Source organism: Reinekea thalattae, assembly GCF_008041945.1.
In the GTDB taxonomy this organism is placed as follows: Bacteria; Pseudomonadota; Gammaproteobacteria; order Pseudomonadales; family Natronospirillaceae; genus Reinekea; species Reinekea thalattae.
On record NZ_VKAD01000002.1, the window covers coordinates 230687 to 344781 of the forward strand.

Below are 114095 nucleotides of genomic sequence, written 5' to 3' on the forward strand. Positions count from 1 at the left end.
GGCTGGCTTCAATCGCAGGGCGGATCGCTCCAGCGTAATTACCTAAGTGTGGAATACCGGTGGCGGTAATGCCGGTTAAAACTCTACTTTGGGTCATGGTTAGTTTTTCTCGCTATCTAGGTCGCCGTCTTCGTCTTTTAACCAAGCAGGCACTTCGTCCTGATCAACTTGGTCACGCTCTTTCGGCATTAAATCTTCTTTGCTTATTTTCATCAGCATCAGAATATTAGCAGCCACGTAGATTGAAGAGAAGGTACCGATACCGACGCCAACGATAAGCGCTACGGAAAAACCAAAGATCATTTCACCACCAAAAATTAATAGCGCAACCAGCACCAATAGGGTGGTGATCGAGGTAATTAATGTTCGGCCCAAGGTTTGAGTCAGCGAGATGTTAATTAGATAGGTGGTGTCGTCGCGGCGAATCTGTTTAAAGCTTTCGCGAATACGGTCAGAAACCACAATGGTATCGTTTAACGAATAACCGATCACAGCCAATACAGCGGCCAACACAGTGAGGTCGAACTCAATGTGAGTGATCGAGAAAAAGCCAAGCACAATGATCACGTCGTGGATCAATGCGGCAACCGCGCCAATGGCAAATTTTAATTGGAAGCGGAAAGCGATGTAGACCATCACCAAAGCTAATGCGACCAGCATACCGATGCCGCCCTGATTCGCCAGTTCTTCACCGACTTGTGGGCCAACGTATTCGTTACGGCGTAAGCTGGCGTCGCTGCGAACCTCTTGCATGCTGCTTAAGATCTGGTTGCCAAGCTCTGGGTTATTGTCTTCTTGTAGTCGAATCAAAATGTCGGTGTTGTTGCCAAAATACTGTACAACAGCGTTGCCGTAGCCTTGTTCGGTAAGAACATCGCGAACCTGTTCGACTTCAATAGCTTGCTCAAAACCCAATTCAATCTGAGCACCGCCGGTAAAGTCCAAACCAAAGTTCAGACCGCGCGTCGCCAATGAAACAACCGCGACAATCAACAGCACCAGCGAAAACGCCATGGCTAGATTTCGCTTACCCATAAAGTCGATGACTTTTCTTTCAGACATGTTTATCTCCTTAAATGGGCCAGTTAAATAGGCAGTTTTTTCACTGCGCGACCGCCGTAGACTAAGTTAGTCAAGGCACGGGTCAACACAATGGCGGTGAACATGGATGTCAGGATACCGACCGATAATGTCACGGCGAAACCTTTCACCGAACCAGTACCAATGGCGTACAGAATAACGGCCACAATAAAGGTGGTGATGTTGGCATCCATAATGGTGTAAAAGGCACGGCCGTAACCGGCGTCGATCGCGCTTTGAACTGGCTTGCCAGCTGCCAGCTCCTCTTTAATTCGCGAGAAGATCAGCACGTTAGCATCGACCGCCATACCGACGGTTAATACCATACCGGCAATACCAGGCAGGGTGAGCGTTGCGCCTAAAATAGACATCACGGCGATCATCAAAACAAGGTTTGCTGTTAATGCCGCACTGGCGAATAGGCCAAAGACTTTGTAGTAAATCACCATAAACAGGATCACTAAGGCAAAACCGATAGCGACACTATTGATGCCTTTGCTGATGTTTTCTGCACCCATGCTTGGGCCAACGGTACGTTCTTCAACAAAGGTCATTGGTGCAGCCAGAGCTCCAGAGCGTAGCAATAACGCCAGCTCAGAGGCTTCTTCGGCACTGTCTAGACCGGTGGTTTGGAAGTTAGATGAGAACACGCCCTGAATCGTTGCTAAAGAAATCACTTCTTTAACTTCGTAGTTGCGGTACTGCGGTACTTGCTCGCCGTTCTCTTCAACATAGCCGGTTAGCTCCGATTTTTGTTCAATAAACAGAACTGCCATCGGTTGCTGTAGGTTGTTTTTCGTGGTTTCGCCCATGCGAGCACCGCCAGCGCTGTCGAGTGTTACCGAAACCGCCGGACGGCCAGCTTCATCGAACGTGGTCGACGCGTTGGTGACGTTATCGCCGGTGACAATAATGTCGTTGCTGAGCATCACGGTGCGGTTACTATCACGGAATGGGAACAACTCGCCGGTGCCGTCTTGCGACTGCAAGCGGTATTCTAAGTTAGCGGATTTACCCAAAATACGTTTGGCGGACACGGTATCCTGTACACCTGGCAGTTCAACCACAATGCGGTTGCGGCCTTGGCGTTGAACCAAAGGCTCAGCAACACCGATTTCGTTAACTCGGTTGCTTAGCGTGGTTTGGTTCTGCTTGATGGCGTAGTCTTCCATCGCGGTAATGGCTTCGTCGGTTAGCGTCAGTTCCAGCGCAGGTAAGTTACGTGCGGTGGTATTGGCTATGGCAAAGTCGGTGATATTGCGTTTAATCCAACGCTCGGCGTCATCGCGATAGTCTTCGTTCGCTAGAATCACCTGAATGCTGTCATCACCGGTCACATTAACGGCGCGGTAACGAATTTTCTCGTCACGCAGATTACGTTTAATGTCGGCTTCAAAGCTGTCTAAACGCGAGGCGATGTATCTGTCCATGTCCACTTCCATTAAGAAGTGCACACCACCAGAAAGGTCTAGCCCCAACGCCATTGGCTTACCGCCTAATGCCAACAGCCATTGTGGCGTGGTTGGCGCAAGGTTAAGCGCAATGATGTAATCCGAACCTAAGCCAGCTTGCAGTGCAGCTTTGGCTTTTAATTGGTCAGATGAGCTGTATAGGCGAATCAACAACGACTGTTCGTTGACCTCGGCACCAAAATATTGAATTTCAGCGTCGGTTAAAATTTGTTCGGCTTTATTGAGTGTAACGTCGTTAACAATGAATCCGGCTTGAGTCGCTCGGATTTGTACCGCTGAGTCGTTTGGGTAAAGGTTAGGCAGGCTGTAATAAACGCCAATAATTAAAACAGCAACGACCAGTAGGTATTTCCACAGAGGGTATTTATTTAACATGGTGAATCCCTGGTTTAAAAACGAAAACACCCAGCCGAAACTGGGTGCTTATGAGGATTAGATCGCTTTGATCGTTCCTTTTGGCAGAGCCGCCGCAATGGCACTTTTTTGGAAGCTCAATACGGTGTTTTCGGCCACTTCCACTTGGATGTAGTCGTCAGTTACTTTCATCACTTTACCAGCGATACCAGCATTGGTTAAAACTTCATCACCTTTGCTTAGCTCGGCAATTAGGTTTTTGTGGGCTTTTGCGCGCTTAGACTGTGGACGCCATACCATCAACCAAAAGATCAGGAAGAATGCAGCTAGCATAATAGGTAGCTGTAATGGTGAAGGAGCTGGGCCAGCTGGTGCAGCAAGAACAGCAGCAGGGGCAGTAGCAAGCGCAAGCGCGATTAGGTTTTTCATGTTTTACTCCAAGGTCGTTTTATTGTTAATCGTTTTAATTCGACTGTTCGCTGTCCAAAGGGTTGCCAATGGTCAAAACAAGTCAGTTGTTTATGGTGCCAGTGGCGGCGTTTGCAAGCCTCGCAGGCTATAAAACTCATCGACATATTGGTCTAATCGATTGTCTTCAATCGCCGCTCGTAAATCAGCCATCAGGCGCTGATAGTAACGCAAATTATGAATCGTATTGAGTTGCGCGCCGAGCATTTCACCACATTTATCTAAATGATACAGGTAGGCTTTACTAAAGTTTTTACAGGTATAGCAATCGCACTGTGGATCAAGTGGCCCAGTATCGTGGCGATGCTTGGCGTTGCGGATTTTTACCACACCATCGGTAACAAACAGATGGCCATTTCGCGCATTACGGGTTGGCATGACACAGTCGAACATATCGACACCGCGACGCACACCTTCAACCAAATCTTCAGGCTTACCAACGCCCATTAAATAGCGCGGCTTATCTTCTGGCATCATCGCTGGTAAATAGTCGAGCACCTGCATCATTTCGTCTTTCGGTTCACCTACACTCAAACCGCCAATGGCGTAGCCGTCGAAGTCGATCTCGGTTAAACCCTGCAAGCTGGTTTGGCGTAAGTTTTGGTACATGCCACCCTGAATAATACCGAACAGCGCCGAAGGGCTGTCGCCGTGCGCATCTTTAGAACGCTTCGCCCAACGCAACGAAAGCTCCATCGACTTTTTAGCTTCTGCTTCGGTCGCCGGGTAAGGCGTGCATTCATCAAAAATCATCACGATATCGGAACCGAGCGCGCGCTGAACTTCCATGCTGCTTTCTGGCGTCATGTGTACTTTAGAGCCGTTCACCGGCGACTGAAACGTCACGCCGTCTTCGGTAATTTTGCGCAGCTTACCTAACGAAAATACTTGGAAGCCGCCGGAGTCGGTCAAGATCGGCTTATGCCACTGAGCAAAGTCGTGTAAGTCGCCGTGTGCGCTGATCACCTCAGTACCGGGACGCAACATTAAATGAAAGGTGTTACCTAGAATGATGTCGGCACCAATCTCTTCGACTTCTTTTGGCGTCATACCTTTTACCGTGCCGTAAGTGCCCACAGGCATAAAGGCTGGCGTTTGTACTTCGCCACGCGGAAATTTCAGCGTGCCGCGGCGGGCTTTGCCGTCGGTATTATGAAGGGTGAATTCCATGAAACAGGAGCGGCTCATTTAAAGTTCCTTACTCTGGGCGCTGGCCGCAGAATCGTCGTTGAGGTTAAAAGAGGGCGATTGCTCTGCAAGGGTTTCTGCAAAAGCTTCAGTAAACGGCTGTGGCGTTACAAACATGGCATCGCCATAACTGAAAAATCGGTATTGTTCGGTAATGGCTTCATTGTAGGCATTCAAAACGTTGCCTTGGCCAGCAAAGGCGCTGACCAGCATGATCAATGTCGATTTCGGCAAATGGAAGTTGGTCAACATCGCATCGACTGTTTTAAAGCGATAACCCGGGTAAATAAAAATTTGCGTATCGCCGCTAAAGGCTTCAATTTCACCGTTGGCCGAAGCACTTTCTAACGAACGTACGCTGGTGGTACCAATGGCGATAACGCGTTTACCGGCCGCCTTGGTGGCTTTGATTTTTTCGACAACCTCAGCGCTCACCTCAACCCATTCGGCGTGCATAACGTGTTCTTCAATGCTATCGGCTTTAACCGGCGCAAAAGTACCGGCGCCAACATGCAAGGTAACAAAGGCAGTATTCACACCCTTATCGGCTAGGCGTTGCAGCAAGGCATCGTCAAAATGCAAACCGGCTGTCGGTGCAGCAACGGCACCTTTCTTTTGCGCGTAGACTGTTTGGTAGCGCTCGCGGTCTTCATCATCATCTTCGCGCTCTAAATAGGGCGGCAACGGCATGTGACCATGTTGCTCTAACAGCTCGACCAACGGCTGCTCATTTAAGCAACGAATAGCAAATAGGTTTTCAGAACGGCCAGTCACTTCCAGCTCAATACCGCCTTCCATGGTTAGTAAGGTACCGGGCTTGGCGCTTTTATTCGCGCGGATGTGCGCCAACGCAGTATTGGGCGAAGTAATGCGCTCTACTAACACCTCTACTTTGCCGCCACTGGTTTTTTGGCCAAACAAACGCGCAGGGATCACCCGCGTATCGTTAAACACCATTAAATCGCCCGGTTCAATCAGGCTTTCTATATCGGCAAAGTTTAGATGCTGGGTTTGGCCCGACTGGCCATTAAGGTGCAATAAGCGGCTACCCGTCCGTTCTTTGGTGGGGTGGCGTGCAATTAGAGCATCGGGTAACTGAAAATCGAAATCGTCAACGTGCATTATGGTGGTGAGCAATGGCTTCTCGTTAAAAAGGCCGCACATTCTACCTGAAAGCTGTGGGTGACTCTATAAAATGACCACCAAAGCAACCGGGAAAATAATACAAAATCATCAAGCAGAGCGCTCTAAGTGCTTGACAGCAAAGAATAAAACCCTAGAATAGCGCGCTCAAAGCCAGAGTGGTGAAATTGGTAGACACAGGGGATTCAAAATCCCCCGCCTTCACGGGTGTGCCGGTTCGAGTCCGGCCTCTGGTACCAAATTCCAAAAAGCCCCGAGAGAAGCGATTCCTCGGGGCTTTTTTGTGCCTGTTGGTTTTATAAAAAGCACAAGAGCATAGAAAGCAAATAGAGTATAAAGAGCTGGCACCTCGATTATCGCGCTGGGTTATAATTAGCGCCCGCAGCCTTGATCTGCTCAGTGGCCGCATGTAATAGTTCAAAATGCGAAGCACGCCAACCCTCGGTAAAGGAACGACAACAGGAATGATTCCAAGCTATCAAGATTGTATGCGACCCTTTTTAGAAGTTGCTCATCAAGCCAACGGTACAGAAGTTAAATTACGCGATGTCGTAAACCAGCTAGCCGACAAATTCGGTTTAACAGAAGCCGAACGGCAACAAGCGTTACCCAGTGGCAAGCAGCCTATTTTTGACAACCGTGTTGGTTGGGCAAAAACTTACCTAACCAAAGCAGGCTTATTAGAAAGTACGCGGCGAGCACATTTTTTAATCACCGCGCGCGGCATTACAGCATTGCAGGACACCAGCACCAAAATAGATAATGATTATCTCAAGCAGTTTGATGAGTTTATTTCCTTCACACAAAAAACAAACGATGCCAACACGCAAAGCATTGCAGAGCAAATCGATACTGAATCAGAAAAAGACATCACACCAGACGAAGCATTACGAGCGGCTTATAAAAAGATTAACGATGCTCTAGCGCAAGACATTCTCGACAGAACCCGCAAAGTTACGCCAGCCTTTTTTGAAGACCTACTCATAGAATTACTCGTCGCTATGGGTTACGGCGGCACGGGCGAAGGCGCAGCGCACGCACTCGGAAAAACGGGCGACAACGGCGTGGATGGTGTAATCGACCAAGACCCGCTCGGCGTTGACCAAATCTACATTCAAGCCAAGCGTTATGCCCAAGGCAACAACGTTAGCGCAGGAGATATACGCGACTTTTTTGGCGCGCTTAATCTTAAAAAAGCCCACAAAGGCATTTTTATCACCACCTCAGATTTCACCTCGTCAGCCATCGAGACCGCACAAAATTTAGGTACCCGCATTGTGCTTATCAACGGCACCGAACTGGCCAAGCTCATGTTGCGCTACAACATTGGTAGCCGAGACGAGCAGGTATTACACCTGAAAAAAATAGATGAAGAGTTTTTTGAACAATGATAGTTGCTTAGGCTTTTCTTTTTATACGACGTTCTTATAGCTAGAATAAGCCGTTAAAGTTTTATTAGACGATCCACTCGATTAACAACAGTTAGAGCATGTAAGCAGGCATATATAAGTGAACGCCGTAGAAATAGAAGAAGCCATCTCGTTACTCGCTGAGCAAGACTTTGACTCGCAGAATTTTCCTTATGCCTTTTTAGAGGCATTCGGTAATAAGCCCACTACCATTAAGCGTCTAAAAAGCGGTAATACCAATTCTTCAGATATCGAAGGCGGTGTCTTACAGCGTAACAATATTCACATTGCGGTGTGTAACGAAGGCGCCGTATCTGAAACGCTAACTCGCTTGAAAGAAAGCCCTGCAACAGCCAAGGGCAAAGCGAAATTTGTTGTCGCTACAGATGGCATAGACTTTGAGGCTGAAGACTTAACCTCTGACGATCCTCCAGTGATTTGTCGCTTCAAGGAGTTCCCCAATCACTTTGGTTTCTTTTTGCCTTTGGCGGGTATTTCTACTGTTAAGCAAATCCGTGAAAGTTCATTCGATATTAAAGCGACGGGCCGTCTTAACAGGCTTTATATCGAGCTGCTTAAAGATAACCCCGAATGGGGCACAGAAGAACGCCGCCATGATATGAACCACTTTATGGCACGTTTGATCTTCTGTTTCTTTGCTGAAGATACCGACATTTTCAAGGGCGAAGGCTTGTTTACCCAAACCATAGAACAGATGAGTGATCGGGACTCTTCCAATACGCACAAAATCATGAGCGAAGCCTTTCGTGCAATGGATACTGCTATAAAAAACAGAGCGGCAGCAAACTTACCACGTTGGGCAGATACCTTCCCTTATGTAAATGGAGGCCTGTTTTCTGGCAATACTGAAGTGCCGCGTTTCAGTAAAATTGCACGTTCTTATTTACTGAATATTGGGCATTTGGATTGGACTAAAATTAACCCCGATATTTTTGGCTCCATGATCCAAGCGGTAACCGATGAAGAAGAGCGTGGCGCGTTAGGCCTGCATTACACCTCTGTGCCCAATATCCTGAAAGTATTAAACCCGCTATTTTTAGATGACCTTCGAGTCAAACTTAAAGAAGCCGGAGACAGCCCTCAAAAACTGCTCAACCTGCGCAAGCGCATGGCAAAAATCCGAGTGTTCGACCCTGCCTGTGGTTCAGGCAACTTCCTTGTTATTTCCTACAAAGAAATGCGCGCAATTGAAGCTGAGATTAACCAACGCAGAGGTGAAATCGGCCGAAAATCCGATATCCCTTTGACCAATTTTAGAGGCATTGAGTTAAGAGACTTCCCAGCAGAAATAGCTCGTCTCGCACTGATTATTGCTGAATATCAATGCGATGTAATTTATCGCGGCCAGAAAGAAGCATTGGCCGAATTTTTACCGCTTGACGCAATGAATTGGATTATTTGTGGGAATGCGCTTCGATTGGATTGGTTGAGTGTCTGCCCGCCTACAGGTGTAGACGTAAAGTTAAGATCTGATGACTTGTTAACGCCAGCCACGGATCAGGCTGAAATCGATTTTGTAAACGAAGGTGGTGAAACATACATATGTGGAAACCCCCCTTTTACAGGGGCAAGGGAACAATCCAAAGATCAAAAATCTGATATTCGTCATGCAATGAAAAAATTCTCTGGCGTTAATAGTCTGGACTATGTGTGCGCTTGGATATGGAAGGCTGTTCAGTACGGTGAAATAGTATCTTCATCATCGGCGTTCGTATCAACAAGCTCTCTATGTCAGGGGCAGTCAATATCACTTTTCTGGGAAACAGCCTTAGAGAGAGGTGAGATTTTTTTTGCCCATAGGCCTTTTAAGTGGCAAAACAATGCTCAGAATAATGCCGCTGTTTTTTGTGTGATTGTGGGGATTTCAGATTCTCACTCAGGTAGCAAATTCATCTTTGATGGCGAGGTTGTGAGCAAAGTCCACAATATATCTCCTTACTTGACAAACAATGAAGACGTTTTTGTACATAAGCTAAACAAGCCGTTAGATAAGAGGCCAGAATTGGTTTCAGGAAATCAGGCAATCGACGGTGGACACCTAATTTTAAAGAAGGAAGCGGCACAACAGCTTGTACGAACTAGCCCTGATGCAGAAAAGTATTTACGGCCACTATATGGAGCTGATGATTTTGTAAAAAGTTCACCTCGTTATTGCGTTTGGCTTAAAGACAATCAAGTAGATTCAGCTAGACAAATCCCTGAAATTAACGACATGATTGAAAAAGTAAGGGAATACCGTATAGGTGGTGGTGAAGTCGCAAGGAGTCTTGTAGATATACCATATAGATTCAGATATGTTCACGAGGCTAAAGAAAAGATGGTGGTTGTTCCTAGAACAACTACAGAGCGTCGAGAATACCTTCCTATAGGAATCATATTAACGCCAGCTATTGTTACTGATGCTATTCAGGTTTTATATGATGCGGACTGGTTTATTGTCTCAATACTTTCTTCAAGGTTACATATGGCATGGATCAAAGCGGTTGCTGGGCGTTTGAAGGCCGACCCTCGCTACTCAAACACCTTGGTATATAACAATTTTCCTATACCTAAACTTACCGAAAAGAATAAAGTAGATTTGACCAAATGCGCAGAAGACATTCTTCTTGCTCGCGAAGCGCATTTCCCTGCCACCATTGCCGACCTCTACGACCCTGAAAAAATGCCAGAAAATTTGCGTAGAGCACACGAGCGTAATGACGAAGTATTAGAACGCATATACATTGGGCGCAAGTTTAAAAATGACACGGAACGCCTTGAAAAGCTGTTTGACCTCTACACCAAGATGACAGGTTCAAGGCCGAATATAAAAATGACCACAAGCAAGCAAGGAAGCGATGCATGAATGATATTATTTTATACACCAGCGAGGATGGTAAAACCCGATTAGATTTACGAATAGAAGGCGAAACGATTTGGCTCACTCAGTTAGAAATTGCCGAACTGTTTCAAACTACCAAGCAGAATGTCTCCCTTCATGCTAAGAATATTTTGGATGAAGGTGAGCTGCTTGTCGATTCAGTTGTCAAGGATTCCTTGACAACTGCCAGTGATGGCAAGAATTACCGTACTAAGCTGTACAATCTCGACCTTATTTTGGCCATTGGCTATCGCATTCGCTCGCCAAGGGGCACCCAGTTTCGCCAATGGGCCACAACACATTTAAAAGAGTATTTGCTAAAAGGCTTTGTTATGGATGACGAACGCCTAAAAGAACCCAGTGGCTGGGATTACTTTGATGAGCTGCTAGCGCGTATACGTGATATACGTGCCTCAGAAAAACGTTTTTATCAAAAAGTACGAGACTTGTTTGCTTTAAGTTCGGACTATCAGCAACGCGAACAAGATACTCAACTGTTCTTTGCTCAAGCGCAAAACAAATTACTTTTTGCGGTAACAGAGCATACCGCTGCGGAATTGGTGGTGGCGCGTGCCGATGCTAACGAACCCAATATGGCGCTAACCGCTTGGAAAGGCTCACGTGTTCGTAAGCATGATGTCACCATTGCCAAAAATTATTTAAGCCGCGACGAGATCGATACCCTTAATCGCCTTGTAGTTATTTTCTTGGAACAAGCAGAGTTGCGAGTTAAAAATCGCCAAGATCTAACGCTTTCTTTTTGGCAAGACAACCTTGACAGCATGTTGGCATTTAGCGACCAACCCATTTTGCAGGGGGCGGGAAACCTCAGTACCGATGCAATGAAAGAGATAGTACACGATCGGTATGACAGCTTTGATCAAAAGCGGAAGCAAGAAGAAGCGCTGCAAGCTGACGCTGAAGAGATGCAAGCGCTAGAAGCACTGGAGAAACAACTAACAGGAAAAGTAGATGACAAATAAGCCAATCCCATCCGTTGCAGTACCTTCTGTATCAGTCAACTACGCCAGTAATGGCAGCTCTAAAAAAGCGAATGAGCTGGGTATGCGTGTTATGCAAGAACGCGCTTACGAAATGCGCGGTGAGCAATATCTGCTAATTAAATCGCCACCCGCTTCCGGTAAGAGTCGTGCGTTGATGTTTATTGCTTTGGATAAACTGAATAATCAAGGCGTTAAAAAAGCCATCGTGGTTGTACCTGAAAAATCCATTGGCTCAAGCTTTAACAATGAAGCACTTTCAAAATATGGTTTTTACTGGGATTGGGAAGTTGCACCTAAATGGAACCTCTGTAATGCGCCCGGCGAAGATGGCGGCAAGGTAAACTCAGTAAAGGCATTTCTCGATAGTGATGATCAGGTGCTTGTTTGCACGCATGCCACCTTCCGTTTTGCCGTAGACCGCTTTGGTGTTGCAGCCTTTGATAACTGTTTAATAGCGGTTGATGAATTTCACCATGTGAGTGCTAACCCAGATAATAAGCTGGGTGCGCATCTTGGTGAGTTTATTACGCGAGATAAAGTTCATATTATAGCCATGACAGGTTCGTACTTTCGTGGTGACTCTGAAGCGGTTCTTTCACCTGAAGATGAAGCTAATTTTAAGACAGTAACTTACACCTATTACGAGCAACTCAACGGCTACGAATATCTAAAAGCATTGGATATTGGCTATTACTTTTATTCAAGCGGCGATTACACCTCAGAAATAAAAAAAGTACTCAATTCTTCAGAAAAAACAATTATCCATATTCCGAATGTGAACTCTCGTGAAAGCCAAAAAGACAAATATGCAGAAGTAGAAAAAATATTTTCTGTACTAGGCACTTGGGAAGGCTCAGATGAAGATACCGGCTTTCAACTAATTAGAACGAGCGAAGGTAAGCTGATTAAAGTTGCTGACTTGGTTGATGACGACCAAAAGCGCGACAAGGTCTCAGCAGCGCTTAGGCGACCAGAGGCAAAAGCAGACCGAGATTTTGTCGATGTAATTATCGCTCTCGGTATGGCGAAAGAAGGCTTCGACTGGGTGTGGTGTGAACATGCATTGACGGTTGGTTATCGCTCTAGCCTGACTGAAATAATCCAAATTGTTGGTCGTGCAACCCGTGATGCAGAGGGAAAAACGCGTGCTCGCTTCACTAACCTGATCGCCGAGCCTGACGCATCAGAAGATGCGGTTGTGGATGCAGTAAACGATACCCTTAAGGCAATTGCCGCCAGTCTTCTTATGGAACAGGTGCTTACGCCTAAATTTGATTTCAAACCAAAAACACCAACCAGCGGTCCACAAGAAGGCTTTGATTATGGTGAAGAAGGTTATAACCCTAATGGGAACAATGTTGGTTTCAATGAAGCAACAGGCCAATTCCAAATTGAGATTAATGGCTTGGTAGAGCCGAAAAGCGATAGTGCAAAACGTATTTGTCAGGAAGATTTGAATGAGGTGATTACTGCATTTGTTCAAGATAAAGCCGCACTGGAGCGAGGCCTGTTCGATGAAGAAGTTGTGCCAGAGGAACTCACTCAACTTAAGATGGGGAAAATAGTTAAAGATAAATACCCAGAGCTAGATAATGAAGACCAAGAAGCGGTACGCCAGCATGCAATAGCGGCTTTAAATATTACGCAACAAGCAAAAGACATCGCAAACGATAGTTCTAGCTTAGAGAGTTCTTCAAGTACGGCATTTGTTGATGGTGTTCGAAAGTTCGCTATGGATGTGCGAGAACTGGATATTGATTTGATCGACCGAATTAACCCATTTAGTGAAGCCTATTCGATTTTGGCTAAAACGATGAATGAAGCAAGCCTAAAACAGATAAAGGCAATTATTAGTTCTAAAAAAATTAAGCTTACTGAAGAAGAAGCACGTGATCTTGCGGGGCGCGCTATTCAGTTTAAACGGGAGCGAGGGCGCTTACCGGATATCACAGCAGCAGACCCTTGGGAACGTCGGTTGGCTGAAGGCATAGCCTTCCTTCAACGTAAAGTCATGGAGCAAAATAATGGCTGATGGTAAGCAAACAAAAACAAATGAAGAGTTGTTGGCGGAACTTGGCGTAGAAGTTAAGCAAGAAAAGAAAGCTGCCAGAACACCAAAAGAAGAGCGCATCATTGCAGGCTTTGAGGAAATTCAGCGATTTGTAGAAGAGCATGGCCGTATACCTCAGCATGGTGAAAATAAAGATATATTCGAGCGCTTGTATGCCACAAGACTGGACCAGATTCGGAACCAAGAGGAGTGTCGAGCTCTTGTTGAAGATATAGATCATCAAGGCCTTTTGGCTGGTGGCTTACAAGTGACTGAACCTCCCGCTGAATACAATACAGATGAAGAGTTATTAGCAGAGTTGGGTATTGAAACGCCTAAAGAAGGTGATATCACTTACCTAAAACATGTTAAGTCCCATGACCAAAAACAAGCAGATAAAAAAGCGGCAGAAGAGATAGCTAACCGAGCGCCGTGTGAAGACTTCGATAAATTTAAATCGTTATTCGATAAGGTTCAAAGCGATTTAAAGCATGGACTTGTAGAAGCTAAATTGCTCAAAGATCAAAAAGACCGCGATTACATGGCCAAAATCGAACAAGGCGATTGGTTTATTGTAAATGGGCAAAAGGCCTATGTTGCCGAGTTTAGTAAAGAACGCAATCACGGCTTTGATAAGAATGACTATAGACTTCGAGTGATTTACGACAATCGCACGGAAAGTGATTTGCTATTGCGCTCACTTCAAAAAGCCCTTTATGAGGATGAGGCTGGCCGAAGAATTGTTTCTCTTTCGGCAGGCCCACTATTTGATGACACAATCGAAGAAGATGATTTGGCTAGCGGAACTATTTATGTCTTGCGCAGTAAGTCCGAGCATCAAGTGGTCAGCCAAAACCGAGATGTTATTCATAAGATTGGTGTTACAGGTGGCAAAGTTGAAAAGAGAATTGCTAATGCCAAGATTGATCCGACTTTCCTGATGGCAGAGGTAGAAGTTGTGGCTACCTATAAGCTATCTAACATTAATCGAACCAAGTTAGAGAATTTGCTGCATAAGTTCTTTGTGGGGAGTCAACTCAATATAGAAGTTCCTGATCGTTTCGGAAACATGGTCAAACCAAAAGAGTGGTTTTTAGCGCCGCTATTTGTGATTGATGAAGTTGTTGAGAAGATCAAAGATGGCTCGATTACAAATTTTGGGTATGACCATAAATTGGCAAAGTTAGTGAGGCTTAACTAATTAAAAATAAAACCAACAAATGGTTATTATTCACCATTTGTTGGTTTTATAAGCGCCTGTGATCGTCAAACCCAAACCGATCTAACTCGGTTCAAACAGCCTAAAACCTAACGCGCTATTTTTTGTGACAATAGATCCCTTCAATCTCCTAGAAAAACCACCAAAAAAAGCAATTTATTTGTTGCTTGTGGTCATTTAAGAAACTGATATGTTGCTTAATTTCAAAAAGCAACCAATATGTTTCTATATGAGTACACTGTTAGAGCAAATTAAAAAAAGGCGTTTACAGCTGGCGATGAAGCAGCATGACATGATGTTGCGGGTAGGAATGTCGCGCCAGCAGTATCAGCGCTTAGAGTCTAAAGGTAACCCTAGGTTGGATACGCTAGAGCTGATTGCTAAAGGCTTAAACAGCGAGCTTGTACTCGTTCCTGAAGAAAAGCTAAAAGAGGTTTTGGCTGTGCTTGCCGATGAGGTTGAGCCTCAAGGCGCTACTGAAAAAGATTTAGAAGCCAAAACCCTTGCCGACGATCCTTGGCAGGGGTTGCTAGGAGCCGATGAATGAGCAGCACGAATAGCAGTGATAAAAATACCAGCGCCGCCTCCTTCTCAACCTGCTTCACCAGTTCCGGCAAAGCCGACCATGCGTGAAATTTTTTCGCCTTTGTATTCAATAAAATATTGTCCGAGCTGTACCATTTCTTTGCCGTCTGGCCCCATGCCGCCAAAGGCGATGGTGGCGCGCGTGGTTGCTGAAATTGTAGTTCCTGCAATGCTATCGGCTTTAACCAGTTTGGCTGTCCAGCCCGGTGCGTTGGCGCTGAACATGCCAACGTAATCGGCCAGTTCGCTAATGCTGGTAATCGTGGCTGGTGTGCGTGGGTCATCGTATTGAATGCTGTCGCTGACGGCGCTGGTAATTTTTGCTGCACGGCTTTCTGCATCGGTAATCGACCAGGCGTCGAAAAAAGCGCTTATTAGGGTGTTCATAGTATGCATCCTTTGTCGTGCTGGATTATTTGCGTTTAATATCAATCTAATAGTAGCTGTCGAATCACTTGAGTCACACCGGCTTGATTATTTGTGGGTGCGGAAAAACGAGCGGTTTGTTTTATGTCTGGATGGGCGTTTTCCATGGCGTAGCTGTAATAGGTTTGTTGCAGCATTTCAACGTCGTTAAAGTAGTCACCAAAACTTAGGCTTTGTTCTGCTGTAAAATTAAATTTTTGTTGTAGGTATTTTATGGCGCTGCCTTTGGAAGCGTCTTTCGCCATAAAGTCGAGCCAGATAAAAGAACTCACCACTACCTGATGACTTTCTGAAAACAGTGGTGCAACTGAAGGGTAGATATGCTCTTCGGTACCGTTAAAATTGAGTACGGCAATTTTTATGCAGTCTTCTTTTATTTGTAATAGGTTATCAACCTGTTTTAGCGCGGCGTAATATTTTTTAACTTCTGAAAGAGTGGCAGCATCGCATGTTTCGATATAGGCAATGCCTTTACCACAAAATACAACATGACAGTCCGGAATGTTTTTTAAGCTTTGAATAATTGCAGTAACATCGCTTGGCTCAATCGTCGAGCTGTACAGCTCTTTGCCTTGGTGCATAACCAACGTGCCGTTATCGGCAATAAATAACATTTCATCTTTAATGTCGATAAAAGTATCGAGCAAGCTTTCGTATTGGCGACCTGATGCTGCGGCAAATAAAATGTTCTGGCGTTTTAATGCAGCAAAAACATCGAAAAAATCATCAGGCAGCTGTTTGTTGTCGTCTAACAGCGAGCCGTCCATATCGGTTGCAATAAACTTGATATCGGGTTTCAAAATTTATCCTCTTTGGTCGAAGGTACGCGAATTTATCATAGCCAGCAGTATGCGGCATTAGGACGTTGAATGCTAAACAGAAATCGTGATGATTGAATGACGCTGCTAATAAAGCCCCAGTGAACAGAACGGTTGTAAATAATAACGGCTGAGAATAAGAACGGCAGAAAGAGGGCAACGCTTGTAAATAGGGGTGACGATCGTAAATAGTGGCGATAGTCGTTACAAAAATTGTCGCTTCTAAAAACTAGAGTAAAGCTTTTTTCATTGCTTGTTCAGTACGGCTTGCCTCGCCAGACATCAGCAGGTGAACAACATTATCGTTCACCGGCATTATGTGCTTCACACCGAGTGCTTTCATTTGGTTTACGTCTAAATCGACACGTTGCTTTAATTCTAAACGCAATCGGTTGGTGGAGCAGGTCAAAACGCCTTGAATGTTGGCTTTGCCACCGAGCAAACTGACTAATTCTTTAGCGCTCGAAAGCGTGCTGTCGGCATCTGCGAGTACTGATTTTTCTACCGCAGGCACCAGTGGGTTACTCGCTGTCTGTTTTTCTTCTTGTGTCAGCAATGCATTGTTTGGCTGTTCGTGCCTGTTGGTTTTGTCTGCATTGGGTTGGTGAGTGCTGGTTGCAAGCGTCGGTTTTTGTGTCATGGCTTCTGCCATTTTTGTTCGTAGCGTATCGGCTTCTAAGCCAAAGATGGCTTGCACACTGTTGCCCATGGTGAGTACATCGGTGGCACCTAACGCTTTGAGTGTGTCAGCCTGTACGCGCTCAATATCGGCAACATCGATACGTAAGCGAGTGATGCAGTTATCCAAGGAGGTAATGTTTTCAGCGCCACCAAAGGCGGTGATAATGCCGTCGATACGGCTGTCGCCGACCACAGGTGCGGTTGTTATAACGCTTTCGTTATCATCTTCACGACCGGGCGTTTTTAAGTTGAATAGACTAATCACGGTGCGGAAAACACTGTAGTAAATAACAGCATAGAGCACACCAAAAACTGGAATTAACAAGGCGTTTTGCGATTTAGAAAACAGCACAACATAGTCGATAAAGCCATGCGAGAACGAGGTGCCATGTACGACGTTAAATAGGTTCATCACAAAGAAGGCAGAACCGGCGAGCAGCGCATGAATGACGTAAAGGATGGGCGCAACAAATAGAAAGGCAAATTCAATGGGTTCGGTGATACCCGTTAAGAACGACGTGAAGGCTGCAGAGATCATAACGCCGCCAACCTTGGCTCGATTTTCTGGTTTGGCACTGTGCCAAATCGCTAAGGCAGCCGCAGGTAAACCAAACATTTTAACAAGGTAGCCGCCAGCCAGCTGGCCAAAACCATTACCGGCAATGCGCGTGGCTGAGTCAGCGGATAAATAACAGGTTAACACGCCATTGAGTGCTTCACCGGCGGCATTGACACAGGAGCCAGCCTGAAAAAAGAACGGTGCGTTCCAAATGTGGTGCAAGCCGAGTGGAATAAGTAGGCGTTCAACAACACCGTAAAGAGTGAACGCTAACTCTGGGTTTTGGTACGCCGCCCACAATGAAAAAGTTTCAATAGCATGACCAATCGGCGGCCATATCCAAGAAAGAACAACACCCAAAGCAATGCAGCCAAAGCCGGTAATAATAGGCACCGAGCGTTTACCGGCAAAAAAACCTAAGTAGGCGGGCAGTTCTAATTTAAAAAATCGGTTAAACGACCAAGCGGCAATACTGCCAGCGAGAATGCCACCTAAAATGCCGACGTCGGTTTCTGGTGCTACCACCGCTAAGGTTTTGATCATAATAAAATAACCAACCGCTGCTGCCAGTGCAGAAACGCCGTCGTTTTTGGTAAAGCCTAAGGCAACGCCAATGGCAAACAGTAAGCCCATGTTGCTGAAAACAGCGCCGCCGGCGCTTTCCATAATGTTCGATACCACACTGGGCAGCCAGCTGAATTTAGCGGCACCAACACCCAATAAAATCCCGGCAATGGGTAACACAGATACCGGAAGCATTAACGATTTGCCAATCTTTTGTAGTTGCCCGAAGGCGCTTTTTGCAATGCTCATAATGTGTAAACTCCTGAATGACTTTATTATTTTTGTTGTTATTCACATGTTTAAAGACGACTGCAATAGCGCGCGAACTTCGCGGGCTGAACGCATGCAGATTGCACGGCTAGCAAGGCTTTTACAGCTTGAGATATCCAACGACCGTACGGCGGCTTTCACCTCGGCGATGGCTGGAATATTGACGGATAATTCGCTAACACCTAGACCGATTAGAATCGGCGCTGCTTGAGCGTCGCTGGCCAGTGCGCCACAAACGCCGACCCATTTATCCTGTTTTGCGGCCGCATCGCAGGTTAGTTGGATCATACGCAGCACCGATGGATGTAACGCATCGGCAAACACTCCGAGCTTTGAATGGCCTCGGTCGATGGCTAGGGTGTATTGAGTTAAATCGTTGGTGCCGATAGAAAAGAAGTCCACTTCTTCGGCAAAGATATCGGCCATAATTGCAGCCGATGGCACTTCGATCATCATGCCGACGGGTACGGCTTTGACCGCTAACTTAAGGCGCTCTTGTTCTAGCAGCTGTTTGGCGAGGATCAGCTCATTTAGGTCGCTGATCATCGGGAACATAATGTGGATGTTGCCATGCTGTGCTGCTCGTAATAGGGCCCGCAATTGCGTTCGGAGTAAGTGAGGCTGGTCTAATCCAATGCGTATGCCGCGTTCGCCGAGGAACGGATTGTCTTCTGTATCGATATTGATATAGGCCAGCGGTTTATCACCACCAACATCTAAGGTGCGCACAACTAATGCCTGCTCTGGTTTTAGTTGCTCAACGGCGGCGCGATAAATTTGGTACTGCTCTTCTTCGCTTGGCGCTTGTTTTCGATCCATAAAAATAAATTCGGAACGTAACAGGCCTACACCGTCTGCTTGCTCCTGTATGGCGTTTTTGGCTTCGGCGACCGAACCAATATTGGCTGCCACTTCAATCAGAGTGCCGTCTTTGGTTATGGCAGGCTTAGCCGCGTGGGCTTTATTTTCTGCGAGAGCTAATTGTTGTGCCTGCCGTTGTGCTTGTTGTTCAGCCAGCTGTTCTTCACTGGGAGATAAATAGAGCGTGCCTTGATAGCTGTTCACTAACGCAGCGGTACCGTTTTTAATATCGCGTGCTGCGGCATCGATACCGACCAATAAAGGGATCGACATCGACCGAGCAAGGATCGCACTGTGAGAGGTTGTACCGCCATGTACCGTACAGAAGGCGGCGATATTTTTTTGTTCAAGATTAACCGTATCGGAAGGGCTTAAGTCATCGGCAATTAAAATCGCCTGCTCAGGAATATCCTCTAGCGGTTGGCCAAGACCTAAAATGTGGCGCAACACACGAATGCCGACGTCCTGAATATCGCTGGCGCGCTCCTGCAACATGGCATTATTAAGCGCTCGTATTTTTTCGGCTTGCTGGCTATAGCTCTGTTGCCATGCATAGGCAGCACTGTTGTTGGCGCGAATGCTGGCAACGCTCTGCTGGTACATTTCTGGGTCAGATAAAATTTGCAGATGTGCTGAAAAAATAGCCGCCTTGTCGCTGTTGCCCTGTTGCGTTAACGCTGTTTTCAGTTGGCAGATTTCTTGTCGCGCTTCAATAATGGCGCTATCCAAGGCTAGTAATTCTTCGCTTAACGAGGAAGCTGTTTGCTTTACTTCTAGCGTCGCTGTTGGCAGTTGGTGGATAACACCAAAGCCAATACCGGCAGAAGCTTCAATGCCTTTAAATTGGTTCTCAATAGTCTGCTCGGTAAATAACAATGAGGCTTCAGCAGTTACTTTTTCTTCGACTTGAGAGTCGTCTTCTGGGTTTGATTCAAAGCTTGCGACAGTTGCATCACCTAAGCCATTTAAAATAGCAGCACTGAGTTGTTCAATGGCATTTTTGGCATCCTCGCCACGCGCAAGAATTTTTATTTGATCGTTTAGCTGAGCGTCTAATTGCAACACATTAATAACGCTTTTGGCGTTGCCCTCATTACCTTTGCAGTTTAAATAAATCTCGGCATTAAATTCGCGGGCAATATTAACTAACGCTGCGGCTGGGCGAGCATGCAAGCCAGATTGCAGGCTCAAGGTTAGCGGCTCACTTTCTTGCCAGTCAGTGGTGGTTTCGGGTTGTAAGTTAACCGTTGTTTCGGCTTGTGAGTCGGCTGTTTTTTCGGACTGTGAGTCAACAGTGCGAGCCGTAGCGTTGAACGATACTGACATCAGCGTTTGTGGGCTTTCAATAAATTGTTGTTGCTCTGCTTTATGCAGTTGGCAGCTCAGTGCATCGGCATTGGTGACGACGACGGCGGTGACTAAGCTTTTAGCGGTTCTTGATACTTGATCAAAATCTATCTCAATCAGGGTTTGGCCTTGCTTTACCTGTTGGCCATTTTTAACACGGGCGGTAAAACCTTTGCCATTTAATAACACCGTATCGATACCGATATGGATTAATACTTCTAAGCCGCTCTGGTGACTTAGCGAAATAGCGTGACCAGTTGATTGGATTTGGCTAACGGTCGCATCAAAGGGGGCAATTAGTCGATTATTAACCGGTTCAATCGCGACGCCATCGCCGAGCATTTTTTTTGCAAAAACGGGGTCAGGTACCTGTTCCAGTGGCACTACAATACCGTTTATTGGGGTGATTAGAGCCAGCTCTGTTGCGGCGGTTTTAAGTGCTTCTTGGATACCCATAATGGCCTCTTTATTTTTATTGTTATCGATAACATTGCTAATTTATAGCCACTCCTTTCGAATAAGGCAATGCCTGAATGTTGCTCTTTATGTTGTTTAGCCAGATTACAGAGTTGTTAAGTTACTGGTCTGTTCAATTGCTAATTTATGAAGCAGCTAAGCCAGACTCTATGACGGATCCTGTTTACCAATGTGCGATTGTCGTTTTTGCTCTTGTTCTTGTTTCGCGAACATTGTCTGTTTAAGACCAAATTGCTTTGCCGTGTTGAGTTTGTTGTTGCACACAACAGACAAATAAATTGCGCTGATTCCTTTATACCCTGAACGATAATTAAGTGGGTATTTAAAATGGCCGTATGTTGATTCAGGCCATTATCTTTGTGAATTGCACTCTGTTGTAGTGCATTCATTCCGTTTTAGTTGGCTTTGTGTTCTATGTTAAATGATCGAAAGTTAGTTTAAATCAATATGTTATCGATAACAAAAAGTTTCCGAAAAATTTAACGCAAAAAAATCAACGATCTTTCTATCACTGTACGATCAGTTGTGATGCAGTCTACAAAGCGTTTTGGTGATTTCTTGACTGGTTTCGTAAAAATTTTAGGGCAGGCTAGACTAAATAAAAAACGGTAGAATAATTTTAAAATTTCTAAATAAAAACAAAGAGTTAAATTTAATTTGATACCGTGAATTACAGCTAACGATGTGAATTATTTTATTCGCATGCTGATTATTTACGCTAAGAATATGCTGAGAAAATGACGACAGTATACGATGTTGCAAAGCTCGCTAATGTATCTGCGATGACCGTTTCTAGGGCGTTAAATAACCCTGAAAAGGTGTCACCGCAGTCGTTAAAGCGCGTACAGGATGCAATTCAACAATTGGGCTATCAACAGAACCAAGCGGCTCGAGCACTGGTCACTAAGTCGACCGGCATTGTTAAGTTGGTCATGCCAAAACGATTGGGCATGAGTGATCCCTATTTCACTGCTTTGTTTGCAGGCATTGCTTCTGTGTTGTCGGAAAACCGTTTGGCGGTATTGATTGAGGATGAGTTGTCATCGACGATTAAATACGACGGCATTATTTTAACTGAGCTGCACGATGAGCACAGCTATAACGAATTATTAAAACTTTCTACGCCTGTAGTGTTATTTGGCAAAGGCCAGCGTTTGGGCGAAATGGCAAACCAATTAGACTGGGTTGATCTAAACCATTTTGAAGGCGCTTATCTGGCGACTCAACATCTGTTGTCTCTCGGTCATACTGCGATTGCACTTTTTAAATTTGATTCAAACGATTCTTCTTTAATCGAAAGAGAGCAGGGTTATCGCAAAGCGATGGCAGAATACGGAATTGATGTCGATCCAAATTGGGTTGTCTCTGGTTTAGAAGATACCTCTTATGCTGCAAAATCGCAGGCGATTGATGTGTTAAGTCACAGTGCTGTAACCGGTGTTGTTTGCACATCCGATTTATTGGCGATCGGTGTGATTCAAGCGGCTCGCGAATTGAATCGTAAAATCCCGCAGCAACTTTCAGTGGTTGGCTTTGATGGTGTCGGCTACGACCAAATGTGTGACCCACGATTAACCACCTTATGCCAGCCGGTTTTTTGGATCGGCCAGCGTTTAGCACAATTATTGATTGAACGTATTCAAGATAAAACCAACGACCTTCCCGCTCGCCACGAAATTATTTCAGCCGAACTGGTTGTACGAGATAGTACTGCGGTGAAATAGCCGTTCATTATTCGTCTTAATTTTTTTCGTATTGAGCCAATACAACTGCCGCCATTTCAGCGAAACCTAAAACGAAACTGAATACAGTATTTAGTATGTATTTTTTTGATTAACGGCTTTATAACTAGCAGCAAAAAAACACCCGCCTAAGCGGGTGTTTTTTAGTGGTTGGAATAGTTGAGTGAATGGCTAAGCGAGATGTTATTCGTTTGCGTCGCGCACTAAACGAACGTAATTAAGTACCCGAATGGCGTCGGCTTGTGGCCCGTGACCGTTGCTGTAGTCAGTTCCGTCCCAAGTTTTTGGATCGCTACGTTGTGAGCCTGCGCCGTGAACATCAAACCAGCCGCCTAAGCGCTTGCTGTAGCCTAGTGAGCGACCAAAGGCGACATAGGAGGCATAGTTCACTCGCAATCCGCGAGGCGTCAGTGCTTGGTGTGTTGTACTGCTCCAATAGAAAGCCCAGTCGGCTTCTCCGTTTTCGTTGGTGATGGGTGTACTGTTAAATAGGGGGGCGATGGCCGGTGATTGAGTTTTTGCCGGTGAATAGTTGTAATCCACTAAGCTGACGAGCTCTTTTACATTGGGCAAGCGCCAGTCGCTGTAGCCTAAATAAGCCTGATCATTCATTTGCTGTACGTAAGCTAGCGCTTCGACCCAGTTCATAGCGCCTTTGCTTTTTGCATTCGCCGCTAAGGGTACGTTGCTATTACCTTGAGATTGCTGCCAGTTAATATCACGTTGGTAGTTTATGCCGCTGTCGTAGTCCGCGCCGCTGTCATTTTGTGCCCACATCAAGCCGGACTGAATATCTGTGATGGTGCCATTCTGGTTGTCCACCAGTTCGCTGCTGCCGTAGTTGGTGTTACCACGTACACACTGAACCGAATAGGTTTTATTAACGCCGCGCATTTTTTCGCCGTAAGCCTTAATTCGACCGTCTGCAAGGTTGACCCCAAACAGCATCGCGGTGCCTTCATCGTTGCGGTAGTGAGTCGATGTTGCGTACTGCACATCGATAATGCGTTCTCCTTCGGCAGGGTTGCCGTAGGCAAAATCAAAATAGTTAGTGTCGATAAAGGGCGTTAATTTAGACGTGTTTCGCGCTTCTGGTGAGGTGTCGGTGCCCTGAAAATTAATTAACGAATAGGCCTGTTTAATCGTCGGTAGTTGCCAATCATTATAGCCAGCAAAATTGGACGACTCGCAGTAGTCGGCAGCTTGTTGCGAGGTCAGCTTATCGGCTTTGGTTAATTGGCCATCATTATTGGTATCCGGTGAGGCCATCCACATCAGCCCCGTGACTTGGTCGCTTACCGTGCCGTTGTCGTGCTTAATATAGTGCTGTTGGTTGCCTGTGTATTCGGCATCTTGGCCTGAATAGCGACTGTCGCTACCACAGTTAATAACCTTGGAAGTGCTGTAGCAAAGCTGTTGTTCGGTTTCTACTGCTAGGTTGGTCAGTTGTAGCGATGAACTGGTGTTAACTGCGGCATGAGTTTGGCAGCTAGAAAGAAAAACAACTAACAGTGCCGAGCTGCTTAAAAGAGAAACGGGTGAATGATTTGTCATTGTTGCCTCGATAACATCATTGTCTGAGAGCGCAGTTTTGGAGTGACTGCCTAATGCCGCCTAATGATAGAGCTTCTGCTTGTTAAAAGCGTGGCTATGATCACGTATGCGGCCTAACTGCACGATCTTTTAAGTTTTCCGACAATGGGACACATTTCAGCCATAGTTTGTACAGTATTCAGTGGCGATAAATGCTGGTTGTTTGCACGTGGGTAGAGATGGAAGCTAGGCAAAGCCAATGCTGCTATCGATTAGCAAAAAGCAGTGGAAAAAAACAAAATAACAGAAAGTAAAACAAGGCGCGTAGACGATGAAGCCTATTCATCGCCTACAGTTTTATTTTTATTTGAACGTAGCCTTAGAGTATTGAATGACGTTTGATTTAAGAGGGGCGTCGATTTGATCATAAAAATATTGAAACGGCTGAGCTTTAGAAAAGTAATAGCCCTGTAGATAGTCACAACCAATCTTGGTGAGTGCATCTGCTTGATGGCTATTTTCAACACCTTCGGCGACTACTTTAATTTGTAGCATTTTTGCCAGCTGAACAATTACGCTGACAAAGTGACGGTCTTGATTATCGATATGAAAGTCACGAATAAATTCTTTATCGATTTTAATAATATCAACAGGGAATCGTTTCAGGTAACTCAGACTCGAATAGCCGGTGCCAAAATCATCAATAGCAATAGAGATACCAATAGATTTTAATCGATGCAGGGTTTGCAGCGAGTGCTCAGGGTTCTGCATTAATGAGGTTTCGGTAATTTCAAAAATAAACCAATCAGCGCTGGCTCGTTCCTCTTTTAATATTCGTTGCACACTTTCAAAGAAATTGGCTCGGCTTAATTCGATGGCGCTGATGTTAATCGATAATTTATTAAAGGGCGCATTGCCTTTAGTGCGAGAAAAATTCAGTACCGAGCAGGCTTGGCGGAAAGTCATCTCGCCTAGTTTATGAATCAGCTGCGCTTCTTCAGCAACACCGATAAAAACATCTGGCGGTACAAAGGTGCCTTCTGCATTGGTCCAGCGAGATAAGCCTTCGGCATAGATAGTGGTAAATGAACCGGCCTCAACAATGGGTTGGTAGTGCAGCCGAACCTCTTCATTTTCTATCGCGTAGCGAAGTTCTGTTTCTACTTTTAAACGCGCATTGAGCGCATCTTCATGCTCTTTTGAATAGAGAGTAAAGCGGTGTCGGCCTGTATCTTTGGCTTGGTACATGGCTGAGTCGGCGCGTCGCATGAGCGTCTCTGGGTCTTCACCGTCTTTCGGACAGGAAGCAACGCCAATGCTGGCTCCAATACTATGGCTACGGCCTTGCAGTACTAACGGTTCGCCAATAATTTGTAATAGGTCGTTACAAAAACGAGAGGTTTCTAACAGGCTCATTTCGCCTTGCAGTAGAATTAAAAATTCATCACCGCCAATACGAGATACGGTATCGGTCTGGCGTAGTTTTTTCTTAATACGATTAGCAACGTGCTTGAGTGCTTTATCGCCAACGCTGTGGCCGAGAGTGTCGTTAATAGTTTTAAAATTATCTAAATCTAAAAAGAGCAGAGAGAAGCCATCACCATTGCGTTGATACTGTGAGCAGGCGCGCGATAAACGGTCGGTAAATAGTACTCGGTTCGGCAGGTCGGTTAGCATGTCGTGTTGTGCTAAGTAAGACATCTTCTCAGAGATAGCCCGAGTCTCCGAGACGTCTTGGAACACCATGACTGCGCCGTGAACCACTCCCTTGTCGTCAATGATCGGTGAAACAGAATCTTGAACGCTGAAAATATCGCCACTGCGACTTTTTAATGTCGCGGTGTCTGGTATACCCATGCGTGCTTTTTTCTCGATAGCGAGTAGTGTTGGGTTGGCAATGGTTTTTCCGGTATCGCTATCAAACAGATGTACGACGTTTTCAAACGGTTCACCAACCGCGTCGGCCTGAGTGAACCCAGTAAGTAATTCGGCAACTGGGTTTAAAAAGGTGATGTAGCCATTAGCGTCGGTAGTGACCATGCCGTCACCCATTGAATTTACAGTGATCTCCAACAGGTCTTTTTCTTCTTTAAGGTTTTCTGCTAAGCGGCGTTCACGCGTAACGTCGTTCAATACAGCATAAGAGCGGCCGCCGTGATCTTCTTCGACGTAAATAGCAGAAAGTTCAATGTCGAGTAAGGAGCCATCTTTACGGATAAATTGGTAATTAACGTTATTGATGTATCCATTTTCAAAAAACTCAGGCAAAACCTCTTCGACTGCTTTTTTAGCAGATTCAGGTGTTAAAAAGATGGCCGATTTTTTTCCGATAACTTCATGCCGACGATAGCCTAACAGTTCTAGCCACTTGTCACTGACTGCGACAATGTTGCCATTGTCATCGATAGAATGAAGTGGCATCGGTGTTCGCTCGTAAACGTTGGTGGCTTCAATCGATAGATCGCGATAGAGGTTCTTTTTACGCCGCAACTCGCGCAATTTTATGCCAAATAGATTGCTGAATAAAAAGACTAAGCCGAGATTGATAAAAAGATAAACTGGGTTTTCAATGCCAAAGCTGTCAGCAGTAGAGAGAACTGGCATCATCACTGCCATTGTTGCAGCGATAATGGCTAGGCGTGTAAAGGACCAAATAGAGACCAAGATTAATAATAAAAAGGCCAGTAAATAGGGTTCGGATGAATGGTTAAATGCCCAGTAAATACCAATGACAGAGCCCGCAAAAATACTGGCACTGATTGGGCTAATTAATACCTGTGCAATACGTTTCGCGCCTAGATTAAGCCAGCAAACCATGAAGCCAAACAAACTAAGACCGCCAATGAGTTTGGCATTCATCCAATTTGCCCAGCTGTTAGAAACATCGTAATTACCTTGCATGTAAAACAAAATTGAAATGACAACGCCGGCAATGGCCGGTGCTACAAGGCAAGAGAGCACCATCGCTTTAAAAAATTCTTCCGGTACATTAATTAATTCATTAAAGCGGGTATGTTGCCGGCAAAAATAGCCAGTAATCATAACTTGGCAAAGGTTAGCGCAAACAAAGGATGATGTTTTTAATAAGTCGGACGAGTAAGGCAGGTCAGCTAAAAAATTACCGGCAGCGATAGCGATGGCAATGACTGGCCAGTGCTTAAGGTCGTGTTTTATCAATAACAGGCCGGTGGCGATATTAGGCAACCATAGCAATGCCATAGCATGGCCAGATCGAGTGAGCATTAGCGACAGCGATGCCAATGCATAGTAGGTGACAAAAAATAGCAGTCCGATTAGGACCGTTCTAGGTATAAAGGTTAAAGCCACTGGAATTCCTGAAAAGCATGCAAATACCTAATTCAGTGTGGCTTGATTTAGATCAATATCAAGTCGATGAATATAATAATTTCCTGCTTTTAGAAAACAGTATTTAAATCAAATATTTAGGCTCTTTAAATCGCCAGAAAGCAATGGTTCGCGTGCCTTTAGCGACCAAATAAATGAAGCCGTCGAGGTACAGGATGACGACTTCATCACAGCTTAATGAGCGCGCTTTATCGCGGCTTATATTTTAGGACGAGTCAGGCTAATAATGTCGTTCATTGCAAATCGTCATAGGTTAGGAATCTCGTATGATTACTAACTAGCCGATCCCGCCGTTGGCACGAATGATTTGGCCGTTTATCCAACCTGCATCTGCAGAGCAAAGGAAGGAAATAACATTGGCGATATCGCTTGGTTGGCCTAAGCGCTCTAGCGGTGGCATTTTGGAAAACTGTGCAATTTGCTCATCACTTTTACCGTTCAAGAACAGCTCGGTCGAGACCGGCCCCGGTGCAACGGCGTTAACCGTAATGTTTTTACCGCGCATCTCTTTAGCAAAGATGCGAGTAAAGGCTTCGACTGCCGCTTTGGTGCCGTTATAGAGTCCGTAACCTGGCATGTTCAGCGCTAAGGTTGTGCTCGACAGGTTGATGATACGACCACCTGTTGCCATCTCTTTATACGCAGCTTGCATAGTTAAAAAGGTGCCTTGGGTATTGATTGCGAAGGCGCGGTTCAGCTGTTCAATACTGGTTTCGGCCATCGGTGTGACTTGCAGAATGCCAGCGTTATTGATGAGCGCGTCAATGCGGCCAAAGCTTTGTTTGGTCTGAGCAAACAGAGCGTCAACTTGCTCAGGGTTGGATATGTCTGCCTGAATCGCCAGTGCTTTACCGCCTTGTTTTTCAATCTGAGCGACAAGCGCGTCGGCGGCCTGAGCATTGGCTTGGTAATTAATCACCACTCGGTAGCCATCGTAGGCTAGGCGTTGGGCAATTTGTGCTCCAATGCCACGTGATGCCCCTGTTACGATGGCAACCGGTTGGTCTGTTGTAGTTGTGGTTTGAGTCTGGGGTTGAGTCTGTGTCATTTGGTGACCTCCGGTAATGAAAATAATGTCTTCCATCTGACGGAAAAGAAGGTTACTGGCTGGAGTGGCTTTAATAATTAGCCTAAAATTGTCATTACTATTCCATTTTTAACAACAATGGTGCTTTGCATAACGACGGCACTTTGCATAGCAGCAGCACTTTAAAATGATGGAGCGGTTATGGATCGTTTTCAGGAAATGCAGATATTTGTGCGGATTGCTGAGCGCAATAGCTTTACGCAAGCCGCGGAAGACTTGCAGATACCACGCGCAACGGTGACCAATACGATAAAACGTTTGGAGGCGAGGCTTGGAAGTCGGCTGTTACAAAGAACCACTCGGCAAGTCAGAATGACTCAAGAAGGGCAGTATTATTATCGCCGCTGCCTACAAATTCTTGCCGAGCTTGAAGACACTGAGCGGACTTTTTTAGAGCAGAACCCAAAAGGCTTATTACGTGTTAATTTGCAAGGCACCTTGGCGAAGCATTTTGTTGTGCCTTATTTAGCGGATTTTGTTGCGCGTTACCCAGACATCCAATTGCATATTGGTGAAGATGATCGTCTGGTGGATTTAGTACGTGAGGGGATCGACTGCGTTCTGCGTGCAGGCACACTACAGGATTCTACTTTGGTGGCGCGGCCGCTGGCGCAAATGCCGCAGCTAACCGTCGCCAGCCCAGACTATCTAGCAAAATTTGGAACCCCCAATAGCATTGAGCAATTATCGACGCATCAGGCGGTTGGTTATAGTTCGCATGAATTTGGTCATCAAACCGATCTAGATTTTGTTGTCGATAATCAGGTTGTCGCGGTAAACCTTCGAGCCGATCTTTTTGTCAATGGTGCCGATCTTTACACTGGAGCCGCGGTTGCCGGCTTAGGCATTATTCAGGTGCCTCGCTATCGAATTGAGCAGCAGCTAAAAGAGAATCGTCTCGTAGAACTGCTACCGTCAACTCCGCCGCCGGCCATGCCTGTTTCGGCATTGATGACACATCACAAGCAGTTGTCGTCGCGCACGCGTGTCTTTGTCGACTGGTTGGTTGAGCGTTTTCGCTCGTTAGATTAAACCTGATAATGGTTTTGTTTGGCGGTTAAATAACAAAACGCGGTTGCATCTAAATGCCGCTTGTTTTAATTTAGGCGCACTTGTCGGAGTGCTCGAAAGAGCTGAGATCGCACCGTTTGGTTGTTACCCTGTAACGTCAAACACTGCGGGATCCGTGGAACCTGATCAGGCTAATACCTGCGAAGGAAACAAGAGAATCGCCTACATAGCTTTTTTTGTCCACATTTCTCACCTAGTGAGGCTCCGACGTTATTTTTCTATTGGAGCTTTGCATGCACCTCTCATTGAGTCCTCCTTTTCTAAAAAATATTCAGCTCTGCCACTGTAATTTTTTAACACAGCTTTTTACCTGTATTTGTTGCATTCGTTGTCGAGCATTGCATCGCTTCAGCTTTCCAATCTTGGGAGTGACGTCATGAATATTTTATTGAACGATGAGCCACAAACGGTTGCTGATAATAGCCAACTGATTGCTGCCTTGGAGCAATTGTGTATCGAAACTCAGGGCGTTGCGGTCGCCGTTAATAATGAAATTTTGCCACCCGATACATGGCCCGATATTACCTTGAAAGATCAGGATGAGTTGGTTGTATTTAAATTGATTGCAGGTGGTTGAAGATGAAAATTGCAGACAAAACATTTAATTCCCGACTGCTGTTGGGCACGGGCAAGTTTTCTTCGAGCCAAGTGATGGTCGAGGCGGTTAAAGCCAGTGGCAGCGAATTAGTTACTTTGGCGATGCGTCGCGTTAACCCGAATGAAAAAACTGATCCGATTGTTACGCCGTTAATCGAAGCTGGCATTCAGCTATTGCCAAATACCAGCGGCGCGCGCAACGCAGAAGAGGCGGTTTTTGCTGCCAAGCTTGCACACTCGGCAACCGGTACACGTTGGGTCAAGTTGGAAATTCACCCTGATCCGCGTTATTTAATGCCAGACCCAATCGAAACGTTAAAGGCCACCGAACAGTTGGTTGAGTTGGGTTTTCACGTCATGCCATACATGCATGCGGATCCAGTATTGGCTAAGCGTTTAGAAGAGGCAGGCAGTGCCGCCGTGATGCCGCTAGCAGCGCCGATTGGTAGTAATAAGGGCTTACTAACACGTGATTTTATTCAGATGATTGTTGAGCAAGCCAACGTGCCGGTGGTGGTCGATGCTGGCATTGGTAAGCCTTCTGATGCCATGCAGGCAATGGAAATGGGAGTCGATTTTGTCTTGGTTAATACCGCCATTGCCAGTGCGCAAAACCCGGTTGCCATGGCGGCCTGTTTTAAGCAGGCGGTGATTACCGGTCGCCAAGCTTACGAGGCTGGCTTGGGTGCGCAATCGAGCAATGCAACTGCTGTCGCTTCCAGCCCGTTGACTGATTTTTTAGGGGCAAGCTCATGAGCCAAAGTATTCAAATTAGCACTAAAAAAAGTAACGAGAGCAGCACCGGAAAAAGAACTCAAACTAGCACCGAGCTAAACTTTGCCAACGGCTGGTCGCAACAACGTTGGGATGACTTAGCAACGCCGCTGAAACAGGTTGACGATGCCGCAGTGCAACGAGCATTGCAAAAAGATCGTTTATCAATTGACGATTTTGCCGCGTTAATTTCTCCGCAAGCGCAGCCTTATTTGGAACAGATGGCAGAAAAAGCGCAACGCTTAACACGGCAGCGGTTTGGTCATGTTATTCAAAGTTACGCACCGCTGTACTTGAGTAATGTCTGCTCGAATTGGTGCAGCTATTGCGGTTTTAGTATTCACAATAAACTGCGCCGAAAAACCTTAGACAACAATGAAATAGATGCCGAAGCCGAAGCACTAAAAAAACGCGGTTTCGATAGTGTTTTGTTAGTGACCGGAGAAGCCGAAAAAACTGTCGGGATTGATTACCTAAGCAACGCAGTCAAACGTTTAAAACCAAAATTCAGTCAATTAGCTATTGAAGTGCAGCCGCTCACAACTGAAGAGTATGGCGTGTTGCGCAAGCAGGGCGTTGAGTCACTCAGTCTGTATCAAGAAACCTATAATCCAGCCAGTTATGCCGAACATCACCGGCACGGAAAAAAACAAGATATGGTTTATCGACTAAACGCTCCAGAGCGTGCTGCCGATGCTGATTTTTTAAAAATTAATTTAGGTATATTGATCGGCCTCACTGATTGGCGACAAGACAGTTTGGCGTGCGCGTTACACTTGCGCCATTTACAAAAAAAATATTGGACCGCACGTTTTGGTATGAGCTTTCCAAGGCTTAGACCATGTGCCGGAGAATTAGAAAACCCATTGCACATTAGCGACCGAGAATTACTGCAATTAATTTTAGCCTGGCGCTTATTTGATGCCGAACTGGATTTGGGTTTAAGCACCCGCGAAGCCCCAGAATTTCGCAACGGCATTGCACGTTTGGGTATCACCAGCATGAGCGCCGAATCGATTACTCAGCCAGGAGGCTACGCAGAAGATGCTGCAACGGCACTGGAGCAATTTGAAGTCAGCGATGAACGAAAACTCGATGACATCAAAGCCAATTTAGAACAACAAGGGCTTATGTTGATCGCTACTGATAGTCATTATTTTTCTTAGTAGCCGTTTCTAATTTTGGTTATAAACTATAGCGTATTTTGTAATTCAGCGACAAAATCATAGGAGTCTCCCGGGAACCAAGATCGCGTAAATTCCACAGGAGAGTTTTCGGCGCAGACTCCGGTTCGCTCTATATACAGCACGGCACTGGATTCAGGAATGCTTAACAGGTTTGCACGTTCTGAATCGATGCTGATGGCTCTTAGGCGTTGGAATGCTCTAACAGGCCGTTTACCTTGTTTGTCGAGTAAGGCATAGAGTGAGCCTTCAACGGCGAATGGATTAAGAATGTACTGGCTAGGAATACTGGCCAGTTCTAATGCCATGGGTTTTCCATCGGTAAAACGTAATCGATAAAAACGGACCACTAGGTCATCGTCTTGCAAGTTTAAGGCTGCTCGTTCTTCTGCTCGTGGCATGCCTAACGATCGATCTAGCCACTTTGAACTGATGCTTTTGCCGCGATCTTGCATAATCTCGGTGAAGCTACGCAAATGATTGAGTGGCTGCTCAACACGCTCACTGACAAAGGTGCCAGCACCTTGACGTTGAGTGAGGACCTCGTCTTTGACCAGCTCATCAATAGCGCGTCTGATCGTAACACGAGAGACATTCAGGTACTGCGCGAGGTCGCGCTCTGGTGGTAAGTTATCACCACCAATGAGTCGACCGTCGAGTATCGGAGCATTAATCGCCTTCTTAACCAAAAGGTAAAGCGGCGTGCCTTTCTGCCGAAGGTTAAGAGGGCTTCCAAACAGTTGTTCTAATCGCTCTTCAAGCATTTAAAATCCTAAATAAGTCTCGTTAGGTTGAGAGTACTTTATTGGCTTTCATTGAGACTTTTATGTGTTCGTTGTAACGCCTTTCCTGACTGATCAAAAACATAAAGATTCTCAGCACTAATACCAAATTTTATTTCATCACCGAATTTAAAGGCTTTGTTTCCTGGAACTTTTAGGACAATTTCTTCAGGATGATCGGCTATTTTAACGTATAAATAGGATAATTCACCCAGCTGTTCAATTAGAGTGATAACGCCAGATAATTGATTCTCAGGCTGATCTATTTGTATATGTTCAGGGCGGAAGCCAAGTTCCAGAGGAGTTCCTGTTTGAAGGTTGCTAGCATTTATGGCGACGGTTATTTTTAAACCTGAGTCGAGCAGTAGCTCGCTCATGTTTGAATCAGACTTATGCAGCTTTGCGTTTAAGAAATTCATGTTAGGTGAGCCAATAAAGCTTGCTACAAAACGAGTTTCAGGGCTGTGATACAAAGTAAGAGGAGTGCCTACCTGTTCTATACGGCCTTGGTTCATAACAACGATTTTGTCACCCAATGTCATGGCCTCTACTTGATCGTGAGTAACATAAATAATGGTTGCATCCAGCTCTTTATGCAACTTCCCTAGTTCGACGCGAGTTTGGCCACGCAACGAAGCATCTAAGTTTGATAACGGCTCATCAAACAAAAACACTTTAGGGTCACGTACAATTGCTCGACCAATCGCAACTCGTTGGCGCTGACCACCTGAAAGTTCACGAGGTAATCGTTCTAGTAGGTGGTCAATCTTAAGTTTTTTAGCGGCATCAACGACTTTTTCTTTGATATAGCCTTTACTTTGTCCTGATATCTTTAATCCAAATGCCATGTTTTTAAGAACGTTCATATGGGGGTAAAGCGCGTAGGATTGAAATACCATTGCGATGCTTCGTTTTGCAGGTGGGTGGTTATTTACACGCTCATCATCTATGTATAAATCACCCTCGGTAATATCTTCTAGGCCTGAAAGTAGTCGAAGTAGTGTCGATTTTCCGCAACCAGATTCACCAATAAGAACAACAAACTCGCCGTCCTTAATATCTAGATCGATGCCATGTAAAACATCGACGTTACCAAAACTTTTTTTAATGTTGCTGAGTTTTAAACTAGCCATAAATAATAGTCCTCTGTGGCACTTAGCGTTTGGCAGTTATTTCACTGCGCCGCTGGTTAGGCCTCGAATGAGTTGCTTAGAGAAAATAACGTACAGAATTAACACCGGAACAATGGCCAGCGTTAATGCGGAAAGAACAGAATTCCAATTGGTGACATATTGGCCAACAAACTGTTGAACTCCGAGCGTAATGGTTCGTGTATTTTCACCTGGCGCTAAAATGAGTGGGAACCATAAATCGTTCCAGATAGGTATCATTGTAAATACGGCGACTGTTGCCATAGCAGGGCGTAGCAGCGGTAAAATAATGCAGAAAAATATTTTATATTCGCTAACCCCATCGCAGCGTGCCGCTTCGGTTAATTCTTTTGGAATAGTGCGAACAAATTCCGACAAAATATAGACCGCCAAAGGTAAGCCTTGCGCAATATAGACCAATACCAATGCCGTTAAAGTGTTGGCTAGGTTAAGTTCAACCATTAGCCGTAAAATACTGACGGTTCCTAACCGAATTGGGATCATAATGCCCATTGCAAATAAAAAGGCGATAAAGATATTACCTTTAAATTTATATTCGGTGAGCGCCCATGCCGCCATTGCGCCAAGCAGCAGTACTAAACCAACGGCGAGCAAAGTAACAACTAAGCTGTTCCATGAGTAGAGCCCAAAGTTTGAGCGTAATAAAACTTCTTGAAAGCCGACTAACGAAAAAGTATCGGTCGTTGGCAGAGCTAGCGGGTCATTAAAGATGGCTTTGCGTGATTTAAAAGCATTGATTACAACAACAAAAATAGGAAACAAAGCAATCAGAGTATAAAAAAGCAATACGGCATGAATGGTGGTGCTTTTAGATAGCTGATTGAGCGTTCTAGGCATTAAATTTTTTACAGATAACATGCTATGCCCTTATAGTTGGAAGCGTCGAATACGACGTTGAACAAAAAATAAAAACAACATAACACCAATCAGAATGATCAAGAACATCAGTGTTGCAACGGCGGCACCCATACTTTCGCTGCCTTGTTGTAACTGGAAACCAAAGAATGTTCGATAAAAGAAAGTACCCATAAGATCAGTAGAAAAGTTAGGGCCAGCCAATGCGCCTTTAACCGCATATATCAGTTCAAAGGCGTTAAAGTTAGCAACAAAGGTTAAGATAGAAACCATCGATATTGTTGGCAAAATAAGCGGAAGCTTAATGTGTAAAAAGGTTTGTAACGGGTTGGCACCATCAACAACGCCAGCATCTAAAATATCGTCTGGAATATTTAACAGGGCTGCATATATTAACATCATCGGGATGCCGACAAATTGCCAAACAGAAATTAAGCTAAGTGTTAGTAAGGCTGAGCTTTCTTTACCAAGCCATGCATCAAAATAATGACCAAGACCAATAGAGTATAAGAACTCTTCAGAGATCCCCCAGATTGGGCTAAGCAATAATTGCCAAACAAAACCGATAATGACAACGGATAACATCGTTGGCATAAATATGAGCGTCCGATAGGTACTTGATAGACGCAGTTTTGGGTTGCTCAATAATACTGCCAGTAATAGACCAATTGGATTTTGCACCAGCATATGAATGATGAAAAACTTGAGGTTGTTACTGAGTGCGTTCCAAAAAGCGTGAGACCAATTTTCGTCGGTAATCAGTGTAATAAAATTATTCAAGCCAACAAAATGAGCTTGTCCCTGTTGTTCATCAAATAAACTCAGGAACAATGTATCGATTAGCGGGTAAACACTGAACACACAGTAAATAAGTAATGCGGGAAATAAAAAAACAATAAGATGCCAAGGGAATGGACGCTTAGCATCGTTTTTAGTAGTTGAGTTCATCGTGCCTTCTCATCAATTGTACGGCCTTTGCATTGTCTAAATAGGTAAGGCTCATAACGAACCTTACCTAATTGAGTGGCTTATTGTTGAGGTGCGTACCATTGCTCCAAGCCGTCTTGTGTTTGTTTCGCGGCTTCTTCTGGTGTCATTGTTCCATTAATAACTTGTGCGCTGACATTCCAAAGCTGATTCTCTAAGTTTGGAGTGCCACGAGATAAAATTTGGTACGAGTTACGAATGGTAGATTCACATTCACCACGCCAGCTAATGAATTCTTGTGCAACGGGGTCGTTAATACTGATTTCATGATTCGATAATGGGAAGAATCCAGGAACAGCATTGGCGAATAGTTCAGCAAACTCTTTAGTCGCCATCCAGTTTATAAACTCTATCGCGGCTTCTTTATTTTCGGAGTTTGCATTAATGGCGATGCCGATATCCGTATGGTCGCTGATAAAGCACTGGTCGCCAGCTTTTGCTACCGGAGGTGGAAATGCCCCAAATTCAAAGTCTGCTTGGCTATTAAAGGTTTGAATATCCCAAGAACCGGCTGGGTAAATTGCGGCTCTACCGAGTGTGAATAAATTTTGTGAGTCGGGATAAGTCTGTGCTTCGAAGCCTCGGCCTAAGTAAGGTTTCCACTTTGCAAGTTCTGCCCAAGTTTTAATGTAAGCATCGTCGGTTAGCTTCGCACTGCCATCGAGTAACGCTTTGCGGCCTTCTTCGCCCATCCAGTAGTTAGGACCAATGTTTTGGAAGCCCATGGTTGCGGCTTCCCACTGGTCGGCAGTACCCATAGCGAGCGGCGTGTAACGTGACTTCGATTTTACGGTTTCTAGTACGCTGTAAAACTCGGCTTCAGTTTTAGGTGGTTGAACACCCAGCTCTTCAAATATTTCTTTGTTGTAAATAAAACCATGAATGACCGATGCCATTGGCATACAAAACTGAACGCTACCGTCGTCTGTCACCCATGCACTTTTTGCAACATCAGAAAATTCTTTTAAGCCTTCTAAATCACTGATGTCTTCTAAGTAACCGTCCTCATAGAGGGCTAGCGAAGTATCAAAAGGGCGGCATGTAATAAGGTCGCCAGCGGTGCCAGCTTGGAGTTTTGCTTGTAGTGCAGAATTGTATTGAGTCGGTGGCGTTGGTGCGAAGTTAACGTTGCTATCAGGGTGGCTTTTTTTAAATGCTGGAATAATGACGTCATTCCAGATGTTGGCATCATCGCTTCGCCAGCTCTCAATGCTGATGGTTGTTGCAGCTTGAGCAGATACGATGCTTGCTAGCAGAACGGCAGTCATCGAGGCTTGTTTCGATATGGATGCAATGGAACGTACATTGATCATGTCTATCTCCAATTAGTCTGGTTAAGTATTAACTGCGCATATTCGAGAAATGGTATTTTTTAGGTTTTGATTTTTCCTAGAAATTAGCACCAATTTTTTTATCAAGCAAATAAATACTATTTTTTTTGTAAATGTAGCATGATTGGTATTATATTGGAGTTATATGGTTGCAGAGAGATAGATATGCGAATTGTCATATTACCCACCCCCAGTCATGTCGCAGAGTATGCGGCAGATCGAGTACTTGATGTCGTCAATGGTTATAAAAATCCGGTTCTTGGCTTAGCCACTGGCTCGACACCGGTTGAGCTTTATAAGGTGTTAGTCACTCGTTATCAGGCAGAGTTGGTGTCTTTTGAGCATGTAAAAAGTTTTAACCTTGATGAATACATTGGAATAGATGGCCGCCATCAGCAAAGTTATCGCTATTTTATGAATGCTCACTTATTCGACCATATTGATATAAATATGGCGAATACCCACGTCCCACTGGCCGATGGCTTGGATGCCAAGGAGTTAGCGCTCAGTGCTCAGCTGTATGAAAATAACATCAAAGTCGCAGGAGGGATCGACCTGCAGATTTTGGGCGTTGGTATTAATGGACATATAGGTTTTAACGAACCGACATCCAGTTTTGCCTCTCGTACGCGCATCAAAACATTATCCCAGTCTACGGTAGAGGCCAATCAGCGCTTTTTTGAAGCGGATGAATTTCAACCTAAATTAGCGATGACCATGGGTATTGCTACCATATTAGAAAGCCGATCCATTTTATTGATGGCAACAGGTGAGCAAAAAGCGAAAGCGGTGAAGCATATGATTGAAGGCCCTATCAGCTCTATGTGGCCTGGTTCTATTCTTCAGCAGCATGCGGCTACCACGGTTGTTCTTGATGAAGCTGCAGCCAGTGAGTTGGCGTTAAAAGACTATTATTTATGGTGTGAAAAAGAGCGTCAGTCACTTCAGCAAGGATCTTTTATATGACAGCCCTGTTTTTAGGTGTCGATGGTGGTGGTACCTTTTGCCGTGCACGGTTAGTTAACCAAAACCAAGAAATTTTAGGTGAAGCTGTAGGTGGCTCTGGAAACCCTCGTATTGGGATTGAGTCTGCTTGGCAGAATATTACTAATGCTTGTCTCGAGGCTTGCCAACAGGCAAGCATTAATGCCGAGCATTACCCGACTATCACATTGGGGCTCGGTCTCGCGGGTGCAAACCAAACCTTTGAGCAAGATTTAGTGCTGTCTCAGGTTTCTCCCTTTGGTCAGCGATATCTGCTGACCGATGCGCATGCTGCTTGCTTGGGTGCATTTAACGGTGACGATGGCGGTCTGTTGATATTAGGGACGGGCAGCTGCGGTGTGAATTACAAAAATAAAGTCTTCGATATAATTGGTGGTTGGGGTTTTCCGCTTTCAGATCAAGGAAGCGGTGCACGCATAGGCTTAACCGCCCTAGAATATTCGTTAGCCGCATTGGATGGCATTGTTCAACCCTCGCCATTAACTGACAGCATTAATGCTGAGTTTTCACTCTCACCAGAAACCTATGTTGCTTTTCAAAATCAGACTCCGTTGCCTAAAGAGTTTGCTGCATTCGCGCCTAAAGTGTTTGAGTTTGCACAACAAAAAGATACCGTCGCATTGAAAATAATTGAACAGCAGGTCGGTTGGGTGTGCCGATATCTTGATAGCCTAGTTGAAAAAGGCACTGAGAAAATTGTATTGGCTGGTGGTGTTTCAGAAGCCATTAAAAAATATTTACCTACAAAGTATGGCCGTTATCTTTGTGAACCTATTGGTGATGCTATGAGTGGCGCAATTTTTATGGCGCAAACAAAAATAGGGAGAAGCACTGTATGAATGTCATATACGCGAAAAAATTATTTGATGGTGAGCAGTGGTTAGATGGACGCTATGTAACAATTAAAGATGGCGTTATTGCTTCCGTAGAAGACTTTACAACGGCAGCTCAGCAGGAAATTGAGCCAGTAGAGTGCTTAGCTCCCGGCTATATCGATGTCCATATCAATGGCGGTGGTGGTGTTTTATTTAATGATACTCCAAGCATTGAGTCATTAAAGACGATGGTTCAGGTACACGCCAAGTACGGCACTGTTGCAATGGTTCCTACGCTTATTTCTGATAATTACCAAGTTATGGCATTAGCGCATCAAACGGTAAAAAAAGCCTTGGAGCAGAACACTCCTGGAATTTTAGGGGTCCATTATGAAGGCCCTTATCTTAGCCCTGAGCGCAAGGGTGTACATAATGAGCATCAGTTGCGCAAGCCGATGCTAGAAAAGTTTGAACCTCTATTAGATATTGCTACCAATGCCAAGGTAATGGTGACGTTGGCTCCTGAACAGGTCCCTGAAGGTTTTATCGAGTGGTTAGTGAATCAGCAAGTGATTGTTTGTATCGGCCATTCGGCGGCAGGTTATGAAGAAGCGATGACCGCCGTTGAACAGGGCGCTCGCGGTTTTACTCATCTATTCAATGCGATGTCGCCGCTTACTAGCCGAGAACCTGGCGTTGTCGGTGCGGGGTTAAATTCGGCAGATCAGACCTGGTGTAGTCTCATAGCGGATGGCCACCACATTCACCCAGCATCTATGGCCATAGCAGTAAAGGCTAAAGGTACAGATCGAATATTATTGGTTACTGATGCGATTCACTGTTTAGGTTCCGACCTTGATGAGTTGGAATTTTTAGGTAAAAAAGTATTTCGCCATAAGGGTAAAGTGACAACCGCAGATGGAACGTTAGCGGGTTCCGACTTGGATATGGCAACCGCTGTACGCAATGCTATTTCATTGATAGGTGTTACTCCGAGCGAGGCGTTGCAGATGGCATCATTAAGGCCAGCAGAATTTTTACAGCTAGATGATAGGCTTGGCAGAATTCAAGTGGGTTATCAAGCAAGTCTAGTAGCCTTGGATGAAAATTATTTTGTGCAATCAACGTGGATTGATGGCCAAAAAATATGGCAGCTTTAGAGTCATCAAGAAAACTAACCATCCCTTAATTCGATAAGGGTGATTTTAAGACCTTCAAAAACGCGGCAACCTGTGCGGGTAAGATTCGATCTTTCATGGTGATAATATCGATGCCCGCACTGATTGATTTGGCGTTCGGTAGAATTTCAATTAATTGCTTTTCTTTAAGTTCGTTGGCAACCAGTAATCTGGGTAAGTTGGCGACGCCTAAGCCTTGCATGACAAAGTCTTTAATTAATCGATCATCGTTGGCGGCAATGGCGGCTGTTTTTAATTCGAGTTTTTTCACCAAGGCTTTGTTGTTTTTTGCAAGCCAGGTTCTCATCGATGGGCAATCCATCTGGTAGTCAATAATGTCTCGCATAAGTATCTGTTCAAATTTTTCAATAGGTCCGTGGTGTTTTAAATATTGTGCGCTGGCTACAGTAATAAATGCTTCTTTGCGTAGTGGGCTTATATCGATAAGTTTTTCTCCCGATGAAAATACGACGATGCCAATGTCGGTCTTTCCCTGTTTAACATTGTCTACGCTGGTGGCGTCGCTCTGTAAGTCGATCTGCAACGTAACCTGTGGTTGCTGCTGTTTAAATTGTTCGATCACCGGCGCTAAAACCAACGTCGCCAGTTCTAAGGTGCAGCTGATTGAGATATGGCCGGTGAGTGCTTGGCTGTCGTTTTTTAGGTTGAGCATTTCACTTTCTAATGCGGCCAGATAACCACTGGCATGTTTTAGCAATTGCTCGCCTTCGGGCGTGAGATAGATTTTTCGATGCGCTCGGTTAAATAATTTTACACCCAGCTCTTCTTCCAATTTTTTTATCTGTTGCGAAACCGCTTGCTGTGTCAGGTGTAACCGAGCTGCTGCTTTGGTGACGCTTTCATCTTTTGCTACTTGGATAAAGGTGGCAAGACTATTGAGTTGTCGCATCGCTCTTCCTAGGAGTTAGTACTGTTGTTTATGCAGCCTGTGCTATTTGTGTAGGCTGCGGTTTATGGTTGGCAGCTGCTAAGGGTAAGCCTGCTATTAAGTCTAATAATGGCACTGGTCTAGATTTTTGCACAATTAAACTTTAACTAAAGTTAAAAATAGAATGATTTTATTTGTTAATTGAAGCCGCATACTGTTTCTAACCGACAGAGAAGGCCAGTAATGATGCTGGTTCTAGCAGTAAACAGTTTAGTGATGGCAGTTTAAGCCGAGTAGCGAATAGGAATAATTCGATGATGAGTCAGCATATGCAAGATAAGGCTTTAGAGGGCGGTGTTATAACAGATAGGTTAGCAACAGATAAGTTAACAACAGATAAGTTAACAACAGATAAGTTAACAACAGTATTGAGAGTGGAGGCTCTTGCAGCGTTTGTATTAGCCACCCTTATGTATGCTCATACAGACGGCAGCTGGGGCTGGTACTTTGCATTAATTCTAGTGCCGGATTTATCGATGCTCGGATACCTAATCAATAATCGAGTCGGCGCTATTTGTTACAACATCGTGCATAGCTATGTTTTGCCGATGCTCTGTTTTATTGCCGCTTTGATCTTGAATATTTCTCTTTTAGAGTGGCTTTCGCTGATATGGCTGGCTCACATCGGCTTAGATAGAACCCTAGGCTATGGCTTAAAGTACGCCAGTGGTTTTGCAAATACCCACTTAGGGATTGCGATTAAAAAAGCTCAAACCAATTAGCTGTTCGGTAAATCCATTAGTAGGTGTCGGCAAGCCGATGAATAACTGGTTGGTAAAAACAATTTAGAAAGTATCTAGTCGGCTGGTTAGCCGACTTTTTTCGGTGTGCTCAGTGTGTTGGCAAACGATTCGATGAGTTGACCTAGCTTGGCGATCCCAGGTTCAATTTTTTCCTGTTGGATGGCGGTAAAGCCTAAACGAATAAAATTCTTTGGCGCATTTTGGTTAGCGAACAGCTTATCGCCAGACTCTACCAAAATACTCAACTCAGCTGCTTTGATGACCAGTGCTTCACTTTCTATGTGCTTTGGTAGCTCAATCCAAAAACAATAGCTGCCGGGCGTTGCGTGTATTTGGCAACTTTTTAAATGCAGTTTTAAGTTTTGTTCCATCAGTTGCCATTTGTCTTTGAAGATTCGGCGCATCCGGCGAATATGGCTGTCGTGATACCCTTGCGCAATAAATTGTGCAGCAACACGTTGGTTGTTGGTCGGTGGGTGGCGGTAGTTTAATCGGCGTAAGGCTCTAAGCTCTTTGATTAATTCTCGGTCGCCGACTAAATAGCCGGTGCGTAAACCTGGCGAAAGTGATTTCGATAGGCTGGCGGCGTAGATGACACGACCCTCCGTATCTAAACTTTTTAGTGCTGGCAGCGGTGATTCAATATAGTTGACCTCACTATCGTAGTCGTCTTCGATGATAATGAAGTCTTCTTTGCTCGCTTGCGTGAGTAGCGCTTTGCGGCGTTCCATGCTCATGGTGATGGTCGTCGGGTAGTGATGACTGGGCGTAACACAGACGTAGTCGCAGCCGCTTAAGGCTTGGCCAACTTGAATGCCCTGATCGTCAACTGGCACGGCTCGAGTTTGAGCACCAGCGTAGTTAAAAATATGGTGAAAGTCTGGGCAGCAGGGGTTTTCGATGCCGACAAGCGTTTTGCTGCTTGAAAGCAGAGAGGCCAGCATAAAGAGTGAATTTTGCGTGCCCATGGTGATCAAAATTTCATCGGCCTGTGCGCTGATGCCGCGTTTAGGTAATACCTGCTGGCGAATTTGAGTAATCAGTTCTGGATCGTCGTCGTCGACAAAATCTTCTACCCATTCGTGTAGGCTATTACGGCTCTGTGCTGAGCGCGCGCATTCTCGCCACTGATAAATAGGGAAGTCGTTGCTGTCGATTTGGCCATAGATGAAAGGGTACTTATAGCTCATCCATGCCTTGTCTTTATCGAGTGTGCTGTAAGTTGACGGTGCAATCGAGAGTCGCTCGCTCCATTTGGGTGCGTTATCATTGCTACTGGGGCGCAGCTGCACCAGTTTAGGTTTTTGATCCGCTAGTATCTCTGGGTTAACAAAAAAGCCGCTGCGCTCTTGGGCGATCAGGTAACCTTCATCAACTAGGCTTTCATAAACCAACACCACGGTATTGCGTGAAACACCAAGTTGCTGTGCCATCTTTCGGCTTGAAGGTAAGGCTTTATCGCCAAATTGGTCTTGCGATATCAGTTCGACTAGCTTTTCTCGAATCTGCTGTTGACGACTTTTCCCTGCTTTAAATTCGATGCTTAGGATAAGGTTATTCATAAAAAGTGCCTCTGAACTGAAACGTGAAAGACAACCGACCGCGGGATGGGACTCTTAGCTGGGTTATACCAAGGCATTCAACAATGGGTGTTTTATAAAATCCGCCTACTGATGCAAGACTTTAGCCAATATTTTTTACTTAATTTGCTGGACCATTAATTCACGAAATTGGCCCTATAGGGTTGTGCGTTAGATCGATAGTTTAAAAAAGACACAACGACGACATAGGAATAAACATGAAAAAGCTACCAACTCTTAAACGCGGTATTGTGGCAGCCGCTCTAATTGCCTCATGCACAACTGCTTTTGCTAAAGAAGTGACCATTGGTTATCAAGGCATGTTTAACCCATGGAAACACGCGATTGCTGAAAAAATTCTTGAAGAAGAAACTGGTTACGAAATTAAATGGCGCCGTTTCGATTCGGGCGCAAAAGCGATCACTGCAATGGCCTCTGGTGCCGTTGATATGACATCAGCTGGTTCTTCTCCTATCGCAGCAGCAGTAAGCCGCGGTGTGGAAATGGAACTGGTTTGGATTTTAGAAAACATTGCCGAAGCGGAAGCCTTGGTTGTAACGGAAGATATTAAAACGCCTGCAGACCTAAAAGGTAAGCGTATTGCAGTACCGTTCGTTTCAACAACGCATTTCCATATGTTATTTGCGTTAGAAACCTATGGCCTAACCGAGAAAGACGTTAAGTTGATTAACATGCAGCCAAGTGCGATTTCTGCAGCGTGGCAGCGTGGTGATATCGATGGCGCGTTCATTTGGGATCCAGCGTTGGGTACGTTGAAGAAAACCGGTCACGTGTTGGTTTCATCTAAAGATTTGGCCGCACTGGGCAAGCCAACATTTGATGGCTTTGTTGTGAACAAAAAATTCGGCGCAGAAGAGCCTGAGTTTGTCGCTAAAGTGATTAAAGTGATGGCCGATTTGGACGCACAATATCGCGACAATAAAGCAAGCTTTGATGCTAGCTCTCCAATTGCCATGTCGATTGCTAAAATTACCGGCGGTGATGTCAATACCGTTCCTGGTGTATTAGCGCTTTACGACTTCCCAAGCATGGAGCGTCAGCTTTCTTGTGAGTGGTTAGGATGTGGTGAAGAAGGTGCAGCAACAAAAGCCTTAATATTTACTTCTGAATTTTTGTTAGCGCAGAAGAAGATCAATAAGTTAATGCCAGACTACAGTGAATTTGTTAATCCTTCTTATGCTGAAGCCGCATCGAAGCTTTAATCATTCCTAAATAGTTAAGCAGGCACTGATATGAATAGACTCCAAATTAAAGATGTATCGGTTGTCTATCCTGCAGCACAAGGCGGTGACCCAGTCACCGCCTTATCTGATGTTAATCTAACCATTAATCAGGGTGACTTGGTTGTGGCGTTAGGTGCATCGGGCTGCGGGAAGACAACACTGTTAAACCTGATTGCAGGTTTTATTTCGCCAACTGATGGTTATTTAACGCTGGGTGACAGCACGGTTGAAGGTTATCCACGAGTGACCGTAGGCTTCGATATTGGCGATGAAGTGACAGGCCCAGGCAAAGACCGAGGAGTAGTTTTCCAAAAGCATGCTTTGCTGCCTTGGTTGAATGTTATTGAAAACACAGAATTTGGTTTAAAGCTGCAAGGTGTTGATAAGGCCACTCGCCGAACACGAGCAGCAGAATATCTTAAGTTGGTTGGTTTAGAAGATTTTCATAATCATAAAACCTACCAGCTTTCAGGCGGAATGCAGCAACGTGTCGGGATTGCTCGTGCATTGACGAACGACCCGCAAATGTTATTGCTGGATGAACCGCTCGGCGCACTCGACGCGCTCACTCGAGAATCGTTACAAGAGCTGTTGCTCGATGTTTGGAACGAAACCAATAAGATGATGTTCTTTATCACTCACAGCGTTGATGAAGCCTTGTTGTTGGCAACGCGTCTTATTGTTATGTCTCCACGCCCAGGGCGAATTACCCACGAATTTGAACTCGACTTTAACCGTCAGTTTTTAGAATCGCGCGATGCTCGCCAAGTGAAGTCGAATCCAGAATTTATTGCGATGAAAGAAAAGGTACTAGAAATCATTCATGGTGATGAAGAACAGGCGGAGTCGAATGTATGACCAACTCAATCGATAAAGAAACGAATCAACCTAAAGCGCCGAGCTTTTTTGCAAAGCTGATGCACCGCTTAGCAAAACAGAAAGCTGCACCGACTGGCAGTTATTATGGTGAACCAGGTGCTGGCAACAGTCTGTATATTTCAATTACAACAGTGGTTGTTCTGTTGTTAATTTGGACAGGCGTCACCGAGGCAGGTTTAATCAAACCGCTATTTTTACCTTCCCCTATCGATGTTATTGCGCGGTTGGGTGATGTCTACCGTGATGGCTTTGCCGGTGCGACCTTGGCTCAGCATATGGGTGCCAGTTTTAGTCGTATATTTGGCTCGTTTTTCTTAGCCTGTATTACGGGAATACCGCTAGGTATTGCCATTGGTTGCAGCCGAATTTTCCGTGGCATTTTTGATCCAATTATCGAATTTTATCGCCCACTACCACCGCTGGCCTATTTACCGTTGGTGATTATTTGGATGGGTATCGACGAAAGCAGTAAGATCATGCTGATCTATTTAGCCATGCTCGCGCCGATAGTTTTAAGTACGCGGGCAGGTGTTGGCTCTGTACGCATCGAGCAAATCCAAGTGGCCTATTCAATGGGCGCTAACCGCTGGCAAGTAATTAGCCAGATCATTACTCGCGGTGCGATGCCAGACATTATGACTGGTATGCGTATTGCGATTGGTTTTGGTTGGACCACGCTGGTTGCCGCAGAAATGGTTGCAGCAGAACGAGGTATTGGCTTTATGGTATTGAACGCCTCAGAATTTTTGGTCACCGATGTGGTGATTGCCGGTATTTTAATTATTGGTATCATTGCTTTTGGCTTTGATATGTTGATGCGTTATCTGGAAAGCAAATTCATTCCTTGGAAAGGTCAGAATTAATTTCTATTTTGATCGCAATAAAAAAGCCTCACATCTGTGAGGCTTTTTTGTATCTGGCTGACTTTCTTAATTTATTCATGTCTCAGTTTTCAACTTTCAACTTTCAACTTTCAACTTTCAACTTCAATCTTTAATTATCAACCTAAGTTAGTTTAGCTGTTTTCTTGTGCAAAGCGCTTCATGAATGAAACTAAAGTTTCAACATCGGTTAGGGTAATACCGTTATAAATACTGGCGCGTAGATAATCGCCCACACCAAAAGGTGTTAAGGTTCTTAAACCGACCATGCCGAGTTCCCAAGCTTCGATCAGGAATTTTTCGGTGATCGCGTCATCGCCATTTTTCACATTGAATGGTACGTTCATTCGGCTGCGAATCGCTTTATCTTTGATTGGAGTGCCATAAAAGCCATTGGACTGATCGATGGTGTCGTAAATTGCTTTAGCTTTAGCGATAGAGCGTTGCTCGCATTGTTCAATGCCGCCTTGCTGTTTTAGCCAATTCATAACCATGCCAACCACTTCAATATTAAAAGTGGCCGGTGTATTCCATAGGTTTTCTGCTTCGCTAAAGGTGGTGTAATTAAACACGCCAGGACAAAGTGGTGAAGCCTTATCCTTACCCAATAAATCCTTACGCACAATGGTCATGGTAACGCCTGGGTGGCCGATATTTTTTGATGCGCAAGCAAAGAGAACACCGACGCCATCGCCGTGCCAATCAATCGGTTTGGTTGAAAAGTCGGAACTGGCATCAACCACTAAAGGAATGTGCTGTCGAGATTTTGGTCGCTTAGGTAAACGATGCAACTCAATGCCATTGACCGTTTCGTTGGAGCAAAGATAAATATATTTAGCATCGGCATCGATGTTATTTTCAGTCAATTCAGGAAAGCGGGTGTAATGCCCAGTTGCTGGATCTTTTGCATCAATGGTTTGTACTTGGCAATAACGACTGGCTTCTTCGGCGCCGCGAGCAGACCAGGTGCCGTTGATAACGTAACAGGCCTTGTCGGTTGTTTCTTTGCATAGATTAAGTGGTACCGCTGCAAACTGACCGTGACCGCCTGCGTGAGTAAATAACACCTCGTAATCATCAGGGATTTGCATCACCTCGCGGGTGGTTGCAATGGTGCTTTTTAGTAGTTCAATAAATTCTGGAGCACGATGCGACATCGCCAGTGATGTTAAGGGCTGGTTTTGAAAGCTGTCGGCAATCTGTTGTTCAACGGCTTTTGGTAACGAAGTTGGGCCGGGACTAAAGTTGATAATCGAAGCTGCGCTAGAGCGAAGGGAACCGATGAGTGCGGGATGAGTATCGTGAGTCATATCTGTGTTTACTCCCTTTAAATGAGAAACCTTAAATGCAAACCCGTATCTAAAAAATTGCCTGTACAGAGGCGCTGATGCCTAATATCGCGGCCAGTGCCATGATCGGTAGAGCAAAATGTTTTAAAGATTTAGGTGGATTTTTATTGAATAACCATTGCCCAGCTCGTACCGCCAGTAGCGTTGGCAGTAGTAGGCTGATGGTGTAGATAAAAAATTCGTAGCTGGCCAATCCGCTGGCAAGCTGCACGGATATTGAAACGCCTTCGCTGACGATAAAGAATAAAATCATCGTGGCCCGCTGAGCGCTGGCCGTTAGTGGGCTGGCTAACATATAGCAAACAATCATCGGCCCACCGACAGAAGCACCAGCGGTGCCCATACCGCTGGCCATGCCAAAGCCAAGTTTGACTCGCAATTTATCAGCGTTGCGAGGCTTGGCATCGAACAACAGCGCAATGGCGAGAACCAGAATGATGATGCAAATAATGAGTTTAAGCAGCTGTGCATCGATCAATAGCAACAGCAGTAAACCAAAGGGAATGCCGAGCACGGCTCCAGTCGTTAACAGTTTAAAGGTGGCAATATCAGCCTGTTGCCGAGCTTGTCGCCACAGGCCTGCACTGCATAGCACATCCAATGCTAAGACAACGGGAATGCTCAGTTGTGGCGCTAATGTAAAATTTAGCCCCACCACGGCAATCGCAGCAAAGCCAAACCCCGCGTAGCCGCGAACAAGGCCTGCAATAGAAACAGCTAACACTAAAACCCAAAACGATTCGAACAAGGTGGACTACCTAAAAATGGTGTAATAACAAAAATGGATTAATAACCAAGTCAGTATGGTGTTCCGGTGGTCGATCAAATAGTTCCAAAGGCGGATTTCCATAGTGCCAATGGCAGGTCATTGTCATTTTGTAATGAAATTATGGCTGGGTTGTAAAATGAAGATTGAACTCGACACACTTAGTGACTCAGGAATCGCTGACTTACTCGAAAAGCATCTTCAAGATATGCATCAATACTCACCTGCTGAAAGCATTCATGCACTGGATGTCGAACAATTAAAACAACCAGGGCTGACTTTTTGGTCGGCTCGAATAAATAATAAAGTGGTTGGTTGTGGCGCGTTATATGAACTTTCAGAAAGTGAAGGCGAGGTTAAATCGATGAAGGTCGATAGCGCTCATTTAAGGAAGGGGGTTGCAGCACGATTACTGGAACAAATTATTAGCGAGGCGCATAAACGTAATTATAAAAAAGTGTATTTAGAAACCGGATCTCACGAGGCATTTTTGGCTGCAGTCGCGTTGTATGAGCGGTTTGGTTTTGTTGAGTGTGAGCCTTTCGCACACTATCAAGAAGACCCTTACAGTCGATTTTATTTAAAGCAACTCAGTTGATAAAAGCCGACCTCGACGTGAACCAAGGTCGGCTTTATTCGTTTTATTTTTTGCGTGCTGAAAAAATAATAGCGACTGAAGTAAACAGCCTGCTGAGTTATTGCTCTAATGTTGCGTGTAGTTTTTTGTATTGGCCATTCAGAGCCATGAGTTCTTCATGGGTACCACTTTCGACTACTTGGCCTTCATGCATAACGTGGATGAGGTCAGCGTTCATAACCGTAGTTAAGCGATGAGCAATCACCAATGTTGTTTTCTGTTTTGAAACATCGTCTAGCAGTTGCTGAATTTTTCGCTCGGTCTGGTTGTCGAGCGCCGATGTCGCTTCATCAAGCAATAGTATTGGCGCATTACGCAACATTGCACGAGCAATAATGACACGCTGGCGTTGACCGCCGGATAAATTAGTACCGCGAGGTCCTGCTAGGGTCTCAAGACCGTCACTGGATTCGTTGGCGAATTCGTTCACTAATGCGACTTCGGAGGCGGTAAAGATTTGCTCCTCTTCAGCACTGATATCCCCCAGTTTGATGTTGTCGATAATGCTTTCATCAAAGAGTGCCGATTCTTGGCTAACAAGCGCCATTTCTTCGCGTAGCTGTTGGGCATCGAGTGACAAGATGTTTTGGCCGCCAATACTAATCGAGCCAGAGTGTGGTATTTCTAGCGCGGTTAGCAGGTTAAAGAGGGTTGATTTGCCAGCGCCGCTTTGACCAACAAAGGCTGTTGTTTTACCGCCAGGGGCGATAAATGAAAGCTGCTTTAACACCTCGGTATCACCATAACTGAAGTTAACCTGATCGAAGCAGATATCGCCTAATGGGTTACTTAGGTTGGTGTCTGTGGGTTTTGGGCGCGGATCCGGTTTTTTATCGAATAGATAATAGATTCGCTCTAAGTTGGCAACAGCACCCTGTATAGCACCTGAAATACTGGTCAGTTTACGTATTGGTTCCAATAACAAGCCGATGGCAACAAAGAAAGTAATGAAGTCACCCGCGGTTTTTTCACCAGAAATAATTTGCTGCCCACCAAAGTAAATGATGGCGACAAAGCCTGCTCCTGCGGCTAGCTCAATGACCGATAGCATGGCACTGTTACTGTATTGAGAGTAAAGCTGTCGGCGAGTAAACTGATGTATGCCTTTACTAAAGCGGTGTGATTCGTGCTCAGCAAGGTTGTTTAATTTAATCGCCTTAATGCCATGAAAAATTTCATCGAGGCGAGTCGATAACAGCGCCGATGCTTCGCGCGCTTTACGGGACTGACGACGAATAAGCTTTTGTAATAAATACAAAGGGAAAACTAATAAAGGGGCACCAATAAAGATGATAGCCGTCCACCAAATATCAATTTGCATTGCGGCTATAAGCATGGCAATTAGGGTGGTTAAATCACGGCCGAGCGTGACTAATGTTCGGCTAGCAAAAGCTTGAAGTGCTTGTGTATCACCCCGGACTCTTTCGATGAGTCCACCAGGTGAGTTGTTATTAAAGAAGTTCATATCCATAGTCAGCAAGTGCTCAGTAAGCTTCTGCTGCATATCGGACACGACTAGAGTGCCAGTTTGGGCAATGAGCGCACGCTGAATGAAGGAGCCAAAACTTCGCACAATAAAGACACCGCAAATAGCAAACGCTACGCCCCAAATTTGGGTTTCGTTACCGGCGACAAAGATGGTGTCGAACATAGGCTTTAACTGGTAAACGAAGAAGTACATGGCCGCGCCTTCAAGCAGCATGAACATCACAGCTAAAATGAGCTTGGCGGTGTGTTTGCGGATAAAGTGACGCCAAAGTCGGCTGAGTAACTGAGTTGCTGTGTATTGATTACTCACGGCGTAATACCTTATCGACTATAAAGTCGTACCACTTATTACTATGGAATTTTTCTTGTAACGCATCACGATCGTAATGATGTTCAGCCCACTCTAAAAAATCGACCGGTGTGACTTCATTATATTGACGGTAGGCGTCTAAAAAATAATCTAGACGGCCAGTCTTAGAATGCTTGATGTGTAAATACTTAATGCTTAATTGTTTTTGCGCTTGCTCAATCGGTTGCTTGAGCACCATTAGGCAGTAAAGCGCTGAGCAGATACCTGCACGGTCGGCGCCTGACTTACAGTGAAAAGCCGTGACGCCGTTAAGGCTTTCAAACATGGCTTTGGTTTTTAGCAGCTCTTCAAATGTTGGCATACGGCGCGAAAACATACGGTGGTTTACCAGTTCGATACCGTATTTGGCGCACGCTTCTTTTTCCAGTGCGTAAGAACCCCATCGGCTTGGCCCTCTAAGGTTGACGATGGTGGTAACACCTAATTTAGACAGTCGCTTGATTTGTCTTGGCGAGGGCTGGTTACAGCGCCAAGCGTTATCACTTAGTCGATTTAGGTTAGTCCAGAAGACTCGGAAGAAGGCATGATCGCCAAAAATAGCGTCCAGATGGACAAGAATTCGTTGTTTTTTACTGGTAATGCCGTTATCGCGCCAAGTTTCTTGCATCGCGATGTATTTTTGCTTAAAAAGGTTTGCCATGAGCACTTCAAAATTAAAATAAGTCGCTATTTTAGTGATAAAGCAAGGCAATGAATAGCGCTAGTCTCTCAGTTTCTTGCACTTGATGGTTTAAATTGCATCAAGAGAGTGCAAATTCGTATGGCGCAGCCATTGGAAATCAATCTTTATGGATAATGTACTTCCGTTAAAGGCGTTACAGGCTTTTGAATCTGCTGGTCGTACCGGTAGTTTTCAGCGCGCAGCGGGTGAGTTGGGTGTTACGCCTTCGGCGATCAGTCATCAGATCAAAAGTTTAGAAGAATATCTAGGCTTTGAGCTGTTTGAGCGCAAAGCTCGTCAGGTGGTGTTAACTCCTTTAGGTGATGCTTACCTAGAAACGGTAGCCCAGTCTTTTTTACAACTGGATATTGCAACTAGCCGCCTGCAGCAAGGTTATGCCACAGGCAAATTAACCGTTGCTATGCCTGCGCTATTGTTGCAGCAGTACGTGATGCCTAAGTTATTTTACTTCACGGAAAAACATCCAGAGCTTGAAATTGAGTTGATCAGTGCTGATGAGGAGTCCGATTATGACGGCGCAGATGTTGCGATTCGATTGGCTCAGGATAGCCGTAAAGATAATGACTTTCTGCTGTCTAGATCGGCAGAATTAACCGCCGTTTGCGCGCCTGAACTGCTCGAGCGTGAATTTATAATGGCTGCACCGCAGCTACTTCAGTGTCGGTTACTCTATTGCCATGATGGCCTGGACTATTGGCGACGCTGGTTCAATATTCAGGGGATTGATTTTTTTCCTGCCCAAGGATCAATGAATTTTTCGACAGAAACGGCAGTTTTACAAGCCGCATTAGAAGGCGTCGGAGTTGCATTGATAGACCTGAGATTTGTGCAGCGAGAGTTGGCGCAAGGCTTATTGATGGCGCCGGTTGATATTAGTCTGCATTTGCCGCAAAACTATTCAGTGACGTTTAGCAGGGCCGCGCAGTTAAAACCCGCAGTGGATGCATTTTACCGTTGGTTAAAGGCCTTGTAGGTATAGTGATCGAGCTTGGAGCTTGGTCGCTAAATTTCGGCAGTATTTTAATAATCTAGGAAAATAAGCGCATACAAAAAAGCCCCGCGTTAGCGAGGCTTTGATGATAAAAGTGGTGCCCAGAGGCGGAATCGAACCACCGACACGAGGATTTTCAACCCCTTGCTAACCCCTTGTAAATAGCGGGTTCCTAATAAAATCAACGGTTTAGGGGTGGCTACAAAACCCCTTAAAGACCTAAAAAAGCCATGAGTGTGGTCAAAGTGTGGACATGATAGTATTTATGTAGCATCTAACATAGATGCCTATAAGTACCTACAAGAGCCTCTTATAGCCAAATAGTCTAATTAAGAAGTAAATTAATGTGTACTTGCCCTTTATATATATCTAATATATTTATGTATATATAGGTTCATATTGGTATATATATGTACGAATTTGTACCTATTGATACATGGGGATTAGGTAATAGGTGTGGTTATGCAATGTATTGTAGAAACATCAACAAAAAATAAGCCTACTTGTGCTTATGATAGGAAACGTATGGAAATTGCGCTAAAATCAGAAAAAAAGCGTCTTCCTAAAGGCCTTTCTATATCTCAAATGCGAGAGTTTATTTTAGCTAGCAAATAAGGAATATTCTGATTCATGGATGATTTTGAGGTTCTATTCTCATCGAAATTTACTACTGAATTTGAATGTTTCCCAATTGACCAACAAGAAAAAATACTCTCTTTTGCTAAAACCTTCCAAGACAATGGCCTTTCTGATTTTAGTATTTATGAAGGAAAAGTTACACCTTCATGGAAGGGTGGCACCATATCCGATAAAAATTACCAATATGCGCTAGATAATGATCTCTGGCATTACCACGTTGGTATTCCTGAATATGAAAAAATTCACGATAAATATAAAACCTCAGACTGGTTATTACACTTTCAATGGCCTAATAGAGGTAATGAAATCTGCTTAGTCGACTTATACTCACATTATACTAGCGGTGGTGAGTTTTACCTGCCGCCAGAGACATATCTTGGTTACGTCGAAGAAGAATAGCCTAGCTAAGCGGATTCAATTCTAGCACTTCACTCAAATGCTCAGGCGCTAAATGCGCATATCTCATGGTCATAGTTAGCGAGCTATGGCCTAAAACCCGTTGTAGAGTCAGTATATTGCCGCCGTTCATCATAAAATGTGATGCGAACGTGTGGCGCAATATGTGTGTGCTCTGGCCCTTTGGTAGTTGCCAGCCTAGCTTATCGATAGTGCGCTTAAAAGTATTAAGCCCGTCTACTATGGGTAGATTTTCTTTAATCATCGCCTCCAGGTCATTCGATATTGGAATGCTGCGATTTTTGCCGCTCTTAGTAGCGCTAAAGTGTACTTTCCCTGCTCTAACCTTATTCGCATTCAGCGTAGATGCTTCGCCCCATCGGGCACCGGTTGCCAAGCACACCCGGGCAATCACTTTTGCATGGCTGGTCGACTGGTCCAGTTCATCAAGTAAGGTTTTAACCCTGTCTGAATCCAAAAAGCCCAGTTCTGGTTCGTCAATTTTTAAGCTGCGGATACCGTCGATTGGGTTAGGGCCGTGGTATTCACCAAGGCGCTTTAACTCGTTAAACATGCCGCGTAAGTAGGCTTGGTCGTGGTTGACCGTGTTGGCGGTGACCGTTTTTAGCCGTTCAGTACGGAAGTTGGCAAAGTCTTTTTGCGTGAATTGGTCGGCGCGTGGGTTGCCCATAATCTCGATAAGGTATTCAAGCTTGCTTAAGCGCTGAGCACCGCTTTTTAGTTGCTGGCCGTGCTGCTCGTACCACAGTTGCGCCAAATCACTTAACCGGCGTTTGTCGGTTTTGGTTTCCCATGGTTCTGGGTTGCTGTGATTCTCGCGAATATAGCGCTCGTATACTGTCGCCTCTGCCCGTGTGGCAAAGGTTTTACGGAATCTGCGCCCATTGCGGCCTGCTGGTCGCACGTCAACGGAATAGCCCTTGTCTGTCTTTTTGATCATATAAACCTCTTGATCTGCACTGAAAATACTGGTTATCTATACAGTATATTCAGTCGTGAGACTTAGAGAAATGGATTATTTAGAGATCATCAAAACGCTATCACCAGAACAGCAACAGCGGCTTATTTGTCGTCTTCGCTTTGTACTTCGCGCAAAATCTGTAGAAGTTCAGCCTCGCGCCCTTCCTGCTTCATCTTGCCAATCAGAATCATAAGCTCGGATTCTTCGGCATTAAGGTCGTTGACCTCCATGAGCAACTCACGCCATGGCGCAAGCTGGGGAATAGCGGCTATTTGTTTGATTTTGTCGATTTTTGGCGCCTTTCTACCTTGGTTGTAGTCTTTTAGTTGGCTGTAGTTGATACCGCTTAACTCACTGATTTTCTTAAGACTTATTCCAGATTCCGCACAAACCACTTTTAATTTTTCTTTGAATTCCATAAAAAACCTTGACGGACGCCCTAGGACGCCTGTATTGTTTTTGCCGAGGCGTCTTAGGACGTCCTAAGCCTGCAAATGTCTACTAAGTCGCTGAGGTTACCACAATGCAAATGAACAATAACCTAACGGTGCATATCGATGCGCCCTATATCTCACTAGATGAATACGCAAAACGCACCGGTCAAACCCGTGAAGCTGTAACAAAACAGTGTCAGCGCGGCAAGTTGCCGATTAAACCACGCGAAAACCGAAACACGCCGTACATGATCAATAACGCCTTGCTAATTAAGCAAGCGCTGAGCGCGGAGTATTAGCCGTGGGTGATCAATTATCGTTGCTGAAAAAATATGTTGAGCAGTTCATTAGTGATCAGCAGGTTGTCATTGATGGATTTGATTACTGGTTATTTATTTCAGCGGAAGATAAAGCGCGTTTAGAGCTTGAAAAGGCACGCCTTTCTGCTTTCAAGAGTGTTTTTGAAATGATTGAACGCCTTGAAGAAGGTCAAGGTCTTTTTGACATGTATATATTCCGTGAATTAGGTATTTAGTCATGTATGGAATCTATGTTGCTGAGCTGCGTTGCCCGTGCTGCAGTGAGGTTTTTAAAGCTCGTGTAAACGAAAAGCCGTGGATTAATGAATGCTTAAAGTGTGAGTCGCATATTTTTGTTGAGCCTAAATTGTTGGGCAAGCCGAACAATCTAAAACTCACGTTTAACTTAACGCTGTTGCCAGGGCGAAAAGAGCAACAGCCGCAACCGCTTAAGGTGGTTGGTTAATGAAAGCTGCTTACATAATTGTATTAAACAAAGGTAGCTGGTCACGGCCTCGGTTATTTTCGCGGTTTGATCGTTTCGGGTCGGTTGTTAAAACTGATTTTTTAAAAAATGCTTATATTTGCCACGATTCTGATGAAGTCGAGCAGATGGCTGAAGCATTGGGTACTGCTCTGACTCGATCTATCGATATTACAATTCATAAGTTGCGTTTTAAGTTATGAGTTTCCCGCAACTAAAAAAAATCGGTTTGCCTGATGAATAGACTACCACCTGAATTAAAAGAATTTATGGCCGCACAAGATGCGGTTTTTTTGGTTCCGCGAAGCGGAATGACTGGCGTGAGCGAAGCGAATGCCCATAGGCTAGTCAAGGCGTCGAAATCTGCGACACGGGAAAACAGTGCAGATTTAGCGGCTGAGCTGGAGATTGAACGCCAGCGATTAGAATCCATTAACCAGCGGCATTTTGTCGCCGTTGGTGGCCTTGAAAATAAAAACAGAATGTTAGCTAAGGCCAGAGAATACCAGCAGCAAGCGAAGGCCTGTGAGTTAAGCCCGTTAGAAAAATCATTTCAGGTTGCAGAACGCGAAGCAGAGCAATTCTACAGCCGTCATGCTGCTGGCTTTGGCAGCTATAAAAAACCTATCGGTAAGCCATTAACAGAAGCAGAAATTCAAAACAGGGTTGACGCAAACAATAAATTCCAATGCTCGTTGACTGAAAACGAACGGGGTCCAGGTCGTTATGCAATTTTAGAAAAACGATGGTGGTCTGGTGAGTTCAGAATTAGAACTCAAGCCGACAAATTGGCCTCGATGCCGGTGCCTGATAATTCAGGTGAGCGAATCAGTAAAACACTATCTATGCGTGGTGCTCGCGCAATCGCTGATTCATGCGAGTTTATGGCGGCAAAACATGGCGGTTATAAAACCTTTTTAACCCTGACTTTTTCAGACGAAGCACGGGAACGGGTGGCTTCTGGTGAAGTTACGATTCAAAAGGAAGTTAAACGCTTTTTTGATGGTTTAAACCGTGTATTTAAGCGCGGCTTTCAGTACACCAACGATAAAGGCGAGCTTGTCAAAGTTGACCCTGTTGACTATCTACCTAAAGACTGGGGCGATAAAACCTTACCTTACTGCTGGGTTGTTGAAATACCCAAAAACAGCGACGGCGAAGACAACCCGCATTTGCATGTTCTTTTAGGTTGGCGTGTTGCCTACAGGCACTTTGACGCTTGGGCTAAACGTGTAGAAAAACTCTGGGGCCAAGGCTTTGCACACTTAGAAAAAATCAAAGAAGCGGAACACGCAGGCGCTTACATGGCAAAAGCGGCGGGTTACCTGAGTAAAGCGCAAGGCGCGGATGATCAAGGCGAAGTGCGGGGTAACCGCTATTGGATATCAAAGCCAAGCCGTGCCGATGGCTGGGAATGTATTAGCCGTAATCAAGCCGGTGAAATGGGCGGTTTGATTCGTGACGTATATCGGTTTATGCAATTCAAGTATGGCCATGTTTTTAAAAAGCGCGCTGAGCTAAGCAAAGAGGCTGCGGAGCTTCGCAAAGCTGCCAAGAATGGCGAAGCGATACCAGAAAAGAAACGGCAATCTGTCGGTAAAGCGTTAACGCAATGTCGGCAATTCATAAAAGAACTACCAGCCAGAGCGACTAAGTACAGCCTTATTTTAAAAGGTGAGCATAACTTAGGCGCCTTTCTAAATTGGGCTGCTCGCCCATACGACAAAAACCACGTACCAAAGCGACTGCATAAAGATGGTGAATTAAAAGCCTACTGGCTGCCTGTCGCTTTTGGCAAACGTCGGGGCTGGCGTTGTGACAATGCGCCAGAATCGATTTATTACCACACACTAAAACAGGAACGAAAACACAATGAAAAACGAATTAGCCGAACTAAAAACGGGCATGGAGTCAATGAAGGCGGAATTAAATCCGTTCTCAAAAGCGAAGCACGCAGAGCAGCTTATGCAGCAGCTCTTGGTGCTTGTTGAAATGATTGTTGATCAGCTGGAGGTGGAACATGGACAAACGAGTTAAATGCCCTGCCTGCGGCGGGGTTGCTTTTGTTCGGGCCAATAAGGTGGGGGATTCTTTTTTAACTTGCCCCCGCTGCGGCCCTTGGAATGGTCGCGGTGCGGCTTATCGTAACTGGTGTGATTCGCTGCCGGCATTACCAGAATTAAGCAAGCCTGAACCTGAGCCGGTGCCAGGTATCGAGCCAGAAAAAATGCCCGCGGCGAATGACGAACAATTACCCGTCGAAAAACAGGACGATTGGCTTAACGAATGGGGTAGCGCATGAATACTGCAGAAAATTTAGAGCAATTCGGAAACGTTCAAGTGCTTGATGCTATGCAGGCCGATGCCGCGAACGATAGCGATGCCGCTGCGGATGCTTACGACGAATTAAACCAACGTGAAAAAAACGGCGGCGGGCCATTGCCGTTTGACCCTGTTATCGCTGAATTATCAACAAAATTCAGTGGTATAGGCTTTGGTATTGCAGCGAACAAGCGCGGCCCACATTGGGCGTTAAACGATGACGATTCGCGTCAATTAGGCGTTGCAATCGCTCAAGTCATTTATAAATACATGCCTGATATGGAAAACCTTGGCCCTGTGGGCAACCTGACAGTTGTATCAGCAATGATTGTCGGGCCGCGCTTTATGCTCGATGCCATGCAAGCAAAAGAGCAGAAAAAAGAGCAGGAGGAAAAGCAAAGTGAATCAGCGCATTAATGATAATTTAGAAGCCGATATCAAAGCATTTTTTGGTGCAACCGGTTCCGGTAAAACTTACTCGATGCTGAAATCAATACCAACTAGCGCCCGTTGCTTGTCGTTTGATCCGGCGGGTTCTGTTACAGGTTCCGGTACGGGTTTTGTAGGTACGGCCAGCCGTACGGAATACATGCAAATGACGCGGCGCGGCGGGAATGTACGGGCGTGTTTTCAAGCAGCTGGTAAAGAAAATTTCGACTGGTGGTGTAAATGGGTGTTCGCACTGGCTGATGCGCGACGGATTGCTTATGTACAGGTGGACGAGCTCAGCGCGGTAACGTCATCGAGTAAAGCGCCTGAGGGCTGGAATAATATTTTAAACCTTGGCCGTAAGTACGGTTTAAAAGTTCGAGCAGGTGCGCAACGTCCACAAGAGATAGATAAAACGTTAATCGGCAACCAAAACGGCATTTGGATTGGGCACCAAGCACGGCGCGGCGATGCGGAATACCTCGCACGGGAAACCGATATTCCAGTTGCTGAAATTCTGGCACTGCGGAAAAACCCGCACTTTGATCACATCATGTATGAGGGTCGAGACAATTACAAAATATTCCAAAAAGCCGCGTAAAGCGGTTTTTTTATGCCCTAAATTCGCTGTTTTCCGTACGTACGTACGTACAGCAATCCGATGGCGCGGCGGGAATTTCTCTGGTTTTCTATTAATCGAATTTTCAAACAAATTATTTTTAAACAGGTGGGAAAAAAAGATGGCTTTGAATAAAACAACTCAGAAGGTTGTTTTGATCAGTATGTTAGTTGCTGCGGGTGTAGTCTGGGCAACAAACAACGTTGATCAAGTGAACGACCTTCTTGGCGACAAAGGCTGGTTCTAATATGCGTCCGATTATTGAATTAAATTCATTCAGTGCGGTCGCTGCCGGTCAAACAGCAAATTTGGTGCTCGATAAAAACGTCAAATATGATCAGATTTATTTGCAAGTGGCGGACGTTGCAGACATCGAGTGGATTAAATTACGACTTAATACCAGCGATATTTTGCCTAGCTTAACGCCTAGCGAAATTTCTGCGATTAATTACCGCAAAGGCAATGTTCCTAAGAATCAAAGCGGCTCTTATATCGCGCTACCGATGCAAATGCTTGATGCGGTTCTTGCTGATTCGCAACGTGTGACAGGTTTGCCGGTTGGTGATACTGACGACTGTATTTTGCAAGTGAAGCTGAAATCCGATGCAACAGCGCCAACGCTGAGCGCATTCGCGGAAGTTTCGCCGTTCACTGGTTCGCGTGGTGTTGTGCGTCTATTTGAGCGTTATACCGTGCCAGCTTCAAGTGCTGGTCTAGTGAACTGGACAAACTTGGAGCGCGGTAGCCGTGTTGCACGTATGTACTTCTCTGGCCCTACTATCGAGCATGTAACGATTAAACGCGATATGACCGAAATTTGGGATTTGGGCAAAGACCAAACACGCATGATTCATGGCGTGTACGGCGCTGATTGTACTGTTGATGATGCCGCCGGTTTTAGCTATGTATTTGATGCGATGCGTGAAGGTTTCCCGATTAAAGATTCGCTAGTAACAAGTAACGGCAATATCAAAGTCGATATTACTGTTGCTGCGGCGGGTACGATTGACGTTTTAGTCGAGCGTTTAACAACGCAATTTGCCACTACGTGGACAGCTGCAACGACAGCGGCGGCGGCCAGTGCTGCGGGTAAATCAAAACGTAAAGTTGGACGGGCGGCGTAACTATGGCGTGGTTTGAATCTGTTGGTGCATGGGTTGAGGACGGCTGGGAATCTGTTAGCGGCGCGGCTGAGGGTGCGTTTCAGTCCGTCACCGATGGCTTTGATAATGTCAAAGAAATGGTCATTGGTGACGATGAAGCCGCCACCGAAGAAGGCGAAGCCGTGCCGAATACTGGCACGGGGTCGACTATCGGCGGGCAGATTAACTGGTCAGCCATTGGCGTGGGTATTTCAGCGCTCGCACTGCTGTCTAAGGTCATTAAATAGTGCCTGCTTTAGCGTGGTATTTAGTCGCGGGCGGCATTGCCGCCTTTGGCTTGGGTGCTGGTGTTAATCAAGCGGGTGACGCTGTGGATGATGTCAGCACTGGCGCTTTAAAGCTGGCGGGTGCTGCGTTACTCGGCGCTGGCGCTTTAGCGATTTATAAAAAGGTGACGTAATGGCAATTGGTGCAGGTTTCTTGTCGGGTTCATCGGGCTGGAGTGTCAGTGCGGGCGATACCAAGGGCGACACATCGAATCAGAACAGCGCTGGCGGCTTTGACTCTGGCACGGTAGTGAGTATCGGTAATGGCATTAATACAAATATGCTGATAGTTGCTGCTGTTGCAGTTGCTGCGATGTTTTTAGTGGGGCGGCGTTAATGGGTTTTAATTTATTTGGTAGTAGTAAGGGTGATGATAATTCGTCATTGACGAATCAAACCGACAACTCGAACCACGAAACACAAACGGCAACCGAGGGCGGCATTGCCGCTGGCGGCGATGTCACCGTAACAGATCATGGTGCCATTGATTCCGCTTTTGAGCTAGCAACTGGCACAACAGATGGCATGTTTGATGTTGTAAATAGCGTAATTAGTCAGGTGTCAGAAAACCAAGAAAATACGCTAATTCAAATGCAAGAAAGTTACGCAAATAGCTTAGGTGTTGTTGAAAGTGCAGCAACGGGCGGCGTTAGCTCAACGAATGAAGCTATTTCTGGTATTGGTAAAATGCTCGTCGTTGCCATCGTTGCATCTATCGGGCTGATTGCATGGGGTAATAAATAATGCGTACAGAAAAAATGTTGCTTGGTGTTGGCGGTGTCACGAATGTGGGCGGTGTGGCAACGTCGGTTAAAGTTGCTGTTGCAGCCGGTGAAATCGAAATTAAAGCCGGTTCAGATACTGCAACTTTACGGCTCGGTGAAACGTTTGTTTTTGATGAAAATCTGTCATCGGTGGGTTTTGAGGTTCGCAACTTGCACGACTCTGAAAACCGAATTGAGTTGCAAATTTTTGAGACCGAAAAAGGCGAGATTAAATCACCCTCGTCCAGCGTTAAAATAAACAACGAACCGACGGTAAACGTTAAATTACCATCGTCTGTTAGAGTTAGAAAATTTGTTTTGGGGGATATTCTTGATCCCACGGTATATGGTGATGGTGTTGAAGTTCCGGCCGACCCTGAGCGTAAGCGAATTATTATAAAGGCTAGAAAAAATATTTTTGCTGAGCATTTGGAAAGTGTAATAGTTTTTGCGAGTCCTGATTACCATGATGGTGAAGGGTTGTTGTTGTGGGCTAACGAATCGTTAGATGTTGAGTATACGGGCAGTGTTTTTCTGCGTGGCGCGTGTGATGTTGATGTCATTGAGTTTCTGTAATCGAAATGCATAAGGCGTTAAAAATTGGTGGTCTATTCGCAACGATTTATACCGTGGGGTACTTAAAAAAAATGCAAACAGTGAATTTAAAATATTTTACGCCGTCTGAGTTCCGTACGTGGTGGCCAAACATGGATGACGACTTGCTGTATCGCTTAGATGCGTTTCGCGAAGAAATCGGACGCGCAATTATTGTTAGCCCTGCGGCTGGCGCACTTGGCCGTCTGGGTTCGGGTAACAGCTATCACAACGTGTTGACGTGGGGTAAAGTCCGCGCCGTTGACGTTATGTTTCCAAATGCCACAGAAGACGATTTAAAAGGCTACTACGCTGTTGCAGTTGAATATTTTGGCGGTGTCGGTGTTTATCCTGACTGGCTACCTTACGCGGGTTTTCACCTCGATAACCGAGACACCAGCGCCACGTGGTCTGGCATCTTAGTTAATGATAAACAGGTTTATCGTGGGGTTTCTGCGGCATGGGCTTAATGGGTAATATTTTCGGTACCGCGAATAAATCGCTTGATGTTATTGATCAGCTGGTAGTCGATAAAGACAAAGCCAACGAGTTGAAAGCTCAATTCTACTTAGCAGAGCTGCAAACAAAAACAATCCCGATTATCGATGGTATCCATAAACTAGGCCGCCAAACGCTGGCATTCGCGCAGATTGGCTTTTACATGTGGGCCGTGCAAAAAGGCGTTGATATTACTCCGGAGCTAGTGGCGGGTGTCTCCGGAGTATCCGGAGCTTATACACTGGCTAAAGGGCGCGGCAAATGAACGAGCTATTGCAATTTGTCGACACAGGCGCAAACCTCGCCACAATCGCGCTATATATCTATGTAACACGCATTGAAAACCGTGTTCGATTTATCGAGCGAGTTTTAAAAATACCGAGGTAGTGTGGTCAAAATGTGGACATTGGATAAAGTAGGGTAGGTATCACTTTAACGGAAGGCCTTTATATTAAAGGGTTAAAGTGGTGCCCAGAGGCGGAATCGAACCACCGACACGAGGATTTTCAATCCTCTGCTCTACCGACTGAGCTATCTGGGCAATGTTTTTGGGAGATGTTCATCCCGTCAACGGAGGCGTATTAAACGGATTTTGCTTTCACTCGTCAATAGTTTTTTTGCTAAATCTTTGATTTTTAATTAAAAAAACCAGAAATTGTTTTATTAGTGTACAGCTTGGAATCTGTTTGCCTGCTCAGTGACCGATTAGCTTGGCCTATAGCTAAAGTGATTATCCCAGCGTACGTGCGAATTAATCCGTTGCTCGGCTAAATGCAGGTTACCGGTTCCGGTTCCTGCAATTGGGCCGACAGGGCTGTTGGCCAAAGCGCAAATATCCATGCTGAGTAATTGCTCCTGCAAGCTGAGCGTATTCATGTCGAATTCACCTAGCCAATGGCCGCGAGGGCTGGTGGCGACGATCGATGTATCCGTACAGGCGATGCTGCCGATATAGCCTTTTACTCGAGGCCAAAAGTCAGGCTCAATCTGAAAGGGCGTTAGCTGGTTGTTATTGAGCTTGAAGAGCAGCGCTGGTGATTGGCTAACATCCAGTTGATATTGTCCTGCAATATAGATATCGCCTTGATTTGAAGCGCACAAATGTCTCAGGCTTACACTGGCTTCTGGTGAGCTAACATAGTTGATCAGTTCTAAGTTGTCGGGGCTGATGCTGGCCAAGCCGCTTTCAACAGACTGTTTATTAAGCACTTCACGTCCGGCTGTTTTTAGGCCTCCAATGGCGACCCAAAGAGTGTTGTTTTTCAGCACCATCTGGTGCGGCCCCAATAGTTCGTAGCCGCGTTGCTCAACAAGAGAAAGCTGATTCGCCGAATTGTTAAATGCAAAACGTAATAGCTGCATGGTCGATTCGGCCGTATCACTGCCGGAAACAATAAGATTATCGCCATGCCACACAGCATGGCCGTTGAGTTTTAATGACGGCTCGACATCATATTGCGTCAGTACTTCACCGCTTAGCGCATTAAACATAACAAGATAGCGTTCTGGGCGGCGGGCAATGGCGACACCGATGGCGCGGCTTGGATGCAATGCAACTTCGTGACCGCGCGCAGGTAACGGGAATTGCCATTCTACGCGGCCAGTGAGGTCGACCGACGAGACACCATAATGGTCTTGGTCAAGCCGGCAGGTGCCAATAACGCTACCAAATGATGATGGTTGCTGATTTGTCGTCGCACGCGCCAGAGGCATTAAACCAACACTTGAAAGCGCTAATGCTTGAATAAAGGATCGTCGTTGCAGTCTCATTGTGATCAGTCTCCATCGAAATTATTGAAGCCGATAAAGATATCCAACTGGCTAGCAAGGTCATGCTCGACGTACTCTGCCAGCTCACTTAGATAGTCGCGATACGCTAATAGTGTTTCTAGCTCAGGTTTTTGTGCTGAAAACTCAAACGCTAGCAGTCGTTTTTGCCAACTGGCAAGCTGTGCATCCTGTTCGGCAAAGTAGTCGAAAAACAACTGCAGTTGTTCAATGAGCCCGAGTTGAATTGGCCAGCTACTGTCTGAGCGCCAACCGGGTGCTAGTTGCCAAATAATACGAGTATCGCGTGCGCTGATCTCCTTGACTTGAGAGTAAGCACTCAGCGCCGTGCCATGAAAGGCATTGACCATTTCAGCGGTTTCAAATTCATATAAGGATTGCAGTTCTAGCAGCTGTTTAGTCTGAACAATCTGATGGTCACTGATAAAGGTTAACCACTGGCAGCGCTGTTCAAGGCTAAAAGAGGCGTTTTTGGCGGCATCAGTGGCAATGTACTCGATTGCAGAAAGCGATTTGACTGCACTGGCCAATTGGTTCGCCGGTAATGCTTGAGGAGATTGTGACAGTGCCTGATTGAGCTGGCCGCGTAGCCGATCTTTTGGGTCAGGCCAGAAAACGTAACTGTATTCTGTTTGCATAAACTCTGCTGCCGGTAGCTGTAAACCCGCAATTTGGTACCAGCTGATGGCGGCTTCTTGCCAGTGCTCAGTGAGTGATTCAGCGCTTGGTGTTGACTGCTGACAGTAGTCGCTGATCGCTGAGTTTAATGATTGCTGGTGGTTTAAAAACTCTGCCAGTCGTTGATTCGCGAGCTCTTCTGCAGAGCTTAGGCTGCAAAGAAAAACAAGGGTCGCGGTGGTGATTTTTTTCATACCGGTGCTATTCCTGTTGGTTACAATAATTAGTGGTTTTTAAAGGCTGCCATATAAGCAGAGCTCGCTTTTATCAGTATTACTGCCATTTTAAAAAGCACTACAGCGATTCTAAAAAGGCTATTAGAGCGGCTCGCTGGCTTTTCGGCAACTGTACAAACTGTTGCTTACTGGCTTCTGCTTCTCCGCCATGCCAAAGAATCGCCTGCTCAATGGTTTCGGCTCGACCATCGTGTAGCAACGCCAATTGGCCGCTGACATCAATGTGGTGGCCCATTCCCCAAAGCGGCGGTGTTCGCCATTCTCGGCCATTGGCCAAAAATTCTTCACGATAATCGGCCAGCGCCTCGCCCATATCATGCAATAACAGATCACTGAATGGGTGAAAGGTTTGCTCTGAAAGCGCTGGTAAGGATGGGTTTTTAGCTGTGGTAAATTCGCTCACGTGGCACTGGCTACAGCCAATGTCGTCGAATAGCCGTTGGCCCAATTTAACCGATTCATCCTCACTATGCCGCTGCATGGGGACGGCCAAGTGGCGAGTGTAAAAAGTGACCGCCGCGAGCACGTCTTGCTGTAATTCCCAAGGTTCACCCTGGCGATTGCCATTGGGCTTTTGCAGGCAGTCGATCTGATGCTGGCTGCAATCATCGTTCGGCATGAGTTCGCTGGTAATGCCAATATCGCCTTTAAAGGCGGCAGCGTTCTGTTGTTCGAGTGTCGGCATGCCCGCTTTCCAACCAAACCGGCCAAGATTACTGGTTTGCTTGCGGATGTCCCAAACATAATTAGCCTTGCCAGAAATGCCGTCGCCATTGGCATCATCAGGGTCGGCATTGGCCAGAATCGCTGCTTCAGGAATCTGTTCTAATAAGCCAAGACCAATCATCTGCGGCGCAATACGGGCAGAGAATTGGGCGTTGTCGGCAAAGGCGCCGTAGTTTAAATCGGTAATGACAAATTCAGGTTGACGCAAACGAATGCTACTACCATCGGGGTAGCTAAAGGTTGAATACTGCCAATGAGTTTTAATTTTGCCTTCATGGGCGACATCAGGAATTGACAGGTCCTGTAACTGGTGGCCGTAAGTCGGTTCTGCTAACGGGCCGTAGAGCTTTTGTTGCGCAATATCCAATTCGCTTTCCGCTTTAACAGAAAGTCGAATAAGCATAGAAATAGCGCTGTCGTTTTCATCATTTGGCGCGTGACCGCGGCCATCGCCGATGTGGCAGCTTTCGCAGCCGTTGGTGTTGAATAGTGGCCCAAGTCCGTCGCGTGCAATGGTCGAGCTGGGCGCAATGACCCACGGATTTCGAAAAAAAGAATTACCAACGCTAAAGTCAACTTTATCCATGAGCGACAAGTTGGCGGCCGGTTGGCTGAATGCTGCGCTGTTCGGTGTTTGCCGAATCGTGGTTTGACCGCCAGTTAACGGCAGTTCCGCCATGCTTGGCTGGGTAAGCCAAAGAGCATTTATAGAGCAAAGTATCAGCAGCGTTCGTGTTGGCTTCATTAAGCACCTAGTGAAAATGGAAAACGCGGGCAAGCCCGCGTTTAAAATATCATCGTTTCAGTATCTGTGCGTTATTTAAAACGGTTTAGTCATAAACCGCGACAGCCATACTGAGTCGGTCAGTTCGATGATTCGCTTTTAAAACTCATGACCTGCGTCATCAGGAGAAAGCTGGTTAATGCCTAACGCTACAGCGACTTTTTCAATAGAAGCAGTTTCGCTGACTAGGTCGTTAATCGCAGCCGTTAGTAGGTTTTTACCCTGAGTGTTGCCTGGGGCAATCAACTGGTCGAAGGCAACACCGGCTTCGGCGCTTTTTACGATATTCGCCAGAGATGTTTCAGTTGCGCTGAACGCAGCATCAGCTTCTTGTACAAGCGCGAACTCGCCTTGACTCAACAGTAAATCACGTAGACCAGGAACCTGCACCATTTCACCGGTTGATGTGGTGTAACGACCGTAGTAGATGTTTTCAACACCCTTGCCGTTGTAGTAATGAGAAATGTGAGTGTTATCAGAGAAGCAATCGTGCTCGTCTTCAGCAGAGTTTGCTGTCAAGGCAACTTTGATACGTTCACCCGCCAATTCACCCAATGCTAATGAACCCATGCCGAACAACATTTTGTTAATGACTTCATCTGCCGGTAGCGAATAAAGTTCCGCGCGGTAGTTGTCATCATCCATGCTCCACTGCTCAACCATGAACTCTAGGTCTTCAACTAACAGGTCTGCAGCAGCGACTAAATATTGGCCGCGACGCTTACAGTTACCATTGGTGCAGTCATCGCCTGTGGCGTAGTCGGTCCAAGCACGTTCACCAGCGCCTGCGCCATTGCCGTTTAGATCTTGACCCCAAAGCAAGAATTCAATTGCGTGATAACCCGTCGCTACGTTGGCTTCTGATCCACCAAACTCATTTAATGCAGCAAGGCTTGAAGGTTTGATCTTGCTGATTTTGATATCGCCGACAACTTTGTTGGCAACAATGTTGGCGCTAGCACCTTCATTGCCTAGCTCAAACTCATAGCTGCTATCGACATAATCGATTAGGCCTTCATCAAGTGGCCAAGCATTAAGTTGACCTTCCCAGTCATCAACAACGGCATTGCCAAAACGAAAAACTTCAGACTGTTGATAAGAAGGGCGAGAGTTTAACCATGCCAGTTTGGCTTCGGCGAAAGCTTGCTCACTCGGGTTTTTAACAAAAGAGGAAACGCTTTGTTGTAGTGCCGTCGCAGTTGCAAGCGCATCGGAGTAGTTGCTGTAAGCGATGTCCGCATAGCCAGTTACTACTTGCTGTTTGTTGATTTCGGCGTTTGCCAGCGTGCCTGCTAATAGCAGTGGTAAAGCAGCGTATTTCATAGTCATTACCTTATAGGGGTGATTAGATGGTACGAATGATAACGGACTATAAGTTAAGACTATATGATAATGATTATCAATTTTATTTTATCTGACTCAGACAAAAGTACTAGTGTGATGTTGCCGCCGACCTTAGGCGTTAGGTCTTTATTCCGTGCTAGGCAGCTGTTGCAGCCAATCTTGTAACTCACCAACAACTGGGCGGCCATGTTGTTCTAAGAATCCGAGCAGGCTTTTAGGTGTACGGTTAACAATATTGTTTTCATTAAAGCCTTGTTGGGTTAAAGCTCCTATTGATCGTTCAAATAAACCGACATCAAGGCTGATATGGGCGTCACTGCCAACACAGACTTTCCAGTCATGCTTATCAATTAAAGAAATCAGTTCTAAACAATGCGGTTCAGAGCCTTTGCGTGAGGCTTTAAATGAGCTGTTGTTAATTTCGAAAACGACGTTGTTATCTTTTGCTGCGCGGATCACTTCTTCTTGATCAATCGGGTAGTTTGGGTTTCCTGGGTGGCCGATAATTTGAACATAGCCGCTTTCTATGGCACGAATCATTGCTTGGGTGTGCGTTTTCTTGTCTTGCGGTTTAAACACGGGCTCATGGAAGCTGGCAATGGCGATATCGAGTTTTTCATCTAAAAAGTCAGAAAGGTCAACATAGCAGTTTGCTTTTTCTGCATGCTTAAAAGGTTCTGGTAAAATATTGGCTTCAATGCCTCTTAACACCGCGATATTTTCAATGACGCGAGGGATAACTTTCATATTCGCAAAGTGCCAGAGATGCGGTGCATCGGGCATGCTCGGTGCGTGGTCAGTAATGGATATCAGTTGCAGCTGATTTTTTTGTGCGTCGCGAATATAGTCATGTACGTTGCTGTAGGCGTGAGTGCTGGCAACGGTGTGGCTGTGGGTGTCGCAGAGAATTTTCATAAACAAGCCTTTGTTGAGAGTAAGAAGTAATGACTGCCGAAGGTTTAAAGTATTTACTTGAGAGTCCTGGCTGCAAACTTTTTCAGCTCATTATGGCACGGCAGTCATAACAATTTCATGAATAAAATAAGAGCACAAATCGATGCTTTACTGACGGAGCGCAGTTGCAGTGGTTGCACTGAATAAGTCAGCGACTTACATTGGTTGGGCGCAGAGTTGTTCTTAGGTGAATAGCTGTTCTGGGCGCAGAGTAGATGTGTATTTTGGAGGTTGATATGGACGAAACGAAAGTCATTAGTTTGCAAGCCAAAAAAGCCGAAGCCGCGGGTGTCCACCCTGAGTTAGCAGAGTTGATCAGTCAATTGAATGGACGCTTTGCTATTCAGATCGATTTAACCGATGAGCGGCTGGATCGCTTTAAGCAAATTTACCCAGCGCTTAATGAAGCAGCACAACAAGGGCATAAGTTCAGCGTTGAGTCGGATGATAGAGAAATAGTGGCTGCGTTTAATCGAGGCGTCGAGGTTGGTAAAGCGCAAATGATGACAGACGTTATTGTTTGCTTGTTAGAACAGGACGGTCTCATTCAGCGTAGCTAATGTTAATGACACCGGCCTGTGTTGTAAAAGCCGACCTGTTTTATAAAAGCCGAGTTTTTATAAAAATAGTAAGCAAAGATTATCGAATGGTTTTAATACCATAGCTTTCAAAAACAGCCTGAATGTCATCCATTTTTTCTTTCGGTGGCGGCTGTAGCCCTTCCAGTGGATATTCTAATCCAAGTGCTTTCCACTTATGAGTGCCTAGGTTGTGGTAGGGCAGCAGCTCTAAGTTCTCAACGTTGCTCATTGGCGCTAAGAACTGAGCCAAACCATGTACATCGTCTAAATCATCGGAATAACCGGGCACGACCACGTAGCGCACTCGAGCTTTTTTATCGATGTCCGCCAAGTGTTGTGCAAAACGAAGAGTTCGGTGATTTGAAACGCCGACCAGCTGGTGGTGTTTTTTATCATCGATGTGTTTGATGTCCACCATGATGAGATCACTTTGCTCAATCATTTTGTTGGTTTCTTCATTGTAAACGCCGACGTAACCATTGGTGTCTAAGCAGGTGTGAATACCGTGCTCTTTTAGCTTTTGGAACAGCAGGCCGACATAGGCAGCTTGTAGTACTGGCTCGCCACCAGTCACTGTTACACCGCCACCACTGGCGTCCATAAATTTCGCATAGGGTAATATCTGCTCTACCATATCGGTTACAGTGTACAGTTCACCACCGTCTAAATCCCAAGTGTCGCGGTTATGACAATACTTACAGCGGAATAAACAGCCTTGTAAAAACACAACAAAACGAGTGCCTGGACCATCGACGGTGCCGAAGCTTTCTATTGAGTGTACCCGACCGATAAGTTCGTCGGCGTGATACTTAGGAATGTTTAAGACTGGGATGTTATTGCTCATGGTTTTTCCTAGCGTTTGTACGCCATTAATGTAACAAAATTACAGGCCTCTGTATTGCGTAAAATCAGCACAATCGATGCTGGCGTTACTGTTAAATTAAAATGTAAAAACTCTTACAACGCCGACTAAAAAGGCCATGCAATAAAAAAGGGCACCGAAGTGCCCTCTGTGTTTTATCGCTTACCGCGGCTTAGATTTGGCCGTGGAAGGTACGGTTAATAACATCCATTTGCTGCTCTCGAGTCAGCTTGACGAAGTTCACCGCATAGCCGGAAACACGAATGGTCAACTGTGGGTAGTTTTCAGGGTGTTCCATCGCATCTTTTAACATGTCTCGGTTTAACACGTTAACGTTGATGTGGTGGCCTGCTGAACCAAAGTAACCATCAAGCATACCGGTTAGGTTGCTGGCTTTACCTTCTTCTTTACCTAGTGATTCAGGTACCAAAGACATGGTGTAAGAAATACCGTCTTCTGCATCGTCGTACGGAAGTTTAGCAACCGATAACAATGAAGCCAAAGCGCCTTTTTCATCACGACCGTGCATTGGGTTAGCACCAGGTGCAAACGGTTCGCCTGCTTTACGGCCGTCTGGAGTGTTACCTGTTTTCTTGCCGTAAACCACGTTAGAAGTAATGGTCAAGATAGATTGTGTTGGCGTTGAATTACGGTAAGTCGGAGTTTGACGAACCAGATCCATAAAGCGAGTTACAATCTGTTGAGCCATGCTGTCAACGCGGTCATCGTTGTTACCAAATTTTGGATAGTCACCTGAAATTTCGAAGTCAGTGACATAACCATCTTCGTTACGAATGGCTTTTACTTTGCCGTATTTAATGGCAGAGAAAGAGTCAGCAACAACAGAAAGGCCTGCAATACCACATGCCATTGTGCGGTAAACATCACGATCGTGCAGTGCCATTTGAGCCGCTTCGTAAGAGTATTTATCGTGCATATAGTGAATAACGTTCAGTGTATTGACGTAAACACCAGCAACCCATTGCATGTATTCGTCGAAACGGTTCCAAACTTTATCAAAGTCTAGGTACTCATCGGCTAATACGTCTTTCTTAGGACCAACTTGCAAACCAATTTTCTCATCCATACCGCCGTTGATTCCGTACAGCATGGTTTTAGCTAGGTTACAGCGAGCGCCGAAGAACTGCATTTGCTTACCAATACGCATGGCAGAAACACAGCAAGCAATGCCATAGTCATCACCAAATTTACCAATCATGAGGTCATCGTTTTCATATTGGATAGAGCTGGTGTCAATAGAGACTTTAGAGCAAAAATCTTTAAAGCCTTTAGGCATTTTTTCTGACCAAAGAACGGTAAGGTTAGGCTCAGGTGCCGCATCCAAAGTATAAAGCGTGTTTAGCATACGGAAGCTGCTTTTTGTTACTAGCGTACGGCCATCTTCGCTCATACCACCGATAGACTCAGTTACCCACGTTGGGTCGCCAGAGAATAGTTGGTCGTAATCTGGAGTACGTAAGAAACGAACCATACGAAGTTTAATCACTAGGTCGTCGATCATTTCTTGTGCATCGACTTCGTTAATTTTACCTGCTGCAATATCACGCTCAATGTAGATATCTAAGAAGGTAGAAACACGACCAAAGCTCATTGCAGCGCCGTTTTGGCTTTTTACTGCAGCAAGGTAGGCAAAGTAAGTCCACTGAATTGCTTCTTTTGCATCGACAGCAGGCTTAGAAATATCGAAACCGTAGCTGGCAGCCATTTCTGTCATTTCAACAAGCGCTTTAATTTGCTCTGAAATTTCTTCGCGTAAACGAATAATTTCTTCGCTGCTTAATTCGCTATTCAAAGAGGCTTTTTGTGCTTTTTTATCAGCAATAAGGACGTCTGTACCGTAAAGAGCAGCACGACGATAATCACCAATGATTCGGCCACGACCGTAAGCATCCGGCAAGCCTGTAACAATACCTGCTTTACGGCACTTCAACATATCAGGAGTGTAAGCATCGAATACACCTGCGTTGTGTGTTTTACGGTATTTGGTGAAAATTTCTTTAACCTGTGGGTTGAGTTCGCGATCGTATGCTTCGCAAGAAGCTTCAACCATACGGATACCGCCGTTAGGAATCATGCCGCGTTTTAGAGGTGCATCAGTTTGTAAGCCAACGATAACTTCTTTGTCTTTGTTGATGTAACCAGCTGCATGAGAAGTGATAGTGCTTGGAACTTCGGTGTCAAAGTCGACAGGTGCTTGAGTTTTTTGCTCAATGCTGACTAGCTTCATGACATCGGCCCAAAGCTCTTTGGTACGCTCTGTCGCACCAGCTAAGAAGTCGTCACCGCCTTCATAAGGAGTGTAGTTAGTTTGGATAAAGTCGCGTACGTCGACAGACTCTTTCCAAACGCCATCTTTAAAACCAGCCCAAGCTTGATTTGTATCGGTCATAGGGTGTTCTCCGCTAAGTTACTAAAAATTAAAAAGTTAAAATTCTGAAACAGTTAACGTATTAACCTGTTTAAAAAATTAATAGTGTGAGCGGTTGAAGGCATAAAAAGAGTCGGGGGTTGCGATGATTTATCGAGACTGGAGATTCCAGATAAACCAAATTAGGCCAACACAACCCAGTATCGCATTCCCCGAAAACCGGAGGTTAAGAATTAACCCTTACCGGAGAGAGTGATACCAGACTACCTTAATTTGCATTTGGCTGGTTGATTTGTATCAACGATACAAACGAACTAACAGGTCTTAGATACCGCTTAAAATCTTGTTAGTTGCATAGCCAAGTGAGTTCAACACGCTCTGCAAATTCATTGAGGTTATTATCAACTAGGCCTTATTACTAAAGTTGACATGTATCAATTTTAGCGCCGCTAAGGCTGTTTTCTCGATCGAATTTCGGCGTTTTTTTTAACAGAAAATAGCGCTGTGGCGAACTTAAAAAGGCAGCGAATTTTCGCTTGCATTCGGTGCGGTTTGACCTTCGTTTTAAGCAAAAAAGGAGCTGTTAAAGCTCCTATGAAATTGCCGGCTATACACGAGGGTATGCTTTAGCTTTCTCGGTTGTTATATAGGCTTAGGCTAAAGTTTTTGTCAGGTCGTAAATGTCCTGCTTAAACGGCCTCGGCATGTTTTCAATGGCGTCGATAATGTCGTGGTGCACCAATGTATTACTCTGAATACCAACGCAGCGGCCGCCTTCGCCTTTGATCAGGAGCTCTACAGCATAGGCCCCCATTTGGCTGGCCATAATGCGATCAAACGCGACTGGCGCGCCACCTCGCTGGGTATGGCCTAAAATGGTTGCTCGAGTCGAAAGCCCTGTCGCCGCTTCAATCTCGTTAGCGAGCTTATTAACATCGGTGGTGTGTTCGGTAATGGCGATAATGGCATGCTTTTTACCAGATTTTACATCTTTGCAAATAGAGTCAACCAGCTCGGCCTGATTGAATTCTTTTTCAGGGATAACGGTGAATTCTGCACCGCCACCAATGGCAGCCATCATGGTTAGGTCACCACAGTGACGCCCCATGATTTCAACAATAGAAATGCGGTTGTGAGAAGAGCAGGTATCTCTAAGTCGATCGATGGCATCCAGCACAGTGTTTAATGCAGTATGAAAACCAATAGTGTAGTCGGTACCAGCGATGTCGTTATCAATTGTGCCGGGCAAGCCAATGCAGGGATAGCCCATTTCGGTGAGCTTTTTTGCGCCCATGTAAGAGCCGTCACCGCCGATCACAACCAGTGCCTGAATATCATGCTGCTTTAAATTTTCGATCGCTTTTTCGCGGGTTTCAACTTCTTTAAATTCTGGGAATCGAGCTGAGCCTAAAAAGGTGCCGCCACGGTTAATCATGTCGGAGACGTCATGGCGTTTGAGCTGCTCAATTTTATTTTGATACAGGCCTCGATAGCCGTCGTATACGCCATACACTTCAATGTTTTTTGAAAGCGCGGTACGCACAACCGCGCGCACAGCTGCGTTCATTCCGGGGGCATCACCACCGCTGGTTAGTACGCCTATTCGTTGAATCATAGTTAAACTGCCTCATGTTAAAATTATTAGTCGTAGTTTAGCTGCGAACTGGCAAGCGCGAGGCTCTAAAAAAGGAGTCGGCCTGCTGAGTTGTTATTGTCGTTATAGATACTGTCGTTATGGTTTCTGTTGTTATAAAAGTTGCTTTCATTTATCGCTTTGATTCTAGTGGCTTGTTCATGCGATTGGTAGTCGATGCTTAGGGTTTACATCATCCTGTGTCTGCCAGCGCCGATTTGGCGCTGACGAGCAGCTATTGATAGCGGTTTAGCATGTCAGAACGATGACTATAGCTTGTTTTAATGTGTCTCGCTTAAACCTGCCATGCTTAAAGAATCGCCCGTTTAAAGGCGAACCTCAATGGCGTTTTTCGCCATGTCTTGCTTGGCTTGTTCAATTGTAAATTCACCAAAGTGAAAAATACTGGCAGCTAAGACAGCATCAGCATGCCCCTGCAATACGCCTTCGCTGAGATGCTGCAAATTACCAACACCACCACTGGCGATGACCGGGACGCTAACCGCGTCGGCAACGGCACGGGTTAATGCGATATCGAAGCCTGTTTTGACGCCGTCGCAATCCATGCTGGTGAGTAAGATCTCACCGGCGCCAAATTGTTCCATCTTAACCGCCCAATCAACGGCATTGATGCCGGTTGGTTTACGGCCGCCGTGGGTAAATATCTCCCAGTGGTCATCAACCTTTTTGGCGTCAATGGCCACGACAATGCATTGCGCGCCAAAACGCTGCGAGGCTTGGCGAACAAACTCAGGGTTACTGATGGCAGCTGAGTTGATCGATACTTTATCGGCACCGGCATTAAGCATAGTGCGAATATCATCGATCGTTCGGATGCCGCCGCCTACAGTTAGCGGAATAAATACTTGGCCTGCAATGGCTTGCACCGTTTCGATCATGGTGCCGCGACCTTCGTGTGTGGCGGTAATGTCAAGCATGGTGATTTCGTCAGCGCCCTGTTCGTTATAGCGTTTCGCAACCTCGACAGGGTCGCCAGCATCGCGGATGTTGACGAAGTTAACGCCTTTAACGACGCGACCTTGGTCGACATCTAAGCAGGGGATTATTCGTTTTGCCAAGGGCATAAGGTGACTCCTGTTGCCAATAAGCTGTTTGTTAGTTACAGCTGACCGTTCCACTGGGTGAAGTTTTTTAGCAGCTGTAAGCCTGCTTGGTGGCTTTTTTCTGGGTGAAACTGCGTGGCATAGATGTTATCGCGATAGATCATCGCTGCGAACTCGTTACCATAATGGCTACTGCCAGCCGTGTAATCGGCTTTAGCTTGAGCATAAAAGCTGTGTACAAAGTAAAAACGGCTGCCGCTTTCAATGTTATGCCACAGCGGGTGATCAACGCGCTGGTGTACATGGTTCCAACCCATGTGCGGTACTTTTAACGGCAAGCCTTGTTCGTCAACCAGCCCTTTGGTGAATTGCTGAACGTCACCATCAAAGTGGTTTAAACAGTCAGTACCGTCATTTTCATCACTGCTTTTTAGCAGTGCTTGCATGCCAACGCAGATGCCGAGTAAAGGTTTACCTGACTCGATAGTGGATTGCACCACGGTATCGACCTGTTGCTGGCGGATTTCTGCCATACAGTCTCGAATGGCACCGACACCAGGTAGGATAACGTGATCGGCATTGCCGATAATGTCTTTGTCTGAGGTGACGACAACAGAAAAGTTTGGCGCGACGTGTTCAATCGCTTTGGCGACCGAATGCAGGTTGCCCATGCCGTAATCGATAATAGCGAGTTGCTGAGTGCTCAAGGTAGGCTCCAATGTGTCAATTGGGTGTTTTGTCTGAGATCGCCTGATAAGACAACCGACCTAGAGGAAAGCACCCAAGAGGAAAACATTCTATAGAAGGCACCGCAGCAGTAGCGGTGCCGACTTAGTTAGTGCTTGTTAATTCGTATTAGCTTGCTTTAGTTATTAAGTTAATGCTGATCGATTTGCTGGTTAAATGAAGTGGCCTTACACGGCCACGGGTGAGCAAAATAACGACAGCACAAAAATAACTATAGCGACCCTTTAGTTGAAGGGATTACGTCAAGCTGACGTTCATCGGCTTCCAACGCCATACGCACAGCACGACCAAAGGCTTTGAAGATCGTTTCTGCCTGATGGTGGGCATTGCTGCCCTTTAGGTTATCGATGTGCAGAGTGACAAGCGCGTGATTGGCAAACCCTTGGAAAAACTCTGAAAACAGCTCAGTGTCGAAGGTGCCGATCTTGTCGCGGGTAAAGTTGCAATCGAAGTGCAGACCTGGACGGCCAGAAAAATCGATAACCACGCGCGATAAGGCTTCATCTAAAGGTACATAGCTATGGCCATAGCGCTGAATACCTTTTTTATCGCCAACCGCTTCTTTAAAGGCTTGGCCTAAGGTGATGCCTAAGTCTTCAGCGCTGTGGTGATCATCAATGTAGTTGTCGCCCTGACAGTTAATATGCAAATCGATCAAACCATGACGAGCAATCTGATCCAACATGTGTTCAAGGAACGGCATCGATGTATCAAGCTCAGTTTTACCCGTTCCATCTAGATTGACGGTGACGGTGATTTGAGTTTCATTGGTTTTTCTTTCGATAGTCGCCTGGCGGCTCATATTACTCTCACTTTCGGACGGTAGAATGTTAACACTCTGATCTATCGGCTTAGATAGACTTAGCTTAAGCTGATTGTTAAATTGGCTGAAGCTTATTATATAAGTATGCTACCGAGCAAAACCAGCCTCGAAGTAGCATGTTGAAGTAATTTATTGCTGTTCAGGTCTCGGTTAATGGCTTAGCCGTTTGTTGTCCGCTATTCGTGAGCGGCCAGCTACAATCGATTCAGCCAATAGGATCAGCGCAGCAAAGCACTCAAGCCTTATTAACTCAGGCCAATCGCGTGCAGGGCATAACAATAACAAGCCCATGCTGCAAAGACGAGCAGCTCAGAAAAAATAGCCTACAACGATAACTAACTATTGATGCCATGGGAGTATCTAACCATGATGGCCTTTGAATTAAACGGCGGTGTTGAACTAGAAATTCAAACCCGTTTACGGCTGTATGACTTTTCTACCTCTGAACAGGTGTTTTTTGAATGGCAAGCCGGTCTGCTAGGTACCTTATCAAATAAACGTGTATTGGAACTTGGCTGTGGTGATGGCGATCTGTGGCGCTATTTGCTGCCTCGATGGAGTCGCTGTGACATTTTGTTAACTGACATCGACAGTCGCATTCTTGATGTGGCTCAGCGTAATGTCTCCAGCGTGGCGCAAAGTGATCACCATATTCGTTACCAGTCTTTAGACTTCAACCGGCTGTCGGAATGCTCAGAATCCGGCTTTGATGTTATTATCGCCAACCATAACCTTTTTTATGCTGACAACCTGTATCGTTTGCTGGCTGAAATAGCCGTTTCACTCAATGACGGTGGCGTGCTGATCTGTTCGACAATGGGAGCGAAGCACCTGCATGAATTACAATCCTTGCTGGCTCGGTATCAACCGAAAATGCATTGGCCGACTGGTCATTTAGCCAGCCGATTTGGCTTGGATAATGGTTATCAGGCTCTGGCCAGCCTGTTTGGTCGAGTTGATCAGTTCGAATACGATAATTACCTCAACCTACCTAGTGCTGAGCCGATTCGAGTCTATTTACAAAAACGCTTGCACGGTGCTGATGCTGATTGGTTAGCTGAGCACTGGCCGGAGCTTGAAAGCGTTATTCGTCAGCAGATAGAGCAAAAAGGCAGTTATCGCTTAACGCCGAATGCCGGCTTTTTTATCGCGCGCAAAACGAGCCGACCTTAAGGCTCGCTTCACATTTAACGACAGCGACCGGTGCAATGGAAATGCTAAGTGCCCAAGTCTTGGTCCTATAGCCTGTAAACCCAGAGGAAACTTATGGTGCGCTGAATTCTTCTATTGCGTTATAATGGGGCGTTTTTGGGTCTTTGGTGCGCTGAAATAGTGCTGTTTAGTTGTAAAAAAGTCGAGCCTTTGATTTTTCTGCACCAAAATTACAATAGTGTTGCAATCGGTTGCTGGTTAACGGTTGCAGAAAGGTAACTCCCTCACATTAATGCATCTCTCTGGTAAAGAAACCCCTAAAGCCTGCTTCGAAAATGCAGTGTGGCCTGCTTTTTGCGTTTGCTTATGAGATTAATAGCAAGGTTCTATCAGTGGTAGATTTAGATTCTGAATTTCATCGCATTATCGAGCACCAATATACGGCAGTGGCTGTACTTGATAGTGCCTATCGAGTTGAGCACTTAAATTCGTCAGCCGAGTTATTACTGGTTCGCTCGGAGAAACAGTTGCTGGGGCAGACATTTGACAGCCTGTTTGTTGATCCGGTTGAGATCCAAACGGTATTTTCTTCAATGGTCAAAGAGGGTGCGTCCGTTTCGGTACGCTCAGCTAATTGGCAGCTCGCACACCTAACTGAAGACGTTACATTGGACTTTATTTTAAGTCCTTTTATGGATGGCGATGAACTGCGCATCATTTTGGAGATGCTGCCCGCTGAACGTGCAGTGCGCATTAATCGTGATGAAGGTCGAGTTGATCAAACCGAAACCAGCCGTCACATGGTGCGAGGTTTGGCGCACGAAATTAAAAATCCATTAGGTGGCATTCGCGGTGCTGCTCAGCTGTTAGCGGCAGAATTGCCGAATGAAGATTTGCAAGAATACACCAAGGTGATTATCGAAGAGGCGGATCGTTTGAGAACCTTGGTTGACCGATTACTCGGCAGTCACCAATTACCTGATTTTTCACGTTTGAACATTCACCAGGTTGTCGAGCGGGTATTTTCATTACTTAAAGCAGAGTCTGGTGACCGAATTGAGTTGGTGCGTGATTACGACCCATCGATTCCAGAATTTATTGGTGATGAAGCCCAACTTATCCAAGTGTTTTTAAATATCGCTCGCAATGCATTACAGGCGCTTACTGAAAACGACCGGCCAAATCCGCGTATTACCTTTAAAACGCGAACCGTGCGCCAGTTTACTATTCGTCAGCAACGTCACCGTATTGTGGTTCGTGTCGATGTGATTGATAACGGTCCGGGCATTAAACGCGACCTATTAGAAAAAATATTTTATCCGATGATATCCGGGCGTGCTTCTGGCACCGGATTAGGGCTTTCCGTTGTTCAGCAGTTGACGGAATTACATAACGGTACCGTTGAATGCGAAAGTGCACCAGGACGCACTCGCTTCAGCGTTTATTTTCCATTGGAGGTAGCAAATGGCTAAGGTAAGTAATATCTGGGTGGTCGATGATGATCGATCTATACGCTGGGTATTAGAGCGTGCACTCACTAAGCATAATTACGACTGCACGGTTTTTGAAAATGGCGAAAGCTTGCTACGAAAGCTGCAGCATCAGGTTCCGGATATCATCATGAGCGATGTCCGCATGGATGGCATGGATGGCCTTCAGTTGCTGGAGCGAGTACAGGGCGAATACCCTGATATTCCAGTTATTATTATGACTGCCCATTCCGACTTAGACAGCGCAGTGGCTTCTTTCCAAGGCGGTGCATTTGAGTACTTGCCGAAGCCGTTTGATGTCGACGAAGCGCTTTCGTTGGTCGAACGAGCCATTGAGCACAGTGCGAAACATAAGCCGGTTGAAGATGAAATGCCAAAAAACCCAACCGCGACCGAGATCATCGGTGAAGCACCAGCTATGCAGGAAGTGTTTCGAGCTATTGGTCGGCTTTCCCAAAGTAATATTACGGTATTGATTAATGGCGAATCTGGTACTGGTAAAGAGCTGGTTGCGCAGGCATTGCATCGCCACAGCCCACGTAAAGAAGACCCATTTATTGCCTTAAATATGGCCGCTATTCCACGTGATTTAATGGAGTCTGAGCTTTTTGGTCACGAAAAGGGCGCCTTTACTGGCGCGCAAAATCAGCGTCGAGGTCGTTTTGAACAGGCCGATGGCGGTACCTTATTTTTAGATGAAATTGGTGACATGCCAGCAGAAACGCAAACGCGCTTGCTGCGGGTATTGGCCGACAGCGAGTTTTATCGTGTCGGTGGTCATACACCGATTAAAGTGGATGTTCGCATCATCGCTGCAACGCACCAAAATTTAGAGCAGCTGGTGGAAGAAGGGCGTTTCCGTGAAGATTTATTTCACCGCCTTAATGTGATCCGCATTCATATTCCAAAACTGGCTAACCGCCGAGAAGATATTCCTAAGTTGCTGGAATTTTTCTTGCGCAAGGCCGCAGAAGAATTGGATGTAGAACCAAAGACTTTAAGACCAGATACCGAAGCCTACCTGTCTCGTTTACCTTGGCCAGGCAACGTGCGCCAGCTTGAAAACATCTGCCGCTGGATCACCGTGATGGCTTCTGGCCGTGAAGTACTGATCAGTGACTTGCCACCTGAATTGGTCGAAGAAAGCGTACAAAGCACCGGTCATGAAAATTGGGAGCAATCGCTACGTAACTGGACCGATCGTGAATTATCACGCGGTGAATCACGCATTCTCGATTTAGCTGTACCGGCGTTTGAGCGAGTGATGATCGAAACCGCACTGAAACACACCGCTGGCCGTCGCCGTGACGCTGCTGAGTTACTGGGTTGGGGTCGTAATACCCTAACTCGTAAAATTAAAGAGCTGGGGCTTGATGACGGTATGGAAGATATCGACTAAGTTGACTCAGTAGCTTCAAGCTCAGCTAACGATCAAGGCCGTCTGTTTAGATGGCCTTTTTTGTGGCGCACGTTCTTATCTCAATAATCAGCGCCAGCCGATATTGTGCAAGAATGAATTGTAAGCAATTCACTGGTGAAACCGCTTAGCAAACCATACAATGGGCTTTTTTCAGCCAGAATTTATATTCGTTCTAAAATTGCTATTGGTTTTAAAATAGCTATTTGGTCTTTAGGGAGCCCTCATGTCAGATATTAAAAAGGTCGTACTCGCGTATTCAGGCGGCCTAGATACTTCGGTTATCGCCAAATGGATCTCAGAAACTTACAACTGTGAAGTTGTTACCTTTACCGCCGATTTAGGCCAGGGTGAAGAGGTTGAGCCGGCACGTGCCAAAGCAGAAGCGCTGGGCATTAAAGAGATTTATATCGAAGACTTACGTGAAGAGTTTGTCCGCGACTTTGTTTACCCAATGTTCCGCGCCAACACTATTTACGAAGGTGAGTATCTGTTAGGAACCTCTATTGCTCGTCCGTTAATTGCCAAGCGTTTGGTTGAAATTGCCAATGAAACCGGCGCCGATGCTATTGCTCACGGAGCAACCGGTAAGGGTAACGACCAAGTGCGTTTTGAACTCGGTGCTTATGCACTTAAGCCCGGCGTTAAAGTTGTCGCGCCTTGGCGTGAATGGGATCTAAACTCTCGCGAATCTTTAATGGAATACTGCGAAGAGCACAAAATCCCGGTTGATTTCTCCAGCTCTAAGAAAAAATCGCCATACTCTATGGATGCCAACCTACTGCACATTTCTTACGAGAGCGGTATTTTAGAAGATCCTTGGGTCGAAGCCGAAGAAGACATGTGGCGTTGGTCGGTAAGCCCAGAAGCGGCACCAGACGAGCCAACCTATATTGAATTGGAATACGTTAAAGGCGACATCGTCGCGATCGACGGCAAACCAATGACACCTGCAACCGTATTGACTTACCTAAATAAAGTTGGCGGCGAAAACGGCATTGGCCGTATCGATATTGTTGAAAACCGTTACGTCGGCATGAAAGCTCGTGGTTGTTACGAAACACCGGGCGGCACCATCATGTTACGTGCTCACCGCGCTATTGAATCGATCACGTTAGACCGCGAAGTTGCTCACCTAAAAGACAGCCTAATGCCAAAATACGCCGAGTTGATTTATAACGGCTACTGGTGGAGCCCTGAGCGTAAGATGATGCAAAAAATGATCGACGACTCGCAAGAATTTGTATCCGGTAAAGTGCGCTTAAAACTTTATAAAGGCAACGTCATTGTGGTGGGTCGCCAATCGGATGAAAGCCTATTCGATGAAAAAATCGCTACCATGGAAGAAGATGCTGGCGCTTACGATCAAAAAGATGCCGAAGGCTTTATTAAACTTAATGCCTTGCGTTTAAAAATCGCTGCCTCTAAAGGTCGCAGCTCACTCTAACGTATCGATCTGTTCTGTTAGTTATTAAATAGCTAAAAGCCTCGTGTCATACTCAAATGCACGGGGCTTTTTTATGCCTGAGATTTAAGCGGAAGGTTTTTTACGACCACCTAATAAATTAATCAGCGCGCCAGCCATAATGAGAGAGCCGCCGATCCACGTGGTTAAAATTGGAATTTCTTTAAACAGCAGCCAGCCGAGTGCCACTGAAAATACAACCTGAATATAGGAGTAAGCAGAGGCGACTCCAGCATCGAGCGTTTGCATGGCTTTGGTTAAACCAATTTGGCCAATCTGCGTCATCACGCCAATCAACAGGAGTTGGATTAAAACTTGAAAATTAGGCAGCACAAAATCGCCACTGATCACCAGCAGCATAACTGAAACTGGTAAGGCAATAATGGGGAAGTAAAAAATAATGACTGAGCTATCTTCACTGTTACTTATTTTACGCACAATGACATAAGCAATTGAGCTTCCCGACGCGCCAAGCAAAGCAATAAATACACTCTTTAATGGCAAGTAGCTGTGATCTTGCGACAGTAGATCTGGTGCCACCATAAAACTTAAGCCAATAATGCACAGCGCAATGCAAATAGCGGTGGCTGAACGAATGTGTTCGCCTAAAAACAGCAATGCTAACAATGAAGTGAAAATAGGGTGGGTGTATTGCAAGATGGTTGCTTCGGCTAAAGGAAGCGTCGAAAGAGCATAGTAAACGCACATTAACGAGACAGTACCAATCAGGCCGCGAGCGACGAGCCACTTTTTATTGTTACCCCAAATACTAATGCCTTTGCGTTTTACATCAACATAGCTGATCACTACCGAAACCAAACAACGCGCCGCGATGATTTCCATAACCGGAATGCCGTGCACGCTGACCAACTTCACTAGGCTGCTCATCAACGAAAAGCCAACGGCAGAAAACAAAACGTAGCGAACGCCAAGGGGAATGCTGTTAAACAGGGAGCGAATCATAAAGTCTTGCTCTTGTTAGGCGCTTTATCGGCGCTAGTTTTTGAGATAAAAAAGATTTACCTAAGGTTGGCTTAATGCAGCTTTTCTTCAACGCTTTCAGTGATGTCTTGCTCAGAGACATGCAGAACATCCATATCGACTAGCTGCTCATAAATGGCTTCAATCTCGGCGAGTAGGCGCGGCAACCATTCTTTAAACTGCACTTCAGTCAGGTGATTCGCAGGCAGTGCATGGGTTAGCAATAAACGTGGTACGTCAAAATCGGTCATATTGAGCATGACTTTGACCAGACTGTAGTCAAAGTTCATAAAATGGATAGCGCCTTGCAAAGGCAAGACAGCAGAAGCTCGAATGCCGACTTCTAACATAAAGGCACAACGGTCTAACTCAGCAAAACAACGAGCCTCCATAACACCAGATTTAGCCTCCCAAATGGCTAAGTGCAGGCCATCGCAATCGTCACAAATGTAGCAATCGTAGTTTAAGTCTTCGATCCAAGTTTGGATGTTATCGCGGGTTGGCGCTGGCATTAGATACCTCTGTCTAGCGTTATAGGGCATTGCGGCACGGCAATAGCCGTTACAAGGCGGCGCATTGTAGAACGTCGCTATCGATATTGCATCTTCTGTTTTGATGCTCGAAATGCAACAGCATTTAAGGGTATGCTTAACCACCCGCATGACACTTTAAATGGAGCCTTCATGTTTCAAGCTATCCCTGCCAAAAAAGGCGATTCGATACTCGCATTAATGACCGAATACAAAAACGACCCACGTACCGAAAAAATGGACTTGGGTATTGGTGTTTACCGTGACGATACTGGTAATACGCCGATTATGCAGGCGGTACTTGAAGCGCAAACCCTATTACACAATAGCGAGCCGACTAAAGCGTACCAAGGCTTAATTGGCGACGCCGAATTTAATGAAGTGATTGCCAAGCTTTTATTGCAAGGCACCGATGCCCTAAACCGCTGCGCCGCATTACACACGCCCGGCGCCAGTGGCGCATTGCGTAACCTAGGCGATTTAATTTACGCCACCAAACCCGACGCTACCGTTTGGATCAGTAACCCAAGCTACGTTAACCACCGCCCCATTATGGAAAAGGCCGGTCTTAAGGTTGCCGAATACCCTTACTTAAACCCAGAAACAAAATTAGTCGACGAGCAAGCCATGCTGGCAAAATTGGCGGAGCTGGGTGAAAACGATGTGGTATTGCTGCACGGCTGCTGCCATAACCCAAGTGGTGCCGACATCAGTATAGATACTTGGCAGAGCATTGCCGAACTTGCCAATAAAACCGGCTTTTTACCCTTTGTCGATATTGCCTATCACGGTTTGGGCGATGGCTTGGTAGAAGATTTAAAAGGCCTACACACTATTGTTAATCAGGTAGAAGAAGTTCTAATTTCCACCTCTTGCTCAAAAAACTTTGGCCTCTACCGCGAACGTACTGGCGCAGCCATTGTTGTGACCAACACGCAACAGCAAGCCATTAACTCACGCGCACTCATGTGCGAGCTGGCGCGCGGTTCTTATTCTATGCCGCCGTCGCACGGCGCAGGCGTAGTAAAAACCATTTTAAACGATGAGGCGTTAACGGCCACTTGGAAACAAGAGCTCACACAAATGACCCAGCGCGTTCAAGGCTTACGTAATGCGCTTGTCGCCGAGTTCCAAGCTAAAACACAATCCAACCGCTACGACTACTTTGCTCAGCATAAAGGCATGTTCAGCCTAACCGGCTTTTCTGATGCCATGCTCGAAAAGCTCAAACAGGATTACGGTATTTATATCGTACAGGGTGGCCGTATTAATGTTGCCGGTTTAAAGCAAGCAGAGATCCCACAATTAATCAGCGCCATTTTGGCGTGTGAGGGCCTGTGAGCCGGCTTTATTTTTGAGCTAGTTAAAACATTCTGTAAAATAGCTAGAACTAGCGCCTTGGGCGCTGGTTCTTATCTTATTTTTTAAATTAATTTATCGAGGATATTTTATATTTAAAATCAATGATGGAGCGAAATAAATTTTGCCAATCTTCCATAATATAAGTTTGGTCACCTTCAGCTTTAATCACCGCATTAATTTGTTGATTCCTTAGGGTTTTAAAATCAGGCTTTAGTTCTTTAATATAAATATCTAAGATCATATTAATTCTTGACCTTCTCATTGGTTCGGAATTATAACTATCTAACTCCAAAAGAGATTCTTGTAGGGATTGGAGTTCGCCATCTCTATGTTTTTCATAAATTCTCTTGATGTTATATAGATCTCTCTCCCATTCACAAACCTCAATATATAAATCTTCTATTTTATTCTTTCGAAGCCTCAGCTTTTCTTTTTTTATATTTAACTTATGACTTTGTATTTGAAGGAGAAATCCAGATATCGTGGTAATAATTGCACCAAGAATGGTAAATCCTCCCGCGATTAAATAGGGTATGTAATCAAAATTTTCTGGCATGGCTATATGGAAATCCTATTAATTATGTCTTGGATAGTAATAACCCCTAAGCCCAGTAAAAAAACAGTAATATAAGACGCAATGAATATACAAGCCCATTTCAAACTTAGGTTTTCCATAATCCACTTTAAAGTTATTTTTTCTTTAATAATTAATGGCTTAAGTATTTTTTCTTGTCTTTCAATAAAAGGTTTTTCTTCTATAAAACCAATGGAATTTTTAAGCGACATGCTTATTTTCTTTGTATTTATATTGAATTGTCGCTCGCCGGACCTTAATGATAATAAGCTAGAATTTGCATTATGTAATGTTTTAATATCTGACTGTTGAGGTATTTCGTCAGATAGATAATTTAAGACATTTCCAGATTCAATATGCTTGTCTTCGTAGCCTACATTAGACTCAAGTATTTCAATTGATGTCCTAATCTTAGTTATAAGTTCTTGTTCTAAGCTCACTCTGTCACCTCTCAAACCACCGCTGATATATAAGTATAAGTTAAATTGTTATCTGTATAAGTCTTTAGTGTGGTTGTATCATTGAAGATATTGAATTTAGTGCGCTCCAATCCTTTGAGCGTAATTATCATCGAGTACACTAGCGCAGAGTTCATGGCCGCACAGGCCACTTAGAAATATTACAGATTCAGTATGCGGGGTTTGCTTAAAGGTTTAATCTTCGCGCAAGGCATCGACAGAAACATTTAATGCATTAGCCCATCTGTGCAGCGTTGCTTCGTGTGGTGTGTTTCCCACGGCTTCTAATTGCGCTACCGCCGCTTGGGTAGTGTTTAGTCGCTGGCCCATTTCCGCTTGGGTTAGTTTTTTAAATCGTCGCCATGCGCTTAATAACGATACGTTTTTGTTGACCATTATTTCCACCACTTCGTGTGGGATCAGTGCTTCATCGCTGGCATGGGCAGATAGCTTCAGCCATTCGCTGTAGGGTACAACGGCAAACGCTGGTTGTCCGGCGTTGTCGTTAATGATTTGTACATTAGTAGGTTCGTTCATCACGCTTTTTAACCTCTTCAATTTTAATCACACTTAGTTGCTCTTCATGTTCAAAAAATACTCGGTAGTTGCCAACCCGCAAGCGATAAGTATGGCTGTGGTTGGTTAATCGTTTGATGTTTTGAACATCAGGGAACGCTGCCAATGCGCCTACCTTTGCAACAATGATTTTTTGATCGTTGGTAGCAATTTTCCGTAATTGCTTAAATGCCTTTTTTGTCCAACTGATTTTATTCATGAGCTATCCTGCTTACTTATAAGCTTATAATAAGCTTATAAGTAAGGTTTTCAATACAAATATAAGTTAAATAGGCGTATATATAAGTTTGGGGCGGTTATGTCAGTGACTATATTAGATATGGCGTGCACTGACTATTTGAACGTAAGGTTTAGTATCGTGGTGGTGGATTTATGGCTGAATATGCCACTTAAAAAGTAAAGTCATCGAAATCGATGATGCTGGCTCACTCATGGCCGCACAGGCCACTTAGGAAAACTTGCTGCAAAACAGAAATCGAATTGACGCTCGCCGTTGTTCATAACTAACTGAGTTGTTATCATCCTTCGCCTTGTGTTTTTGCACTGGTACTGGGTTTGCGCGGTCCTTTGGTAAGGGTAGGCGGCTCGGTACGAATAAAAGTTAAAAAGATCCTTATTTTGAATCCCCATGTGGCCTTTGGTAGAGGTCACCACTGTAGGAGAACAACATGCCTGTTATTACGTTACCTGATGGCTCTAAACGCCAGTTCGAAGAATCCGTTTCTATTATGCAAATTGCCGAAGATATCGGCCCAGGCTTAGCGCGCAATACGCTGGCTGGTCGTATCAATGGTGAGCGTGTCGATGCTTGTGATTTAGTCACAGAAGACGCCAATGTCGAAATTATCACGCCGAAGGATGAAGACGGTTTAGAAATTATCCGCCATTCGTGTGCGCATCTGTTGGGTCATGCCATTAAGCAACTGTACCCCGATGTGAAAATGGCCATTGGCCCGACCATCGAAAACGGTTTTTATTACGATGTCGATATGGAGCATCGATTAACGGAAGACGACTTGGTTGCGTTAGAAAAGCGCATGTTGGAATTGGCAAAAACCAATTACGATGTCGTTAAAAAAGTAGGCAGTTGGCAAGACGCGGTCGATGCGTTCACCGCGCGTAACGAGCCTTACAAGTTAGAAATTTTAGATCAAAACATCGCCAAGGATGATTCGCCAGCGCTGTATCACCACGAAGAATACGTTGATATGTGCCGTGGTCCTCACGTACCAAACATGAAGTTTTGCCAACACTTTAAGTTGATGCGAATTTCTGGTGCCTATTGGCGTGGCGACAGCAGCAATACTCAGTTGCAGCGTATTTATGGCACGGCTTGGGCCGATAAAAAACAACTCAAAGCACACCTGTTGTTCTTAGAAGAAGCGGCCAAGCGCGATCACCGTAAAATCGGTAAAAAGCTTGATCTCTTCCATTTGCAGGAAGAAGCGCCGGGTATGGTGTTTTGGCACCCGAACGGCTGGACACTGTATCAGGTTGTTGAGCAGTACATGCGCAAAAAACAACACGAGCATGGCTACCAAGAAATTAAAACGCCGATGGTGGTTGACCGTACCCTTTGGGAAAAGTCTGGTCACTGGGATAAGTTTGGTGACGATATGTTCACCACGCACAGTGAAGCGCGCGATAACGCCATTAAGCCGATGAACTGCCCGTGTCATGTTCAGGTCTTTAACCAAGGCTTAAAAAGCTACCGTGATTTGCCGTTACGTTTGGCGGAGTTTGGTTCTTGTCACCGTAACGAAGCATCGGGTGCGTTGCACGGCATTATGCGTGTACGTGGCTTTACTCAGGACGATGCGCACATCTTCTGTACAGAAGATCAGATCCAAGCCGAAGTGGCATCCTTTATTCAGATGTTGGAAGAGGTGTATCACGATTTCGGTTACGACGATTACATCTTGAAGCTGTCGACACGGCCAGAAAAACGCGTTGGTTCTGAAGAATCTTGGGATCAGGCAGAGCAAGCATTGGCCGAAGCGTTGGACGCCAGTGGTAAACCTTGGGATTACTTGCCAGGCGAAGGTGCTTTTTATGGCCCGAAAGTCGAGTTCACATTGAAAGACAGCTTAGGTCGTTTATGGCAATGCGGTACTATTCAGGTCGATTTCTCGATGCCGGGTCGTTTAGACGCGCAATATGTCGACGAGCAGGGTGAACGTAAAGTTCCAGTGATGCTGCACCGTGCCATTGTGGGTAGTTTTGAGCGCTTTATCGGTATTTTGATCGAGCAATATGCAGGTGCAATGCCGGCTTGGTTAGCGCCAACTCAAGTAATGGTGTGTAACATTACCGATGCTCAGGCCGATTCTGTGCAAAAAATTGCACAAAATCTCGAAAATCAGGGCATTCGGGCCAAAGCTGACTTGAGAAATGAGAAGATCGGCTTTAAAATCCGCGAGCACACAATTCAGCGTATCCCTTATTTAATCGTTATTGGTGATAAAGAGGTCGAAAACGGCACAGTTGCTGTTCGAACTCGAGAAGGTGACGATTTAGGGGTCATGACATTGGCTGAATTTAATGAGCTATTGGCTAAAGATATCGCCCGTAAAGGTCGTATTAGCGAATAACCCAATAACGTATATGGAGTACAAGTTATAAAACGTAACGCGAGAACGGCTAAAAACGATAGCCGACACGTCATCAATGAACAGATTGACGCGACGGAAGTTCGATTAATTTCGGCAGAGGGTGAGCAGCTAGGTATTACTCCTCTTGACGAAGCGATTGCACAGGCCAAAGCAGCCGGTTTGGAGTTGGTTCAAATTTCCAATGCCGACCCAGTGGTTGCCAAGATTATGGACTTGGGCAAAAAGCTTTATGAAGAGAAGAAGCAAAAAGCTGCGGCACGAAAAAAACAGTCGCAAGTTCAGGTTAAGGAAATTAAATTCCGTCCGAATACCGATATTGGTGACTACAACGTTAAGTTGCGTAACTTGACTCGTTTTCTTGAAGAAGGCAACAAAGCCAAAGTCACACTGCGTTACCGCGGTCGTGAAATGGCACACCAAGAATTGGGTATGGAATTGCTCAAGCGGGTTGAAAACGACTTAGAAGATTTTGGTACGGTAGAACAACGTCCAAAAATGGAAGGTCGTCAGTTAACTATGGTGTTGGCGCCGGTTAAGAAAAAGTAAGAGAGTAAGTAAAGCTATTTGCAGCGGCAGTTAAGGCTGTCACTGCAAAGCCAGAGGCTATTTTTCGTTACATAACCTTTGGTTCCATAAGCGGCCATTCTATGGAATGGCCGTTTTTAATGTTAAGGCAACCGTTAGCTTCGAGGGTCGCTCTGGTGATAGCACCGTTTTAACCAACGGTAAGCAAGAGCCTCTGTAGTACGGACGCAACACGGTAATTGAAGTAAATCAGGAGATTGAAAATGCCAAAAATTAAAAGTAATTCAGGCGCTAAAAAGCGTTTTAAGCGCACGGCAAACGGCTTTAAACACAAGCAGTCTTTCCGTAGCCATATTCTCACTAAGAAAAGCAGCAAGCGTATTCGTCAACTACGAAGCACCTTGCAAATTGCTGATGCAGATAAGCCGCTTATTAAGCGCATGCTGCCTTACATCTAATCGCTGAATCTTAAGGAGACTAATCTATGGCACGTGTTAAACGCGGTGTGATCGCTCGTCGTCGTCACAAAAAAGTATTAAAGCAAGCTAAAGGTTATTACGGTGCTCGTTCACGAGTTTTCCGTGTAGCTAAACAGGCAGTCATTAAAGCAGGTCAATATGCTTACCGTGACCGCCGTCAGCGTAAACGTCAATTCCGCGCATTGTGGATTGCTCGTATCAATGCTGAAGCTCGCGTAAACGGTCTTTCTTACAGCAAGTTCATCAACGGTCTTAAAAAGGCTGACGTTGAAATTGACCGTAAGGTATTAGCAGATATCGCAGTACACGATAAGCCAGTTTTTGCTGCTATCGCTGAACAGGCTAAATCTGCTCTAGCGGCATAATAAATGCCCGCTTAAGACAGTTTGAAAAACCCGCTATGTAGCGGGTTTTTTTTGATTAAAGAAAAGTAGGGTGGTTTCTTAGGTACTACTCAGAGTTGTATCGTTCAAGGTATCGTTAGCACATTTGAACGTGTTGCTGGAAAAGTGAAACCCCAAGCTCAAGCAGCTATTAGTTAGCATCGATGGGTTTAAAGCTTTAACGGTGCTGTTGCTACTATTGCGCGCTGGCGCAGCTTTGGCACAAGCATTTAAGTTCTAATTGCGGATCCGCAAGTACAAAGTCGGCATCGCTGACCGCCTGTTGTATATCTTGAAACAGCTTTTTATCGAGCAAAACTTCTTTCACTTGTTGGCAACCTTGGCAGATTAAAAATTGCGGCACGCCGTGATCGTGACTGCAGGTAGAATGAGCACAGCTGATAAATTTATTTTCTGAGCTGAGCTTATGCGCGAGATTGTTTTCAGTTAAAAAGCCAAGCATCCGATAGATCGACATCGCTGGAACCGATTGTTCAAACTGTTCGCGATAATGGTCTGCCAAGTCATAGGCCGATAACGCGCGCTCACTGGCCATGAGTAACGCCAGTACCTGCTTTCGCTTTGAGGTTAGGTTAACCCCTGTATTGTGCGATGCGAGCTCTGCTTTTGCTAAGGCCGACTCGATAAGCATGCATTTCTCCTAAGCTTGGGGTGTGTCTCTGAGTATTTTGTAATAAAATGATATTTTATATCATCATGCGCGATTATCAAAACCTAATTCCTTGCCACTATTGCCGGTTTAAAACGATTGTCGGTTTAAAGCTGTTAAAGGTCCAAGGTTATTAGTGGTTTGATAAGTGAAGAGTGCGCAGTTTGGTGATTTAAGTAATCGTTGGCTTGTTGAATGGTGTTATGAATAGTTTAGTTAAAGGTTTTATGGTGATTGGGGTAAGCGTTACAGCGAAAGCGGCGATGCGGCTGTTAACGCTTTTGTTGGTCGCGGTATTTGCTGTGCTGAGTTCGAGCGTCAGTTTTGCGGATGACGAGCGCGTTAAGGTGGTTGCTAGCTTTTCTATTTTGGCTGATATCGCAGAGCAGGTTGGTGGCGAACGAGTTGAAGTGACGTCGATAGTTGGCGTCAATGGCGATACGCATGTTTACCGCGCGCGGCCAATGGACGCTAAACAGATCACCTATGCCGACCTGTTGGTGATTAATGGGCTTGGCTTTGAAGGTTGGATTGAGCGATTAGAGTCGTCGGCTCGTTTTAATGGCATTAAGGTTGTCGCAACGAATGGTATTCACCTATTGCACGGCAACGCTGAAGAATCGGTACAGGTGATGCCGATGGGACATATTCATCAGCATGGCACTATAGACCCGCATGCTTGGCACAGTTTGCAAAATGGTATGCAGTACGCCAAAGCCATCGCTCAGGGCCTGATGACGGCAGATCCGGAGCACCAGGATTATTATCAGCAGCGCTTGGACGACTTTTTAGTACGCGCTGAACAGTTAGACCAAGAGTTACACGCCTTGGTGGCGCAGTTGCCGCCAGAGCGCTTACGCGTCATTACTTCGCACGATGCCTTTGCCTATTTGGCCGTTGATTATGGCTTTCAATTTATCAGCGTGCAGGGTGTGAGCACCGAATCTGAAGTCGCCGCAGGCGATCTGAGTCGGCTCATTCGTGAAGTGCGTAATACAGAGGCTGCGGCAATTTTCTTGGAAAATATTAGCGACCCGCGGTTGATGAATCAGGTCGCCAAAGAGACTGGCGCGAGCATCGGCGGTACGCTTTATTCAGGCTCTTTGTCTGAAGCCGACGGCCCAGCCGCCAGTTACCTAGAATTAATGCGCCATAACGTCACCACCTTGGTGGCGGCGTTATCGGCGCCTTAAATGCTTTAATCGGCGACAGGCGTTTCAACCAGAGCGAGTTGTAGGCTGTCGTCGCTTAGTTGGCTAATACTTACTTGCACAGGCATGCCTAAACGATATTCTTGCTGCTCATTTTTCAGCAGCATTCTTAAAGGGTCGTAGCTGAACTTGGGTTTGTGCTTGCGCAGATCAACAAAACCGCGAGTGCCGCAATCATTGAGTTCAACGCTCAAGCCGTTAGCATTGATGTGTACCACAACGGCAGAATACTGCTCGGCAGTTTGCTTTTTAAGCCACTGATGCCGTAAGCGCGTTTCCACTTTACGACTGACTTGCCGAGAAACTGAGCCTCTCTCGTTTAAGCTTTCAAGCAACTGTTCGTCGCTACTGACTGGCTTTTGCGCTAGCTTGGCTTTAATCAGCCGGTGAATGCTAAGGTCGCTGTATTTACGAATCGGCGAGGTCGCATTGGTGTAGCAGCTTAAGCCCAAGCCAAAATGAGGTTGGGCATTTTTTTGCCATTGGCTGCGATCGAAGCGTTTTTGCAGCAAGCTGGCTAATGGAAAGTCTGCATGCTGTTGTGCGTTGTTGATAATGGTGACGAAGTTTTCCAGCTCACTGGCGTCCAGCTCGGCAACACTCGGCGCATATTCGCGCAGTAAGCCTTTTAGTTCGCTCTCCCGATCTGCTTTAAAACCTTTGTGAGTCATAAACAGCGCATCGTCTTGCTGTAGCCAAACCGCAACCTGATGATTGGTAGCCACCATCGCTTCTTCGACCAACGCCCGAGCGCTACTGCGGTGTTCAATGTCGATATGGGTCACATTAAAATCGGCGTCTACCCTAATACGATAGTCCGGTCGATCAATCGGCGGTGTTGCGTGCTGTTGTCGCCAGCTAGCCAATGCCGCAGTTGCTTCAGCCAGTGTTTGCAGTTGTGGTGCTAGCGCTGCAATGTCTGCGTTATCCGACAGTGGCAATTGTTGATCGAGAAAACCGCTGAGCTGTTGATAGCTGAGTTTTGCGTGGTTAATGATGTTTGCCTGTTGAACATCAAAAGCATTAACCGCACCGTTCTGATCAACGGTCAGTTTAAACACCATCGCTTGGCGTGGCTTGCCTGCAACCAGAGAGATCGCATTATTTGAGAGCTCGTCCGGCAACATTGGCAAGGTTAAACCGGGTAAGTAGGTGGTGTTTAAGCGTAAGCGGGCTGCCTTGTCGAGTATGGAGTCTGGTTCAATAAAGTAAGCAGCATCGGCAATAGCGACCCACAGTTGCCAGCCGTCAGCGGTTTTTTCGGCATAGAGTGCATCGTCCATATCGAGGGTTGTTTCTGCGTCGATGGTGACAAAGGGTAGGGTCGTTAAATCTTGATATTCGGTACTGGCTTCGCAAGCTCCTGCCTCAAAGCCTTTGTTGAGCAGTGCTTCTGCGGCGGCTAACTCTTGTTCGCTAAAGCTCTCAGGTACTTGGTATTCGTTTAACGCTACGCTGTACCAAGAGCGGTTGTTATCGGCATGACCCAATATTGCTGTCACTTCAGCCTGCGCTTTGCCGCTCTCCCACGGGTGGCGCGTCACTTTTGCCGTTACTAGGCTATTGTGTTCAGCGTTGCCGGTCTGTTTTGGTGGCACAAACAGCCAGCCAGAAAATCTATCGTTGAATGGTTCTACGCCTTGAGCCTTGCCGCGTATAACAAACACACCAGTGAAGTCGACAAACTCAGAACGCACCAGCGATTCCAACTCGGCCTTACTTTTACCGCCATCTTGCTCAACGAGGCTGAAGGTGACGACATCGCCAGGAAATGCTTTGCTCATTTGATCGGGCGCTACAAAATGCTCATCGCCGCTGTCGGTGACGACAAAGCCAAAGGATTTACTGGTGCCTTTAATGGTGCCAGTAAAGACTTCTTTGCTTGCTTTGATGTCTGATTTTAGAGATTGAAGTACCGCGAGGGATTTTGCATCGAGCATGACAGATACCGCAGAAAGGGTGAAAGAGCCGCCATTATACGCATTCGGTTTTATAGAGGCATCTTTCTGGCTAATTTATTTATTTGCTTTTACAGCACTTGGTGGCACGAGTTTAGATCGTTATTATTGGTTAGCTAAAACTAGCGCGGCATGCATTATTAGGTGGTATACCTGATTAGGCGATATAGATCATTAGATACTATATGTGCAATTTTGGCGATGCCGTACTAATTTGGCGATGCCGTATTAACTTGGCTAGGCCTTAATAGAAATAGGATGAGTCCAATGGCTGAGGTGCGCTCGTTACAAGCCTTTAAAAAAGCGAAACAAAAAAAGCAGGCGGCAGGCAATACATTGTGCCGCAGTGCTCGTCATAAGTGGCTGCTGGAGTCGAACACCCAGTTCGATAGCAAACAGGGTAAGCTAGTGAACCGTTACCGCTGTGAACGCTGTGGCAAGATAAAGATAAGCGCCGATTAAACAATGAATGCTAATCGGCTAATAGTAGGTTTGCGGCTTAATTTTTATACCGTCACTGTTTTGTTAGCCAATAAAAAACAACAGATCCTTACTAAAGGCAATGCCTAAAATATAGCCAAAACAAAGAATGGCGAGTAGATAGTTCGTCCATTGCATCGCTTTGCTGCCACGACGTTTAATCACCATAGCTCCGAGCACAATATAAACGATAAGAGCGATGACCTTAGCCAGAATAAAAGGGCTATTGAATGGGTGTAGGTGCAGTGTTGCTGCAAGGTAGATGGCAGCTGCCAATAAAATAGTGTCGTTTACATGAGGCGCTATTTTAAGCCATTTTTTATTCATGATAGGGTGTTGATTGATCGCCAATGGCCCACGAATAATAAAGCCAACAATCGAGATCAATGCCACAGTCATGTGTAGGTGTTTTATGATTAAATACATTGATAGTCCTGTAGGAGAAAAGAATGGATGTAGTGTCGGGTTACTGGCAAACGCTGGTATCGTATATTGAAATAGGTGCTCAATATAACTGGGTTATCCATGTATTTGCGGTCGTTTTAGCAACCCTGTTTGCTAATTATTTTATGCGTAAGCTGTTCGACCGATGGGCTGAGAAAGCAAAGCAAACCTCAACCTACTTTGATGATATGTTGATTTATACGGCGCGTAAACCGGTTCGCGTCTTTGTCTGGGTTGAAGGCATCTTATTAGCCGCCAGTATTGTGCGCCGCGTCTCCAATGAGCCTATTTTTGATGTGATTGACCCGATCCGCGAAGTCTCCTTTATCGTTATTCTCGCTTGGTTTGCGGTTCGCTTGGTACGTCAATTTGAAAAGGCGGTGCAATGGCCTGATTTTCTCGAAAAACCGATGGACCCAACTACAGCATCCGCTCTTGGAAAACTGTTACGTTTATCGGTAATCATCACTACCTCGCTGGTGGTGTTGCAGTCGCTGGGTTTCAGTGTCTCAGGTATCTTAGCCTTTGGTGGTATCGGTGGTATTGCGGTTGGTTTTGCCGCCAAAGACTTACTGTCGAATTTTTTTGGTGGCTTGATGATCTACATGGACCAACCGTTTCGTGTTGGCGATTGGATTCGTTCGCCCGACCAAGAAATCGAAGGAACTGTCGAGCACATCGGTTGGCGTCTTACCTGTATTCGAACTTTCGATAAACGACCGCTCTATGTACCCAACGCAACCTTTGCCAGTATTTCAGTTGAAAACCCATCACGTATGACCAACCGACGTATCTACGAGGCGATTGGCGTCAGGTATGACGATGCGGCTAAAGTCGAAGCCATTGTTAAAGATGTAAAAGCCATGCTTTTGCAGCATAAAGATATCGATACCAACCAAACCCTGATCGTGAACATCAATGCCTTTGCTGCCTCATCGATCGATTTCTTTATTTATACCTTTACCAAGACCACCAATTGGATTGAGTATCATGAAATCAAACAGGATGTCATGCTTAAGGTAATCGACATCATTCAGCGTCACGGAGCAGAATTTGCCTTCCCAACACAAACCGTGCACCTAAAGCAGGATGCTCAGATACCGATTGGACCTGCTGAATAGGTAAATAAAAAATGAAGGTTTAATAAAAACTACTTTAAGATGTGATTTAGTATGCTTGACTAAAAATAGTACATGCTATTTTATGTAGAAGATCTAGGTAATATTTGAATGTGTTAGTTAATAGTCTGACGTTATCTAGATATTGAACTCATTTACTAGCTAATTTTCAGTGTACTAATTAGATACAAATAAGTGGTTTGAAGTGTCGTGCTGGTTTGTTAAGTGTACTGGCTAATGGGACTTGGTTAAATTAAAAGGAAGATAGATGAATAAAATTAAACTGTTTGCAGTAATCGTGTTTGCTATATTTATCGTTGGTTGTAGCTCAACCTCTTACCATGCGGGCGAGCTTAAAGACTCTTATACACCAACAGCAATTGATGTTGCTGATGATAATAACGTAGCAATCGTTAAAGTGGCCGACGGCTTAACGATATGGAAAGTTGACGGTGATCGCAAAGTTGGCATTTTTAAAATGCTATTCAGAAAAGGACTGGACTCACTTTTACTTTCAGAGGGTGATCACTATTTGACCGGGTCAATTAAAGGGAAAGATTTACGCATTAAGCAGGCCTCTTATGTTGGCGGTCATGAATATTTTATCGATTATCTTACAGTAACTGTTGGAGATAGAATGACAGTCTACTACTGGATTAAAGATTTGACAGATGACAAGGTTATTTTAGGTAGAGAAATTACCGAAGAAGAGTTGAAAAATAACTGATAGAACGTGATTGAGAAAATAGAAAAAGCCGTTATTTATTAACGGCTTTTTTATTATGAGCTTAAAATAGGTCGCAACTTAAGACGATTTTTTTGCGTGCCAGGCTTCGAATTCATCTTGAGTTAAAGCGCGAGCTTCGTCTTCCAACATCACTGGAATACCATCGCGAACCGGATACGCCAGCTTGGCTGCGGTGGAGATTAATTCCTGTTTTTCATTATCGATTTGCAAAGGTGCTTTGGTGACTGGGCAGACTAAAAAAGTCAGCAGTTGTTTATCGATGAGCATCTTGGTTTTCCTCTGAATCTGACGTTTCTGTTTCCTGCGTTTGCGAGCCATCTTCGAGCGGTACGCCCGGTACTGGGTCGAAACCGCCTTGGCATCCGGGGTGGCAACGGAATATTCTTTTTGTCGCCAGTATAGATCCTTTCCATGCGCCGTGATGTTGCAACGCAATCAGTGCGTATTCTGAACAGGTTGGGTAATAGCGGCAGCGTGGCCCAAGCATTGGGCTAATCACTAAGCGATAAAACTTCACCAAAAATATTAGCAACCCTTTCATGGATAACTCACTAAGCTATTCGCGACCAGAGTGTACCTTCGCGGGTATCTTTAATTTCAACACCTCGTTCGAGTAACTCTTCACGAATAGCATCGGCGCGAGCAAAGTCTTTATTTTTCTTCGCCTGCTTGCGTTCTTCTATTAATGCCTCGACCTGTTCGGCGCTGATGGCATCGTCGCTTGCTTGGCCTTGAAACCAATCATTAGCGTCAAGCTGTGCAATATTTAAAAAGTCGCAAATGGCGTTGATTTCACTTTTCAGTTGAGCTTTTTCGCTGTCGTCACTGGCTTTAAAAAATTGATTGGTCAATTCATGCAGTACGGCAAAGGCTTTTGGTGTGTTCAAGTCATCCAATAGCATTTGCGCAAATGGCAATTCGATAAAGTTCTCAACCTTGCTGGTAGCAATGTTTTGGCTGTCGCGCTTAATGGTATAAAGCCGGTCGAGTAATGATCGGCTCTGGTGAATAAGCTGTTCAGACCAATTCATATTGGAGCGGTAATGCGCACTCAGTAACGCGACTCGTACTAATTCGTGCGGTTGTTGAGCGAGCATGTCACGCAGCACAATAAAGTTGCCAAGTGATTTCGACATCTTCTCGCCTTCAATATCGAGCATGGCGTTGTGCACCCAATAGTTGGCATAACCACCAGAATGGTCTGAGCAGCAGGAGCCTTGGGCTAATTCGTTTTCGTGATGCGGGAATATTAGATCGGAACCGCCGCCGTGAATGTCGATAGTCTCGCCTAAGTGAGCTTGAATCATCGCAGTACATTCAATGTGCCAACCAGGCCGACCGACACCCCAAGGGCTTTGCCAACCGGGTAGGTCATCGGTAGAGGGTTTCCATAACACGAAATCCATCGGATTCTTTTTGTAGCTGGCAACTTCAACCCGAGCGCCAGCGATCATATCGTCGATGTTGCGTTTGGAGAGTTTGCCGTAGTCGGGCATTGCACCAACAGAGAATAAAACATGGCCTTCAGACTCGTAAGCAAAGCCTCGCTCAATCAGAGCGCTGACGGTTTTGATGATGTCGTCGATGTGTTCAGTTGCTCGCGGCTTAAGCGATGGCTCTAGGTTACCGAGTGCCGCCATATCTTCGTCGTAGGCTTGAATGAATTGGCCGGTAATGTCGGAAATATCGACGCCCTGTTCTTTGGCAGCGGCGTTGATTTTGTCGTCGACATCGGTGAAGTTTCGAGCAAACACGACAGTTGGGTAGAGCTCGCAGAGCAGACGATAAAGCAAATCAAACACTGTCGCCGAGCGGCCGTTGCCGAGATGGATGTAGTTGTAAACCGTAGGGCCGCAAACATAAAGTGTGATGCGGTTAGGATCAATCGGCGTAAAGGGTTCTTTTTTGCCCGACAGGCTGTTGTGTAATACCAACGACATTGAGGTTCCATTTCGGTTAGCTAAAATCGTCGCCAGTATACCACTCTTGTCAAACAAGTATTACTGCTTGTTAGCGGTTGCCATTGGCTTTTTAGCGCTCGGCAATGGAGCCTTTTTGTACGCCCTCAAAAGCTCGTACTAGCCAATGGTCGTTGGGTGATTCTAATTTTAATTGGTCGCAAATGTGGCTGCCAATTAACTCTACCGTGGTGTCGGAATTCATGTTGTAACACTGCTTAGGGTTGAGCCATACGTCAAAGCGGCCTTGTTCGGCATCGTAACCAACGTGGGTGAGGCCTTGGTGTTCAGAAGGCAGCAGGTCGTCTTCGGTAATCAGGTAAATATCGCAGAAGCGTTGCGCCCATTCTTGCTCGACATCGAAGTCACGCTTGCCATTGCGGAATATTTCGACACGCGATCGGTGGCCGTGACAAATACGTTGGCAGTCGCCAAGATGCTTTTTTAAGCCATGAGAATAGTGATAAAACGCAGCGTCGATGTTTTCGGCACGTAACTTAAGGCTGACCTGTTTTACGTTACTTGGCACTAAGCTGTTTAGGTGGTTTTGCAGCAATGGCAGCGCAGTCGCGATGCTGACCTGTTCAGCATCGACTAAATAGACGGCATCGCGCGGGCTTTGGTAGGCAAAAGCCAGAGCGTTGTCGCTGTTGTGATAACGTATTTCGATCATGTCGCTGTCGGCATGATGAATGACTTCAACACCGGCCAGTTGCGTTGGCACGACTAGAGTGTGGTCCATGCCATTATCGAGTGCTTGTTTGAGCAGTTTTTTGACATGACCAAAGTCGAATACCATGCCTTCATCGTTGAGTTCGCCGACCAGTTCAACGTCTACGATCCAGCTCTCGCCGACAACACCACGTTTGGGGTGAAAGTAGCTAAAGTCGAGTACGGTGAGGTTATCTACAAAAAGGCGGTTCATCGTGAAGTATTGCTCCAGTTTTGTGTCGGTCATATCGAATGGGCGAGCGATTCTACCAGAATTTGTCCGTATGGCTAAGAATTGTTCTGATCGGTTTAAGCAAGCGGTGTCACGCTGGCAAACGGTACCGGCTGTTGCAGCCAGTCTTGCCATGGCTCATCAGCGTGCAGTGCTAGCATTCGGCGAATCACACCGGCATGAGTAAACACGCAGCAATCACCCGTTTGCTGCTGTAAGGCGTGATACATCTGTTGCACGCGCTGGTCGAATTGAGCGAGGCTCTCGCCGTTCGGGAATTGAAAATTTGTTGGCGTGGCCGACCATTGATCGATTTGGCTGCGTTCAATGTCGTCCCAACGCTTCAGTTCCCAGTCGCCAAAATTAAGCTCTTTTAATTCATCGTTTATGTCAATGTGCTGCTGGGGAAAACAAGCCAGAGCTAATTGAGCGCAGCGTTTTAATGGGCTAGTGACAATGTAGTCTGGGTTTGCCGGTAACTGGCAAATAAGTTTTTCAGCGCTGGTGGTGTAATCTACCGCTGTTTCAAGGTCGCTCTGGCCATAGCATTGACCCTTGGCGTTAACCTGATCGTGGCGAACCAAGTAGATCATTGGGCCAAAAAACCAAGCCAGATAAAATACAGGCAAACTTCTGCTAACTGCTGGCAAGCGCCTAAGGTATCACCAGTGTAGCCGCCAATCTGTTGCTTCAATAATGCTAGCCAAACGAACGCCACCACGATTGAACCAACAACCAGAGCGATCGCCACTGCTAGCGGCACAAAGTACAGTGTAGGCACAACAAATAGGCCTGCTACTAGCCAGCGCCAAGCAGACATGTGAGAAACTACCGGTTTGGATTTACTTTGACCCACGCGCACATAGGTGCCGTAAACCATCGCGGTCATCGATGACCAGCGGCTTAGCCCGTGCACCACTATTAAGCTAATAATGCCGGTTTGGGGTAACAACTCTATTAGGCAGAAAGTTTTTAAAGTGAGAATGGCCCACAACGCCAAACTGCCGTAAGTGCCTAGGCGTGAGTCGGTCATGATTTCGAGTTTTTTATCGCGCTGAAAGGCGCCGCCTAAGCCATCGAACGTATCGGCCCAGCCATCTTCGTGAAAGCCACCGGTGACTAAAAAGCCAGAGCACAGAGCTAGCAGTACCGACAATGGAACCGAAAACAGCATGTTTGCGAGGTAGTAGACCAGCGCCATAACTGCGCCGACAACGATGCCGACCAGAGGGTAATAGATCGCGCTGCGGCGCATCGCCTCGTCGCTGTAATTGGGGTGGCTTGGCACTGGGATTCGAGTAAAGAAGCCCAGTGCTAAAAAGAACTCACGCATCATTTGGCGCAACGCCAGCGGACTCAAAAGAGGCCATGTCGTTAATCATCGCAGCGGCGCATTTGACCAGAGGATAAGCCAGCGCAGAGCCGGAACCTTCGCCAAGACGCAAGTTCAATTGCAGCAAAGGTGTTGCTTCGAGGATAGCCAGCATTTTAACGTGCGCCTGCTCTGCCGAAGAATGGCTGAAAATCCAATAGTCTTTGCTGCCCGGCTGGTGTGCTTCGGCGAATAGCGCTGCAGCTCCAGCGATAAAACCATCGATCATCACTGGAACATTTAGGCTACGTGCTTGCAGCATCACACCGGCCATTGCTGCGATTTCGAAACCACCAACTTCCGCCAAAATAGCCAGCGGTGTTTTGCCTTTGCAGCGTGCTAATGCTTGGTCGATGGCTTCAATTTTTAGTGATTGCTGGCCGGTGGTAGAGCCTGCGCCCGCGCCGACAGTTGCGGTTGCGCTTAAACCGTGCAGGGCAGATAGCAACGCCGATGAGCTAGAGCTGTTACCAATGCCCATTTCGCCAACAATTAATAGGTTCGCACCGTTGGCAACCGCTTGCTTGGCTTCGTTTTCACCAACGGCAATGGCGTCGAGGCATTGCTGTTCTGTCATCGCAGCTTCGTGGCGGAAGTTTTTTGTGCCGGGCGCAATCGCTGAATGCTGTACGTTTTCCCAGCGCGCCTGTTCGTTGACAATGCCCATGTTGATAATTTTTAGCGGTATCGCGTTGGTTTTACAGAATACGCTCATGGCTGCGCCGCCAGCGGCAAAGTTGGCCAGCATTTGCTCGGTCACAATTTGAGGGAAGGCGGTAACGCCTTCAGCGCAAACACCGTGGTCAGCGCCAAAAACAAAGGCTTGCGGCTTATCAACTTTTGGCTCAGTGGTGTTTTGGATCATGCCAATTTGCGCGGCAAGTTGTTCAATCATGCCTAACGAGCCAGGTGGTTTGGTCAGGTTGTCAATTTTGTGTTGCAGTTGTTGCTTCAATTCAGGCTGGTTCATGACGGTTCCATTGATACTGTTAATATTTTAGATACGGTTAATATTTTAAAAATTAATATTTCAAAAGTAGATGAATAAGAAATGAGCGATTAAACAATAAACCAGTACGGCTTGTTGTGATTGCTAGCGGATTCAATCGGTATCTTTAAGCCAATTTTCTATGCCGGCAACGCAAAAACAGACGCGCTGAGCATGGCTTGCGATGGCTTGATTCAATAACCCGAGCTGATCAACAAATTGCCGAGTGATCTTATCAATACCGATCACACCTAAGCCAGATTCATTACTGATCAAAACTGTATCGTCTGTGCGTTGAATAAGGGCGGATAATAGCTTATCGATTTCTGCCTGCAATTGATCTGGCTGTTCGATCAAAAGATTGGTGACCCATGTGCCAAGGCAGTCGACTAAAACCGGGCCTTGGCTGGCGGTTAAGGCGTCAGCTAATGCCAATGGCGCTTCAATGCATTGCCAGTGTTCGCCACGCTCAGCTATGTGCTGATCGATACGCTGGCCCATTTCACCGTCGGTTCGACGAGCGGTCGCGATGATGCAGGGTTGATCGGTAATTTGCTCGATGCAGTTCATGCCGGTTTTGGATTTTCCGGACTTAATGCCGCCGAGAACTAGGGTGATAATTGCCATAACTGTCCAACTCATTTTAGGGGCAGGACATTAAGGTGAAATGGTCGTTAGTGCAATGACTAAACGCAATCCTATTGCGAGGGGTTAGTAGCGCAGCGCTTGACTGTAAAACAGCGGGCTTTTAGTGGCTGGTTTTTAACAGGGCTTTTGTAGCGGCAGTTTTAAAGGGAGCTTCTTTTGAGGGTAAAAGCTGAAAGGCTATAGAGGGTGAAAGCTTTATTGATAGATTAGGCAGCAAGGCTGCTGCCTAATGTCTAGATGATCAGTTGCTAAAGATAGCTTATTTCCAAAATGGCTTTGCTAGCTCATTTTTAACTTGTGTTTCACTCAAACCAATATCTTTTAGCTGTGCGCTGGTTAATGTCGATAGGTGCTTACGCGTGACATAGTTACGACGCCATTTGCTAACGTTGAGAGTACGAGGTAAACCCGCGTACTCGGTTGTGAATGAAGCTTTAAGTTGATAAGTCGCCATGGTTGTTCCTCCTTGTTTGTTTAGGTTGGACATATCATAGGTTTTACCCTTGTTGCGGTACAGATTCAGAAAGTTTAAAGTTTAACCAGTACAGATTGGTTCTGTTACGGTTTTTTGGCGATAATTTGCTGTAATCTGTTACGGTATTTCTCTAATATTTGCCGAACGGACCTAAACAGATGGAGGCCTAATGGAAAAAAATGACACCCTGCTTTATGTGCAATTGGCGGAACAGCTGATCAATCATATTAAGGATGGCGTACACCCAGTGGGTGACCGTTTACCCTCGGTTCGAGCTTTGGCCAAAAGTGAGCAGGTCAGTATTGCAACGGTCAGTGCTGCCTACGCCATCTTAGAAGAACAGGGTTGGGCGGAAGCTCGGCCTAAATCCGGTTATTTTGTTAAACGGGCCGCCGTTGAGCCATTGAGCATGCCAAAAAAGTCGCGTGCAAAAACCTCACCTCGTGCGGTCACTGTGGCAGAATTAGCTATGGCAGTTCAGCGTGGTGCAGCGGCCAGTGATGGCGTTGTGCTCAGCGCCGCGATTCCAGATTTAGAGTTCCCCATTGCCGATATTGTCAAGCGAACCTTTACCAAGCTGTCGCGTTACCCGAGCTCGTTTGGTAATGGCTACGACATTCCTGAGGGCCTGTTAACGCTGCGTCAACAGATTGCACGTCGTGCTGTGGATGCTGGCTTGCATATCTCGCCAGATGCCATTATCACGACCGGCGGCGCGCAAAACGCCATTGCTCAAGCGCTTAAAGCCTTGACGCAAACGGGTGACATTGTCGCAGTCGAGTCGCCTTGTTATTTTGGCCTGTTGCAGATGATTGAAGGCTTTGGCCTTAAGGCGATTGAGATTCCAACCGATCCGGCGACCGGCATCAGTGTCGATGCATTAACGCTGGCCATGCAGCGTTGGCCGATCAAGGCGATCTTAACCATACCGGCTTTTTCTAATCCGCTAGGTTGCATTATTCCGATGGAAAAAAAGCGGCTGTTGATCCAATTGGCGCAACGCTACGACGTGCCCATTATCGAAGATGATATTTATGGTGATCTTCAGTTCGAAGGTCGACGCTCTAAGGCATTAAAGTCGATAGATCCTGATGGTCGCGTGCTTTGGTGTTCGTCGGTTTCCAAAACCATGGATCCGCATTTACGTGTTGGCTGGATTGCGCCGGGTCGTTATTACGACGAAGTGTTGCAGCAAAAATTTGTCAGTGAAATTTCATCGCCTACATTGCCACAATTAGTTACCGCCGAAGTCATGAAGAAAGGCCTGTACGACCGCCACTTGCGACATGCTCGTGCCACCTATCATCAGCGTTATATTCGCTTGCTAGAGCTGGCGCGAGAGCATTTCCCTGAAAGTATGCGAGTCAGTTCAGCAAAGGGTGGCTTGGTGGCTTGGTTTGAAATGCCCAGAAGTGTCGATGCCACTGAGCTTTACTATATGTGTCGTGAGCAGGATATACACCTAGCGCCAGGCGAGCTGTTCTCGGTTTCTGGCCTGTATCAAAACTGTTTCCGGCTCAGTTTCTCTAATAATTGGACACCGAAGCGAGAACAGGCCATTGCCTTTATCGGCAGTCTATTGAAAAAAATGGTTTAGCTGTTGGGTTTGCTCAACCATTGCTGTACTACCTTAGGTACTGCCGAGGCGGCCGGTTGCTGAATAAATTGATAGCCGTTTGGCACCTGCTCAAGCTCTAGGCTGACGATCACTTTCTCGGCCTTGTCTGAAGCCTCATTGACCAAGCCAGCCACCGGGAATACTTGCAATGATGTGCCCACGACCAATATTTTATCGGCTTGGTTAAATTGCTCGCAGGCTTGCGGGATAAAAAATACCGACTCGCCAAACCAAACAATATGCGGTCGCAATTGTGAGCCGAGCGAACAGAAGTCGCCCAACTGAATTGGCTTGTAGCCAATATCGATAATATCCATTTCATCTAAACTGCTGCGCGCTTTAGTCGCTTCACCGTGTACATGCCAGACTCGACTGGAACCGGCCCGTTCGTGCAAATCGTCGATATTTTGGGTGATTACCGTAACATCGTACTGCTGTTCGAGCTCGGCAATGGCATAATGCGCCGCGTTCGGTTTCGCCTGTTCAATGTCTTTACGGCGCTGGTTATAAAAGTCCAAGACCAATTCAGGGTTCCTATACCAACCCTCAATCGAGCAGATATCCTGAACATTGTGGTTATGCCATAAACCATCGGCATCTCTAAAGGTTTGGATACCGCTTTCAGCGCTAACGCCGGCGCCGCTAAAGACAACAATTTTTTGTTTTGGAGAGTGCATTACTATTCCAATAGCTTATTAATAGGGTTAAAAATAGGTCGATTCATTAGGTCAAAAAGCGTTTCTACTATAGCATTAATAGCCTTTTATTTTTGTAGGCAAACGGGACCTTATTTTTTTGCTTGTGAGCCATTATTAAGTAGCAAGCATCTAGCGTTAAAAAACAAGAAGCAAGAGACAAGGAATATCATTGAGAACGGCCATCATTACTCGGCAGGGCTTCGAAGCCCTGAAAAAAGAATTGGATTTTTTATGGCGTGAAGAACGCCCAGAAATCACTAAGAAAGTGACTTGGGCAGCAAGCTTAGGCGATCGCTCGGAAAACGCTGATTACCAATATAACAAAAAAAAGCTGCGCGAAATCGATCGACGAGTGCGTTATTTACGCAAGAGTATTGAGCGGCTAAAAGTTGTCGATTATTCACCAGAGCAAGAAGGTAAAGTTTTTTTCTCTGCTTGGGTTGAGGTTGAAAGCGAACAAGAAGAACGGTTGAAGTTTCGAATTGTCGGTTACGACGAAATATTTGATCGTAAAGATTACATCTCTATCGATTCGCCAATGGCCCGCGCCCTGTTAGGTAAGTCAGTTGATGACGAGGTGCTGGTTAAAGCAGGCGACAACGAAAAGTATTGGACGATAATATCAATAGATTACGAAAGGGCTTAAACAAACCAGAAGCCTAAGCTTGAATGATAAGCAGCGAGTCAAAATCCACTTTGTGATACTCTACGCACTACAGAATACAATAATTAACCACAGTGAATAAAAAGTTTATGGCTATGCTCAGCGCTAAAGTTTTCCAGAAATTATTTGATTCTTCGGCACTTAAACAGCCTCAGTTTAGGCTGTATTTTATCGCCACGGCTTTTTCTAGCCTAGCTGTTTGGATGGGGCGATTCATGTTCGGCTGGTTAATCTGGAAGCAAACGGAATCGTTTTTTTGGGTCGGTATTATCAGCGCAGCTTTACTGGTGCCGACGTTATTTATTACGCCACTGTTTGGTGTGGTTACGGATCGAATAAATTTAAAAAAGGGATTGATGCTCTGGCTTGGTTGTCAGTCGGTAGTCGCCTTTGTCGCTTTTTTATTTTATAGCCTGTTCCAGCCGTCATTGATTAGCTTACTGGTGATTGCTTTTAGCTTTGGTTGTATCGCGTCTGCCGGGTCACCGCTTCGTCTGTCACTTATTCCCCGATTAGTCGATAAGCAGGTGTTGCCAAATGCAGTAGGTTTGGGCGCTATGTTATTTAATTCATCCCGAGTCTTAGCACCCGCCTGTGCGGCTGCGCTGTTAACCGTGCTTAATGCAGAAATGATATTCCTTATTGCGGCATTATTTTTTGCTACAGCTGTTTTTTTTAATGCTCAGTTAAATGACTTACCAGCTGCTGAGCGTGAGCATCAACAAAGTAAGTTAGAAGATTTAATCGGTGGTTTTAGGTTTGCCTATCGCTCCAGCTTTATTTTATTAATGTTGTTAATGACGTTAATCAACAGCCAGGTTGGTCGAGCGTTACTGGAATTACTGCCTGCACTATCGGGTACCTTCACCAGTGGTGATGCTCACGATTTAGCCGTGCTGACAGCCTGTTCCGGCGCTGGCTCTATTTTGGGCGCATTTTTTATTTCAAAACAGCAGGGCGATCGCCAACACCTAACCGGGTTGATCATGATGGCGATGTTATTGTCGGCACTGGCGCTGTTGCCAATCTTATTAAGGCCGCCAGTGGTGCTGTTGGCCGCCTTGGTGTGCTTAATTAGTTTGTTAATGACGCTTATCGGTACTGGTGCTCAGATCTCTATTCAGCTATCAACACCGGATGATATCCGAGGCCGAGTGATGAGTATTTGGATCATGATCGCGCTGGGCGGACCTGCTGTGGGGGCATTTTTTATGGGCGCTGTGGCTGAGTTTTTGGGCTTTAATTGGATGTTGTTAATAATGATAGCTCTGTCGAGTTTTGGTGCGGTATGGCTTTACGTGCAGAGAAAATCATTAACCACTTCTTAGCTATTAAACGCTTCATTCGTATGCTTTAGAGTCACTGCCTTAATCGCAAAATAGGCCTGGTTGCACTGGCCTAGTTAATGGCGTAATCTAACAAAAGTTAATCAAGGTAACTTTTGTTATGAATGATTTAGAACGTAAGATTCTCACCGCTATCAAGCAGCAACCGATGGCAACTCAGCAGGAGTTGGCCGCAGCGTTGCAGTTATCACGCGAGTCGGTAGCGGGCTATATTTCTCGGTTGACGCAAAAGGGCGCTATTCTTGGTAAGGGCTATATTCTGCCAAATGCCAACAATATCGTGGTGCTAGGCGGTGCCAATGTCGATTTAACCGGTACCAGTACCGCCAATTTCCGCATGGGCGATTCAAACCCCGGCGTGGTTAACCAAAGCGCCGGTGGCGTGGGTCGTAATATCGCCGAAAATTTAGCTCGGCTCGGCAACGATGTTTCCATGTTGAGTTTGGTGGGTCACGACCATCGAGGTCGGTTTTTAATCGAGCATGCCCGAGAAGTCGGTATTAGCACCGACGACATCATCCAGCACCCTGATTTTGCTACCAGCAGCTATTTAGCGATGAATAATGAGCAGGGCGAATTAGTTGGTGCGATTGCCGATATGGCGATTATTGATCAACTCACACCAGCCTTGCTGGCGGATAAACTGCCTCGGCTACAGGCCGCAACGACTCTTGTGGTCGAAGCCAATTTACTCCCAGAAACGTTAAGCTGGCTTGCACAGCAAAAGCTTTCTGCTCCCATTATTGCCGATGCCGTTTCTGCGGCGAAGGCGCCTCGGTTAATTCCTTTATTGGCAAAAATCGATGTGCTTAAAGTGAATCGCTTTGAAGCATTAGCGATTTTGAAGAAACCAGAAACCGACAGCAGCAGCGTTGAGCAGCTAATTGATGAATTGCTGGCGCAAGGCGTCGGTTCGGTTTTGCTGAGCCTAGCCGAGCAGGGTGTAATGTACGGTGACGCCGAGCATAAGTACCTACAGTCGGTGCCGGCTTGCCAAATAGCCAGTGATACCGGCGCCGGCGATGCGTTGATTGCCGGCTACGTGCATAGCCTTAAATTGACGGAACAGATCAAGCCACGCCTTGGCTTTGCCATTGCTTGTGCTGTCGCCACGCTGGAATCGAAAGATGCGGTTTCAACACTATTAACCGAGACCTATGTTTGCCAGCGATTTGCAGACTTTTTAACCACCACCGAATTCCCTTTAACCGAATTGGAAAGCCACTCAAATGAATAAGTATTTAGATATCCACCCAACTGTTGCTGAAGCTTTAGCGCAAAATAAGCCAGTCGTTGCATTGGAAAGCACTATTATTTCTCACGGTATGCCGTGGCCAGAAAATGCCGAAACCGCCAAGCTCGTTGAGCAGACGGTACGTGAAAGTGGTGCTACACCGGCGACCATTGCGATCATTAATGGTCGGCTAAAAGTTGGCCTGAGTGAACAAGAAATCGATGCGCTAGCCAAAGAGGGTTTGGCGGTGACTAAGTGTTCACGTCGAGACTTACCCTTTGTTGTTGCCAATAAAAAGATGGGAGCAACGACTGTTGCCGCAACCATGATTATCGCGCAAATGGCCGGTATTAAAGTATTTGCTACCGGCGGCATTGGTGGCGTACATCGCGGCGCGCAACAAAGTTTTGATATCTCGGCTGACTTGCAAGAGCTTGGGCAAACCAGTGTCGCGGTTGTCTGTGCTGGTGCAAAATCGATTTTAGATTTAGCGCTGACGCGTGAATATTTAGAAACCTTAGGTGTGCCAGTGTTGGGTTACCAAACCGATAGCCTGCCAGCTTTTTATACTCGCAGCAGTGAGCACAGCATCGATTACCGCCAAGATAGCCCAGAGCAGGTGGCGCAATTTTTAGCGGCTAAATGGCAAATGGGTTTAGAGGGCGGCGTTGTCATCGCCAATCCTATTCCAGAGCAGTACGCTATGCCGACCGAAAAGATTACTGCTGCAGTAGAGCAGGCGTTAGCTGAGGCGGAAGAGCAGGGCATTACAGGTAAACAGTCGACGCCGTTCTTACTGGCTCGGGTTGCCGAATTAACCGGTGGCGATAGCCTTGCCAGCAATATTCAGTTGGTGCTCAATAACGCCCGTTTAGGGGCGCAAATTGCTGTGCAATATTGCCAGCAATAAGCCAAACTTAGAGCTAACTGTTTTCCAAATGTTGGCGTTAAAATGAAAATGATGTCAGTTTGGGTCAGCGCTTTGCTGGCCCTTTTTGTTTCTGCCTGTACGAGTGTTAATGACGACGATAAGGTTGTCATTGGTGTTGCGACAGATGCCGAGAAGCAGGTATTGATCCATTACTTACCTTGGTTTGCCGATGAAAACTACGCGCAAGAGCCTAGTCGCCATTGGTCGCATGGTACGGTGAATGAAGCCTTGGTCGGCGAGTACGATTCACAATCTTGGGCGACGCAGCTTTATCATATTTTGCTTTCAGCCGCGGTCGGTGTGGATGGTGCGATGATTAACATTCGTACCGATTACGACAAAGATGCCTTGTCGATTTTTATGGAATCATTGGAGCGTGTTCGCGCAGTGTATCCTGATTTTGCTTATCACATCTCCGCAAGTATTGACGATCAAGATAAAACCGAAGCGCTGGCTCAGCAAGAGTTCGAATATATTGCAGAACTTATCGATAATTACACCACTTACCTTCATAAAAATGGCAAGCCGGTTATTTTTATTTGGGCATATAACAACCTAACGCCAGCGCAATATCGCAGCATTGCCGATCAGGTGTTTGGCGAGGATGAAGTTATTCTGGTGCAAAACGATATCGATACCAGCGCCGTTGCCGATGAAATTAATATGAATGCTTTTTACCCTTGGGTGAAAGGCTTTGCAGACGATGGCTCCGACTGGGGCGAGGTTTATCTTGATTGGTTTTATCGAACCTCGGCAGACTATTTAACCGATAATAAACAAGAATTTATCGTTGCCGGTGTTTGGCCTGGTTTTGATGATCGGCAAGTGAATTGGTACGGCGATGATTATGCCGGCCGATGGATCGACCGAGCTGATGGCGCGATTTACGATAACACTTGGCAACTGATCGATACCTTTAATAATGAATGGCAGCAAGACATAGCAACCGAAGATATCAGTATCGACTGGGTAGTTATTGAAACCTGGAACGACTTTAACGAAGGCTCAGAGATTGAACCAATTGCGGCTACAGCAGATACCGAATCGTTTCAATACCTTAAATTAACCGACAGCTACATAACCAATTTTAAAGCTACCGACTCCGTTCTGGATGCCGATGATGAATTATTAAACGCAGCCGTAAAGATTTATCAGGCCGCGAAATTAATTGATGATGGCGACAGAGCCAGTGCGAATTATTATTCAACCTTAGAGCAAGCCATTGAAGCCTATTTAAAAGCGGATGCAGAAGGTGCCAGTGACTACGCCGAAACCATTATTGATGGCTAGTGGGTGGTTACTTTGTAGCCTGACGTTGTGCGCGCATCATGTTGCGAACCTGAAACCGGTTTGGGCTGAGCTTGTTTATTAACGAGGCTTGCAATGGAACTGGCTCGCCTGTCATTAATGCGGCCAATATTTTTCCGCAGTATGGCGCGCTGCATAAACCCTTTGAGCCGTGAGCAATATTTAGCCACAAACCATCCAACTGCGGCATTGGGGCTTGGCGGTGAGTCAGTTTGCGCTGTACAGAGGTTTGAAACTGCTGCTCAAACAATTCTGCGTCACAAAGGCTTCCGACTAACGGTAGATAATCTGGTGATGTGCAACGCACGCCTGCTCGCCCACCGGTAGGTTGTTGTTCTGCTAGATTCAGTGCAGGCAATCGAGCATCCAGCGCGCTAAGGTTCTGCTGGTGATCCTGTTCCGTGACAGAAATATCATCGCTTTTTAAACGGAAGGTGCTACCCAAAATAACTTGCTCGTTATGGTTGGGCATAATGTAGCGGTCGCTGCAAATCACGGCGCGCAGCTGTTTTGTCTGTTCGGTGGTTTTTAGATAGCTGACTTGGCCTGCAATCTTGTTGATCGGAAGATGAGCACTTTGTTTAAACTTCAATGCATCGACCGCCGTTGCGATAACCACCTGATCGAACCGGTATTCTGTTTTATCGGCGCTGGTTAATGTCCACTGCTTATTCTGTTGCGCCAACTGGATAATTTCTGTGTTGGTTTTTAGCTCGATTGAGTGTTCGACAATGTAGTGCTGAATCAGCGCGCTGGGCGAAAGCCAGCCGCCGTTGGCAAACCATAAGCCGGGGTTTTCAATTGCTACGCCAGTTAGTTCAGAAAGTTCAGCGGCGGTTTTTACCTCGGCCAATTCACTCGGAATATCACCGCTTAAAAAGGCGTTAAGCTTTTTTAGTTCGGCATCGTTATGCGCCAGCTGGACTAACCCACTCACCTGATGAGGAACCGTTTCAGGAAGGCTTGCTAGTGCGCGTTGAGCGATGATTAACGCTTGGCTGTAAAACTGGCTGGCATCGTTTAACTTGGCTGAAAGCTTGGCGTAAACGGCGCCCTGTAAATTGCCAGAACCGCCAGTAGCGGCTTGGCTCTGTTTTTCAAACAGTGTGACTTGGCAGCCTCGTTTGACTAATTCTACTGCCGTACAAATACCGGCGATGCCAGCACCAATGACGGCAACACATTGCTGGCCGGAGTTTATTCGAGTGTGGATTGGCAGTTCTGAGCTTGGCCAGCCTTGCTGAGTGGTTGCACCGCAAATGCCAATAAAATCACCACGCAACTTATGACGTTTACGGCCATAACCTTGGCTGCGAGTGAGTTTAAAGCCCGCGCCCATCAAGCCATCTTTAACGATACGAGCCGCGGTAAAGGTTGCCGCCGTTGTGCCTTTTTTGCTTAATCGGTTGATCTGTTGGAATAAGGCTGGCTGCCACATATCGGCATTCAGCGCTGGACTAAAGCCGTCTAAAAACCAAGCATCAACACTGGCAGAGAGTTCGCTGTAAACCTGCTGAGCATCGCCATACATCAACAGTAGCCGCACTTGGCCAAACTCTAACAGGTGAAAGCCCTCGAGCGATGGCGGGTATTGAGCCAGTAACTGCTCACTTAAGGCTGCCAATTGTGGCCATTGCTGGTGGATTTGAGCCAGTTGGTGTTTATCGATTGGGTATTTTTCACAGCTAATAAAGGTGAGTCGGCTGTGCTTGCTGGCACTCTGTAAAAATAGCTGCCAAGCGAGCATAAAGCTTAAACCCGTGCCAAAGCCGGTTTCTGCGATGGTGAAGTTTTGTTGTGGCGCTAGCTGAGCAAAGCGCTGCTCTAATTGATTTTGCTGTAAAAAAACAAACTCGGTTTCGGCAACGCCTTCGCCCTTAGAAAAGT

The 114095-nt window shown here is 45.7% G+C and carries 114 protein-coding genes, 2 tRNA genes, 1 pseudogene and 1 riboswitch (2 of these 118 running past the window's edge); of the genes and pseudogenes, 59 read left to right on the top strand and 58 right to left on the bottom strand.

From position 1 onward, the window contains the following. The 6 genes and pseudogenes from FME95_RS11375 to queA form a co-directional block, all read right to left on the bottom strand. Nucleotides 1–97, bottom strand: partial view of a tryptophan--tRNA ligase gene (locus tag FME95_RS11375; protein ID WP_147714607.1) — the 5' portion only. It extends 914 nt beyond the left edge of the window; only the first 97 of its 1011 coding nucleotides appear in the window; it begins with the start codon at nt 95–97; the stop codon falls past the left edge of the window. 2 nt (nt 98–99) lie between these two features. Beyond that, nucleotides 100–1062 (bottom strand): protein translocase subunit SecF, encoded by a 963-nt coding sequence (gene secF / locus FME95_RS11380; protein ID WP_147714608.1) that lies wholly within the window; start codon nt 1060–1062, stop codon nt 100–102. Nucleotides 1063–1085: 23 nt separating this feature from the next. Then, nucleotides 1086–2927, bottom strand: coding sequence for a protein translocase subunit SecD (secD, locus tag FME95_RS11385; RefSeq protein ID WP_147714609.1), 1842 nt, complete (start codon nt 2925–2927; stop codon nt 1086–1088). A 57-nt stretch (nt 2928–2984) separates the two neighbouring features. Continuing rightward, the gene (gene yajC / locus FME95_RS11390) at nt 2985–3335 is read right to left on the bottom strand and encodes a preprotein translocase subunit YajC (protein ID WP_147714610.1); all 351 of its coding nucleotides are present in this window, start codon (nt 3333–3335) and stop codon (nt 2985–2987) included. A gap of 90 nt (nt 3336–3425) precedes the next feature. Further along, nucleotides 3426–4544: a tRNA guanosine(34) transglycosylase Tgt gene (gene tgt, locus FME95_RS11395; protein ID WP_222709985.1), complete on the bottom strand. Its 1119-nt coding sequence runs from the start codon at nt 4542–4544 to the stop codon at nt 3426–3428. Between the two features lie 114 nt (nt 4545–4658). Further along, a pseudogene (gene queA, locus FME95_RS11400) lies at nt 4659–5684 on the bottom strand (tRNA preQ1(34) S-adenosylmethionine ribosyltransferase-isomerase QueA); the annotation flags it as partial. Between the two features lie 173 nt (nt 5685–5857). Between queA and FME95_RS11405 the strand changes: the two are divergent. The 7 genes from FME95_RS11405 (at nt 5858) to FME95_RS11435 (ending at nt 14815) form a co-directional block, all read left to right on the top strand. After that, nucleotides 5858–5944, top strand: a tRNA-Leu gene (locus FME95_RS11405). 183 nt (nt 5945–6127) lie between these two features. Then, a complete protein-coding gene (locus tag FME95_RS11410; RefSeq protein WP_222709978.1) occupies nt 6128–7096 on the top strand; it encodes a restriction endonuclease in 969 nt (322 codons plus the stop codon). 118 nt (nt 7097–7214) lie between these two features. After that, nucleotides 7215–9980 (top strand): class I SAM-dependent DNA methyltransferase, encoded by a 2766-nt coding sequence (locus tag FME95_RS11415; RefSeq protein ID WP_147714612.1) that lies wholly within the window; start codon nt 7215–7217, stop codon nt 9978–9980. Further along, nucleotides 9977–10978, top strand: coding sequence for a virulence RhuM family protein (locus tag FME95_RS11420; RefSeq protein ID WP_147714613.1), 1002 nt, complete (start codon nt 9977–9979; stop codon nt 10976–10978). The genes FME95_RS11415 and FME95_RS11420 overlap by 4 nt, the downstream gene beginning before the upstream one ends. Next, nucleotides 10968–13031 carry a DEAD/DEAH box helicase gene (locus FME95_RS11425; protein ID WP_147714614.1) on the top strand — a complete coding sequence of 688 codons (2064 nt, stop codon included), beginning with the start codon at nt 10968–10970 and terminating at the stop codon, nt 13029–13031. The genes FME95_RS11420 and FME95_RS11425 overlap by 11 nt, the downstream gene beginning before the upstream one ends. Next, complete coding sequence (locus tag FME95_RS11430) at nt 13024–14250, top strand: GIY-YIG nuclease family protein (protein WP_147714615.1); 1227 nt, start codon at nt 13024–13026, stop codon at nt 14248–14250. Before FME95_RS11425 ends, FME95_RS11430 begins: the two co-directional genes overlap by 8 nt. A 247-nt stretch (nt 14251–14497) precedes the next feature. Further along, nucleotides 14498–14815, top strand: a complete 318-nt coding sequence (locus FME95_RS11435) for a helix-turn-helix transcriptional regulator (RefSeq protein WP_147714616.1) — start codon at nt 14498–14500, stop codon at nt 14813–14815. Between the two features lie 44 nt (nt 14816–14859). Here the strand turns inward: FME95_RS11435 and FME95_RS11440 are convergent, their stop codons facing one another. From FME95_RS11440 to ptsP, 4 genes are all read right to left on the bottom strand, one after another. Then, the gene (locus FME95_RS11440; RefSeq protein ID WP_147714617.1) at nt 14860–15240 is read right to left on the bottom strand and encodes a hypothetical protein; all 381 of its coding nucleotides are present in this window, start codon (nt 15238–15240) and stop codon (nt 14860–14862) included. A gap of 41 nt (nt 15241–15281) precedes the next feature. Further along, a complete protein-coding gene (locus tag FME95_RS11445) occupies nt 15282–16079 on the bottom strand; it encodes a Cof-type HAD-IIB family hydrolase (RefSeq protein WP_147714618.1) in 798 nt (265 codons plus the stop codon). Between the two features lie 247 nt (nt 16080–16326). Then, nucleotides 16327–18150: a PTS glucose transporter subunit IIBC gene (gene ptsG / locus FME95_RS11450; protein ID WP_147714619.1), complete on the bottom strand. Its 1824-nt coding sequence runs from the start codon at nt 18148–18150 to the stop codon at nt 16327–16329. Nucleotides 18151–18192: 42 nt separating this feature from the next. Beyond that, entirely contained in the window at nt 18193–20835 is a 2643-nt protein-coding gene (ptsP, locus tag FME95_RS11455) for a phosphoenolpyruvate--protein phosphotransferase (RefSeq protein WP_147714620.1), read from the bottom strand. Nucleotides 20836–21593: 758 nt separating this feature from the next. On the opposite strand from ptsP, the gene FME95_RS11460 reads away from it, so the two are divergent. After that, complete coding sequence (locus FME95_RS11460; RefSeq protein ID WP_147714621.1) at nt 21594–22580, top strand: LacI family DNA-binding transcriptional regulator; 987 nt, start codon at nt 21594–21596, stop codon at nt 22578–22580. Between the two features lie 201 nt (nt 22581–22781). On the opposite strand, the gene FME95_RS11465 is transcribed toward FME95_RS11460, so the two are convergent. From FME95_RS11465 to FME95_RS11475, 3 genes are all read right to left on the bottom strand, one after another. Continuing rightward, a complete protein-coding gene (locus tag FME95_RS11465) occupies nt 22782–24152 on the bottom strand; it encodes an Lcl C-terminal domain-containing protein (protein WP_147714622.1) in 1371 nt (456 codons plus the stop codon). Between the two features lie 342 nt (nt 24153–24494). Beyond that, a complete protein-coding gene (locus tag FME95_RS11470) occupies nt 24495–27458 on the bottom strand; it encodes a bifunctional diguanylate cyclase/phosphodiesterase (protein ID WP_147714623.1) in 2964 nt (987 codons plus the stop codon). Between the two features lie 316 nt (nt 27459–27774). Continuing rightward, on the bottom strand, nt 27775–28545 hold the full coding sequence (locus tag FME95_RS11475; RefSeq protein WP_147714624.1) for an SDR family oxidoreductase: 771 nt from the start codon (nt 28543–28545) through the stop codon (nt 27775–27777). Nucleotides 28546–28725: 180 nt separating this feature from the next. Here FME95_RS11475 and FME95_RS11480 point away from each other — a divergent pair, with 180 nt between their 5' ends. The 4 genes from FME95_RS11480 to thiH all read left to right on the top strand — a co-directional run bounded on the left by FME95_RS11480 (nt 28726) and on the right by thiH (nt 32192). Beyond that, on the top strand, nt 28726–29616 hold the full coding sequence (locus tag FME95_RS11480) for a LysR family transcriptional regulator (RefSeq protein ID WP_147714625.1): 891 nt from the start codon (nt 28726–28728) through the stop codon (nt 29614–29616). Nucleotides 29617–29690: 74 nt separating this feature from the next. Then, nucleotides 29691–29821: riboswitch (TPP riboswitch) on the top strand. Nucleotides 29822–30031: 210 nt separating this feature from the next. Beyond that, entirely contained in the window at nt 30032–30232 is a 201-nt protein-coding gene (gene thiS / locus FME95_RS11485; RefSeq protein ID WP_147714626.1) for a sulfur carrier protein ThiS, read from the top strand. Nucleotides 30233–30234: 2 nt separating this feature from the next. Beyond that, a complete protein-coding gene (locus FME95_RS11490) occupies nt 30235–31008 on the top strand; it encodes a thiazole synthase (protein ID WP_147714627.1) in 774 nt (257 codons plus the stop codon). Next, nucleotides 31005–32192 carry a 2-iminoacetate synthase ThiH gene (gene thiH, locus FME95_RS11495; RefSeq protein WP_147714628.1) on the top strand — a complete coding sequence of 396 codons (1188 nt, stop codon included), beginning with the start codon at nt 31005–31007 and terminating at the stop codon, nt 32190–32192. The genes FME95_RS11490 and thiH overlap by 4 nt, the downstream gene beginning before the upstream one ends. Before the next feature lie 26 nt (nt 32193–32218). Here thiH and FME95_RS11500 read toward each other — a convergent pair whose 3' ends face one another. The 5 genes from FME95_RS11500 to FME95_RS11520 form a co-directional block, all read right to left on the bottom strand. Beyond that, nucleotides 32219–32974 carry a GntR family transcriptional regulator gene (locus tag FME95_RS11500; RefSeq protein ID WP_147714629.1) on the bottom strand — a complete coding sequence of 252 codons (756 nt, stop codon included), beginning with the start codon at nt 32972–32974 and terminating at the stop codon, nt 32219–32221. Between the two features lie 38 nt (nt 32975–33012). Further along, nucleotides 33013–34125, bottom strand: a complete 1113-nt coding sequence (locus FME95_RS11505) for an ABC transporter ATP-binding protein (RefSeq protein WP_147714630.1) — start codon at nt 34123–34125, stop codon at nt 33013–33015. A 36-nt stretch (nt 34126–34161) separates the two neighbouring features. After that, nucleotides 34162–35022, bottom strand: a complete 861-nt coding sequence (locus FME95_RS11510; protein ID WP_147714631.1) for a carbohydrate ABC transporter permease — start codon at nt 35020–35022, stop codon at nt 34162–34164. Nucleotides 35023–35031: 9 nt separating this feature from the next. Further along, nucleotides 35032–35967 (bottom strand): carbohydrate ABC transporter permease, encoded by a 936-nt coding sequence (locus tag FME95_RS11515; protein WP_147714632.1) that lies wholly within the window; start codon nt 35965–35967, stop codon nt 35032–35034. An 80-nt stretch (nt 35968–36047) separates the two neighbouring features. Further along, the gene (locus FME95_RS11520) at nt 36048–37319 is read right to left on the bottom strand and encodes an ABC transporter substrate-binding protein (protein WP_147714633.1); all 1272 of its coding nucleotides are present in this window, start codon (nt 37317–37319) and stop codon (nt 36048–36050) included. A gap of 183 nt (nt 37320–37502) precedes the next feature. On the opposite strand from FME95_RS11520, the gene nagB reads away from it, so the two are divergent. The 3 genes from nagB to nagA are packed head-to-tail and all read left to right on the top strand — an operon-like array spanning nt 37503 to nt 40317. Continuing rightward, complete coding sequence (gene nagB / locus FME95_RS11525; protein ID WP_147714634.1) at nt 37503–38303, top strand: glucosamine-6-phosphate deaminase; 801 nt, start codon at nt 37503–37505, stop codon at nt 38301–38303. Further along, nucleotides 38300–39181 carry a glucosamine kinase nucleotide-binding domain-containing protein gene (locus tag FME95_RS11530; RefSeq protein WP_147714635.1) on the top strand — a complete coding sequence of 294 codons (882 nt, stop codon included), beginning with the start codon at nt 38300–38302 and terminating at the stop codon, nt 39179–39181. The genes nagB and FME95_RS11530 overlap by 4 nt, the downstream gene beginning before the upstream one ends. Further along, the gene (nagA, locus tag FME95_RS11535; RefSeq protein ID WP_147714636.1) at nt 39178–40317 is read left to right on the top strand and encodes an N-acetylglucosamine-6-phosphate deacetylase; all 1140 of its coding nucleotides are present in this window, start codon (nt 39178–39180) and stop codon (nt 40315–40317) included. The genes FME95_RS11530 and nagA overlap by 4 nt, the downstream gene beginning before the upstream one ends. 25 nt (nt 40318–40342) lie before the next feature. Here the strand turns inward: nagA and FME95_RS11540 are convergent, their stop codons facing one another. After that, nucleotides 40343–41245, bottom strand: coding sequence for a LysR family transcriptional regulator (locus FME95_RS11540; protein ID WP_147714637.1), 903 nt, complete (start codon nt 41243–41245; stop codon nt 40343–40345). Nucleotides 41246–41538: 293 nt separating this feature from the next. Here FME95_RS11540 and FME95_RS11545 point away from each other — a divergent pair, with 293 nt between their 5' ends. Continuing rightward, nucleotides 41539–42006, top strand: a complete 468-nt coding sequence (locus tag FME95_RS11545; RefSeq protein ID WP_222709979.1) for a DUF4260 domain-containing protein — start codon at nt 41539–41541, stop codon at nt 42004–42006. Between the two features lie 86 nt (nt 42007–42092). On the opposite strand, the gene pdxR is transcribed toward FME95_RS11545, so the two are convergent. After that, on the bottom strand, nt 42093–43589 hold the full coding sequence (gene pdxR / locus FME95_RS11550; protein WP_147714638.1) for a MocR-like pyridoxine biosynthesis transcription factor PdxR: 1497 nt from the start codon (nt 43587–43589) through the stop codon (nt 42093–42095). A gap of 236 nt (nt 43590–43825) precedes the next feature. On the opposite strand from pdxR, the gene tauA reads away from it, so the two are divergent. Genes tauA through FME95_RS11565 form a run of 3 tightly spaced genes read left to right on the top strand, consistent with a single transcriptional unit; the run spans nt 43826 to nt 46593 of the window. After that, nucleotides 43826–44830, top strand: coding sequence for a taurine ABC transporter substrate-binding protein (gene tauA, locus FME95_RS11555; RefSeq protein WP_147714639.1), 1005 nt, complete (start codon nt 43826–43828; stop codon nt 44828–44830). A 30-nt stretch (nt 44831–44860) separates the two neighbouring features. After that, a complete protein-coding gene (locus tag FME95_RS11560) occupies nt 44861–45709 on the top strand; it encodes a taurine ABC transporter ATP-binding protein (RefSeq protein WP_147714640.1) in 849 nt (282 codons plus the stop codon). Then, nucleotides 45706–46593 carry an ABC transporter permease subunit gene (locus FME95_RS11565; protein WP_187265517.1) on the top strand — a complete coding sequence of 296 codons (888 nt, stop codon included), beginning with the start codon at nt 45706–45708 and terminating at the stop codon, nt 46591–46593. The genes FME95_RS11560 and FME95_RS11565 overlap by 4 nt, the downstream gene beginning before the upstream one ends. Nucleotides 46594–46745: 152 nt before the next feature. Here the strand turns inward: FME95_RS11565 and serC are convergent, their stop codons facing one another. Together serC and FME95_RS11575 are read right to left on the bottom strand one after the other, a co-directional pair. Continuing rightward, nucleotides 46746–47921: a 3-phosphoserine/phosphohydroxythreonine transaminase gene (gene serC / locus FME95_RS11570; RefSeq protein WP_147714641.1), complete on the bottom strand. Its 1176-nt coding sequence runs from the start codon at nt 47919–47921 to the stop codon at nt 46746–46748. Between the two features lie 49 nt (nt 47922–47970). Beyond that, the gene (locus tag FME95_RS11575) at nt 47971–48708 is read right to left on the bottom strand and encodes a sulfite exporter TauE/SafE family protein (protein ID WP_147714642.1); all 738 of its coding nucleotides are present in this window, start codon (nt 48706–48708) and stop codon (nt 47971–47973) included. Between the two features lie 157 nt (nt 48709–48865). Here FME95_RS11575 and FME95_RS11580 point away from each other — a divergent pair, with 157 nt between their 5' ends. Then, complete coding sequence (locus FME95_RS11580) at nt 48866–49324, top strand: GNAT family N-acetyltransferase (RefSeq protein WP_147714643.1); 459 nt, start codon at nt 48866–48868, stop codon at nt 49322–49324. A 97-nt stretch (nt 49325–49421) separates the two neighbouring features. Here the strand turns inward: FME95_RS11580 and FME95_RS11585 are convergent, their stop codons facing one another. Next, nucleotides 49422–51161 carry an ABC transporter ATP-binding protein gene (locus tag FME95_RS11585; RefSeq protein WP_147714644.1) on the bottom strand — a complete coding sequence of 580 codons (1740 nt, stop codon included), beginning with the start codon at nt 51159–51161 and terminating at the stop codon, nt 49422–49424. After that, nucleotides 51154–51861 (bottom strand): protein-tyrosine phosphatase family protein, encoded by a 708-nt coding sequence (locus FME95_RS11590; RefSeq protein ID WP_147714645.1) that lies wholly within the window; start codon nt 51859–51861, stop codon nt 51154–51156. Before FME95_RS11590 ends, FME95_RS11585 begins: the two co-directional genes overlap by 8 nt. Nucleotides 51862–52009: 148 nt before the next feature. Between FME95_RS11590 and FME95_RS11595 the strand changes: the two genes are divergently transcribed. The 3 genes from FME95_RS11595 to FME95_RS11600 all read left to right on the top strand — a co-directional run bounded on the left by FME95_RS11595 (nt 52010) and on the right by FME95_RS11600 (nt 53932). Then, nucleotides 52010–52876, top strand: a complete 867-nt coding sequence (locus FME95_RS11595) for a LysR substrate-binding domain-containing protein (protein ID WP_147714646.1) — start codon at nt 52010–52012, stop codon at nt 52874–52876. A 480-nt stretch (nt 52877–53356) separates the two neighbouring features. Beyond that, nucleotides 53357–53509, top strand: coding sequence for a hypothetical protein (locus FME95_RS13650; RefSeq protein WP_187265518.1), 153 nt, complete (start codon nt 53357–53359; stop codon nt 53507–53509). A 15-nt stretch (nt 53510–53524) separates the two neighbouring features. After that, entirely contained in the window at nt 53525–53932 is a 408-nt protein-coding gene (locus FME95_RS11600) for a hypothetical protein (protein WP_147714647.1), read from the top strand. A gap of 1 nt (nt 53933) precedes the next feature. Here the strand turns inward: FME95_RS11600 and FME95_RS11605 are convergent, their stop codons facing one another. Both FME95_RS11605 and FME95_RS11610 read right to left on the bottom strand, forming a co-directional pair. Then, on the bottom strand, nt 53934–54890 hold the full coding sequence (locus FME95_RS11605; protein WP_147714648.1) for a phage integrase: 957 nt from the start codon (nt 54888–54890) through the stop codon (nt 53934–53936). 122 nt (nt 54891–55012) lie between these two features. Next, nucleotides 55013–55330 (bottom strand): helix-turn-helix domain-containing protein, encoded by a 318-nt coding sequence (locus tag FME95_RS11610; RefSeq protein WP_147714649.1) that lies wholly within the window; start codon nt 55328–55330, stop codon nt 55013–55015. Nucleotides 55331–55434: 104 nt separating this feature from the next. Between FME95_RS11610 and FME95_RS11615 the strand changes: the two genes are divergently transcribed. The 16 genes from FME95_RS11615 (at nt 55435) to FME95_RS11680 (ending at nt 63048) form a co-directional block, all read left to right on the top strand. Continuing rightward, nucleotides 55435–55644: a hypothetical protein gene (locus FME95_RS11615; RefSeq protein ID WP_147714650.1), complete on the top strand. Its 210-nt coding sequence runs from the start codon at nt 55435–55437 to the stop codon at nt 55642–55644. A 2-nt stretch (nt 55645–55646) separates the two neighbouring features. After that, nucleotides 55647–55880 (top strand): hypothetical protein, encoded by a 234-nt coding sequence (locus tag FME95_RS11620; RefSeq protein ID WP_147714651.1) that lies wholly within the window; start codon nt 55647–55649, stop codon nt 55878–55880. 2 nt (nt 55881–55882) lie between these two features. Beyond that, nucleotides 55883–56110 (top strand): hypothetical protein, encoded by a 228-nt coding sequence (locus FME95_RS11625; RefSeq protein WP_147714652.1) that lies wholly within the window; start codon nt 55883–55885, stop codon nt 56108–56110. Nucleotides 56111–56364: 254 nt separating this feature from the next. Further along, nucleotides 56365–58119 carry a rolling circle replication-associated protein gene (locus FME95_RS11630; RefSeq protein ID WP_147714653.1) on the top strand — a complete coding sequence of 585 codons (1755 nt, stop codon included), beginning with the start codon at nt 56365–56367 and terminating at the stop codon, nt 58117–58119. Between the two features lie 29 nt (nt 58120–58148). Beyond that, the gene (locus FME95_RS11635; RefSeq protein WP_147714654.1) at nt 58149–58430 is read left to right on the top strand and encodes a hypothetical protein; all 282 of its coding nucleotides are present in this window, start codon (nt 58149–58151) and stop codon (nt 58428–58430) included. After that, nucleotides 58427–58867 (top strand): hypothetical protein, encoded by a 441-nt coding sequence (locus tag FME95_RS11640; protein WP_147714655.1) that lies wholly within the window; start codon nt 58427–58429, stop codon nt 58865–58867. The genes FME95_RS11635 and FME95_RS11640 overlap by 4 nt, the downstream gene beginning before the upstream one ends. After that, nucleotides 58851–59480: a hypothetical protein gene (locus FME95_RS11645; protein WP_147714656.1), complete on the top strand. Its 630-nt coding sequence runs from the start codon at nt 58851–58853 to the stop codon at nt 59478–59480. Before FME95_RS11640 ends, FME95_RS11645 begins: the two co-directional genes overlap by 17 nt. Before the next feature lie 139 nt (nt 59481–59619). After that, on the top strand, nt 59620–59745 hold the full coding sequence (locus FME95_RS13785) for a hypothetical protein (protein ID WP_281289422.1): 126 nt from the start codon (nt 59620–59622) through the stop codon (nt 59743–59745). A 1-nt stretch (nt 59746) separates the two neighbouring features. Beyond that, a complete protein-coding gene (locus tag FME95_RS11650; protein WP_147714657.1) occupies nt 59747–60622 on the top strand; it encodes a major capsid protein P2 in 876 nt (291 codons plus the stop codon). Nucleotides 60623–60624: 2 nt separating this feature from the next. Continuing rightward, entirely contained in the window at nt 60625–60888 is a 264-nt protein-coding gene (locus tag FME95_RS11655; RefSeq protein ID WP_147714658.1) for a hypothetical protein, read from the top strand. After that, complete coding sequence (locus FME95_RS13655; protein ID WP_187265519.1) at nt 60888–61061, top strand: hypothetical protein; 174 nt, start codon at nt 60888–60890, stop codon at nt 61059–61061. Before FME95_RS11655 ends, FME95_RS13655 begins: the two co-directional genes overlap by 1 nt. Then, on the top strand, nt 61061–61264 hold the full coding sequence (locus FME95_RS11660; RefSeq protein WP_147714659.1) for a hypothetical protein: 204 nt from the start codon (nt 61061–61063) through the stop codon (nt 61262–61264). The genes FME95_RS13655 and FME95_RS11660 overlap by 1 nt, the downstream gene beginning before the upstream one ends. After that, nucleotides 61264–61671: a hypothetical protein gene (locus tag FME95_RS11665; RefSeq protein ID WP_147714660.1), complete on the top strand. Its 408-nt coding sequence runs from the start codon at nt 61264–61266 to the stop codon at nt 61669–61671. Before FME95_RS11660 ends, FME95_RS11665 begins: the two co-directional genes overlap by 1 nt. Beyond that, nucleotides 61671–62267 (top strand): hypothetical protein, encoded by a 597-nt coding sequence (locus tag FME95_RS11670; protein WP_147714661.1) that lies wholly within the window; start codon nt 61671–61673, stop codon nt 62265–62267. The genes FME95_RS11665 and FME95_RS11670 overlap by 1 nt, the downstream gene beginning before the upstream one ends. 71 nt (nt 62268–62338) lie before the next feature. After that, the gene (locus tag FME95_RS11675; protein ID WP_147714662.1) at nt 62339–62755 is read left to right on the top strand and encodes a hypothetical protein; all 417 of its coding nucleotides are present in this window, start codon (nt 62339–62341) and stop codon (nt 62753–62755) included. After that, nucleotides 62755–63048, top strand: a complete 294-nt coding sequence (locus FME95_RS11680) for a hypothetical protein (protein WP_147714663.1) — start codon at nt 62755–62757, stop codon at nt 63046–63048. Before FME95_RS11675 ends, FME95_RS11680 begins: the two co-directional genes overlap by 1 nt. Nucleotides 63049–63248: 200 nt before the next feature. Here FME95_RS11680 and FME95_RS11685 read toward each other — a convergent pair. The 6 genes from FME95_RS11685 to FME95_RS11710 form a co-directional block, all read right to left on the bottom strand. Beyond that, nucleotides 63249–63324, bottom strand: a tRNA-Phe gene (locus FME95_RS11685). A gap of 164 nt (nt 63325–63488) precedes the next feature. Beyond that, the gene (locus FME95_RS11690) at nt 63489–64553 is read right to left on the bottom strand and encodes a DUF1513 domain-containing protein (protein ID WP_147714664.1); all 1065 of its coding nucleotides are present in this window, start codon (nt 64551–64553) and stop codon (nt 63489–63491) included. A gap of 5 nt (nt 64554–64558) precedes the next feature. Then, nucleotides 64559–65443 (bottom strand): hypothetical protein, encoded by an 885-nt coding sequence (locus FME95_RS11695; RefSeq protein WP_147714665.1) that lies wholly within the window; start codon nt 65441–65443, stop codon nt 64559–64561. Nucleotides 65444–65543: 100 nt separating this feature from the next. After that, on the bottom strand, nt 65544–66956 hold the full coding sequence (locus FME95_RS11700; RefSeq protein WP_147714666.1) for a di-heme oxidoreductase family protein: 1413 nt from the start codon (nt 66954–66956) through the stop codon (nt 65544–65546). Nucleotides 66957–67094: 138 nt separating this feature from the next. Further along, nucleotides 67095–68318, bottom strand: a complete 1224-nt coding sequence (locus FME95_RS11705; RefSeq protein WP_147714667.1) for an imelysin family protein — start codon at nt 68316–68318, stop codon at nt 67095–67097. 147 nt (nt 68319–68465) lie between these two features. Then, nucleotides 68466–69254 carry a phosphatase gene (locus FME95_RS11710; RefSeq protein WP_147714668.1) on the bottom strand — a complete coding sequence of 263 codons (789 nt, stop codon included), beginning with the start codon at nt 69252–69254 and terminating at the stop codon, nt 68466–68468. Nucleotides 69255–69529: 275 nt separating this feature from the next. On the opposite strand from FME95_RS11710, the gene FME95_RS11715 reads away from it, so the two are divergent. Further along, nucleotides 69530–69853, top strand: coding sequence for a hypothetical protein (locus FME95_RS11715; RefSeq protein ID WP_147714669.1), 324 nt, complete (start codon nt 69530–69532; stop codon nt 69851–69853). 79 nt (nt 69854–69932) lie between these two features. Here the strand turns inward: FME95_RS11715 and pflA are convergent, their stop codons facing one another. The 6 genes from pflA to hisB form a co-directional block, all read right to left on the bottom strand. After that, a complete protein-coding gene (gene pflA / locus FME95_RS11720; RefSeq protein WP_147714670.1) occupies nt 69933–70718 on the bottom strand; it encodes a pyruvate formate-lyase-activating protein in 786 nt (261 codons plus the stop codon). Nucleotides 70719–70908: 190 nt separating this feature from the next. Continuing rightward, nucleotides 70909–73146 (bottom strand): formate C-acetyltransferase, encoded by a 2238-nt coding sequence (pflB, locus tag FME95_RS11725; protein ID WP_147714671.1) that lies wholly within the window; start codon nt 73144–73146, stop codon nt 70909–70911. A gap of 631 nt (nt 73147–73777) precedes the next feature. Then, complete coding sequence (gene pfkA, locus FME95_RS11730; RefSeq protein ID WP_147714672.1) at nt 73778–74740, bottom strand: 6-phosphofructokinase; 963 nt, start codon at nt 74738–74740, stop codon at nt 73778–73780. Nucleotides 74741–75084: 344 nt separating this feature from the next. Beyond that, on the bottom strand, nt 75085–75843 hold the full coding sequence (gene hisF / locus FME95_RS11735) for an imidazole glycerol phosphate synthase subunit HisF (protein WP_147714673.1): 759 nt from the start codon (nt 75841–75843) through the stop codon (nt 75085–75087). Between the two features lie 35 nt (nt 75844–75878). Further along, on the bottom strand, nt 75879–76529 hold the full coding sequence (gene hisH / locus FME95_RS11740; RefSeq protein WP_147714674.1) for an imidazole glycerol phosphate synthase subunit HisH: 651 nt from the start codon (nt 76527–76529) through the stop codon (nt 75879–75881). Between the two features lie 251 nt (nt 76530–76780). After that, entirely contained in the window at nt 76781–77371 is a 591-nt protein-coding gene (gene hisB, locus FME95_RS11745; RefSeq protein WP_147714675.1) for an imidazoleglycerol-phosphate dehydratase HisB, read from the bottom strand. 387 nt (nt 77372–77758) lie between these two features. Between hisB and FME95_RS11750 the strand changes: the two genes are divergently transcribed. The 4 genes from FME95_RS11750 to FME95_RS11765 all read left to right on the top strand — a co-directional run bounded on the left by FME95_RS11750 (nt 77759) and on the right by FME95_RS11765 (nt 82898). After that, on the top strand, nt 77759–78565 hold the full coding sequence (locus FME95_RS11750; RefSeq protein ID WP_187265520.1) for a class I SAM-dependent methyltransferase: 807 nt from the start codon (nt 77759–77761) through the stop codon (nt 78563–78565). Nucleotides 78566–78936: 371 nt separating this feature from the next. Further along, nucleotides 78937–80016 carry a nitrogen regulation protein NR(II) gene (gene glnL, locus FME95_RS11755; RefSeq protein WP_246109369.1) on the top strand — a complete coding sequence of 360 codons (1080 nt, stop codon included), beginning with the start codon at nt 78937–78939 and terminating at the stop codon, nt 80014–80016. Next, nucleotides 80009–81433, top strand: coding sequence for a nitrogen regulation protein NR(I) (gene ntrC / locus FME95_RS11760; protein WP_147714678.1), 1425 nt, complete (start codon nt 80009–80011; stop codon nt 81431–81433). The genes glnL and ntrC overlap by 8 nt, the downstream gene beginning before the upstream one ends. Before the next feature lie 244 nt (nt 81434–81677). Then, nucleotides 81678–82898, top strand: a complete 1221-nt coding sequence (locus FME95_RS11765; protein ID WP_147714679.1) for an argininosuccinate synthase — start codon at nt 81678–81680, stop codon at nt 82896–82898. Between the two features lie 84 nt (nt 82899–82982). Here the strand turns inward: FME95_RS11765 and FME95_RS11770 are convergent, their stop codons facing one another. Further along, nucleotides 82983–83879, bottom strand: coding sequence for a DMT family transporter (locus FME95_RS11770; RefSeq protein ID WP_147714680.1), 897 nt, complete (start codon nt 83877–83879; stop codon nt 82983–82985). 71 nt (nt 83880–83950) lie between these two features. Beyond that, the gene (locus tag FME95_RS11775) at nt 83951–84409 is read right to left on the bottom strand and encodes a YbjN domain-containing protein (protein WP_147714681.1); all 459 of its coding nucleotides are present in this window, start codon (nt 84407–84409) and stop codon (nt 83951–83953) included. 171 nt (nt 84410–84580) lie between these two features. On the opposite strand from FME95_RS11775, the gene FME95_RS11780 reads away from it, so the two are divergent. Further along, complete coding sequence (locus FME95_RS11780; protein WP_147714682.1) at nt 84581–85768, top strand: amino acid aminotransferase; 1188 nt, start codon at nt 84581–84583, stop codon at nt 85766–85768. An 88-nt stretch (nt 85769–85856) separates the two neighbouring features. On the opposite strand, the gene FME95_RS11785 is transcribed toward FME95_RS11780, so the two are convergent. From FME95_RS11785 to FME95_RS11800, 4 genes are all read right to left on the bottom strand, one after another. Beyond that, nucleotides 85857–86345, bottom strand: coding sequence for a hypothetical protein (locus FME95_RS11785; RefSeq protein WP_147714683.1), 489 nt, complete (start codon nt 86343–86345; stop codon nt 85857–85859). A 2-nt stretch (nt 86346–86347) separates the two neighbouring features. Beyond that, nucleotides 86348–86803: a hypothetical protein gene (locus FME95_RS11790; RefSeq protein WP_147714684.1), complete on the bottom strand. Its 456-nt coding sequence runs from the start codon at nt 86801–86803 to the stop codon at nt 86348–86350. Nucleotides 86804–87016: 213 nt separating this feature from the next. Continuing rightward, nucleotides 87017–87358 carry a helix-turn-helix domain-containing protein gene (locus FME95_RS11795; RefSeq protein WP_147714685.1) on the bottom strand — a complete coding sequence of 114 codons (342 nt, stop codon included), beginning with the start codon at nt 87356–87358 and terminating at the stop codon, nt 87017–87019. Beyond that, nucleotides 87342–87596, bottom strand: a complete 255-nt coding sequence (locus FME95_RS11800; RefSeq protein WP_147714686.1) for a type II toxin-antitoxin system RelE family toxin — start codon at nt 87594–87596, stop codon at nt 87342–87344. The genes FME95_RS11795 and FME95_RS11800 overlap by 17 nt, the downstream gene beginning before the upstream one ends. 469 nt (nt 87597–88065) lie before the next feature. Here FME95_RS11800 and thrS point away from each other — a divergent pair, with 469 nt between their 5' ends. The 4 genes from thrS to rplT all read left to right on the top strand — a co-directional run bounded on the left by thrS (nt 88066) and on the right by rplT (nt 91378). Then, on the top strand, nt 88066–89988 hold the full coding sequence (thrS, locus tag FME95_RS11805) for a threonine--tRNA ligase (protein ID WP_147714687.1): 1923 nt from the start codon (nt 88066–88068) through the stop codon (nt 89986–89988). 72 nt (nt 89989–90060) lie between these two features. Beyond that, nucleotides 90061–90555, top strand: a complete 495-nt coding sequence (gene infC, locus FME95_RS11810) for a translation initiation factor IF-3 (RefSeq protein WP_425468229.1) — start codon at nt 90061–90063, stop codon at nt 90553–90555. 242 nt (nt 90556–90797) lie between these two features. Continuing rightward, nucleotides 90798–90992, top strand: coding sequence for a 50S ribosomal protein L35 (rpmI, locus tag FME95_RS11815; protein ID WP_147714689.1), 195 nt, complete (start codon nt 90798–90800; stop codon nt 90990–90992). A gap of 26 nt (nt 90993–91018) precedes the next feature. Then, entirely contained in the window at nt 91019–91378 is a 360-nt protein-coding gene (rplT, locus tag FME95_RS11820) for a 50S ribosomal protein L20 (RefSeq protein ID WP_147714690.1), read from the top strand. A gap of 214 nt (nt 91379–91592) precedes the next feature. Here the strand turns inward: rplT and FME95_RS11825 are convergent, their stop codons facing one another. Then, nucleotides 91593–92048, bottom strand: a complete 456-nt coding sequence (locus FME95_RS11825; RefSeq protein WP_147714691.1) for a Fur family transcriptional regulator — start codon at nt 92046–92048, stop codon at nt 91593–91595. A gap of 221 nt (nt 92049–92269) precedes the next feature. Here FME95_RS11825 and FME95_RS11830 point away from each other — a divergent pair, with 221 nt between their 5' ends. Next, nucleotides 92270–93259: a metal ABC transporter solute-binding protein, Zn/Mn family gene (locus tag FME95_RS11830; protein ID WP_147714692.1), complete on the top strand. Its 990-nt coding sequence runs from the start codon at nt 92270–92272 to the stop codon at nt 93257–93259. 5 nt (nt 93260–93264) lie between these two features. Here FME95_RS11830 and FME95_RS11835 read toward each other — a convergent pair whose 3' ends face one another. Further along, complete coding sequence (locus FME95_RS11835) at nt 93265–95217, bottom strand: VacB/RNase II family 3'-5' exoribonuclease (protein WP_147714693.1); 1953 nt, start codon at nt 95215–95217, stop codon at nt 93265–93267. A 285-nt stretch (nt 95218–95502) separates the two neighbouring features. On the opposite strand from FME95_RS11835, the gene FME95_RS11840 reads away from it, so the two are divergent. Continuing rightward, entirely contained in the window at nt 95503–95697 is a 195-nt protein-coding gene (locus tag FME95_RS11840) for a hypothetical protein (protein ID WP_147714694.1), read from the top strand. Nucleotides 95698–95760: 63 nt separating this feature from the next. Here the strand turns inward: FME95_RS11840 and FME95_RS11845 are convergent, their stop codons facing one another. Next, the gene (locus tag FME95_RS11845; protein ID WP_147714695.1) at nt 95761–96141 is read right to left on the bottom strand and encodes a SirB2 family protein; all 381 of its coding nucleotides are present in this window, start codon (nt 96139–96141) and stop codon (nt 95761–95763) included. 23 nt (nt 96142–96164) lie between these two features. Here FME95_RS11845 and FME95_RS11850 point away from each other — a divergent pair, with 23 nt between their 5' ends. Both FME95_RS11850 and FME95_RS11855 read left to right on the top strand, forming a co-directional pair. After that, a complete protein-coding gene (locus FME95_RS11850) occupies nt 96165–97280 on the top strand; it encodes a mechanosensitive ion channel family protein (RefSeq protein ID WP_147714696.1) in 1116 nt (371 codons plus the stop codon). Nucleotides 97281–97545: 265 nt separating this feature from the next. Continuing rightward, a complete protein-coding gene (locus tag FME95_RS11855) occupies nt 97546–98004 on the top strand; it encodes a hypothetical protein (RefSeq protein ID WP_147714697.1) in 459 nt (152 codons plus the stop codon). A gap of 78 nt (nt 98005–98082) precedes the next feature. Here the strand turns inward: FME95_RS11855 and FME95_RS11860 are convergent, their stop codons facing one another. The 9 genes from FME95_RS11860 to FME95_RS11900 all read right to left on the bottom strand — a co-directional run bounded on the left by FME95_RS11860 (nt 98083) and on the right by FME95_RS11900 (nt 104388). Continuing rightward, a complete protein-coding gene (locus tag FME95_RS11860; RefSeq protein WP_425468228.1) occupies nt 98083–98292 on the bottom strand; it encodes a Trm112 family protein in 210 nt (69 codons plus the stop codon). Continuing rightward, entirely contained in the window at nt 98279–98566 is a 288-nt protein-coding gene (yidD, locus tag FME95_RS11865; protein WP_147714698.1) for a membrane protein insertion efficiency factor YidD, read from the bottom strand. Before yidD ends, FME95_RS11860 begins: the two co-directional genes overlap by 14 nt. 10 nt (nt 98567–98576) lie before the next feature. Beyond that, nucleotides 98577–99965 carry a cysteine--tRNA ligase gene (gene cysS / locus FME95_RS11870; RefSeq protein WP_147714699.1) on the bottom strand — a complete coding sequence of 463 codons (1389 nt, stop codon included), beginning with the start codon at nt 99963–99965 and terminating at the stop codon, nt 98577–98579. 91 nt (nt 99966–100056) lie between these two features. After that, nucleotides 100057–101061, bottom strand: a complete 1005-nt coding sequence (locus tag FME95_RS11875; protein WP_246109370.1) for a 6-pyruvoyl trahydropterin synthase family protein — start codon at nt 101059–101061, stop codon at nt 100057–100059. Further along, nucleotides 101004–101519: a histidine phosphatase family protein gene (locus FME95_RS11880; protein WP_187265521.1), complete on the bottom strand. Its 516-nt coding sequence runs from the start codon at nt 101517–101519 to the stop codon at nt 101004–101006. The genes FME95_RS11875 and FME95_RS11880 overlap by 58 nt, the downstream gene beginning before the upstream one ends. Continuing rightward, entirely contained in the window at nt 101516–102262 is a 747-nt protein-coding gene (gene cobS, locus FME95_RS11885) for an adenosylcobinamide-GDP ribazoletransferase (RefSeq protein ID WP_147714702.1), read from the bottom strand. The genes FME95_RS11880 and cobS overlap by 4 nt, the downstream gene beginning before the upstream one ends. Continuing rightward, nucleotides 102252–103268 carry a nicotinate-nucleotide--dimethylbenzimidazole phosphoribosyltransferase gene (cobT, locus tag FME95_RS11890; protein WP_147714703.1) on the bottom strand — a complete coding sequence of 339 codons (1017 nt, stop codon included), beginning with the start codon at nt 103266–103268 and terminating at the stop codon, nt 102252–102254. Before cobT ends, cobS begins: the two co-directional genes overlap by 11 nt. 132 nt (nt 103269–103400) lie before the next feature. Next, entirely contained in the window at nt 103401–103913 is a 513-nt protein-coding gene (cobU, locus tag FME95_RS11895; protein WP_187265522.1) for a bifunctional adenosylcobinamide kinase/adenosylcobinamide-phosphate guanylyltransferase, read from the bottom strand. Between the two features lie 280 nt (nt 103914–104193). After that, the gene (locus tag FME95_RS11900) at nt 104194–104388 is read right to left on the bottom strand and encodes a DUF1127 domain-containing protein (RefSeq protein WP_187265523.1); all 195 of its coding nucleotides are present in this window, start codon (nt 104386–104388) and stop codon (nt 104194–104196) included. Between the two features lie 190 nt (nt 104389–104578). On the opposite strand from FME95_RS11900, the gene FME95_RS11905 reads away from it, so the two are divergent. Further along, the gene (locus FME95_RS11905; protein WP_147714706.1) at nt 104579–106006 is read left to right on the top strand and encodes an aminotransferase-like domain-containing protein; all 1428 of its coding nucleotides are present in this window, start codon (nt 104579–104581) and stop codon (nt 106004–106006) included. On the opposite strand, the gene FME95_RS11910 is transcribed toward FME95_RS11905, so the two are convergent. Next, nucleotides 106003–106704 carry an SIR2 family NAD-dependent protein deacylase gene (locus tag FME95_RS11910; protein ID WP_147714707.1) on the bottom strand — a complete coding sequence of 234 codons (702 nt, stop codon included), beginning with the start codon at nt 106702–106704 and terminating at the stop codon, nt 106003–106005. The genes FME95_RS11905 and FME95_RS11910 overlap by 4 nt on opposite strands. 190 nt (nt 106705–106894) lie before the next feature. Here FME95_RS11910 and greB point away from each other — a divergent pair, with 190 nt between their 5' ends. The 5 genes from greB (at nt 106895) to FME95_RS11935 (ending at nt 112190) form a co-directional block, all read left to right on the top strand. Further along, the gene (gene greB, locus FME95_RS11915; protein ID WP_147714708.1) at nt 106895–107371 is read left to right on the top strand and encodes a transcription elongation factor GreB; all 477 of its coding nucleotides are present in this window, start codon (nt 106895–106897) and stop codon (nt 107369–107371) included. Nucleotides 107372–107484: 113 nt separating this feature from the next. Continuing rightward, complete coding sequence (locus FME95_RS11920; RefSeq protein ID WP_187265524.1) at nt 107485–108717, top strand: MFS transporter; 1233 nt, start codon at nt 107485–107487, stop codon at nt 108715–108717. Between the two features lie 118 nt (nt 108718–108835). Then, entirely contained in the window at nt 108836–109972 is a 1137-nt protein-coding gene (locus FME95_RS11925) for a carbohydrate kinase (RefSeq protein WP_147714710.1), read from the top strand. After that, a complete protein-coding gene (locus FME95_RS11930) occupies nt 109965–110879 on the top strand; it encodes a pseudouridine-5'-phosphate glycosidase (protein ID WP_147714711.1) in 915 nt (304 codons plus the stop codon). The genes FME95_RS11925 and FME95_RS11930 overlap by 8 nt, the downstream gene beginning before the upstream one ends. Nucleotides 110880–110921: 42 nt before the next feature. Continuing rightward, nucleotides 110922–112190 (top strand): glycoside hydrolase family 71/99 protein, encoded by a 1269-nt coding sequence (locus FME95_RS11935; RefSeq protein WP_147714712.1) that lies wholly within the window; start codon nt 110922–110924, stop codon nt 112188–112190. A gap of 7 nt (nt 112191–112197) precedes the next feature. Here the strand turns inward: FME95_RS11935 and mnmC are convergent, their stop codons facing one another. After that, nucleotides 112198–114095 carry the 3' portion of a bifunctional tRNA (5-methylaminomethyl-2-thiouridine)(34)-methyltransferase MnmC2/FAD-dependent 5-carboxymethylaminomethyl-2-thiouridine(34) oxidoreductase MnmC1 gene (gene mnmC / locus FME95_RS11940; protein ID WP_147714713.1) on the bottom strand. Its footprint extends 67 nt past the window's final position, so 1898 of the gene's 1965 nt are visible here — the last part of the coding sequence; its start codon lies off the right edge, out of view; the stop codon is at nt 112198–112200.

What these genes read in the sequence shown, in the direction of transcription:
- secF (WP_147714608.1), bottom strand. Translation starts at nt 1,062, where the DNA reads ATGTCTGAAAGAAAAGTCATCGACTTTATGGGTAAGCGAAATCTAGCC.
- secD (WP_147714609.1), bottom strand. Translation starts at nt 2,927, where the DNA reads ATGTTAAATAAATACCCTCTGTGGAAATACCTACTGGTCGTTGCTGTT.
- yajC (WP_147714610.1), bottom strand. Translation starts at nt 3,335, where the DNA reads ATGAAAAACCTAATCGCGCTTGCGCTTGCTACTGCCCCTGCTGCTGTT.
- tgt (WP_222709985.1), bottom strand. Translation starts at nt 4,544, where the DNA reads ATGGAATTCACCCTTCATAATACCGACGGCAAAGCCCGCCGCGGCACG.
- FME95_RS11410 (WP_222709978.1), top strand. Translation starts at nt 6,128, where the DNA reads ATGCGAAGCACGCCAACCCTCGGTAAAGGAACGACAACAGGAATGATT.
- FME95_RS11420 (WP_147714613.1), top strand. Translation starts at nt 9,977, where the DNA reads ATGAATGATATTATTTTATACACCAGCGAGGATGGTAAAACCCGATTA.
- FME95_RS11425 (WP_147714614.1), top strand. Translation starts at nt 10,968, where the DNA reads ATGACAAATAAGCCAATCCCATCCGTTGCAGTACCTTCTGTATCAGTC.
- FME95_RS11430 (WP_147714615.1), top strand. Translation starts at nt 13,024, where the DNA reads ATGGCTGATGGTAAGCAAACAAAAACAAATGAAGAGTTGTTGGCGGAA.
- FME95_RS11435 (WP_147714616.1), top strand. Translation starts at nt 14,498, where the DNA reads ATGAGTACACTGTTAGAGCAAATTAAAAAAAGGCGTTTACAGCTGGCG.
- FME95_RS11440 (WP_147714617.1), bottom strand. Translation starts at nt 15,240, where the DNA reads ATGAACACCCTAATAAGCGCTTTTTTCGACGCCTGGTCGATTACCGAT.
- ptsG (WP_147714619.1), bottom strand. Translation starts at nt 18,150, where the DNA reads ATGAGCATTGCAAAAAGCGCCTTCGGGCAACTACAAAAGATTGGCAAA.
- ptsP (WP_147714620.1), bottom strand. Translation starts at nt 20,835, where the DNA reads ATGGGTATCCAAGAAGCACTTAAAACCGCCGCAACAGAGCTGGCTCTA.
- FME95_RS11460 (WP_147714621.1), top strand. Translation starts at nt 21,594, where the DNA reads ATGACGACAGTATACGATGTTGCAAAGCTCGCTAATGTATCTGCGATG.
- FME95_RS11465 (WP_147714622.1), bottom strand. Translation starts at nt 24,152, where the DNA reads ATGACAAATCATTCACCCGTTTCTCTTTTAAGCAGCTCGGCACTGTTA.
- FME95_RS11475 (WP_147714624.1), bottom strand. Translation starts at nt 28,545, where the DNA reads ATGACACAGACTCAACCCCAGACTCAAACCACAACTACAACAGACCAA.
- FME95_RS11480 (WP_147714625.1), top strand. Translation starts at nt 28,726, where the DNA reads ATGGATCGTTTTCAGGAAATGCAGATATTTGTGCGGATTGCTGAGCGC.
- thiS (WP_147714626.1), top strand. Translation starts at nt 30,032, where the DNA reads ATGAATATTTTATTGAACGATGAGCCACAAACGGTTGCTGATAATAGC.
- FME95_RS11490 (WP_147714627.1), top strand. Translation starts at nt 30,235, where the DNA reads ATGAAAATTGCAGACAAAACATTTAATTCCCGACTGCTGTTGGGCACG.
- thiH (WP_147714628.1), top strand. Translation starts at nt 31,005, where the DNA reads ATGAGCCAAAGTATTCAAATTAGCACTAAAAAAAGTAACGAGAGCAGC.
- FME95_RS11500 (WP_147714629.1), bottom strand. Translation starts at nt 32,974, where the DNA reads ATGCTTGAAGAGCGATTAGAACAACTGTTTGGAAGCCCTCTTAACCTT.
- FME95_RS11505 (WP_147714630.1), bottom strand. Translation starts at nt 34,125, where the DNA reads ATGGCTAGTTTAAAACTCAGCAACATTAAAAAAAGTTTTGGTAACGTC.
- FME95_RS11510 (WP_147714631.1), bottom strand. Translation starts at nt 35,022, where the DNA reads ATGTTATCTGTAAAAAATTTAATGCCTAGAACGCTCAATCAGCTATCT.
- FME95_RS11515 (WP_147714632.1), bottom strand. Translation starts at nt 35,967, where the DNA reads ATGAACTCAACTACTAAAAACGATGCTAAGCGTCCATTCCCTTGGCAT.
- FME95_RS11520 (WP_147714633.1), bottom strand. Translation starts at nt 37,319, where the DNA reads ATGATCAATGTACGTTCCATTGCATCCATATCGAAACAAGCCTCGATG.
- nagB (WP_147714634.1), top strand. Translation starts at nt 37,503, where the DNA reads ATGCGAATTGTCATATTACCCACCCCCAGTCATGTCGCAGAGTATGCG.
- FME95_RS11530 (WP_147714635.1), top strand. Translation starts at nt 38,300, where the DNA reads ATGACAGCCCTGTTTTTAGGTGTCGATGGTGGTGGTACCTTTTGCCGT.
- nagA (WP_147714636.1), top strand. Translation starts at nt 39,178, where the DNA reads ATGAATGTCATATACGCGAAAAAATTATTTGATGGTGAGCAGTGGTTA.
- FME95_RS11540 (WP_147714637.1), bottom strand. Translation starts at nt 41,245, where the DNA reads ATGCGACAACTCAATAGTCTTGCCACCTTTATCCAAGTAGCAAAAGAT.
- FME95_RS11545 (WP_222709979.1), top strand. Translation starts at nt 41,539, where the DNA reads ATGATGAGTCAGCATATGCAAGATAAGGCTTTAGAGGGCGGTGTTATA.
- pdxR (WP_147714638.1), bottom strand. Translation starts at nt 43,589, where the DNA reads ATGAATAACCTTATCCTAAGCATCGAATTTAAAGCAGGGAAAAGTCGT.
- tauA (WP_147714639.1), top strand. Translation starts at nt 43,826, where the DNA reads ATGAAAAAGCTACCAACTCTTAAACGCGGTATTGTGGCAGCCGCTCTA.
- FME95_RS11560 (WP_147714640.1), top strand. Translation starts at nt 44,861, where the DNA reads ATGAATAGACTCCAAATTAAAGATGTATCGGTTGTCTATCCTGCAGCA.
- FME95_RS11565 (WP_187265517.1), top strand. Translation starts at nt 45,706, where the DNA reads ATGACCAACTCAATCGATAAAGAAACGAATCAACCTAAAGCGCCGAGC.
- serC (WP_147714641.1), bottom strand. Translation starts at nt 47,921, where the DNA reads ATGACTCACGATACTCATCCCGCACTCATCGGTTCCCTTCGCTCTAGC.
- FME95_RS11580 (WP_147714643.1), top strand. Translation starts at nt 48,866, where the DNA reads ATGAAGATTGAACTCGACACACTTAGTGACTCAGGAATCGCTGACTTA.
- FME95_RS11590 (WP_147714645.1), bottom strand. Translation starts at nt 51,861, where the DNA reads ATGGCAAACCTTTTTAAGCAAAAATACATCGCGATGCAAGAAACTTGG.
- FME95_RS11595 (WP_147714646.1), top strand. Translation starts at nt 52,010, where the DNA reads ATGGATAATGTACTTCCGTTAAAGGCGTTACAGGCTTTTGAATCTGCT.
- FME95_RS13650 (WP_187265518.1), top strand. Translation starts at nt 53,357, where the DNA reads ATGCAATGTATTGTAGAAACATCAACAAAAAATAAGCCTACTTGTGCT.
- FME95_RS11600 (WP_147714647.1), top strand. Translation starts at nt 53,525, where the DNA reads ATGGATGATTTTGAGGTTCTATTCTCATCGAAATTTACTACTGAATTT.
- FME95_RS11605 (WP_147714648.1), bottom strand. Translation starts at nt 54,890, where the DNA reads ATGATCAAAAAGACAGACAAGGGCTATTCCGTTGACGTGCGACCAGCA.
- FME95_RS11610 (WP_147714649.1), bottom strand. Translation starts at nt 55,330, where the DNA reads ATGGAATTCAAAGAAAAATTAAAAGTGGTTTGTGCGGAATCTGGAATA.
- FME95_RS11615 (WP_147714650.1), top strand. Translation starts at nt 55,435, where the DNA reads ATGCAAATGAACAATAACCTAACGGTGCATATCGATGCGCCCTATATC.
- FME95_RS11625 (WP_147714652.1), top strand. Translation starts at nt 55,883, where the DNA reads ATGTATGGAATCTATGTTGCTGAGCTGCGTTGCCCGTGCTGCAGTGAG.
- FME95_RS11630 (WP_147714653.1), top strand. Translation starts at nt 56,365, where the DNA reads ATGAATAGACTACCACCTGAATTAAAAGAATTTATGGCCGCACAAGAT.
- FME95_RS11635 (WP_147714654.1), top strand. Translation starts at nt 58,149, where the DNA reads ATGGACAAACGAGTTAAATGCCCTGCCTGCGGCGGGGTTGCTTTTGTT.
- FME95_RS11640 (WP_147714655.1), top strand. Translation starts at nt 58,427, where the DNA reads ATGAATACTGCAGAAAATTTAGAGCAATTCGGAAACGTTCAAGTGCTT.
- FME95_RS13785 (WP_281289422.1), top strand. Translation starts at nt 59,620, where the DNA reads ATGGCTTTGAATAAAACAACTCAGAAGGTTGTTTTGATCAGTATGTTA.
- FME95_RS11650 (WP_147714657.1), top strand. Translation starts at nt 59,747, where the DNA reads ATGCGTCCGATTATTGAATTAAATTCATTCAGTGCGGTCGCTGCCGGT.
- FME95_RS11655 (WP_147714658.1), top strand. Translation starts at nt 60,625, where the DNA reads ATGGCGTGGTTTGAATCTGTTGGTGCATGGGTTGAGGACGGCTGGGAA.
- FME95_RS11660 (WP_147714659.1), top strand. Translation starts at nt 61,061, where the DNA reads ATGGCAATTGGTGCAGGTTTCTTGTCGGGTTCATCGGGCTGGAGTGTC.
- FME95_RS11665 (WP_147714660.1), top strand. Translation starts at nt 61,264, where the DNA reads ATGGGTTTTAATTTATTTGGTAGTAGTAAGGGTGATGATAATTCGTCA.
- FME95_RS11670 (WP_147714661.1), top strand. Translation starts at nt 61,671, where the DNA reads ATGCGTACAGAAAAAATGTTGCTTGGTGTTGGCGGTGTCACGAATGTG.
- FME95_RS11675 (WP_147714662.1), top strand. Translation starts at nt 62,339, where the DNA reads ATGCAAACAGTGAATTTAAAATATTTTACGCCGTCTGAGTTCCGTACG.
- FME95_RS11680 (WP_147714663.1), top strand. Translation starts at nt 62,755, where the DNA reads ATGGGTAATATTTTCGGTACCGCGAATAAATCGCTTGATGTTATTGAT.
- FME95_RS11690 (WP_147714664.1), bottom strand. Translation starts at nt 64,553, where the DNA reads ATGAGACTGCAACGACGATCCTTTATTCAAGCATTAGCGCTTTCAAGT.
- FME95_RS11695 (WP_147714665.1), bottom strand. Translation starts at nt 65,443, where the DNA reads ATGAAAAAAATCACCACCGCGACCCTTGTTTTTCTTTGCAGCCTAAGC.
- FME95_RS11700 (WP_147714666.1), bottom strand. Translation starts at nt 66,956, where the DNA reads ATGAAGCCAACACGAACGCTGCTGATACTTTGCTCTATAAATGCTCTT.
- FME95_RS11705 (WP_147714667.1), bottom strand. Translation starts at nt 68,318, where the DNA reads ATGAAATACGCTGCTTTACCACTGCTATTAGCAGGCACGCTGGCAAAC.
- FME95_RS11710 (WP_147714668.1), bottom strand. Translation starts at nt 69,254, where the DNA reads ATGAAAATTCTCTGCGACACCCACAGCCACACCGTTGCCAGCACTCAC.
- FME95_RS11715 (WP_147714669.1), top strand. Translation starts at nt 69,530, where the DNA reads ATGGACGAAACGAAAGTCATTAGTTTGCAAGCCAAAAAAGCCGAAGCC.
- pflA (WP_147714670.1), bottom strand. Translation starts at nt 70,718, where the DNA reads ATGAGCAATAACATCCCAGTCTTAAACATTCCTAAGTATCACGCCGAC.
- pflB (WP_147714671.1), bottom strand. Translation starts at nt 73,146, where the DNA reads ATGACCGATACAAATCAAGCTTGGGCTGGTTTTAAAGATGGCGTTTGG.
- pfkA (WP_147714672.1), bottom strand. Translation starts at nt 74,740, where the DNA reads ATGATTCAACGAATAGGCGTACTAACCAGCGGTGGTGATGCCCCCGGA.
- hisF (WP_147714673.1), bottom strand. Translation starts at nt 75,843, where the DNA reads ATGCCCTTGGCAAAACGAATAATCCCCTGCTTAGATGTCGACCAAGGT.
- hisB (WP_147714675.1), bottom strand. Translation starts at nt 77,371, where the DNA reads ATGAGCCGCCAGGCGACTATCGAAAGAAAAACCAATGAAACTCAAATC.
- FME95_RS11750 (WP_187265520.1), top strand. Translation starts at nt 77,759, where the DNA reads ATGATGGCCTTTGAATTAAACGGCGGTGTTGAACTAGAAATTCAAACC.
- ntrC (WP_147714678.1), top strand. Translation starts at nt 80,009, where the DNA reads ATGGCTAAGGTAAGTAATATCTGGGTGGTCGATGATGATCGATCTATA.
- FME95_RS11765 (WP_147714679.1), top strand. Translation starts at nt 81,678, where the DNA reads ATGTCAGATATTAAAAAGGTCGTACTCGCGTATTCAGGCGGCCTAGAT.
- FME95_RS11770 (WP_147714680.1), bottom strand. Translation starts at nt 83,879, where the DNA reads ATGATTCGCTCCCTGTTTAACAGCATTCCCCTTGGCGTTCGCTACGTT.
- FME95_RS11775 (WP_147714681.1), bottom strand. Translation starts at nt 84,409, where the DNA reads ATGCCAGCGCCAACCCGCGATAACATCCAAACTTGGATCGAAGACTTA.
- FME95_RS11780 (WP_147714682.1), top strand. Translation starts at nt 84,581, where the DNA reads ATGTTTCAAGCTATCCCTGCCAAAAAAGGCGATTCGATACTCGCATTA.
- FME95_RS11785 (WP_147714683.1), bottom strand. Translation starts at nt 86,345, where the DNA reads ATGCCAGAAAATTTTGATTACATACCCTATTTAATCGCGGGAGGATTT.
- FME95_RS11795 (WP_147714685.1), bottom strand. Translation starts at nt 87,358, where the DNA reads ATGAACGAACCTACTAATGTACAAATCATTAACGACAACGCCGGACAA.
- FME95_RS11800 (WP_147714686.1), bottom strand. Translation starts at nt 87,596, where the DNA reads ATGAATAAAATCAGTTGGACAAAAAAGGCATTTAAGCAATTACGGAAA.
- thrS (WP_147714687.1), top strand. Translation starts at nt 88,066, where the DNA reads ATGCCTGTTATTACGTTACCTGATGGCTCTAAACGCCAGTTCGAAGAA.
- rpmI (WP_147714689.1), top strand. Translation starts at nt 90,798, where the DNA reads ATGCCAAAAATTAAAAGTAATTCAGGCGCTAAAAAGCGTTTTAAGCGC.
- rplT (WP_147714690.1), top strand. Translation starts at nt 91,019, where the DNA reads ATGGCACGTGTTAAACGCGGTGTGATCGCTCGTCGTCGTCACAAAAAA.
- FME95_RS11825 (WP_147714691.1), bottom strand. Translation starts at nt 92,048, where the DNA reads ATGCTTATCGAGTCGGCCTTAGCAAAAGCAGAGCTCGCATCGCACAAT.
- FME95_RS11830 (WP_147714692.1), top strand. Translation starts at nt 92,270, where the DNA reads ATGAATAGTTTAGTTAAAGGTTTTATGGTGATTGGGGTAAGCGTTACA.
- FME95_RS11835 (WP_147714693.1), bottom strand. Translation starts at nt 95,217, where the DNA reads ATGCTCGATGCAAAATCCCTCGCGGTACTTCAATCTCTAAAATCAGAC.
- FME95_RS11840 (WP_147714694.1), top strand. Translation starts at nt 95,503, where the DNA reads ATGGCTGAGGTGCGCTCGTTACAAGCCTTTAAAAAAGCGAAACAAAAA.
- FME95_RS11845 (WP_147714695.1), bottom strand. Translation starts at nt 96,141, where the DNA reads ATGTATTTAATCATAAAACACCTACACATGACTGTGGCATTGATCTCG.
- FME95_RS11850 (WP_147714696.1), top strand. Translation starts at nt 96,165, where the DNA reads ATGGATGTAGTGTCGGGTTACTGGCAAACGCTGGTATCGTATATTGAA.
- FME95_RS11855 (WP_147714697.1), top strand. Translation starts at nt 97,546, where the DNA reads ATGAATAAAATTAAACTGTTTGCAGTAATCGTGTTTGCTATATTTATC.
- FME95_RS11860 (WP_425468228.1), bottom strand. Translation starts at nt 98,292, where the DNA reads ATGCTCATCGATAAACAACTGCTGACTTTTTTAGTCTGCCCAGTCACC.
- yidD (WP_147714698.1), bottom strand. Translation starts at nt 98,566, where the DNA reads ATGAAAGGGTTGCTAATATTTTTGGTGAAGTTTTATCGCTTAGTGATT.
- cysS (WP_147714699.1), bottom strand. Translation starts at nt 99,965, where the DNA reads ATGTCGTTGGTATTACACAACAGCCTGTCGGGCAAAAAAGAACCCTTT.
- FME95_RS11875 (WP_246109370.1), bottom strand. Translation starts at nt 101,061, where the DNA reads ATGGCAAGACTGGCTGCAACAGCCGGTACCGTTTGCCAGCGTGACACC.
- FME95_RS11880 (WP_187265521.1), bottom strand. Translation starts at nt 101,519, where the DNA reads ATGATCTACTTGGTTCGCCACGATCAGGTTAACGCCAAGGGTCAATGC.
- cobS (WP_147714702.1), bottom strand. Translation starts at nt 102,262, where the DNA reads ATGATGCGTGAGTTCTTTTTAGCACTGGGCTTCTTTACTCGAATCCCA.
- cobT (WP_147714703.1), bottom strand. Translation starts at nt 103,268, where the DNA reads ATGAACCAGCCTGAATTGAAGCAACAACTGCAACACAAAATTGACAAC.
- cobU (WP_187265522.1), bottom strand. Translation starts at nt 103,913, where the DNA reads ATGGCAATTATCACCCTAGTTCTCGGCGGCATTAAGTCCGGAAAATCC.
- FME95_RS11900 (WP_187265523.1), bottom strand. Translation starts at nt 104,388, where the DNA reads ATGGCGACTTATCAACTTAAAGCTTCATTCACAACCGAGTACGCGGGT.
- FME95_RS11905 (WP_147714706.1), top strand. Translation starts at nt 104,579, where the DNA reads ATGGAAAAAAATGACACCCTGCTTTATGTGCAATTGGCGGAACAGCTG.
- FME95_RS11910 (WP_147714707.1), bottom strand. Translation starts at nt 106,704, where the DNA reads ATGCACTCTCCAAAACAAAAAATTGTTGTCTTTAGCGGCGCCGGCGTT.
- FME95_RS11920 (WP_187265524.1), top strand. Translation starts at nt 107,485, where the DNA reads ATGCTCAGCGCTAAAGTTTTCCAGAAATTATTTGATTCTTCGGCACTT.
- FME95_RS11925 (WP_147714710.1), top strand. Translation starts at nt 108,836, where the DNA reads ATGAATGATTTAGAACGTAAGATTCTCACCGCTATCAAGCAGCAACCG.
- FME95_RS11930 (WP_147714711.1), top strand. Translation starts at nt 109,965, where the DNA reads ATGAATAAGTATTTAGATATCCACCCAACTGTTGCTGAAGCTTTAGCG.
- FME95_RS11935 (WP_147714712.1), top strand. Translation starts at nt 110,922, where the DNA reads ATGAAAATGATGTCAGTTTGGGTCAGCGCTTTGCTGGCCCTTTTTGTT.